85 protein-coding genes and 4 riboswitches are annotated in these 90,572 nt (G+C 29.0%); of the genes, 22 read left to right on the top strand and 63 right to left on the bottom strand.

Going from position 1 to position 90,572, the window contains the following annotated elements; genetic code table 11:
- Positions 1 to 104: 104 nt before the first annotated feature.
- The 6 genes from B2671_RS07680 to B2671_RS07655 form a co-directional block, all read right to left on the bottom strand.
- Positions 105 to 1,160, bottom strand: a complete 1,056-nt coding sequence (locus B2671_RS07680; RefSeq protein ID WP_346869879.1) for a spermidine/putrescine ABC transporter substrate-binding protein — start codon at positions 1,158 to 1,160, stop codon at positions 105 to 107.
- A gap of 391 nt (positions 1,161 to 1,551) precedes the next feature.
- Positions 1,552 to 1,782 (bottom strand): NUDIX domain-containing protein, encoded by a 231-nt coding sequence (locus B2671_RS17685; RefSeq protein ID WP_422653227.1) that lies wholly within the window; start codon positions 1,780 to 1,782, stop codon positions 1,552 to 1,554.
- 396 nt (positions 1,783 to 2,178) lie between these two features.
- Positions 2,179 to 2,772 carry a hypothetical protein gene (locus tag B2671_RS07670; protein WP_346869877.1) on the bottom strand — a complete coding sequence of 198 codons (594 nt, stop codon included), beginning with the start codon at positions 2,770 to 2,772 and terminating at the stop codon, positions 2,179 to 2,181.
- Positions 2,773 to 2,806: 34 nt separating this feature from the next.
- Complete coding sequence (locus B2671_RS07665; RefSeq protein ID WP_346869876.1) at positions 2,807 to 3,724, bottom strand: restriction endonuclease; 918 nt, start codon at positions 3,722 to 3,724, stop codon at positions 2,807 to 2,809.
- 71 nt (positions 3,725 to 3,795) lie between these two features.
- Positions 3,796 to 5,382: a recombinase family protein gene (locus B2671_RS07660; protein ID WP_414632624.1), complete on the bottom strand. Its 1,587-nt coding sequence runs from the start codon at positions 5,380 to 5,382 to the stop codon at positions 3,796 to 3,798.
- Positions 5,360 to 5,686 (bottom strand): hypothetical protein, encoded by a 327-nt coding sequence (locus B2671_RS07655; protein ID WP_346869874.1) that lies wholly within the window; start codon positions 5,684 to 5,686, stop codon positions 5,360 to 5,362. Before B2671_RS07655 ends, B2671_RS07660 begins: the two co-directional genes overlap by 23 nt.
- A 195-nt stretch (positions 5,687 to 5,881) precedes the next feature.
- On the opposite strand from B2671_RS07655, the gene B2671_RS07650 reads away from it, so the two are divergent.
- Positions 5,882 to 6,934, top strand: a complete 1,053-nt coding sequence (locus B2671_RS07650) for an HNH endonuclease (protein ID WP_346869873.1) — start codon at positions 5,882 to 5,884, stop codon at positions 6,932 to 6,934.
- A 23-nt stretch (positions 6,935 to 6,957) separates the two neighbouring features.
- On the opposite strand, the gene dcm is transcribed toward B2671_RS07650, so the two are convergent.
- Positions 6,958 to 8,715 (bottom strand): DNA (cytosine-5-)-methyltransferase, encoded by a 1,758-nt coding sequence (gene dcm / locus B2671_RS07645; RefSeq protein ID WP_346869872.1) that lies wholly within the window; start codon positions 8,713 to 8,715, stop codon positions 6,958 to 6,960.
- A 236-nt stretch (positions 8,716 to 8,951) separates the two neighbouring features.
- Complete coding sequence (rlmH, locus tag B2671_RS07640) at positions 8,952 to 9,431, bottom strand: 23S rRNA (pseudouridine(1915)-N(3))-methyltransferase RlmH (protein ID WP_346869871.1); 480 nt, start codon at positions 9,429 to 9,431, stop codon at positions 8,952 to 8,954.
- A 285-nt stretch (positions 9,432 to 9,716) separates the two neighbouring features.
- Between rlmH and B2671_RS07635 the strand changes: the two genes are divergently transcribed.
- Positions 9,717 to 10,574 carry a fused DSP-PTPase phosphatase/NAD kinase-like protein gene (locus B2671_RS07635; protein WP_346869870.1) on the top strand — a complete coding sequence of 286 codons (858 nt, stop codon included), beginning with the start codon at positions 9,717 to 9,719 and terminating at the stop codon, positions 10,572 to 10,574.
- 125 nt (positions 10,575 to 10,699) lie between these two features.
- On the opposite strand, the gene B2671_RS07630 is transcribed toward B2671_RS07635, so the two are convergent.
- The 6 genes from B2671_RS07630 to B2671_RS07605 all read right to left on the bottom strand — a co-directional run bounded on the left by B2671_RS07630 (position 10,700) and on the right by B2671_RS07605 (position 16,490).
- On the bottom strand, positions 10,700 to 12,034 hold the full coding sequence (locus tag B2671_RS07630; protein ID WP_346869869.1) for an FAD-dependent oxidoreductase: 1,335 nt from the start codon (positions 12,032 to 12,034) through the stop codon (positions 10,700 to 10,702).
- A 313-nt stretch (positions 12,035 to 12,347) separates the two neighbouring features.
- On the bottom strand, positions 12,348 to 12,989 hold the full coding sequence (locus tag B2671_RS07625) for a lactate utilization protein (protein WP_346869868.1): 642 nt from the start codon (positions 12,987 to 12,989) through the stop codon (positions 12,348 to 12,350).
- Positions 12,990 to 13,114: 125 nt separating this feature from the next.
- Entirely contained in the window at positions 13,115 to 13,612 is a 498-nt protein-coding gene (locus tag B2671_RS07620) for an SEC-C metal-binding domain-containing protein (protein WP_346869867.1), read from the bottom strand.
- Between the two features lie 83 nt (positions 13,613 to 13,695).
- Positions 13,696 to 14,286, bottom strand: a complete 591-nt coding sequence (locus tag B2671_RS07615) for a GerMN domain-containing protein (protein ID WP_346869866.1) — start codon at positions 14,284 to 14,286, stop codon at positions 13,696 to 13,698.
- A gap of 121 nt (positions 14,287 to 14,407) precedes the next feature.
- Complete coding sequence (locus B2671_RS07610; protein WP_346869865.1) at positions 14,408 to 15,193, bottom strand: MBL fold metallo-hydrolase; 786 nt, start codon at positions 15,191 to 15,193, stop codon at positions 14,408 to 14,410.
- A gap of 40 nt (positions 15,194 to 15,233) precedes the next feature.
- Positions 15,234 to 16,490 (bottom strand): UDP-N-acetylglucosamine 1-carboxyvinyltransferase, encoded by a 1,257-nt coding sequence (locus tag B2671_RS07605; RefSeq protein ID WP_346869864.1) that lies wholly within the window; start codon positions 16,488 to 16,490, stop codon positions 15,234 to 15,236.
- Between the two features lie 340 nt (positions 16,491 to 16,830).
- Between B2671_RS07605 and B2671_RS07600 the strand changes: the two genes are divergently transcribed.
- The 4 genes from B2671_RS07600 to B2671_RS07585 all read left to right on the top strand — a co-directional run bounded on the left by B2671_RS07600 (position 16,831) and on the right by B2671_RS07585 (position 20,351).
- Positions 16,831 to 17,379, top strand: coding sequence for a hypothetical protein (locus tag B2671_RS07600; protein WP_346869863.1), 549 nt, complete (start codon positions 16,831 to 16,833; stop codon positions 17,377 to 17,379).
- Between the two features lie 133 nt (positions 17,380 to 17,512).
- Positions 17,513 to 17,944 (top strand): DMT family transporter, encoded by a 432-nt coding sequence (locus tag B2671_RS07595; protein ID WP_346869862.1) that lies wholly within the window; start codon positions 17,513 to 17,515, stop codon positions 17,942 to 17,944.
- A 112-nt stretch (positions 17,945 to 18,056) separates the two neighbouring features.
- Positions 18,057 to 18,947 (top strand): selenium metabolism-associated LysR family transcriptional regulator, encoded by an 891-nt coding sequence (locus B2671_RS07590; protein WP_150844353.1) that lies wholly within the window; start codon positions 18,057 to 18,059, stop codon positions 18,945 to 18,947.
- 132 nt (positions 18,948 to 19,079) lie between these two features.
- The gene (locus B2671_RS07585; protein ID WP_346869861.1) at positions 19,080 to 20,351 is read left to right on the top strand and encodes a S8 family serine peptidase; all 1,272 of its coding nucleotides are present in this window, start codon (positions 19,080 to 19,082) and stop codon (positions 20,349 to 20,351) included.
- Positions 20,352 to 20,384: 33 nt separating this feature from the next.
- Here B2671_RS07585 and lysA read toward each other — a convergent pair whose 3' ends face one another.
- Complete coding sequence (gene lysA, locus B2671_RS07580; protein ID WP_346869860.1) at positions 20,385 to 21,695, bottom strand: diaminopimelate decarboxylase; 1,311 nt, start codon at positions 21,693 to 21,695, stop codon at positions 20,385 to 20,387.
- A gap of 140 nt (positions 21,696 to 21,835) precedes the next feature.
- Positions 21,836 to 22,002, bottom strand: a riboswitch (Lysine riboswitch).
- Between the two features lie 244 nt (positions 22,003 to 22,246).
- Between lysA and B2671_RS07575 the strand changes: the two genes are divergently transcribed.
- Entirely contained in the window at positions 22,247 to 22,981 is a 735-nt protein-coding gene (locus B2671_RS07575) for a DUF3784 domain-containing protein (protein WP_346869859.1), read from the top strand.
- 114 nt (positions 22,982 to 23,095) lie between these two features.
- The gene (locus tag B2671_RS07570) at positions 23,096 to 23,251 is read left to right on the top strand and encodes a hypothetical protein (RefSeq protein ID WP_346869858.1); all 156 of its coding nucleotides are present in this window, start codon (positions 23,096 to 23,098) and stop codon (positions 23,249 to 23,251) included.
- An 85-nt stretch (positions 23,252 to 23,336) separates the two neighbouring features.
- Here the strand turns inward: B2671_RS07570 and B2671_RS07565 are convergent, their stop codons facing one another.
- The 10 genes from B2671_RS07565 to nrdD form a co-directional block, all read right to left on the bottom strand.
- On the bottom strand, positions 23,337 to 24,647 hold the full coding sequence (locus B2671_RS07565) for an ABC transporter permease (protein ID WP_346869857.1): 1,311 nt from the start codon (positions 24,645 to 24,647) through the stop codon (positions 23,337 to 23,339).
- Between the two features lie 8 nt (positions 24,648 to 24,655).
- Positions 24,656 to 25,546, bottom strand: coding sequence for an ABC transporter ATP-binding protein (locus B2671_RS07560; RefSeq protein ID WP_346869856.1), 891 nt, complete (start codon positions 25,544 to 25,546; stop codon positions 24,656 to 24,658).
- Positions 25,547 to 25,804: 258 nt separating this feature from the next.
- Entirely contained in the window at positions 25,805 to 26,338 is a 534-nt protein-coding gene (locus B2671_RS07555) for a DUF5317 family protein (protein WP_346869855.1), read from the bottom strand.
- Positions 26,339 to 26,393: 55 nt separating this feature from the next.
- Complete coding sequence (locus B2671_RS17680; RefSeq protein WP_422653226.1) at positions 26,394 to 26,936, bottom strand: HD-GYP domain-containing protein; 543 nt, start codon at positions 26,934 to 26,936, stop codon at positions 26,394 to 26,396.
- Positions 26,937 to 27,922: 986 nt separating this feature from the next.
- Entirely contained in the window at positions 27,923 to 28,531 is a 609-nt protein-coding gene (locus B2671_RS07545) for a hypothetical protein (protein ID WP_346869853.1), read from the bottom strand.
- 222 nt (positions 28,532 to 28,753) lie between these two features.
- Entirely contained in the window at positions 28,754 to 29,938 is a 1,185-nt protein-coding gene (locus B2671_RS07540) for an AI-2E family transporter (protein ID WP_346869852.1), read from the bottom strand.
- 416 nt (positions 29,939 to 30,354) lie between these two features.
- Positions 30,355 to 30,879: a hypothetical protein gene (locus B2671_RS07535; protein ID WP_346869851.1), complete on the bottom strand. Its 525-nt coding sequence runs from the start codon at positions 30,877 to 30,879 to the stop codon at positions 30,355 to 30,357.
- Positions 30,880 to 30,968: 89 nt separating this feature from the next.
- Positions 30,969 to 31,424, bottom strand: a complete 456-nt coding sequence (locus tag B2671_RS07530) for a dUTP diphosphatase (RefSeq protein WP_346869850.1) — start codon at positions 31,422 to 31,424, stop codon at positions 30,969 to 30,971.
- A gap of 37 nt (positions 31,425 to 31,461) precedes the next feature.
- Positions 31,462 to 31,956: an anaerobic ribonucleoside-triphosphate reductase activating protein gene (gene nrdG, locus B2671_RS07525; RefSeq protein ID WP_346869849.1), complete on the bottom strand. Its 495-nt coding sequence runs from the start codon at positions 31,954 to 31,956 to the stop codon at positions 31,462 to 31,464.
- A gap of 15 nt (positions 31,957 to 31,971) precedes the next feature.
- Complete coding sequence (nrdD, locus tag B2671_RS07520) at positions 31,972 to 34,215, bottom strand: anaerobic ribonucleoside-triphosphate reductase (RefSeq protein WP_346869848.1); 2,244 nt, start codon at positions 34,213 to 34,215, stop codon at positions 31,972 to 31,974.
- 372 nt (positions 34,216 to 34,587) lie between these two features.
- On the opposite strand from nrdD, the gene rbr reads away from it, so the two are divergent.
- Both rbr and B2671_RS07510 read left to right on the top strand, forming a co-directional pair.
- Positions 34,588 to 35,196 (top strand): rubrerythrin, encoded by a 609-nt coding sequence (rbr, locus tag B2671_RS07515; RefSeq protein WP_346869847.1) that lies wholly within the window; start codon positions 34,588 to 34,590, stop codon positions 35,194 to 35,196.
- A gap of 100 nt (positions 35,197 to 35,296) precedes the next feature.
- Complete coding sequence (locus B2671_RS07510) at positions 35,297 to 35,455, top strand: DUF1540 domain-containing protein (RefSeq protein ID WP_346847494.1); 159 nt, start codon at positions 35,297 to 35,299, stop codon at positions 35,453 to 35,455.
- A gap of 122 nt (positions 35,456 to 35,577) precedes the next feature.
- Here B2671_RS07510 and B2671_RS07505 read toward each other — a convergent pair whose 3' ends face one another.
- From B2671_RS07505 to B2671_RS07495, 3 genes are all read right to left on the bottom strand, one after another.
- Positions 35,578 to 36,447, bottom strand: a complete 870-nt coding sequence (locus tag B2671_RS07505; RefSeq protein WP_346869846.1) for a cation diffusion facilitator family transporter — start codon at positions 36,445 to 36,447, stop codon at positions 35,578 to 35,580.
- 236 nt (positions 36,448 to 36,683) lie between these two features.
- Positions 36,684 to 38,885, bottom strand: coding sequence for a type IA DNA topoisomerase (locus tag B2671_RS07500; RefSeq protein WP_346869845.1), 2,202 nt, complete (start codon positions 38,883 to 38,885; stop codon positions 36,684 to 36,686).
- 298 nt (positions 38,886 to 39,183) lie between these two features.
- Entirely contained in the window at positions 39,184 to 39,606 is a 423-nt protein-coding gene (locus B2671_RS07495) for a carboxymuconolactone decarboxylase family protein (RefSeq protein ID WP_346869844.1), read from the bottom strand.
- Positions 39,607 to 39,743: 137 nt separating this feature from the next.
- On the opposite strand from B2671_RS07495, the gene B2671_RS07490 reads away from it, so the two are divergent.
- Both B2671_RS07490 and B2671_RS07485 read left to right on the top strand, forming a co-directional pair.
- On the top strand, positions 39,744 to 40,190 hold the full coding sequence (locus tag B2671_RS07490; RefSeq protein WP_346869843.1) for an Lrp/AsnC family transcriptional regulator: 447 nt from the start codon (positions 39,744 to 39,746) through the stop codon (positions 40,188 to 40,190).
- Between the two features lie 66 nt (positions 40,191 to 40,256).
- Entirely contained in the window at positions 40,257 to 41,318 is a 1,062-nt protein-coding gene (locus B2671_RS07485) for an endonuclease/exonuclease/phosphatase family protein (RefSeq protein WP_346869842.1), read from the top strand.
- A 161-nt stretch (positions 41,319 to 41,479) separates the two neighbouring features.
- Here B2671_RS07485 and B2671_RS07480 read toward each other — a convergent pair whose 3' ends face one another.
- The 4 genes from B2671_RS07480 to B2671_RS07465 are packed head-to-tail and all read right to left on the bottom strand — an operon-like array spanning position 41,480 to position 43,983.
- Entirely contained in the window at positions 41,480 to 41,926 is a 447-nt protein-coding gene (locus B2671_RS07480) for an MOSC domain-containing protein (RefSeq protein ID WP_346869841.1), read from the bottom strand.
- Positions 41,927 to 41,944: 18 nt separating this feature from the next.
- Positions 41,945 to 42,424 carry a cyclic pyranopterin monophosphate synthase MoaC gene (gene moaC / locus B2671_RS07475; RefSeq protein ID WP_346869882.1) on the bottom strand — a complete coding sequence of 160 codons (480 nt, stop codon included), beginning with the start codon at positions 42,422 to 42,424 and terminating at the stop codon, positions 41,945 to 41,947.
- Positions 42,425 to 42,445: 21 nt separating this feature from the next.
- Positions 42,446 to 43,456, bottom strand: coding sequence for a GTP 3',8-cyclase MoaA (gene moaA, locus B2671_RS07470; RefSeq protein WP_346869840.1), 1,011 nt, complete (start codon positions 43,454 to 43,456; stop codon positions 42,446 to 42,448).
- A gap of 23 nt (positions 43,457 to 43,479) precedes the next feature.
- Entirely contained in the window at positions 43,480 to 43,983 is a 504-nt protein-coding gene (locus B2671_RS07465) for a MogA/MoaB family molybdenum cofactor biosynthesis protein (RefSeq protein ID WP_346869839.1), read from the bottom strand.
- Between the two features lie 684 nt (positions 43,984 to 44,667).
- Between B2671_RS07465 and B2671_RS07460 the strand changes: the two genes are divergently transcribed.
- The gene (locus B2671_RS07460) at positions 44,668 to 45,093 is read left to right on the top strand and encodes a hypothetical protein (protein ID WP_346869838.1); all 426 of its coding nucleotides are present in this window, start codon (positions 44,668 to 44,670) and stop codon (positions 45,091 to 45,093) included.
- 51 nt (positions 45,094 to 45,144) lie between these two features.
- Here the strand turns inward: B2671_RS07460 and B2671_RS07455 are convergent, their stop codons facing one another.
- Entirely contained in the window at positions 45,145 to 45,735 is a 591-nt protein-coding gene (locus tag B2671_RS07455) for an MgtC/SapB family protein (protein ID WP_346869837.1), read from the bottom strand.
- A 141-nt stretch (positions 45,736 to 45,876) separates the two neighbouring features.
- Here B2671_RS07455 and B2671_RS07450 point away from each other — a divergent pair, with 141 nt between their 5' ends.
- A complete protein-coding gene (locus B2671_RS07450; protein WP_346847504.1) occupies positions 45,877 to 46,131 on the top strand; it encodes a hypothetical protein in 255 nt (84 codons plus the stop codon).
- Positions 46,132 to 46,202: 71 nt separating this feature from the next.
- On the opposite strand, the gene B2671_RS07445 is transcribed toward B2671_RS07450, so the two are convergent.
- From B2671_RS07445 to B2671_RS07430, 4 genes are all read right to left on the bottom strand, one after another.
- Complete coding sequence (locus B2671_RS07445) at positions 46,203 to 46,838, bottom strand: HAD family hydrolase (RefSeq protein ID WP_346869836.1); 636 nt, start codon at positions 46,836 to 46,838, stop codon at positions 46,203 to 46,205.
- A gap of 35 nt (positions 46,839 to 46,873) precedes the next feature.
- A complete protein-coding gene (locus B2671_RS07440) occupies positions 46,874 to 47,200 on the bottom strand; it encodes a hypothetical protein (RefSeq protein WP_346869835.1) in 327 nt (108 codons plus the stop codon).
- Positions 47,201 to 47,344: 144 nt separating this feature from the next.
- Positions 47,345 to 48,991 carry a methionine--tRNA ligase gene (gene metG / locus B2671_RS07435; protein WP_346869834.1) on the bottom strand — a complete coding sequence of 549 codons (1,647 nt, stop codon included), beginning with the start codon at positions 48,989 to 48,991 and terminating at the stop codon, positions 47,345 to 47,347.
- A 473-nt stretch (positions 48,992 to 49,464) separates the two neighbouring features.
- On the bottom strand, positions 49,465 to 49,839 hold the full coding sequence (locus tag B2671_RS07430; RefSeq protein ID WP_346869833.1) for a YbaN family protein: 375 nt from the start codon (positions 49,837 to 49,839) through the stop codon (positions 49,465 to 49,467).
- 655 nt (positions 49,840 to 50,494) lie between these two features.
- Here B2671_RS07430 and B2671_RS07425 point away from each other — a divergent pair.
- From B2671_RS07425 to B2671_RS07415, 3 genes are all read left to right on the top strand, one after another.
- A complete protein-coding gene (locus B2671_RS07425) occupies positions 50,495 to 51,121 on the top strand; it encodes a TrkA C-terminal domain-containing protein (protein WP_346869832.1) in 627 nt (208 codons plus the stop codon).
- A gap of 186 nt (positions 51,122 to 51,307) precedes the next feature.
- Positions 51,308 to 52,432, top strand: coding sequence for an ABC transporter ATP-binding protein (locus B2671_RS07420; protein WP_346869831.1), 1,125 nt, complete (start codon positions 51,308 to 51,310; stop codon positions 52,430 to 52,432).
- A gap of 4 nt (positions 52,433 to 52,436) precedes the next feature.
- Positions 52,437 to 54,008: a glycine betaine ABC transporter substrate-binding protein gene (locus B2671_RS07415; RefSeq protein WP_346869830.1), complete on the top strand. Its 1,572-nt coding sequence runs from the start codon at positions 52,437 to 52,439 to the stop codon at positions 54,006 to 54,008.
- Between the two features lie 117 nt (positions 54,009 to 54,125).
- On the opposite strand, the gene B2671_RS07410 is transcribed toward B2671_RS07415, so the two are convergent.
- The 5 genes from B2671_RS07410 to B2671_RS07390 all read right to left on the bottom strand — a co-directional run bounded on the left by B2671_RS07410 (position 54,126) and on the right by B2671_RS07390 (position 59,342).
- Positions 54,126 to 55,271 carry a LysM peptidoglycan-binding domain-containing protein gene (locus tag B2671_RS07410; protein WP_346869829.1) on the bottom strand — a complete coding sequence of 382 codons (1,146 nt, stop codon included), beginning with the start codon at positions 55,269 to 55,271 and terminating at the stop codon, positions 54,126 to 54,128.
- A gap of 166 nt (positions 55,272 to 55,437) precedes the next feature.
- The gene (locus tag B2671_RS07405) at positions 55,438 to 56,394 is read right to left on the bottom strand and encodes a siderophore ABC transporter substrate-binding protein (protein ID WP_346869828.1); all 957 of its coding nucleotides are present in this window, start codon (positions 56,392 to 56,394) and stop codon (positions 55,438 to 55,440) included.
- A gap of 289 nt (positions 56,395 to 56,683) precedes the next feature.
- Positions 56,684 to 57,439, bottom strand: a complete 756-nt coding sequence (locus B2671_RS07400; protein ID WP_346869827.1) for an ABC transporter ATP-binding protein — start codon at positions 57,437 to 57,439, stop codon at positions 56,684 to 56,686.
- Positions 57,440 to 58,399: an iron chelate uptake ABC transporter family permease subunit gene (locus B2671_RS07395; RefSeq protein ID WP_346869826.1), complete on the bottom strand. Its 960-nt coding sequence runs from the start codon at positions 58,397 to 58,399 to the stop codon at positions 57,440 to 57,442.
- Positions 58,389 to 59,342 carry an ABC transporter permease gene (locus tag B2671_RS07390; protein WP_346869825.1) on the bottom strand — a complete coding sequence of 318 codons (954 nt, stop codon included), beginning with the start codon at positions 59,340 to 59,342 and terminating at the stop codon, positions 58,389 to 58,391. The genes B2671_RS07395 and B2671_RS07390 overlap by 11 nt, the downstream gene beginning before the upstream one ends.
- A 473-nt stretch (positions 59,343 to 59,815) precedes the next feature.
- Between B2671_RS07390 and B2671_RS07385 the strand changes: the two genes are divergently transcribed.
- Complete coding sequence (locus B2671_RS07385) at positions 59,816 to 60,742, top strand: DMT family transporter (protein ID WP_346869824.1); 927 nt, start codon at positions 59,816 to 59,818, stop codon at positions 60,740 to 60,742.
- Between the two features lie 91 nt (positions 60,743 to 60,833).
- On the opposite strand, the gene B2671_RS07380 is transcribed toward B2671_RS07385, so the two are convergent.
- From B2671_RS07380 to B2671_RS07340, 9 genes are all read right to left on the bottom strand, one after another.
- On the bottom strand, positions 60,834 to 61,385 hold the full coding sequence (locus tag B2671_RS07380; protein ID WP_346869823.1) for a GNAT family protein: 552 nt from the start codon (positions 61,383 to 61,385) through the stop codon (positions 60,834 to 60,836).
- A gap of 219 nt (positions 61,386 to 61,604) precedes the next feature.
- Positions 61,605 to 62,120, bottom strand: a complete 516-nt coding sequence (locus B2671_RS07375; protein WP_346869822.1) for a hypothetical protein — start codon at positions 62,118 to 62,120, stop codon at positions 61,605 to 61,607.
- 1 nt (position 62,121) lies between these two features.
- A complete protein-coding gene (locus B2671_RS07370; RefSeq protein ID WP_346869821.1) occupies positions 62,122 to 62,523 on the bottom strand; it encodes a DUF4430 domain-containing protein in 402 nt (133 codons plus the stop codon).
- 258 nt (positions 62,524 to 62,781) lie between these two features.
- Positions 62,782 to 64,353 carry a putative ABC exporter domain-containing protein gene (locus tag B2671_RS07365; RefSeq protein ID WP_346869820.1) on the bottom strand — a complete coding sequence of 524 codons (1,572 nt, stop codon included), beginning with the start codon at positions 64,351 to 64,353 and terminating at the stop codon, positions 62,782 to 62,784.
- A complete protein-coding gene (locus tag B2671_RS07360; RefSeq protein ID WP_346869881.1) occupies positions 64,353 to 65,060 on the bottom strand; it encodes an ABC transporter ATP-binding protein in 708 nt (235 codons plus the stop codon). The genes B2671_RS07365 and B2671_RS07360 overlap by 1 nt, the downstream gene beginning before the upstream one ends.
- 240 nt (positions 65,061 to 65,300) lie before the next feature.
- Positions 65,301 to 66,281 (bottom strand): cation transporter, encoded by a 981-nt coding sequence (locus B2671_RS07355; protein WP_346869819.1) that lies wholly within the window; start codon positions 66,279 to 66,281, stop codon positions 65,301 to 65,303.
- Positions 66,282 to 67,827: 1,546 nt separating this feature from the next.
- Positions 67,828 to 68,565, bottom strand: a complete 738-nt coding sequence (locus B2671_RS07350) for an HD-GYP domain-containing protein (RefSeq protein ID WP_422653225.1) — start codon at positions 68,563 to 68,565, stop codon at positions 67,828 to 67,830.
- Positions 68,566 to 69,530: 965 nt separating this feature from the next.
- A riboswitch (cobalamin riboswitch) is annotated at positions 69,531 to 69,707 on the bottom strand.
- Positions 69,708 to 69,875: 168 nt separating this feature from the next.
- Positions 69,876 to 71,543 (bottom strand): ABC transporter permease, encoded by a 1,668-nt coding sequence (locus tag B2671_RS07345; protein ID WP_346869817.1) that lies wholly within the window; start codon positions 71,541 to 71,543, stop codon positions 69,876 to 69,878.
- Positions 71,544 to 71,568: 25 nt separating this feature from the next.
- The gene (locus B2671_RS07340; RefSeq protein ID WP_346869816.1) at positions 71,569 to 72,369 is read right to left on the bottom strand and encodes an ABC transporter ATP-binding protein; all 801 of its coding nucleotides are present in this window, start codon (positions 72,367 to 72,369) and stop codon (positions 71,569 to 71,571) included.
- Between the two features lie 556 nt (positions 72,370 to 72,925).
- On the opposite strand from B2671_RS07340, the gene B2671_RS07335 reads away from it, so the two are divergent.
- Complete coding sequence (locus B2671_RS07335; RefSeq protein ID WP_346869815.1) at positions 72,926 to 73,348, top strand: hypothetical protein; 423 nt, start codon at positions 72,926 to 72,928, stop codon at positions 73,346 to 73,348.
- 305 nt (positions 73,349 to 73,653) lie between these two features.
- The gene (locus tag B2671_RS07330) at positions 73,654 to 75,081 is read left to right on the top strand and encodes an alanine/glycine:cation symporter family protein (protein WP_346869880.1); all 1,428 of its coding nucleotides are present in this window, start codon (positions 73,654 to 73,656) and stop codon (positions 75,079 to 75,081) included.
- Positions 75,082 to 75,231: 150 nt separating this feature from the next.
- Here B2671_RS07330 and B2671_RS07325 read toward each other — a convergent pair whose 3' ends face one another.
- From B2671_RS07325 to B2671_RS07315, 3 genes are all read right to left on the bottom strand, one after another.
- Positions 75,232 to 75,798, bottom strand: a complete 567-nt coding sequence (locus B2671_RS07325; protein WP_346869814.1) for a folate family ECF transporter S component — start codon at positions 75,796 to 75,798, stop codon at positions 75,232 to 75,234.
- 56 nt (positions 75,799 to 75,854) lie between these two features.
- A riboswitch (THF riboswitch) is annotated at positions 75,855 to 75,950 on the bottom strand.
- A 132-nt stretch (positions 75,951 to 76,082) separates the two neighbouring features.
- Positions 76,083 to 76,226 carry a hypothetical protein gene (locus tag B2671_RS07320; protein ID WP_346869813.1) on the bottom strand — a complete coding sequence of 48 codons (144 nt, stop codon included), beginning with the start codon at positions 76,224 to 76,226 and terminating at the stop codon, positions 76,083 to 76,085.
- A gap of 107 nt (positions 76,227 to 76,333) precedes the next feature.
- Positions 76,334 to 77,650 carry a nucleobase:cation symporter-2 family protein gene (locus B2671_RS07315; protein ID WP_346869812.1) on the bottom strand — a complete coding sequence of 439 codons (1,317 nt, stop codon included), beginning with the start codon at positions 77,648 to 77,650 and terminating at the stop codon, positions 76,334 to 76,336.
- A gap of 237 nt (positions 77,651 to 77,887) precedes the next feature.
- Here B2671_RS07315 and B2671_RS07310 point away from each other — a divergent pair, with 237 nt between their 5' ends.
- Complete coding sequence (locus B2671_RS07310; RefSeq protein WP_346869811.1) at positions 77,888 to 78,814, top strand: hypothetical protein; 927 nt, start codon at positions 77,888 to 77,890, stop codon at positions 78,812 to 78,814.
- A 10-nt stretch (positions 78,815 to 78,824) separates the two neighbouring features.
- Here the strand turns inward: B2671_RS07310 and B2671_RS07305 are convergent, their stop codons facing one another.
- Together B2671_RS07305 and B2671_RS07300 are read right to left on the bottom strand one after the other, a co-directional pair.
- On the bottom strand, positions 78,825 to 79,679 hold the full coding sequence (locus B2671_RS07305) for a DegV family protein (protein WP_346869810.1): 855 nt from the start codon (positions 79,677 to 79,679) through the stop codon (positions 78,825 to 78,827).
- Positions 79,680 to 79,798: 119 nt separating this feature from the next.
- Positions 79,799 to 81,187, bottom strand: a complete 1,389-nt coding sequence (locus tag B2671_RS07300) for a PLP-dependent aminotransferase family protein (RefSeq protein WP_346869809.1) — start codon at positions 81,185 to 81,187, stop codon at positions 79,799 to 79,801.
- A gap of 203 nt (positions 81,188 to 81,390) precedes the next feature.
- On the opposite strand from B2671_RS07300, the gene B2671_RS07295 reads away from it, so the two are divergent.
- Positions 81,391 to 82,164: an ECF transporter S component gene (locus B2671_RS07295; protein WP_346869808.1), complete on the top strand. Its 774-nt coding sequence runs from the start codon at positions 81,391 to 81,393 to the stop codon at positions 82,162 to 82,164.
- Positions 82,165 to 82,508: 344 nt separating this feature from the next.
- Here the strand turns inward: B2671_RS07295 and B2671_RS07290 are convergent, their stop codons facing one another.
- The 7 genes from B2671_RS07290 to thiE all read right to left on the bottom strand — a co-directional run bounded on the left by B2671_RS07290 (position 82,509) and on the right by thiE (position 90,226).
- Positions 82,509 to 83,498: a dipeptide ABC transporter ATP-binding protein gene (locus B2671_RS07290; protein ID WP_346869807.1), complete on the bottom strand. Its 990-nt coding sequence runs from the start codon at positions 83,496 to 83,498 to the stop codon at positions 82,509 to 82,511.
- Positions 83,476 to 84,498: an ABC transporter ATP-binding protein gene (locus B2671_RS07285; RefSeq protein ID WP_346869806.1), complete on the bottom strand. Its 1,023-nt coding sequence runs from the start codon at positions 84,496 to 84,498 to the stop codon at positions 83,476 to 83,478. Before B2671_RS07285 ends, B2671_RS07290 begins: the two co-directional genes overlap by 23 nt.
- A gap of 9 nt (positions 84,499 to 84,507) precedes the next feature.
- On the bottom strand, positions 84,508 to 85,425 hold the full coding sequence (opp4C, locus tag B2671_RS07280) for an oligopeptide ABC transporter permease (protein ID WP_346869805.1): 918 nt from the start codon (positions 85,423 to 85,425) through the stop codon (positions 84,508 to 84,510).
- A 14-nt stretch (positions 85,426 to 85,439) separates the two neighbouring features.
- Positions 85,440 to 86,423 (bottom strand): ABC transporter permease, encoded by a 984-nt coding sequence (locus tag B2671_RS07275; RefSeq protein WP_346869804.1) that lies wholly within the window; start codon positions 86,421 to 86,423, stop codon positions 85,440 to 85,442.
- A 77-nt stretch (positions 86,424 to 86,500) separates the two neighbouring features.
- Positions 86,501 to 88,228, bottom strand: a complete 1,728-nt coding sequence (locus tag B2671_RS07270) for an ABC transporter substrate-binding protein (RefSeq protein ID WP_346869803.1) — start codon at positions 88,226 to 88,228, stop codon at positions 86,501 to 86,503.
- Between the two features lie 504 nt (positions 88,229 to 88,732).
- On the bottom strand, positions 88,733 to 89,512 hold the full coding sequence (gene thiD, locus B2671_RS07265) for a bifunctional hydroxymethylpyrimidine kinase/phosphomethylpyrimidine kinase (protein WP_346869802.1): 780 nt from the start codon (positions 89,510 to 89,512) through the stop codon (positions 88,733 to 88,735).
- A 72-nt stretch (positions 89,513 to 89,584) separates the two neighbouring features.
- Positions 89,585 to 90,226, bottom strand: a complete 642-nt coding sequence (gene thiE, locus B2671_RS07260; RefSeq protein WP_346869801.1) for a thiamine phosphate synthase — start codon at positions 90,224 to 90,226, stop codon at positions 89,585 to 89,587.
- Positions 90,227 to 90,298: 72 nt separating this feature from the next.
- Positions 90,299 to 90,407, bottom strand: a riboswitch (TPP riboswitch).
- Positions 90,408 to 90,572 lie beyond the last annotated feature (165 nt).

Below are 90,572 nucleotides of genomic sequence, written 5' to 3'. Positions count from 1 at the left end.
TATCTATTTTGCGAAAGCCCCATTTTTATTATAGAATAAATAGGTTTGTATAAACACAATTTTATCTACTCTTTTTTATTTCTATATAATACTATATATGATTTCTAATTACTTGATTTTATGCGTATCCATGCATCATCATATACCTTTTTCACATTACTAGGAAAATCCACATAGATTTCACATCTATCCATTATTTCTTTAGTCATATATGCATTAGGATTATTTCTAACTTCCTCTGGTTGCTCAAGTCTTGCTTCTTTATTAGGAGTTGTATACCCTATTTCATCAGCTATTCTTAATGCACTTTCCTTATCACTTACAAAGTTTATGAACTTCTCAGCTCCATCAACATTTTTAGCATTATGAGGTATGCATAAGCTATCAATCCAGAAGTTTGCCCCTTCCTTAGGTACTACATAAACTAAATTAGGGTATTCAGCTTGAAGATTTAATCCCTCTCCAGACCAAATCATGTTTATAGCAGACTCTCCTGCTGGAATCATTACAGTTCCATTATCAACCCCATATATCGGATTAACTAATTTCCTTTGATTTAATAGTAGCTCTTTAGCTTCTTCAATTTCTTTTGGATCAGTTGAATTTAAAGAATATCCAAGTTTCTTTAAAGCTACTCCTATGGTGTCTCTATAGGTATCAAACATAAAAATCTTATCTTTATACTTTTCATTCCATAATATATCAAAGCTATCCACTTCTTCTTTTACTACATCTTTATTATAAATAAGTCCTACTGTTCCAAACATATAAGGAACTGAATATTTATTACCTGGATCTATTTCTAGATTTAAATAGGCTTCATCCATTTGAGATATATTAGGTATATTATCTTTATTTAATTCTTGAACAAACTTATTTTTTATCATTCTAGGCATTAAAACATCAGATACTAATATAACATCATAGTTCACACCGCCCTGACTAATTTTTTGATACATAGTTTCCATATCATCAAAGGTTTCTACATTAACCTTTATGCCATATTCCTTCTCAAATTCTTTTACAGTCTCTTCATCTATATTTTCACCATAATTGAAAAAGCTTATTTCTTTAGAAGAATCTTTACTACAACCTGCAAAAACCACCAACATTATTAAAAGACATGTTGATAGACTCAATAATTTAAATAATTTTCTCATACTACACTTCCTTCCACATGATTTTATATATTATTAAAATCCCAAATATTCTTTCGGATTATAACATTATTTTAAATATATGTCTAATTGCATAGTATTTATTATAGGATATAATTCTCTAAAGAATTAAAAACCAAGGACAATATAATTTTTTATTGTCCTTGGTTTCATGATAGTTCTAGCCATATCCTATAAATATTATTATATAGCTAAAACAAAATATTGGAATGCTCTAAGTTATAGGGTATGCACATTTTCATTTATGGCACCGTATTTCTTTCGAGTATCAAAAAATAGTTGTATCAAACTCTGATAATAGGGTATAAATTCACCACTATCTATCATTGAAAATATCTCTTCTTTAGAAGCCCACTTCACTTTCTGAACTTCTTCATACTGCAATGATAGTTCNNATTAAATAAATATCATCAAATCCATTGTTAAAGTTCATGGTAATATGAGGTCTAATATTTTTAAAATCTACTCTTAATCCAATTTCTTCAAACAATTCTCTTTCAGCTGCTGATTGACTTGTATCACCTTTTATAGCACTTCCACCTACTGTTATATCCCACATATTTGACCACCCTTCTTTGAAAGGTTGTCTCTGTTGAATTAGCATTTTACCATCTGAATTAAAAACACATACATGAACAACTAAATGATAATTATTTTTTTCAATCGGTTCACCTCGAACCATAGTTTCATTTGTTTTATTTCGATTAATATCATATACATCCCAAAGCTCCATATTCATACCTCCTCAAGTACATATATTATATTTACTGATAAACTTATTGTATTTCATTACTTATATTACAGTATTTTCACGTATAATAACAGACCTAGTCAAGCCATATCAATGCCTAAGGCTATAAACTGTACTTGGTCTTAAAGGAAACTCAACTCACTTCGTTCGCTGAGTAAGTTCGCCTAACTAAATCAAAGATTTAGAGGCTTGCTTATGGTATAGTTCTCCGTATCACCTCTAAGTGAGATCTTTATATTATATCTAATTTTACTTCCATACAATTTTCTCTAAATTTATCAATAGATTATACCATTCTCTAATATCTTCCCAAATTATTCTATCATTATCTGATATTTGTTTGGTACATTGATTATCAAAACAATATTTACCAAGTTTTATTTCCCATAGTAATTCTCCTTGTCTTGAATTTGAATTATATTTATATAAACGCCATACTAATGCATTTGTATAAATTAGATTTCCAAATGTTTTTAATTCACCAAAAAACTGTTCTCCCTTATTCCTTATCTCTAAATCTAAGTTTAAATATACAGCCTTTACTTCAATTGAACCCAAAATCTTGTTTTTATCACTTTTTGAATAGCTGTAACTTGAATCCATTATCAAAAAATCAGAAGCACCATATTCATTTTCACTAATTTTATACATTCTATCTTTTTGATTTTGATGGTTATACACACCCTGAATGTTAGATACATCCCTTATTGAGATATTTTTACTATTATCTCTTTCACGAATAATGGATGAAACAATCGAGTATAGCTCACATTCCAAAGGATTTTGCTTGATTATAAGTTCAATTTCCCTCTTAAAGTCCTGAAAACTATTTGCTAACGACATTTTTAAATTCTCCTTAATTATAAACATATTATTTTTATTCTTCAATAAAATAATCTGTATCTATTCTTTTAACCTCATATATTATTTCTGTTGATACTCCAACATTAAATTCAATCATATATTGTGCTAACTGCATACCATCAATCAAAACTATATTTTTTGTATTTATAGCCTTAACATACGCTCTAGCTTCTTTAGAAAATGTTGAAGTTGTTATGAAAATCCCCTTACTTGCTCCTGGAGTATCTAATGCACCAGAAAATTTTTGAATTTCAGGTCTCCCAACTACTGTATCCTTCCACCTTTTCGCTTGAATATATATACTATCTAAACCAAGTCTATCTTCATTAATTATTCCATCTATACCTTCATCACCTGTTTTCTTAGTTGCTCTTCCTGCCTCTTCTCTTGAACCACCATATCCCATCTTAATCAATAACTCTATTACCAATTTCTCAAAGAATTCAAATGAACATGAGTTGATTTTTTCTAATATTTCATCTGCTAATGAGGTCTTTAAATCTTCAAAAGCATTTGCAATTTCTTCTGATGGTGTTTTTTCATTTAATGCTACTTCATTATTTTCATTATGATTTTGATCTCTATTACTTGAACTTACAAATTCATAAAAACTATCATATCTTAATAAATCTTTAGATTTTAACTGCTTTGGATTTTGTTGCAACAATTCTAATCCTAATTTAGTAATCCTAACCAAACCCCTTTTAGGTGCCTCTACTAGTCCAGCTTTCTTCATATAAGTTTTCGCCCAATTTACTCTATCATAAAATACTCTCTTTTTACCACTTGGAAAGCATAAGTTCATTTCTTCTTCTGTAATATTCAATTTTCTAGCCAATATCTCAATACATTCATTATTAGTATAGATCTCATTACTTCTTAACACTTCTAATAATGGAAGCATTATTCTTTCATATGTTGGTATTGCCATATACTATCTCTCCCCATAGTTTTTTTAAATTTATCTATTTAAATTCCATAAGATAATTATACCATTTTAACTTATATAGCAATCTCTAAATTTAAAGTATTTATTCCAATATTTCTTAAAATAAAACAAGAAGGAGTACCCTTCTTAGATACTCCTTCTTGTTTACTTATATACTCTATTAAATTATCATTTATTTTTAACTTTATTGAATCTATTTCTCTTAGTCTGTTAATGGTTATTTCTGATATTATCATGTGAATTAATAATTTCTTTTCTTCCCTACTACCACTCTTTTCAAGAAGCATACTAAAGTTTTCTAGTACACTCTTTATTAATTCATAGGGTACTTGTTGCTCAGTATCTTCGCTTATCGCTACTGTGTAAGGTTCTTTTTCTTCTAGTAATCTTTGTATTTTTTCGTTTAATTCTTCCTTCCTACTGAAGAACTCTTCTTTAGAGATTAACTCATCCTCATATGCTTCAAATATTTTTCCCTTCTTTTTGTCTAACTTTTCTAGTTCTTTATCTATTCTTTGAGTTTCCTTTTTAGCAGGGGCAACTCTAGTTTTTCTTTGTTTATTTATATTAGCTACAATAGCCTTTATCATCGTCTCATTAGATAACAGTTCCGATAGCTTTTCAAAAACATACTCATTTGCTTTCTCTACATTTATTGCATTACTATTACATACTGCTGTTCCTTTATTCTTCCATGCTCCACAAGCATAGTATGTTGCTTTAGTTCCGTCTTTTCTCTTCTTACCATTTCTCATTATTACCATTCCAGCACCACACACTGGACATTTTAATATTCCTGTTAATGGATACTCACCGTCATAGATTCTTGAAGGCTTACCCTTCTTTTCTTCCATTATAGCTTGTACCCTATCCCATGTATCCATATCAATTATAGCTTCATGTATTCCATCTACTATTATTGGTTCTGGATTAATATTACGTCTTCTATTCTCACTCCATTCTTGTCTTAAGTTATATCTTATCTTACCTATGTATACTGGATTAGTAAGTATATCTTTAATTGAACCTACTGAAAAATCATTTCCCTTCTTAGTCTTATATCCTAAGTAATTAAGTTTAGTAGTTATAGCTTTATATCCTTTTCCTTCATTAGCATACATACTGAATATTAGTNNACCTAAAACTCTATTTCCACACCAAAGCCCCTGTCTAGCTCTTGCACACATTCCCATCTTAACATTCTGTGCTATGGTACCTCTTTCGAATTCCCCTATAAGTGCCATCATCTGAAATTGCATTTTACCTGCTGGGGTATCTGTTTCAAAAGGCTCTGAGTAAGATTTAAATGTAATGTTATTCTTTTCAAAGGTATCTATAATCTTTAATACATCTGCAAGTTTACGACTAATACGGTTAATCTTCCATGAAATTACCATATCAAAATTCTTGTCTTCAGCATCCTTTAGCAATTCTTTTAGTGCAGGTCGATGTTTAATGTCCTTACCACTAATACCTCTATCCGAATAACACTTATAAACCTCGTAGTTATTCCTTCTACAATAATCCATCAGCAATCTTTCTTGTTCATCAATACTGTAACCTTCTTCTGCCTGTTCTAATGTAGAAACCCTAGTGTATATTGCTATTATCTTCTTTCTATTCAATTGTAATCCCTCCATTTACGATTAATAATAGATGGGGAGCCACTTCTGTCTCTAACAAATTTAATTTTGTCATTATACTTTCGTAAAACTTATTTTCTTTAGCATATTTAATTGCCACTTCATAAATTAATTCAAATATATTATCTGTTATGCTATAGTAAAGATCATAATTAATAGCACCAAAGAAATATTTTACTGCATCCTCATATGTCATTCGCGGTATTTCTTCTAAATCACAATTTTCATCTATATAATAACCATTTCTATCATTCCATTGAAGAAAATCTATTATTTTTATTCGGTTATTCTTCTTATTCATATCTATTTATGCCTCCATTTTAACTATCTCATACTTTTAAGTATGATAAACTCCATTATTTTAACCCGATTTTCTCGGGGTATAAATTACCTTTTCCTCTCAGTTAATCGTTTTCTTAAATATTTTTTTATTTTTATTACAAATTATTGACTTTTATCCTGGAACTATAGTATCATTATTCCAGGAGGTGTTGTTATGAACACAATAAATATATTAAATGTCCCATACCAAATACTTGGTATAATGTCAACAAATATTTCCGACAGTTTCGTTGATACTTCTATAAAAACTGGTGGTGGAAATGGAGAAACTCGTTTATACATTTCAAATCAAAATTCTTCTGCTAATGGTAGATTTTTCGAATTTGATATGTCTAATACTATTCCTGTAGTAAATCTAAAAAATGTGACTAGCCATTACCATCCTTGCATATTCAAAGCTTTTTTCCTTAAGGACAACCTTATTAAATATATGCAAGATGCCTATTCTGATTATATGAATCCCAAGTATTCTTTTAATCAAAATATTACTACACAATTTCAATATAAATTAAATGAAATATATTCTTATCCAAATGATATACTTGATTTCACGATTCATAAACAAGATGGCAACATGGATATGGAAAGATTTTATATAGGTTCTGGAAATCCTATTTGGCACAAAGTTAGAACATATGCCCTACCTTTTGTGTCAAAATATATAATATATAAAGTTCAAAATCAATTAACTGGAGAAGTATGCTATTTCTTTCAAGTGGTTCATCAATCTAATAAAACAAATGAAGTATATACCTTAGAGATGTCTGATACTCTGTTATTAGACTCAATACAAAATAGTTCTTATATTCCAGTTACAGAAAAAGAAACCTTAATAAAATCAAGAATTGGACAAGGTATATTTAGAGAACGTTGCCTGTCAATACTTAACCATTGTCCATTTACAAATGTCACAAATCCATCTGTATTAAGAGCTAGTCATATAATTCCTTGGAGTAGATGTTCAAGTAATGAAGACAGATTAAATGGTTTTAATGGATTAACTTTATCTCCATTTTTTGATGTACTTTTTGATAAAGGACTAATCTCATTTCAAAATAATGGTCAAGTATTAATATCTACACAAATTACTCCAGACATTGTCCATGCTCTAAATCTTACTCCATCAATCGTAGTTAACTTGAATAATATGAATGGTGAAAGAAATAGATTTTTAGAATATCATAGAGAAAATATATTTCTAAAATGAAAAGAATAGCTTACGACAATAAGCTATTCTCCACTAATCATACTAAATGATACTTGTTTATCAACTATATTATATTCATTGCTGGGTTTAGTATCAAGCCCAGCTTTGTATTTATAGCAATCACCTGTTAAAATATTCGGTAAAACTTTTATTACCTCACTCACAATTGCTATTAAAACATCTACAACAATTGAATTTCCTGCTTGCTGATATGCTTGTGTGTCTGATACCACTATTTTAAAGCTATCGCAAAATCCCATTAAACGCAAGCATTCTCTTGGAGTCAATTTTCTTATTCTACCATCTGTAGTTACATAGTTATCAACTCCAGCTCTATGCATTTTGTGCATTGTAGTTAGTAGTGGTCTTGCTACATCCAAATCTATTTCAGGCTTAGAATAAAAGTTTTTAGTACCACTAGCTAATACATACTTCCTGACCTTTTCAGATAAGAAATATTTTTCTAAATCATGCATAGTTTTTTCCTTATCTTTATTTTCTTCTTCAAATACAAAATCCCCATGCCAATTGAATTGTTGATTTTTCTTTTGACATAATTGTATATCCCCATCAATTTGAGTCCATTTCTTTTGAAGATTCTTATTATCAGTTACAAAAGCAACTCCCTTTTTATTTAAATAATACTTTCCAGAAACCTTATCTAGAAGATAGTCTTTCATTATCTTATTTAATTCAACTTTTTTAGGTTCTTCAAATTCTTTTTCCACTTCTAAATCATTTCTGAACCCTACAACAAATATACGTTCTCTATTTTGTGCTACACCATAATCTTTACTATTAAGAACCATAAGCTTCCATGTATACCCTAATTCATCAAAAATTCCGCTCATAGTTTTCCATGTTCTTCCACTATCATTGCTTAACACAGCTTTCACATTTTCATATATGAAAACTTTAGGTTGTATCTCTTTTACTAGTCTCGCATATTCATAGAATAATGTACCTCTTGTATCTCCAAGTCCTCTTTGCTTTCCAACCATTGAAAATGATTGACACGGACTTCCGCCTACAAATAAATCAACATTATTTCGATATTGATAACCATCTATAAATGATACATTCCAATGAAAATTTTCATCTTCAATCTTATAGTTAGCAAAATAACTTTGCTTTACAAAATTAGATTTTTCTTTTCCCCCATATAGATTATCAACATATTTCTTTTTATCAGAATATTCCTTTATCTTTTCCAAATCACTATGAATATGTAGTGTTTCTATTTTTTCGTCCAACATATTTAATTGAGTTACTAATTCCCTTAATTCTTTTACTATAAGTTTAGAATCATAATTTAATTCATCTGCTTCTTTATCAAATACTTCTGAATCTTTCTTTAACAATTCCATTATTACAGCTTTATCTATATTGCTTATAATATTCCCTTCATATTTATCATATATTTTATTTATTTCTTTTTTTACTTTTTCGTTCTTCACATCATCTAATATTGACAAATCTAATTTTACATCTCTACATTGATTTTTTAACTCAATAACTTTATCATCTATTCTCTTTAAATGTTCCTCTAAATCAGTTAAATATTCATAATCATCTTCTACACTTATATGTATATCCTTTATAATATTTTTTAACCGCTTTATTTCATTACTTATTTCTATAAAATTAATACCTATATTTTTTTTAAATATATCTACATCTCCATTGTCAGATGCAAATATAATTTCATGCTCTATTCCCATCCTTTTTAGTGCATGTTCAATGGCTCCAATTCCGCTAAAAACTGTTGCAAGTTTTAACATATTTAATACACCGCCTTATTTTTGTCTAACTGATTTATTATATCATATTTAGACTATTATTAGTTATTATTTATTTATTCTCATTATATAGAACTTACGTTCTATTGTAAATCCCCTGCCTGTACTTTTTATCTATATACTAAAAATGAACCCTAATATTATTATCTTAAATAACACTAAGGTTTAATATGCTGAATATGATGTTTTTCATTATCCATTTTTAGTAAAAACCGCATTTACTTATGGTACGGTTCACCCTTTATTATCCTATATCCCCTATATATCTGTTCTAGAAGCATTACTCTGAACAATTGATGTGGAAAGGTCATTTTAGAAAAACATATTTTATAATTGGCTCTTTTTATAACTTGATCTGATAGGCCTAAGCTTCCTCCTATGATAAAAACTAAATTAGAGTTTCCTTCTAATCCACAGTTATCTATGAAATTTGCAAATTCTTCTGATGAAATTTGTTTTCCTTTTAAATCCATGGCTACAACATAAGCATTATCTTTAATTTTTGATAATATGCTTTGACCTTCTTTATCCTTTATTTGAAGTTCTTCCTTTTCTGATGCATTATCTGGTGTTTTCTCATCTTGAAGTTCCATTATTTCAAGCTTACAGTATCTTGATAATCTTTTAGAATATTCATCTATGGCATCTCTTAAATATTTTTCTTTTATTTTTCCTACAGTTATTAATGTTATATTCACTAAACTTCCTCCTAATTTTTTTAATTTAACTAATAAGTTCATAATACTATTAAGCAGTAAAACCTCTGAAACCCGCATGAACAGAACAAATAGTTAACTAGTTATATAGTTTCATAGTTAACTATTTTTTTAGTTTTATATTAATCTATTTGTATAGTTTTATATTAAAATATACTAGCACCACACTACACCAATAATACCTATATTTTACTATGAATAATTTAGAATGTCATAGGTAAAATTATAATAGATACTAATTAAATATTATATAGGTGGTGTCTAAATATGAAAAAATTTTTAAAGATTAATTTATTTGCTTTTTTAACTATAATTCTATCCTTTAATTATGTTGTATGTTATGCTACTCCTATTCCAGATGTAAAGTTAACAGTTGATTCTCCAACTGCTTTTGAATTACCAAAATATTTTAGAAAGAGCACAGATAAAATTACTCCTTCAGAAAATATAAATTTGTCTGGTCTAGATAAGCTTAATATTTCTGGTAGTGGTCAATTTTCTAAAACTGGAGTTCCTTTAATGAAGGAGTCTATAGGTAATGTGCCTATAACTATTGTTGACTTAAGAGAAGAATCCCATGGATTTATTGATGGTATTCCTGTAAGTTGGCAAAATGCTAACAACGATGCAAATAGAGGCTTAACAGTAAATGAAATCATTGCTGATGAAAACTCTAGATTAAAATCTATTCCACTTAATAAAGCTATTGCTTTAGAAGGCTTTAAAGATGTAATTATACCTTCAAAAGTTCAAAATGAAGCTGAGCAGTCTGAATCTTATTCATTATCTTATATTCGTATTCCTGTAACATATAAAAATTTACCTACAGAAGCTATGGTAAATTATTTTATGGAAGTTGTAAAAAATCAACCTGAGGGCAGTTGGCTTCATTTCCATGGAAATGAAGGACTTGAAAGAACTACGACTTTTATGATAATGTACGATATTATGAAAAATTGTAAAGAAGTTAATCTAAATGATATTATTACTCGCCAAGTCTTATTATCCAAAATGGATAAAAATACTAGTGATAAATTTTATTCAGGAGAAGTTTATGATTTTTTAAATAATTTTTATAATAATTGTAAGTCTAGTGAATCTAACTCTAATAAACAAATTTCATAGAAACTTTAACTGTTATCTCATTACTTTTATTAAATTTATCAAAGCAATCTATTTTACTATGAAAATAACTCACCATATTAATTATGATGAGTTATTTTGAAATTATATATAATATAACTTATATATTACTTTAGTGCTTTAATAGCTGCAGTATTTAATAAGCTCCATGGTTTATTAAAGTGTGGTTGGAAGAAGAAATCTGTCATTGCCAGTTCTTCTATGGTCATGTTATTTTGAATTACTACAGATAGGGTATTCATGTGTTGAGTTAAATCTTCATCAGAAATAATCTGTCCTCCAAGAATTCTTCTTGTTGCCTTGTCATAAACAAGCTTTATGGTTGCTTCCTTATAGGTTGGCATAAACTCTGGTCTATGATTTTCACTAACCATTACTGAGTCAATCTCCATAGATGTGGTTTTCTTAGCAACCTCTTCTGTTAACCCTGTCGATGCTATACATTTATCATATATCTTTATTCCTGAAGTGCCTTGGGTTCCCATATACTTAAGAGTTGGGTTTACTAGGTTTTTAGCAACTAAGGTTCCCATTCTTACAGCATTAGTTGCAAGAGGAATATATCTCTTATCCCTTGATGGATTATATTCTACAACACAGCAATCTCCAGCTGCAAATACATCTTTAACACTAGTTCTCATATATTCATCTATTATTATTGCTCCATTTGGAAGAGTGTCTAATTTTCCTTTTACTAAACTTGTACTTGGTATAAATCCTATGCAAAGTACTACTAAATCCGCTTCATGACTTCCTTTATCAGTTACTACCTTAGATACTATACCATTTTCTCCTTCAAACCTTTGAACTTTTTCACCTAAAGCTAGTTTTACTCCACGGTTTTTAAATTCATTCTCTGCTATTTCTGTAAATTCTTTATCAAGATACTTACTCATTATTCTGTCTTCTGCATCAATTAGGGTTACATTTTTACCTTTCATTTCAAAGGCTTCAGCAAGTTCTACTCCTATATATCCAGCTCCTACAACTGTTACATTCTTAGCATCAGCTGACTTCTCTATAATTGTTTTTGCATGACTATAATTTTTACATAGTAATATATTTTTTAGGTTTCTTCCTTCAAAATTAGGAACTATTGGCCACGATCCCAAGGTTAAAATTAATTTATCATATTTTTCTTTTACTATATCAGCAGTCTTTAAATTTGTAGCTGTGATTATTTTTTCATCCATATCAATATCAGTTACATCATAATTCATTCTCATGTTTATACCAAGGTTATTTAAATTTTCTGGGGAATTATAAAATAATTTTTCTGGTTCATTTACTACATTAGATACACTTAAAGCAATTCCACAAGAAAGGAAAGATATATTATCATTTCTCTCATAAACTGTAATCTCACTATCTGGGTAAAGTTGTTTTGCATTTACTACCGCTGCTGTTCCTGCGTGTGTACATCCTATTACTGCAATTTTCATAATACATGACCTCCTATAATTTACACCTTAATAAAATTTATTCTTACATATTTTTATATTATATTGCAAAAGTTATTTAATTATAATCTCGTAACAACGTTTGTTATTTAACAATCATTATCTAATAATATTTTACCTCAAATATCAATTTATTCAACCATGCTATTAGTATATATAGATAGATAAGCTTTCATTCTCTTAATCTTTCTTTAATTTTCATTATTTTTCATATAATTATAAAAAAAGTGCTTTAGCAAAATATTTTAGACTAACTTATTTTGCCAAAGCACTTACTCTAATATTCGTATTTTAATTAATATCCTAATTCCTCATTCAAGAAAATTACATGTATTCTATCCTTATTTCCCTGTCTTCTTATTATAGTATATTCATTGCATATTCTCTCTTCACTTGAACAATCCATACAATGTCCCACCTTTACACAAGGAGTAACTTTATTTAATCTTTTGCAATTTGCAGGTGCTGATACTCTTTCATTTCTCTTAATAGCTTCTTCAATATTCTCTACAATTTTATTTACTCCTGCTATAATTATTACTTTATCTGGACCATATAACATAGCTGCTACCCTATTTCCATTGCCATCTACATTGTATAACTCTCCTTTTTCTGTAATTGCATTAGTACTAGTAAAATATACGTCAGCAGAGAAAGTGTTTCTATATAATTTTTTCAAATCATCCTTACTTAAGCCATCCTCATATCTGTCTAGGAAATTATATTTTCCACTTCTTAAATAATCAATAACTCCAGTTTCAAATAGGCTCATTGAACCACCACAACTTACTGTATCACCATCATTGGTAAGTTCATTAATTTTCTCAGTGAGTTCTTCATGACTATTTACTAAATAGCCATTCATACCATTCTTTTTAAGTGAATTAATTGTACTATTAACCCTACTTTCCTTTAGCCATTTCATATTTTTATCCATAAACAATCCCCCTGTAAATTTATCATATAATTAATTATACCATAGCCATATATAGAATATCTTACAATAATACATATATAAAAAAACCCTAATGAATAAAAAATTCACTAGGGCTAATGTTTATATTATTTTCCGCAACATTTCTTGTACTTTTTACCACTTCCACAAGGACATGTATCATTTCTACCAATTTTAATTTCATTTATTACGGTTTTTGATTCTCTCCAAGTTTTTTGTATCTCTTTTCTTTTTTCTGGTGAGAATATTCTATCCCATTGTGACAATGTATATAGATAGTCTGCTTTAGAATCAAGCATATTGAAGTATAGTTTTTCATAATCTATTTTGAAGCTAACTTCTGAATCACTTTCTATAGCTTCAAGATCTAATTCTTTATCTATACTTTCATTTATTCCATCTAAGAATCCCATAAAGTAAATTTCATTAACGTCAAATTCTTTAACTAGTTCAGAGAACTTTCCACTAATAACACCGCCATCAATTGTTAAGGCTTTTGTATATATTGATTTTTCAACCTTTGCATACTCTTTCCAAAATGCAGGTTCTCCATTTTCCTTTACATACTCTACAACATAATTTGTCCAATTGCTATATATGCTCATGTTATTTTCTCCTTCTTTATAACAAAATTTGTTTATCTATTTTATTAATTATAATAAATTTTTATTTATCTTTCAATAATATCTTATTTCTGTATTTTTAAAGTAACTATTTCATCCTTAGTAAATGGTTTTGATATATTATAGTTTCCACCTAAACTTTCAACACCTTGATTATTTACTGTAATCATTATTTTACTCACAGATTTCAACTGACTCAAAGAATTTGATATAGACTTAAGTATTGTTACTTCTTGAACTTCAGACATTTGAAACATAGCTTCTGGGCTTAAATTAATATTTGCTATGCCATCCTTAATAGAAAAACTTAAAAGTCTTGTTTCCTTTGGTAAAATAGGCTTGCTTTTTTCACTAACTTTAGCTGGCCCTTTGATGAGTTCTTGCATGATCATCTCACCTATTAAATCTTCACTATTAATTAGTCTTTCTTCCTTTATAAGCTCAGACTTTTCAGCATCTCCTCCAAAATATAAAGTTATATCAATATAGCCATCATCCTCTGTAGCTCCTTTAGTATTTTCAAGTTTCTCTTTACTTATTATACTTGCCTTATCTTTCTTTATACTCATAGTTTTTGTAAGGTAAATTCCGCCTACAACTAGTGCTATTATAACTACTGTTATTGTTAATATTAAACTAAAGGTCTTCTTTTTCATTCTACACCTCCTATTTCTAACCAAACTTTTTATCCGATGACTACCCACTCTAATACTACATCTTCTTCAAAGTGGGAATAAAGAGTGGCTACGTCCCTGGATAACGNNCTAAGAACTCTGTTTATATTTCTGATAATATGCTATGCCTATCTCTATTGCACATTTTTAATTCTATATCTTTTTGTACGATAATATTATTTTCCCTTAATACACTTGCTACAGTTTCATAAGCAAGCTCTGGATAATTATTTGTTTTACTTAGATGCCCTAAGTATATAGTTTTATGATTTCCTTTTAAAACATCTACTATAGCTTTACCACAATCTTCATTGGATAAATGTCCTTTTGCACTTAGTATTCTTTGCTTTAACGGATATGGATACGGTCCAAATTTAACCATTTCTATATCATGATTACTCTCTATTAAAATCATATCACTATCTTCTAGTGCCATTTTTACTTCTATAGAAAAGTGACCTAAATCAGTAGCTATACAACATGATTTTTTAGAGCCATGTACTCTATAACCTCTAGGGCATGCTGCATCGTGAGGTATAGGAAAATTCTCTATGGTCAAATCATTAATTTCAGTAAACTTACCATCAATTATTTTTATATTCTTCTCCTTAATACTTCCAATTTTCCCATCCATGGCTTCCCAGGTGAGACTTGGTGCATATATAGGAATATCGTATTTCCTTGAAAATACTCCGGCCCCTTTAATGTGATCTGAATGTTCATGAGTAATAAATATACCATCTATAGAATTAGGATTTATACCTATATCCCCTAATTCTTTATCGATAGCCTTACCGGGCATTCCCACATCCACTAGAATGTTACTATTGTTTTCTGATACAAATATACTATTCCCACTGCTACCACTAAATAATGGGCAAAATTTCATAATTATCTCCTCAATCTAGTATCTAAAATACATATAAAACTTATATATTTACTCTTCTAATATCTGCACCTAAAGCTTTAAATTTTTCTTCTATATACAAATATCCTCTATCTATATGTTCAATGCCTTCAACTTCAGTTTTTCCTTGGGCTGAAAGACCTGCAATAACTAAAGCTGCACCTGCTCTTAAATCTGTTGCTTTAACATTAGCTCCAGATAAATTTTTAACTCCATCTATTATAGCTATTCTACCTTCTATTTTAACATTTGCACCCATCTTCTTTAACTCATCTATATGCTTAAATCTTGATTCATATATACTTTCATTTACAATGCTTCTACCTTGTGCCATAGTTAAAAGAGTACTCATTGGCTGTTGTACATCTGTTGGAAATCCTGGATATGGTAAAGTCTTTATATTTACACCTTTAAGGTTATTTCCACTTCTAACTATAACTTTATCCTCATCTTCTATAACTTCTATACCCATTTCCACAAGCTTTGCTGAAATAGATTCTAAGTGTTTTGGTATTACATTATTTAATGTAACATCTCCACCACAAGCTGCTGTTGCTATCATAAAGGTTCCAGCTTCAATTTGATCTGGTATAACTGAATAATTACATCCTGAAAGTTCCTCTACTCCATTAATCTTTATTACATCAGTTCCAGCACCTTTTACATTTGCTCCCATAGTATTTAGGAAATTGGCCACGTCTACTACATGTGGTTCTTTTGCTGCATTCTCTAAAACTGTGGTTCCTTCCGCAAGAACCGCTGCAAGCATGATATTTATTGTAGCTCCTACGCTAACTACATCAAAATATATAGTTGTTCCAACTAATTTTTCTGCAACCAAATTTACTGCACCATGTTCTATGGTAACTGTAGCTCCTAAGGCTTCAAATCCTTTGATATGCTGATCTATTGGTCTATCTCCAATAGGGCAGCCCCCTGGAAGTTCTACTCTAGCCTTTTTAAATCTAGATAATAATGATCCTAATAAGTAATAGGATGCTCTCATATTCCTTACTTCTGGGATTGTAGCATTGGTTGTTACTATATTTGTGCTATCAATTTTAATTGAATTACAACTTGATTCTACTTTACATCCTAAATATTCTAAAATAATTTCTAAACAATTTATATCTTCTATATTAGGAACATTTTCTATTGTACAAACTCCCTTAGATGCTAAAATTGCTGCTGGTAAAATTGCTACAGCTGCATTTTTTGCGCCATTAATATTTACATTTCCAAATAATGGATTGCCTCCATTTATAACTAATTTTTCCATACAGGTATCATCCTCACTATTTATATAATGTCCATACTTTACATATGTTAACTTAATTTCATGTCTATCTATATCTATGTCAATTAAACCTAATTTTTAAATGTTAAAATCTCATAATTATAATTATATCACAATGTTCGTATATTTTAATAAAAATTTTAAATTTATAAGTGTAATTTTTATTTTTAATTTTTATATCCATATAAAAGTAAAAATATAATTAACTATATATGTCTATTATAACCTATTATTATATGTTATAATACTGTTAATTGTAGCGTTAAAGTATTTTATAATGATATAATACTTTATAATAAAAATCTACATTCGGGAGGAAAAAATGAAATATTATTTAGTTGCATTGGTGGATGATAAATCTGTTGATGACATTATATCTATCCAAAAATTTTTAAATAAGAAATATAAGTTGTATAAAAACATATCTAATTTGTACATTCCTCTAGGTTCTGTGTCTAATACAGAGCTTGATAAATTAGATGAGATAATCTCAAAAATTTTATCTCCTTATAAAAAATTTAAAGTTGGAATTGATAATGACATTTTCATTAACGATACATCTAATACTGTAAACTTAAAAGTTAAAGATAAAGGATACATAAACAAGATATCTAGAAGCATGTTTGACATGCTTAATACTCATGGTATAAGTGTTAAAGATTTCTCAACACTATCCTATTTTAACATGCCTATTTCTAATGCTAACAATGCGATTAGAAAGGCTTATTCAAATAACTTATTTACCTTAGATGAAAGTAAAGATAAAACTGATTTGTTTAATTTTACTAAGATAAATAAAATCGAGATTTGGAAACAGCTTAACAATAGAAGAGATACCTTAGTTAAAAGTTATGATTTAAAAGAGTTTTAATATTAAAAACAATTTCTTTTCTATGATTTTAACTTTATAATTAATAAAATTAAGCGAAGATATACCCCTTAAATTTTAAATAATTATATCCATATTAGGGTAAGCTATCTTTAAAAGGATGGTGAAAGTTTTTATGTTGGGTATAATTTTCTCAATAATTGCAGGGGTAACTATGAGTGTTCAAGGTGTATTTAATACAGAACTTTCAAAAAAAATTGGACTATGGGAAACCACAGTATTAACTCAAGCTATTGCACTTATAACTGCCCTAATAGTGTTATTCTTTGCAGGTGACGGTACCTTTAGAAATTTAAAATATGCTAACAAACTTTACCTTTTAGCCGGAGTATTAGGTGCTGTTATTACGTTTACAGTAATTAAGGGTATGTCTAGTCTTGGTCCGGCTATAGCTGTAGCAACTATTCTTATTGCCCAACTTATTGCAGCTGCACTTATCAATCATTTTGGTTGGTTTGGCTCTACTGAAGCTGGATATGGAATACGAGAATGCATAGGTGTTGTCATAATGATAGCTGGAATTATAGTTTTTAAATGGAAAGGATAGCTTATATCTTTTCTATTTTTTCGTAAGGAGTTTTAACAGTTCTCAAATAGAAATCTTTTTTCATATAAATCGAATTATTAAATCTTAAATTATTATTAATAGGAGGTAGACTATGGATTTTAAACAATTAGAAGCATTTATTACAGTGTCTAAACTTAGAAGTTTTTCTAAGGCTGCAAATGCTATTTACCTATCTCAACCTACTATAAGTTCTCATATTTCTAGTTTAGAAAAAGAACTTAATATTCAATTATTTGATAGAACATCTAAGGAAGTTAATCTTACACCTGTAGGAGAATCTTTTCTACAATATGCTAATGATATTATAAATTTAAGGAATAATGCTATCACCGATTTATCTAATTTCAATAATAATATTACTGGTGTCTTAAACATTGCTGCTAGCACTACGCCATGCAATTCCTTACTACCTACTCTTGTTTCAACTTTTAGTGAACTCTACTCAAATGTTAAATTTAACATTAAAGAACAAGGTTCTGTATCTATAATTAAAGATATTATAGATCTTAAATGTGAAATTGGTTTAGTTGGTACGATCATAGATAATTCAAAAATAAATAGTTATAAGATAATGGAAGATGAACTTGTTATTGTTTCTAATCCTAAATTAAATTTACCTGAAACTATTTCTATTGATGATTTAATAAAATATCCTTTTATAATAAGAGAAAAAGAGTCTGCCACTCGACATACTTTAGAAGCTCAGCTTCATGCAAGCAAAATAGATCCTAAGAAATTAAAAGTTCTTTGTGAGGTAAATAGTGTACATGCTCAACTTAAACTTATTAATCTAGGATTAGGAATTTCTATAATTAGTAAAAGCCTATGTGATGATGGCTTTATTAGTGGTAACATGCGTATAAGCCGAGTAGAAAATGTAGACTTAAGAAGAGATCTCTTCTTAATAGTAAGTTCTAAAAGAACTCTTACTCCTATTGCAAGAGCATTTTTTTCTATGTGTAAGAACATATATAATTTATAAAACTTTAAAAGCTAAGATGAGAATATAAAAATTCTTAATCTTAGCTTTTGTTTTTATAATAAATAAAAGCTTTAACAAATACTCCTAGTTTACATATACTAATAAGTGTAATAAGTATATAAGGAGTATTTTATGCTTTTTAATAAAAAACTTGACCCAACTCTTAAAAATATGATGGATCATGATATTTATAATAGATATAGAATAATAATTAAATATGGTAGCATTAAAAATTCAATAGAGAAAAACATTAAATCCTCAAAAGGTGAAGTCTTGTATAATATTAAATCCTTGCATTGTTTATGTGTACTTGCTACCAAAAGAGCTATTAAAAGAATTATAGAGCTTCCGGAAGTCAAATATATATGCATTGACGACATAGCATTTTTATGCAATCAAAATATCCTTCATGCCAATGGAATTTTTTTAGATAACAAAAGATTTGAAGTGTTAAAAAATAAAGAGGTTTCAGGTAAAGGCATAGGTATTGGTATTATTGATAGTGGCGTATATCCACATATAGATTTATCTACCCCATCAAACAAAGTAAAAAAATTCATTGATATAATTAATGGTTCAACATACCCTTATGATGACAATGGTCATGGGACTTTTATTTCTGGATTAATATGTGGCGAAGGTACAAATAAAAAAGTAAAACAACATGGCATTGCTGTTGATAGCCATTTAGTTATGATAAAAGCCTTTAATAAGCTTGGTAAAGGGTATATTTCAGCCACTTTATTTGCTTTGGAATGTTTATACGATAGCATTGATGAATTTAATATAAAAATAGTATGTGCACCTTTTGAAATAACTACTTTAAATAAGTTTATTTTATCTCTATATGATAAAATTTTTACTATACTTAGAAATAAAGACGTAATAATAGTTGTACCTGCTGGCAATAATGAAGATAAAGAAGATACTATAAAAGGTATTGCTCTATCTGATAAGGTGCTTACAATAGGTGGAATAGATACAAATTCTACTTATAAAATAAGTGATTATTCCTGTTGCGGCTCTAATAAAATATTAAAAAAACCTGATTTTGTTGCTGCAAGTGATAATATTATATCTTTAAACACAGACTGTAATTATATATCTGAGAGAGATGGTGAAAAAATATATCCCCCACCGCTTACATCACCTTATACTATTCGTAGTGGAACCTCTATATCCTGTGCTTTTATAGCAGGTATCTGTGCACTATTATTTGAAATAAACAACGCGTTTACCTTTGATGATATATATACTTTATTAAGAATAAATTCAACCTTGATAAATGATAAAAAATATAAACAAGGTAATGGCTATATAAATATTAACAACTTAATTGGTACTGATTTGTCTTCTATTTTAATTAATAAGGATAATAAAAATAAGCATAAACATAAAAAGTAAAGCACCCTCATTTACATGGGGTGCTTTACTTTTTTATATTAATTTATCATTTAATAATTCATTTCTTAACATATCTTCGTAGGTTTCTCTTTTACATATGAGCCTTGGTCCTAATTTTCCAACTAAAACCACTGGTGCCTTAGGAATCTTATTATAATTACTACTCATGGAATAGCAATAGGCTCCTGTAGAAAGCACTGCTAATATATCACCTTTTTTTACCTTTGGAAGACTTATATCATTAATTAATACATCTCCAGATTCACAACATTTACCGGAAATAGTAACCATAGCTTCTTCATTATTTTCTACATTATTAGCTATTAATCCTTGATACTGTGCACTATATAATGATGGCCTTATATTATCTGTCATTCCCCCATCTACAGATACATATTTTTTAATATTAGGAATTTCTTTAACTCCTCCAATAGTATATAAAGTGATTCCACTATTTCCAACTATACTTCTACCTGGTTCTATTATTATATTAGGATTTTTCATCTGCAATTTTCTACTACAACTCTCTACTTCATTTAAAATTCCAGCACAATATTCCTCTATAGTTTTGGGATCGTCACCTTCACCATAATATATACCAAAACCTCCACCTAGGTTAAGTTCTGTCATACTAATTTCAAAATGATTATTAATATTATTCATTAAATTAATCATAATCCTTACAGCTTCTCTATATGGTTCTATATCAAATATCTGCGATCCTATATGACAGTGAAGTCCTTTTAAATTTATATTCTCAAGCTCACTTATACTCTTTACTACTCTAAATATATTATCCTCCAAAAGAGTAAATCCAAACTTAGAATCAATCTGTCCAGTCTTGATATATTCATGAGTATGTGCCTCAATTCCCGGAATTATTCTAAGTAATATATCTTGAGTTTTTCCATAAACCTCACATATATTATTAATATTCTCTAATTCCATCATATTGTCCACAATAAAGGTTCCAACACCGGCTTTTATTCCTAGTTTTATCTCTTCAATGGTTTTATTATTTCCATGAAAATATACTTTATCCATAGGAAATTCACTGACTATAGCAGTGTAAATTTCTCCTCCTGATACAACATCCAGGCATAGTCCTTCATTCTTCATAACTTGAACAATAGCCTTAGTTAAAAACGCTTTTCCAGCATAGGCTACTTTGTTATCATTCATTTTTGCACCCATGGCTTTCATATATCTTCTACAGTTATCTCTAATTTGCTCTTCATCCATGACGTAAAGAGGAGTTCCAAATTTCTTAACCAACTCTAAAGTATTAATTCCACCCACAAAAAGATTGTTTTCTCTAACATTCATTGTTCCAAATAAGTTCATAGTAAATTCTCCTTTCAGCTCCCCACTATAAGTTTATGAGAGTAATATTTATTTGGGTACTTATGTACCAAAATAAAAAAAGGCGGACAAAGGAACACCCTTGTCACGCTCAATTTAATTCACTATGAACACAACAGGTGTTACTTTGTAGCTCTCCACTATTTTCATAGTGGCAGTATAGCACATATTTTGTACTATCCCAGAGTATATCCTTGCCAGGTTATTCTCTTCNNCTCCCCTTTCTTCTTGTATCATCGTGTGCCCACTTCTCAAGAATACTTTTGGTAAAAGCTCCTCTACCCTAAATAACATCTCTTAATTATCTAAATTTAATTTTAATACTTATTGGGATAAATATTTTAATTTTCTTAATAATATAATACTCAACAAACATAGTCAATATTTATTTGATATATTTTTTAATACAACGTATACATTTCAAATTCCACTTCTTTTATTTTGTAATTATTACTTTATTTTCTTGATATAATTCATAACTAATCATATAATTTTTTATATAATATTATATACTATATTTAGGAGGTATCTCTATGGGAATAAACATTGTACTTTTAATTGTTGCAGCCTTATTCTTTAGTATTGGAATATGCATAAGTAAATTAAAGTGGTATTGGCTAATCTCAGGATACAACACTATGAGTAAAGAAGAAAAAGCAAATGTGGAAATTGAAGCCTTAGGAAATCATATAAGTAAAATATTCTTTTTTATCTCTAGTTTAAACATTATGGGATTTCTATTAAGCTATTTTTTTAATATTTCTTTAGCTATTTTTATAGTTCTAACTGCAATTGTAATACTGTATTCTATTTATTATTGTCAACGCTTTGACCATAATCCAAACTCTAGTAAAGAAACAAAAATTGTATTAGTAATAGTTATATTTATTATGATGATAACTTGTATACCTATAATGGCTATTGGTTATTCCTCAACTAAAGTAACAATCACTGATACTTCTATAAAAATATCTAGTGGAGTTAATGCTTCAATTCCAAAGGATAAAATAAAAAGTGTTTCCCTAGTAAATGAAATGCCTAAAATTCTTATTAGAACAGGCGGCATAGGCATGGGTGGAATTCAAAAAGGAAATTATAGTCTAAAAAATGATATTAAAGCTAAGCTATTCTTAGCTAGTAAAGAGGGTCCCTTCATTGAAATCATATTGGACTCAAGCCCTTCCCATTATTACATTAACTACAAAGATTCAAAAAATACTAAGACAACCTATGAGGATATTATAAATAAATTAGATTTAGATAAATAATACCATAACATGAATTTTTATTATAATACTACTACCATATATACAATATATTACTAGTATTATTTTATGTAATTCTACAAATGATAATATTACTTATATTAAGGAGGAAGTATTATGTCTAAAAATTCTTGTAAAACTAAAAATAAAAAAACTACTTCACTAAAATCTGATCCAATGTCCCCTAAATACCAAGAGGGTGTTAAAAATAAAGCTAATGAGCATTCTCCATATGGAGAAAATGAACCTTCTACTCATACTACCTTTAGATAAGATAAGCTAACTAGGAATAATCTTTTACAATTTTATTCTTAGTTAGCTTTAAACTTATAATTTCGTTATATTATTTTTCGTTATATTATTTTTCGTTATTAAATATGGTGAATAGATCTTTTATTTTTAGTCTATTACCTGTATGAAGTATTACTACAGAGTATACTCTAGCTGTAAATAGAGTCAACACTATAATTGTTGCTATTAATATTAATAATGAAACTCCCATCTGAACTATCCCTACTGTTTCTGATAAAATCATAGATGGTATATAAAATGGTGCTGAAAATGGTACATAAGTTGCAATGGTTCCTATCACTGATTCTGGAGACATTATAGCCGCATATGCTAGGTAAAAACCTATTATTGAAATAAATGATACTGGCATTATAGCTGTATTTAAATCTTCTAACTTACTTATAGTTGCACCAACTAAAGCATTTATAATAGCATACAATACATATCCTAATATAAAGAATAGTATTATTAATACCACTTGTACCACTGGAATTTTTCCAAGTATTGCTGATATATCAAATATATTTGCAGATGTATCTATAAACTTCTTAACTATAGCTCCACTTCCTATAAATGATATATATGCAGTTAGTAATATAGATGCAAACTGAGTTATTGCTAAGAATCCCATACCAACACACTTACCTACAACAAGTTCCATTGGTTTAGTTGATGTAAGTAATAATTCCATTACTCTTGAAGTTTTCTCTGCAACTATAGAACTGGCAACCCAATATCCATAAAAATAAATTATATAGAATAGTAGCATACACGCTACCATAGGAAATACCATTTTTATTATCATATCTTCCAATGTATCATCCTCATCACCTGCAGTAAATACTTGAGTGTTTATAGGTGTAGATAATTTTCCTAGCTCTTCTTGTGATACTCCAGCCTTAATTAATCTACTATTATTTAAAATACTAGATATAGTTTCTGCTAGTATTTGTCCATCCTCTGAAGATACAGTATCACTAGTTGGTGTTATTACCTCCACGTAATATCCTATATTCTCATTACTAATAGAAACTAAAACCATCTTATCTTCCATAGTTTTAAGTTTTTCTAATATAGACTCTCTACTTTCTGTAGCCTTTTTTAAATTTAAACTTGGAAAAGCTACTTTTAATCCGGACTCTAAATCTACCTTCAGGTCAGAGTCATCCATATAATAAGCAGTCTCTATTCCAATTTCTTTGCTACCATTAGTTGCCTCTTTAGTGTCATCATCCTTACCAAAAATTGCAGGAATAAAGTTTACTAATGATGTTAATATAAGCACTGCTATCAATATTATGGTGGTAGAAATCTTAAATGCCTTACCCTTAACTTGTTGCGCTACAGTAAATTTTGTAACCTTCCAAAAATTATCCATATTCAATTCTACTCACCTACCTTTTCAATAAATATTTCATGAAGAGTTGGTTCCCTAAGCTCAAATCTAATAACTTGAATATTTCTACTTAATATTTCTTTAAGTAAACTTGTAGCTTCATCTTCACTATTAATACTTAACTCTATATAATCTTGATTTTCATTTAAAATTTTCATATTAGCTTTTTCCAATAGCTCTTTTACATCTCCATCACAATTTAAAATTAAGTGATTTCTTCCATAAGATTTTTTAATCTCTTTTAAGTTACCACTTAACACAGTTTTGCCTTTATTAAGTATAACAAGATTCTCACAAAACTCTTCTATAGTACTCATTTGGTGGCTTGACATTATTATATATTTACCTCTTGCTATTTCTTCCTTAATTATATCTTTAAACAAATCTGTATTTACTGGATCAAGTCCACTTAAAGGTTCATCTAAAATTAGTACTTCTGGATTAGATATTAAGGCTGCAATAAATTGTATTTTCTGCTGATTACCCTTAGATAATTGCTCTGCTCTTTTATTTCTATATTCAGTAGCTTCTAATCTTTCAAGCCAATATTCAATGCTTTTTAACGCTTCCTTACGAGTCATTCCTTTTAACTCACCAAAATATATTAATTGATCTAACACAGTAAATTTTGAATATATACCACGCTCTTCTGCTAAATATCCTGTTGAAACTTCTTTAGAATTATAAGGTTTCTCATTCCAAGTAATCGTCCCATTATCTTTTTTCAACATTCCTAGCATCATTCTTATGGTAGTAGTTTTTCCTGCACCATTAGTTCCTAATAATCCAAAAACTCCCGGTTCTTCTATGAAAAAACTTAAATTATCAACTACCAATTTATCACCATAGCTCTTAGCAAGATTATTTACCTTTAACGACATATTTCCTCCCCCTTATCAATTTCTTCAATTGAATTATATATAACTTTATGTAAATCCGTTTTTACCCATGGTATAAATATATATTATTGTTAATTTGTAGTCAATACACTTTTTTTAATATAACTTGAATTTTACTTGAAACTACTTAAACTTATACTTATTTTCTCCTTCAACAATTATATTTTATTATTCTATTCAATATGCAAAAACACCTAAAAGGTGTTCTATAAGCATTAAATATATAATTTTATATTTATTTTAATCTGTTCTAAGCTTCATTCCCTTTATTACAATACCAATGATACCTATAGATAATATGATATCTCCAATACTAGCTATTCCTCTATACTTCCATAACTTATATGGTATTACATCTGCTAAAAATTTAAACTTTGTTTCTACACTAATAATAGAATATAGACCTTTAGTTTCTACTGGTCCACTTACATTTAATATATCCATAGCCTTTGTACTAATAGGCATAGTACATCCATTTCCGAATATAACCACTATATTCAATAAAAAGCCTATCCCAATGACTAAAATCATCTTATATTTTCTATTTATATATATAAATGCCATTATACAACTATACATTACTATATTTAAAACATAAGTTAAACTTCCAATTTGAAGATGTCCTGATTTAAGAAAAATCTTCATTATAAATTCCACTAAAAACCCTAGGGCTATAAGCCACCACCTTTTAATTTCGAGATTATTTAAGTTTTCTATATTTCCTTTTAGCAAATATCCTAATACTATTCCAAGAATTATTGAAAATAAGAACATGGCTATCCCCCATATATGTAAAATGCTTTAAATTAATTTATTTTTAATTATTATATTAAGGCAACTTTCCACCATTCTTTTCTACAATTCTTAAATAAGCTTCTGCCACCTTAGGATGAAATTGAGTACCTGAATATTTTTTAATTTCCCCTAAAATAATACTTGCCGAAAGTCCTTTCCTATAAGGCCTATCTGATGCCATAGCATCCACAGTATCGGCTAGCTGAACTATGTAAACATTTAAAGGTAATTCATCACCTTTTTTACCATCTGGATATCCTTTTCCATCATACCTTTCATGATGGTTTCTAACTATAGGATAAACATAATCAATATTTTTAATATCCTTAATTATTTTAATTCCTATCTCCGGATGCTCCTTTATTGCATCGAATTCCTCATCCGTTAACTTCCCTGGTTTATTTAAAATAGCATCACTAACTCCAATTTTACCCACATCATGAAGCATAGCAGCTATATTTAGTTGTTCAATATTCCAAGGATTATATTTCAATTCCTTTGCAATAGCTACTGATATCTCTGCAACCCTTCTAGAATGTCCTTCTGTATATTGATCCCTAGCATCAATTGCATTCATTAAAGCTTCTACAGTATCTATAAATTGTGATTTTGAACTTGTATATAATAATAGAGTATATCTAATTAATAATAATGGAAATGTTATGAATACTATGCCTAAATAACCATACTTAATAAATACTAGTGCTAATAAAATTCCTATTGGAATCATAACTACAGAATTTAATATTCCCATTCTTATATTACCCGTAAAACAGAATACTACATTCTTATTTGTAACTATAGACATTAATATAGACATTATTAAACTATTAACTATTATGAAAGCAAAACAAAATACTATCAATGGTCCTATATTGCTAACTATAAAGTTTAGACTAAATTGTCCACCTAAGGTTTTATAAAAAAAACTACCAACTACAACTGGTAATATTAACGCACAACAATTAAATATTGTTCCATATAGTGGAGTATTAAATACATGTTTATATTTACCATTATCTATTTTCATAACTCTAAATAAGAATCCCAATACTAGAATTATAATACATTGAAAAGGACCAAACAAAATATAANNTACAGCAAAGCTTGTACTAAAAGACATATTCCTAAAATATACAGTAAACGATTCTGTAATTGCTGTTAAAATTATAAATACTATAATATTTGCATAATTACAAACTTCTATTTTTATTTTCCCTTCAATTATAGGTATTATAAAAGATATTATAGTAATTATATAAATTGAAAGAAAGAATCTTTTTTGTTCTGAAGATATACTATTCATCTTATTCCTCCGCTATATATTTAAGGCCGATTATTTATTATCTTTAACTATTAAAACACCCAAGTGATAGTTGATCCACCAGCCATTGCTAAAGCTATTAAAGCTATTAAAGCTGGCATTACTTTTTTCATGTTTTTCATTATAAAATCCCCCTTATATGCAAATTAACAAAGATCCGCTAAAAATCTGTCATAATTTCCACTCCGCTAAGGAAAGATAAATAAAATATAATATAATCGGCCATTAAACCAGTTTAACTATTTTTCTATTCTTCTGTTTATTGCATCAAGAGTGGCCTTTGCTATTGCCTCATTTACATCATTTCTTACAATGGCAGTTCCTATTAGAACCTCTTCTGCAATGTCATTTATCATATTTACAATAACGGTTACATAGGATACGTCTCTAATTGAGTTTATTACTATATCCTCTACATCAAAAACTGATACTTGTCCAATTATTTCTTCTACAGCTGACACAGTAGCTTTAGCTACTACTTTAAGTCTATTAATACTTGTTCCAATTGCAGTTTGCGTAGACGTATACTCATCATCATCCATATTTAATCTAATTTCACATCTTACGTTATTATCTTTAACTTCTAAAGAAATACCTTCATATCTAATTCTCTTTATAGACTTCGTTTCTCCAGTATCTATTTGAGCTATACTAATTAATTTTCTATCTATTCTATAATTAAATATCGCAAGAAGTGCCGATTCGATGTCTCTTACAATCTGTTTAGGTGATCTTGTAGTATTGGCAATTATATGAACCTCTTCTACTGCTTCCTCATTATATACTACTTTACTATGAGTTACACCTTGAATTTTCGCTATAACATCTTCAAAGGACATAAAATCCATAATTAACACCTCATTTTTATATTTTCAGTTAAATTATACATCATATTTCCTTTATTAACAATATTAATATCTGTAATTATTTTGAAATGTGCTATTTACATTATATTATCATTGAAATATGGATTATTTTTTACTAGAATTTGTAACAAACTTAAGGCCATAAAATAAAAATATGATGAGATATAGATTTACCCAATATCTCATCATATTAATGTACATTTTCTAAAATTTAATTTTATTTTCTGGAGCTGCATACTCCTTAGCTTCTACTGGCAATCCCTTTTCCTTTAGTGCATTATTTATTACACTTACTATAATTGAATAAATTACAGCAAATGTGGGAACTCCTAATATCATTCCTACCACTCCAAATAATCCATTTCCTAAAAGTATGGCAAACATTACCCAAAATGCAGTCAATCCTGTGGAATTTCCTAAAATCTTAGGTCCTAATATATTTCCATCAAACTGTTGAAGCACTAAAATAAATAATATAAACCATAATGCCTTAATTGGACTAGCAATAAATATAATTATAACGCTAGGAACTGCCCCTATAAATGGTCCAAATACCGGGACAATGTTAGTTATTCCTATTATAAAGCTTACAAGAAGTGGATATGGCATTTTAAATATCTTCATACCCACAAAGCATATGATTCCTATAATTAATGAATCTAACAATTTACCACCAAGAAAACCTATGAAAGTTTTATGGCTAGATCTAGTGAGCTCTACTACATACTTTACAGGTTTCTCCGGTAAAATAGCGTATAAGAATTTTTTAATCTGTGCAAAAAATTTTTCTTTTCCTGCTAATAAGTAAATAGATATAATTGTTGCTATAAATATGTTTAGTATATATTGAGTAATATTAGCAGAGAATTGGAATAAATCTAACACTGCTGTGCCTGCAATACTGGTTATATATTTAGATATACTATTAAAATCTTTTACTATATCCTCTACCATATCCCCATTCAAATTTAAAGCTATAACTATATTATTTATGTATTCCTCTAGAGCCTTAATATATTCAGGTATATTTTCTAAAAGTGTATATATGCTACGACTCAACTCTGGAACTAATATAGAAAATACAATACTAATTAATATAGCTGCAGATATATATGTAATAGTTATTGAAATAAATCTTTTTGCTTTGTACTGATTTTTCTTGTCCATAAATTTAAGAACTTTTTCTTCTAAAAACTTTAATGGTATAGCTAATAAATATGCTATAGCAAAACCATATATAAATGGCATTAATAGTTTAATTATTTCTCCTACTTTATTAAAAATGCCTCCTAGATTTTTTATTATAAAAAACAGTATAATCCCTACTGAAACTACAATAATATTAGATATAGTTCTTTTAGCAATATTGGAGTTTAGTTTTATTTTCATAATTGTCTCCCTTATTTTACATTTTAAATTTTTCTATGTTCTAAATTATATATCAACATCTCTTATTTAATGCTTAAGTTTATTGTTTATTTCCACATTATTAACTTAAGCTACACAATTATACTATTTTTTAAACATATTTACTATAATAAACCTCAAAATAAAAGAAGTTCTTATTATATCACCATAAATAAGAACTTCTTTATAATATATTTATCCGATGACTACCAGCTCTAATACTCCAGTCTTCTTCAAAGTGGGAGTAAAGAGCAGTTACGTCCCTGGATAACGCTTTCCCCTAAAGGACAACGAATTCTAAGTATCGAAAATACTGATACTTAGAATTCTGTTAGTAAGCTTCGGTGGGAGTGAAAACTCCCTCTGAAGCAAAGAACTCTGTTTATCTACAAGTTAACCTACCTTATACTTGAAATAGCCCATTTATTATCATAGTACATTATAGTTAATGTACTATAGACTGGTTTCTCCTGGCCCTCAGCTGTAGCTAAATTAAATTTTATCTTATGCAATTTAACCTTGCCACTCACATCAACTTGGTCTATGATTTCATAGCTAGTAATCCACGGACTTGAGGTCCCTGTTACCCATGATGTATTATTTTTATTAGAAAGATGATTTTTAAATTCTTGCTGAAGTTCCTTATTCATAACAGCGTATTGAAGTACTCCATTTCTAGTCATCATTCCCTTTGCCCAAAGCTTTGCAGCTTCTTCACTACTCATAGCTCCGAACTCCTTTAAAGCTTCTTCTGCTAAGCCTATATGCTCAATAATTTTATTATTAATTAATAAATTATCACTTACCATAGCTTCTACAAAGGGTTCATTTTCTTTTCTTTCAATAATATTAAAAAAATATACCATAGAAATAGCTGAAATAATTAAACTCCAACTTACTACTGTTATCATAGTTCTTTTCATTTACTATATCCCTGCCTTTATAAGTATTAATCAAAGATTAAGAATATAGTGCCCATGTTCTAAAAAATAAATACACCTGTTAAAACTAATTATTTACCTGTACTACCAAAGCCTCCAACTCTTTTCTCTTCTGTATTACAGTTATCACTTACTAAGAAAGGTATAAACATAGCTTGAGCTATTCTATCACCTTTTTTAATTATATAAGGCTCTTTTCCTAGATTTAAAAGATTTATTCCCAAGTTTCCATCATTCTTAGGATTGTTATAGTAGTCACACTCTACCCAGCCTTGAGCATTAGCCATTAAAACTGGGTGACTTCCCATAGAACTTCTAACATTAATAATCAAAGCTTCCCCTGGTTGAAAATATGACTTTACATCTGTCCATATTAATTGCTTCCCCATAGGTTCTATAACTACATCTATAGGTGAATATATATCATACGCTATAGCATGCTTGCTTCCCCTTGTTGGTAAATGTATGTCTTCCTGTGGATGCATTCTTTTCTCATCTGTAACTATTTCAAATCCTCTTGTTCTCATTGCGTCTCTCCTCTTTCTAATGCTCTTATATTAATTTTTATAATTTAAACTCTTTAACCTTATTTTCCCTAAGGCTTTCTTTAACATCTATAATTCTTTGTGAGCTACTTCCTCGAAATTTTAGGGTTACATCCCTTTCGCTTATTTCAAATCTTCCATCTACAATTACATCTACATAATTTAAAACTTCTTCTTTATTTAATTTAAATAATTGCTCCCAAGTATACCCCGTATATAACCATATATTCTTATTAGATTTTTCTTTTAATTTCTTAAGTAATTCTAAGGTACTTTTATATTGAACAGTTAGTCCATCTCCACCACTTATAGTTATACCCGTAATTGGATTTTTAGTAAGTTTATCTACAACCTCATCTATTTTATATAAATCCCCTTTTTTATACCAATACTTTTCATTGTGACATCCATGGCATTTATGTGTACACTCTGCTATATAACACACTTCCCTAAGACCTATTCCTTCATTTAAAGAACAGGGATTATATCCTATTAACCTTATAGTATCAATCACTTTTTACTATCCTTCCTATAGCTTAGTTATAGTGCTATGCTTAAATCTTTCTTTAACTTCAGCTTGCTTAGCTTTATTAAAGTTACGATAATCTGTAGTTAAATATCCAGTAACTCTTCTAAGTTGTTCTATTTCTTCACTATGACAAATTGGACATTTATCATTAAATTCTCCTTGATAGCCACACTTTAGGCAAGTATCTATAGGAAAGTTAAATGCTAAATAAGGAATATCTAAGCTAAAGGCATAATCTATTATTTGTTCTATTGCTTTTGGATTTTCTACTACAGAACTATCTAATTCTACATAAGTTATACATCCTGAAGTAGGATATTTAGTAAATGGAGCCTCAAGTTGTAACTTTGTAAACACATCTACATTTTTCCAAACTGGTATGTGATGTGAATTAGTTATCCACTCCCTGTCCGTTACATTTTTTATAATTCCAAATTCATCTCTTAAACCTTTAATTTCTCTATTTCCTGTTATTATAGTCCCACAAGTAGACTCAATTGGCGCTGCATAACAACCAAAGTTTAAATCATACCTTTCTGAAGCTTCCTCTGCAAACTTTGAAATTCTTTCCACCACCGATAATGCAAACTTATGAACATCCTTATCATCACTATGATCTTTTCCAAAGAGAGCTTGACACATTTCTGCAATACCTGCATATCCTATAGCTTGGCTTCCATGTTTCATTACATCATAAATACAAGTGTCTGAGTCATATTCTCCACCTAACATACTTTTATTTCTATACATGAAAGGAGCTGATTTAGCACTTTGTGAACATATATATTTAAATCTATCTACTAAGGCTGTAGCTGAAAGTTCTAAAAGCTCATTTAATTCATTCCAAAAACCTTCAAGATTAGCTTCTTCTCTTTCACCTAAACATATCCCATGTTTTATACCTATTTTCACCAAGTTAATTGTTACTGGAGTAACATTTCCTCTTCCTACCTTTGAATATCCCATACCATGTCTATCAAATCCAACTAAAGTTCTACATCCCATAGTTGCCATAGCTGTATCCGGATTACTTAAATCTTCTACATTCTTACTCCAATCACAGTTTACCCAGTTAGGATATATTCTTTTAGACATAGATTCTATAGCTAACTTCTTTAAATCATAGTTTGGAGTTTCTTCTGTATCATTAATCCCTTTTTTATATTGGAAGATTGCTATTGGGAATATACTTGTTTTATGATACTTCCCTATTCCATCTATACTAGCAAGCATAAGCCATCTAGTAAGCATTCTACCAGCAACTGTAGTTCTTCTTCCTAAATTTATAGATGTAAATGGGACTTGAGAACCTGGTCTTGATTCTAGTGTATTCAGGTTATGGTATAACCCTTGAGCTGATTGCATACCCTCTCTATCTAATTCTCTTAATGCAAAAGCAGTTAGCTTAGGATATTTCTTTTTTAGCTCTTCTTTATTTTCTACACATATTTCAGAATCTAACTCTTTCCAGCTTACTTCTTTATCTTCAAAGTAAAAAAGTGCATCAGAAAAATGCTTTTTGAAAGATATATCCACCTGCTCTTCTAAATCATAATCTATATGACAACTTCCTGTACCGCCAAATTGTTCTTGGCTTTGTATTTGGAATATTACTGCTACTAATTGAAATGCTGTAGATAGTCCATTAGCTCCTCTTACATCACCATTTCTAGTAATAAATCCATTGTTAACTAGTTTCTTTATATCTGGAAAACTACAATTATGCATTCCTGTAGCATAGCTATCTAAGTCATGTATGTATAATCTATTTTCAATATGTGCCCTTGCTATTTCATGCTTTATTACCTTATCTAGGGTATACCTTTTTAATATTACATTTGCACTTTCAAATTTACGACCACCAAAACTATGCTCGTCCACATTAGCGTTGGAGTTCATAATATCAGAGCATTGAAGTACCTTATCTAATTTTTTATATGTATCTCCATTAGTATCTCTTGCAATTCTGCGCTTTTCACGATAATATTCATAGGCCTTTGATACAGTTTTATCTTTATTATCTAAAGCCTTAACTACTATGTCTTGAATTTCTTCAATAAACAACTCTTCTTTTCCTAACTCTAAAATAGTTTTTTCTATGTTAATTTCTAAGTCACTCCAATGATCTTTAAACACAAAGTCATTTCCATGTACTTCTTCATAAGCCTTTTTAATGGCTATATGTATTCTCTCCATATCAAAGTCTTTAACTCTTGAATCCCTTTTAATAATACTTAATTTCATATTATTCCTACCTTCCCTGAAATTTTTAATTACTACTTTTGTCCCTCAGCAGTAAATTTTTCATATTTTCATGGGCTATGAAAATATAAAACCACAGATAGATTTATTATATCTTTCACTCCATTTTAAATCAATGTCTATAAATTGAAGTAATCTATATATACCTACTGTATTAACATTTAATTCTACCTCATACTCTTTTTATCTATATCAGATTCTAAGTCCATACTATTTCAACTTATATAATCTAACTCTGATAATCTTCTCGTATCAATTTAACTCTTGCTTTAACTTACTTTTAAAAGTTATGAATAAAATTACTCTATTTTTGGAAACTTAGTAATAAGATTTAAAAATTTGGAGGTAATAAAAATGAATTTTAAAGATAGTGAAACTCGCATTAACTTAATGAGATCCTTTGCTGGTGAAAGTCAAGCAAGAAATAGATATACTATTGCTGCAAGTTACGCAAAAAAAGAGGGACTTTACATAGTTGAGCAAGTATTTAATTATACTGCAAACCAAGAGATGGCTCACGCTAATCAATTCTATCAAAAATTAAAAGAAGAAGCTGGAAATAATATAGAAATAGGAAATGGTGCATATCCTGTAGACTTATATGATTCAACTCTAAAATTGTTAAAAGCTGCTCATCACAATGAATATGAAGAATATGATGATGTTTATAGTAATTTTTCCAAAATTGCTAAAGAAGAAGGATTTAATACTATTTCTACATTATTTAGTAATATAGCTTCTGTAGAAAAAATTCATGGAGATAGATTTAATTATTTTGCTAAGCAATTAGAAGAAGAGACTTTATTTAGACGTGATGAATCAATTCAATGGTTTTGTACTAATTGTGGATATATATATGAAGGGAAGGAAGCTCCTAAATCTTGTCCTGTTTGTCTACATCCTCAAGGTTATTTCATAGAATTCTGTCGTTCTCAATTTGGTTCTAATTACACTACAAAATAAATTTTTATATTTTTAAGAAACTTTACAATGAATAATAATAAATATAAAAGCCATACTAATTTTGTAGCTAATACAAAAACTTTTTAAGGAGTGAATTTAAATGGAAAAAAATGAATCTATTAAATGTACAATCAACAACTGTAAGTATAATAATCGTAACGAAAACTATTGTACATTAAATCAAATTAAAGTAGGAACTCATGAACAAAATCCTACAGTAGTTGAATGTACAGACTGCCAATCTTTTGAACTTAAATAGAATATAATTAAATGTAACCCCTTACTAAAAGATACTATATGCAATACGAAATTATATTGCATATAGTATCTTTACTATTATTTAGGTCAAATATAATTCATCCCTTTAGTTTAATATTCATATTAATTATACTTATAAGGATTAATATGAACCATACAATGCTTAATATTATGATTTTTTTCGACACCATGGTGTATGTTTATTGCTATGTCATGTCCTTCTTCTACTGTAAGTTTTGAATCTACAGACACTTCTACATCTACATATACTTTATTAGCATGTTGTCTGGTTTTTATACTGTCAATATGTCTTACTCCCTCAATAGTCTGAAGTTTTTCATTGATATCACTTATAATTTCTTCATCTGCAGAAGTATCTATTAATTGATTTATACTTTGCTTTAATACATCACAGGCTACTTTTATAATTACAACACAAATAACTATGGCAACTACTGAATCTAAAATTGGCCATCCCATTCTAGCTCCAACTATTCCAATTAAAGCTCCCATTGAAGAAAAAGAATCTGATCTATGATGCCAAGCATCTGCTCTAAGAGCAGAGCAATTTATTTTTTCAGCATATTTTATAGTATAAAAATACATCCACTCTTTAACTATAATGGACAGTATAGCAGCCCAAATAGCAAAAATTCCTGGGTTTTTTATTTCTCCTAAAACAATATTTTTAACACCTGAATATCCTATAGATATAGCAACCACAAATAGCATTATAGATAAAAATAAAGAAGAAATACTTTCAATTCTTTCATGCCCATAAGGATGGCATTTATCATCAGGTTTATTAGAAAGTTTTAGTCCTATTATTACTCCTATAGTACTAATCACATCAGAAAAAGAATGGATGCCATCTGCAATCATAGCATTACTACTAGACATAATCCCCGCCAATACTTTGATTATTCCTAAAATAGCATTAGCTAAGATTGTATTTTTACTAACTCCTACACCTATACTCGTTCTTTCCTCCATAAATCTCCTCCATTATCAATTGACTTTAGTCTAATGCTGAGCCACTGTTATCTTCTTCCCTAATATCGAAAATCAACAATATGATGGCTATACATCAGATAAAATATATTATTATAATACTCAATTACGCTTACTTTGTGAGCTTTCTCAACAATTTTCTTGTACAATGTATTATCAATTGATAATGAATCTACTTTAATTATCTGTAGTTTAAATATAATTTCTTGTTTATCTTTTTAAATAAATTCCATCTTCCAACTTAAATAACCTGTTTCTTCATTCTTTTCATATCTAAAATAAGCAGCAAAAGTATTTCCTTTCTTGCTTCTCAAATTTCTAAATCCTACTTTACCATTTTTAAGAAGTATTTCTACCATCTCTTTTGTAACCTTCTTACCATAGGATTCAATGTATTTATCATTCTTCCAAATAGTGAATTTACAACCATTTTTCCAGTTGCTACATCCAAAGCTTTTTTCTCCTTCCACTACTGGATTTCCGCATATAGGACAATTACCTACACTAACCGTCCCAGGAGAAAGCTCTATCTTTATTTTAGATAACATTGATGTATCCTTTTTTATAATTTCCACAGATGTACTAGTAAAATCACAAATATGATTTATAAAGGTATCCTTTTCTACAGTTCCTTTTTCTATATCCGATAGAGTTTTTTCTAGCTTACCTGTGTATTCTAAGTCAAACAAATCCCTGACAGGAAACATCTCTACCATTATCCTACCTAACTGTGTACAAGTTAAGCTTTTTCCTTTAGTTGTAATATATCCTATATCTTTAAGTTTTTTAATAGTTTCAGCTCTAGTAGCTGGTGTTCCTATACTAAAACCGCTCAATATAGACTTCATTAATTCTTCCGAAGTTTCCTCTAAATTATCTTCTGTAGAGTTTTCATCCTCATCATTATTTTCTTCTTTTCCTAAACTCTTACCACAGGTTTCCATAACCCTTAACAAAGTCTTTTCTGTATGATTTTTAGGTGGCTTCTTTGTTACGGTGTTAACTTTATTTCCTACAATATCCACTACTTCCTTTTCCATAACTAAAGGAAGTATAGTGTCCTTAGTTTCTATCTTTTCTACTACACGCCAACCTTCAACAATTTGAACTTTACCCTTGGAAACAAATACACCTTTAATATTTTTATCATAAACCTTAGCAGTAATTTTTGTTTCCTCAAATTCAGCAATAGGCATAAATTGCATTATAAATCTATTTTTTACTGCATTATAAACAATGGCTTCATCAGCACTAAGATTACTTGGTTTTATATAAGTTGGAACTATAGCACTATGACTCTCCACCTTAGAATTATCAAAAACTCTTTTAGTTTTTGCAAATTTTATTTGTTTTTCGTATGGTAGACCATTTTTAAGACTCTCCAAAACCTTCCTTGTCCTATCCTCTAAGCTTTCTTCCAGAACAACACTTGCAGTTCTAGGATAAGTAATAAACTTTTTTTCATAAAGAGACTGGGCAACCTTTAAAACCTTATCCGAAGTCCATCCTTTAAATTTACTAGTAACATGACCTTGAAGATTTGATAAGTTAAATAGATAAGGTGGATATTCTCTTTTCTTCTCTGTTTGCTTATCAACTATCTCTGCTCTTTGTCCTTGTAGTAATTTACCTATATTACTTAAATAAGATTTCTCTTCGAATTTTTCTGAATCATTCTCATAATATAGACCTTCGTACTCTTCATTAGCCTTAGTCTTAAAGGTAGCCGATAACTTATAATAAGTAGTAGCCACAAAGTTTTCAATTTCCATGTCCCTATCATAGATTATCTTTAGAGTTGGTAATAACACTCTTCCTATGTTTAGCATCTTAACATCTTCAAATTTATATCTCAAAGTTGCCACAGATGTAAGATTTATACCAATAACCCAATCTGCCCATTGTCTTCCTATTCCAGCATCTTGTAAGGACTTCATTTCTCTATTAGGCTTTAAGACTTCCATACCCTTTTTTACTTCATCTGGAGTCCACTCATTTAAAAGAAGTCTATATACAGGCTTTTCTTCATTGAAATATATAAATAGTTCATCTGCTATAACCTGACCCTCTCTATCAAAATCGGTAGCGGATATTATTCCATCTACATTCTCTCTATCTATAAGTGATTTGATAATGCTAAGCTGTTTCTCAGCCCCCTTATCAGTAATATTTCTATTAAGTGAATCACTTTTTATCTTATATTTAAACTCCTTAGGTATAAATGGAAATTTAGAAAACTCCCATCCTTTCATGCTTTCATCATAATCTTTAGCATCATATAGTTGTAATAAGTGACCGAACGCCCACGTAACTAAATAATTCTCACCCTCAAAGTATCCATCTTTTCTAGTTTTTATATTTAAAGCTTCTGCAATATTCTTTGCCACGGATGGTTTTTCCGCAATAATAACCTTAGCCACTTCTCTCACACCTTACTTATTTTCTCTTGCTTAAATAAATTTACTTATATTTATAGTTATTTTTAATTCTTAAAACTTTCCACTTAATTATACAATAAAATAAAACTTTATTAAAACTAGACATTTATTTTACAATATAAACTTTTTTTTGAATAGACCCTAGGGTAGTAGATTATGATTTATCTAAGTTATAATATGAGGATTTTATCTATAAAAACATATAAATATGGAACTATTTAAAATATTAAACAGTTCCTTTGTCAATACTTAAGCACTAACTTATCTTGAAATAAATCTTCTAAATATATATTGAACAGCTAGGTTCCAAATCAAGTAAAGCTCCAAACCTTTGCGATGCTGTAAAAAAGCAAATTAAAGCAAAAAGTTCTGAGATATCCTTCTCACTAAACAATTCCCTTAAATCTTTAAAAACCTCCTCTGGCAAAGGTATATTGCTCGAAATCATATCTGCAATCTTTGTTGCCATTAATATTCTAACATCTTCTATATCTTTAGAAGGCTTTCCCTTTGCCATACAATATTTACATCCATTATTAAAAGCAAGAGTACGTCTTACTTCTTCTTTTAATTCATAACTAAACGTTGTAGATTTTAAAAAGCTCATTTCTAGATTAGTCCAACCTTTCATTATATCATTATTATATCCAAGTAATTGTTCAAAAGGTGTTATCCCTTCATTTGAAAAATTTATTTTTGCCATAAAACTTCTCCTTTATTAGTTAACTCTTATTTTATAAATATTATATACAACTAAAATTGAATTTTGTACTTCATATGACATATAATAAAATTAATATATGTATTATATAAAACAATAAAAAGGAGAAAATATTTTAAATGAAATTTGATGAAATTGATGCAATGATTCTATCTGAACTAGAGAAAAACAGTAGATTATCCATAAGAGAATTGTCAAAACGAATTAATTTATCTCCATCTTCTGTTACAGAGAGATTAAAAAGACTTGAAGATAACAGAATCATAGAAGGCTATACTATTAGCATAAATAAAAAGAATCTTGGACTATCTATTAATTGTATAATTAAAGTTACCATGAGAAATGGCGAGTATGAACGGTTCAAAAATTTTATTAAAGATTACAATCATAGTGAATGGTGCTATAGAATTGCTGGAGATGGTTGTTTTCTTGTTAAACTTTCAGTTAAAGACTTAGGTGAAATTGAGAAATTTATTAATGAAGTATCTCCTTATGCAATAACTAGCACTAATATCATATTCTCAGAAGTAGCCATAGACAATTCTATAAATGAGTTTTTAATATAAGTTTTTACTCTGTCCATAGTTTCCATGTTAAAATAGTATTACATTATTTATTTTTAGGAGGATTATATGGGGAAAAAGATATTAAAAATATCAATAACTATACTTTTAGCCCTTGCAGTTATATTGGCTACCTATATTGTTTTTATGATAGTTACAGATTATAAACCTGAAGAAAAAACTGCTATTGATATAGAAAATAACAAAAATAAAATTATTAACACTAACTTAGATCTAAGCATAACTACCTTCAATATCGGATATGGTACAATGGACGATACAGTGGATTTCTTTATGGATGGTGGAGTTATGTCTAGAGGAACAAGCGAAGAAAAGGTATTTGAAAATCTAGACGGTATAGAAAAGATAATTAAAGATTTAAATTCTGACATAATATTTCTACAAGAAGTAGACGTAAAAGCTACTAGGAGCTACAAAGTTAATCAGCTAGAAAGAATTAAGAAAAGTTTTAGTGATTATAGTACAAACTTTGCTATAAATTATAAGGTTCCATGGGTTCCTATACCTATATTTAAACCTCATGGACAAGTTCTTGCTGGGCTTACAACACTTTCTAAATTCAACCTAGAATCTGCTACTAGACATGATTTACCCGGTAAGTCTTCATTCTTTGTTCAATTAGCTGATTTAGATAGAGCTATGGTAATAAACAGATTCACTGTAGATAATGGTAAGGAGTTAGTTGCTATAAACGCTCATCTTTCTGCATATGACAAAGGTGGTGCTATACGTAAAGTACAACTTGGATATATTAAATCTATTTTAGAAGAAGAATATTTGAAAGGAAACTATGTAATTATAGGTGGCGATTGGAATCAACAAATTCCAGGTACTAATGCCTTCGATTTTACTACTACTGAAAAATGGCCTGAGTGGTTACAAGATATTCCTGAGGATTTTGTTCCCAGCGGTTACTCTTGGGCTTATGACAAGACCATTGCTACTTCTAGAACTGTAGCTACTCCTTATATTAAGGGTGAAAATCTAACTTCAATAATTGATGGTTTTCTAGTATCTGATAATATTGAAATTATTTCTACTAAAGGTACTGATCAAGATTTTAAATACTCTGATCATAATCCTGTTACCGTAGTGTTTAGATTAAAATAAGAAAAGAAAACTTCCATGAACTACATATAATTCATGGAAGTTTCCTTTTGTAGAGTTAATTATAGCTTATATCTTTCTAAAGAATTCGGATTTTAAACTCATAGCTCCCAAACCATCAATTTTATAATCAATGTTATTACAAATTTCAATTATAGTTTAACTCAAGCTTTCCAATACTTAATTACAGAAATCTCATCACCAGGTTCTATCCATCCTTCTTCTAATACTTGAGCAAAAATTCCTTCTCTAGGCATAACACATTCCCCTGTGGTCTTCATTATTTCACAGCCCTTATGGCATTCTTTCCCAATCTGTGTCACCTCCATAATAACTTCTCCAATAGAAAGCTTTGTTCCTATGGGTAGTTCATATAACGTTATTCCTTGTGTTGTTATATTTTCTGCAAATATTCCTGGGACTAATTCTTTATTTATTTTTCCTCTAAGCTTATCTATGCTTTCATCTCCTAACAAGCTAACTTGTCTATGCCAATTACCACCATGAGCATCTCCTTCTAATCCGAAGTCTATCTTAAAGAAACCTCTTTTTATAGGTGTTTTTATAACCCCTTTCCCAGTACTTATATTTATACTAATAACCTTTGCCATAGCCATCTTCTCCTAACTTTAAAAATAATTAATCTCTCCAGATTTTCCACCAATCTTTCGAAGCAGCCTAATATCACTTATAACCATTGATTTATCTACTGACTTACACATATCATATATAGTTAATGCTGCTATGGATACCGCTGTTAAGGCTTCCATTTCTATTCCGGTTTCCCCTATTGTTTTAGTTGTAGCTATTATATCTACCTTACTTTTCTCATAATCTAGCTGAAAGGTAATATCACACCCTGACATCATTATAGAATGACACATTGGAATTATATCTGAAGTTTTCTTTGCTCCCATTATCCCACCCACTTGAGCTACGGAAAGTACATCTCCCTTTATAATTTCCCCTTTATCTATTTTTTCTAAAGTAGATTTCTTCATATAAATAGAACCACATGCTATTGCCTCTCTATCTGTCTTTTTCTTTTCACTAACATCTACCATTCTAGCTCTTCCTTGCTTATTTATATGAGTGAATCCTTCATCTATTTGAACATCTTTAATCATAAGTTATCCTCCTATTTGAAACATTTGCTTATTGCTTCTGCTTTTTCCTTCCATAGATAGTCTATGTCCTAATGGCTTATTATACATAGCTTCTAAAATCTTTTTCTTAAGAATACTATATTCTCTACTCTCTCGTAAATCACAATATGATAAATTATACTTTTTTAATAAATCTCGTACATCTGATAGAATATTAATTTCTTCTTCACCATGCAAACAAGACTTAATTCCACCTTCAGCAGTTAATCTAACTCTATTACACTCACTACAAAAATTACAACTTAAAGGACTAATAAATCCAATTCTCCCTTTTCCCTTACTACTTTTATAAAGTTCTGCCGTTGAAGATACTATATGATCTTCTGGTATAAGATTAGGATATGACTCTACTATATCCTTATAGGGTATAAAATGATTTTTAAATAACTCTGTACCTGCTCCTATAGGCATTAATTCTATAAACCTCATATCTATAGGCATTTTCTCTGCAATTTTAATAAACTCATCAACTTCGTCTAAGTTTATACCTTTCATAAGCACTACATTAATTTTCACCGGAGTAATGCCCTTATCCAAACATACTTCTATACCTTCTTTAACTTTTTTAAGATATGATCGTCCTGTTATTCTTTCATACTTATCTTCCTTTAATGTATCCATACTAACATTTACTCTATTTAACCCAGCCTTCTTTAATTCATCTATTTTATCTTTCAAAAATATGCCATTAGTAGTTAAAGATATATCTTTAATTCCTTTAACTTGGGATGCATTATATATAATCTTAGAAATATCCTTTACAATCAACGGTTCTCCACCAGTAAATCTAACTTTCTCAACACCATATTCAGCAAATATTCTAATAATTAAATCTATTTCTTCTATAGACATTTTTGAACTAACATAATTTTGATTACACTTTCCTTCTGGCATACAATACATACATCTTAAATTGCACATATCCGTAAGAGACACTCTTAAATAATTTATGTTACGTCCATGGGAATCTTCCATAAATACTCCTCCCTTTATACTCCCTATAAATCAACTTTGCTCCTAGCACATTCTGAAGTTTCTCCAGATAAAATCTTTAGTCCATGATCTAAAGACGGTAAAATAAATTCTATATTTTCTTTAGCACCTCTAGGACTTCCTGGTAGATTTATAATTAAAGATTTCTTTCTAATACCCGCAATTCCCCTAGACAGCATAGCTCTTGGTGTGATTTCCATAGACTTCATTCTCATAAATTCTCCAATACCAGGTACATACTTTTCTATAATTTGTAAAGTTGCCTCTGGAGTTACATCCCTCTTTGAAAATCCAGTTCCTCCATTAGTAATTACCAAGGGTATATTTAATTCATCACATATATATATAAGTTCTTTTTTTATATCTTCAACTTCATCAGGTATAATTTTATAATAATGGACTATATATTTATTTTTTTCTAAATACTCCCTTAACACTTGCCCTGTCTCATCTATACGCTGTCCTTCAGAACCTTTATCACTTATAGTTAAAATTGCAGTTTTTTTCATACTATAACCTCCATAAAGTTATTGTTAATTCAAATATTTAGATAAATATAATTTTTATATTAAACGCAAAATTATATCCTGACTATCTCCTCAGTTTTTATTAATATCAATTATATCACATTTATTATATTTTATGTAAATATATTCAATTATTTTTCAAATTGTATATTATAAAAATAATTAAATTCCCAACTTTTATTTTCTACAACATACCTTTTAATACATAAATGCAATTATAAATTTTACATCTATTTACATTTTTTNNTTTTTTCTTGATATAAACCTTCTACAAATGTAAAATATAATTATATATTACATTTGTAGAAGGTGACAATAATGATTAATACCTTTTCAATCAATTTTAATGGAGGTATAGATAACATGAAAAAAGATTTAAAAATATTTTTGATAAGAAAAAAAACTTAATGGTATATCCTTGTTATGTATTATACTTTTCTTTAGCATAGTCATATCTTTCCTAATTGCTTGCGAAAGAGTAAACCCTTCTCCTGATAAAACCGTTGCAGAAACTTTTATAGAAAATTACTATAATATTTCAGACTACGCTTTAGCAGATCAACTTTCCAAACTTTTTGAAAGCTCTCTTGAAGGACGTCCTCCTTCTAATTGGGAGACAGATATTGTTACACTTTCTCCTGAAGATGAAACTAAAATTAGAGAAGCTTGTTTAAAAAATATTATAATCCACAAAATTGGGATTCTCATTTACTGCAAACTAATGATTCTACCTCTCTAAACCATGATATTAGCTCCGCTGAAGAATTTTGTAATTTATATATGAATGCTATGATAAACAAAGAATATTCCTTCATTTATAATTACACAGTTAATTCTTCTAATAGTACTACTTTAGAAGAAGGTCAAAAAATATGGGATGAAATAGATATTGATTATGTAAAAATCCGTAATGCTAAAGTAAGAAATAATAAAGCTTATTACGAACTAGAAATAAACGTTAAAGAACCAGGAAATTCTGTCTTCGATAAGGGTGTAACCGTCAAGTGGCTATATATATTTTATAGTAAAAAAAGTAATACTTGGGTTGCAGAGGGACTTATGTATGGTGGTAAACCAAATGAAAGCTGGTAGAATACTATTTATGGTGGTTAATACTAATATTATAAAGCCAATAAGTAGAGACTACTCTCTACTTATTGGCTCATTTACTTTCTCGTATAAAGTTATAACATCCTCACTATTTTTTCCTTCAGCAATATTATAATCTTCATCAACCTCATCTTCCTTTTCTTTTTTCATAAACCATATTCTCCAATTTGTATCTTTTTGTATAACTCTATCAGCCTTTTTAAATAAGCTTAGTATTATAAATATGATTAAGGCTGCTGTTAAGGATAGTGCATAAAGTCCTCTTCCTACTGCTAATCCTAAGCATGCTACAGTCCAAAGAGTTGCAGCAGTAGTTAATCCCCTTACAGACCCTTTCTCTCTTAAAATTGTACCCGCTCCTAAAAAACCAACACCACTTATAACCTGAGCTCCTAATCTAGCTGTATCAACTTTTATAACTTCAGCATACATAGGATTTTGAGCGATAATCATAATTTTTTGTAGATCGTACTCTGCTATTAAAGAAATAATTGTAGCACCTAAGCATACTAACATATGAGTTCTAAACCCCGCTGGACTATTTTTAAATTCCCTTTCATATCCAACAAGTCCCCCCACTATAACGCCTACTATAAGCCTTTCTAACACTACTATATAATCCATAATTCCCTCCTCCTCATAGTATAATTACTTATATTATATTCATAGGTTTAATATTGTTTAAAAAAATGTTATAATTACTTTACAACTTAAAGGCAAGGAGGATTTTAGATAACACTTTAAACTTATCTAAATAACAGTTATATGAAAAGAAAAGAAAATTTAATTCGTATAATTACCGGAATAATCTGTGGATTATCTGTATTATCTCTAATAGTTACTATCGTCTCATCTATTTCTATGCTTTTAGGATTTGACGTTAATATTCAATCAAAATTATTAACTTTAATAAGCACATCTGATATTATATCTACTGAAATATCATCTTTACTCATACTTATTTGTATGTCCATTGGAGTTATTGTTTGCTTAAATATAAATAAAAATTCAACTAATTAGAATAGTAATATTAAAAACTAATCCCAATGAAAAAATTATATATTTTCATTGGGATTATATATTTTTATTGTCTAAAGATACATATCTATTAGTTCTGGAAACCTATCTATTTTATAATCATAATCTTCCACATCCCCAAATCCATAAGATGCATACACAAAAGGTATTCCTGCTAACCTAGCTGCATTTCTATCCCCTTGTGTATCCCCAACATATATAGGATTCCTTAAATTATTTCTATTAATTATAAGCTTTATATTTTCACCTTTTGTAAGTCCTGTTCTCCCCGGGTGTTCAAAATCTATAAAATATTTTTTCATGTTATGGGCATGAAAAAAAGCTTCTATATATCCATGATGACAGTTACTAACTATAAATAGCTTATATTTTTGTGAAAGCTTCTTTAAGGTTTCTTCTAGTCCTTGAAAAAGGATTCCTCCATGAAGCGGTAAGTATTCAATTTCTTTCTTACAACAACAATTCATGAATTCAATTGCTCGCTCCTCTTGTAAATTTGGAAGAAGAGCCTTTACTATATCTATAACTGGTACACCTACTACTGACTTTAATTTTTCCTTTGTAATTATTGCATCTATATCATTAAAATCCTTTATAGCTTCATTCCATATCTCTACAATAGCATCTAATGAATCCCACATAGTTCCATCTAAATCAAATATAATGCTATCTACTTTCTCTAATAACATAAACTCACTCCTAAATATCTTATTTTCATTAGTAATTATTCATAATTTGGCTCCAAGTAAACTATTTTTTTGCCATGTTCCTTCGCATATTCAATTTCACTTCTAGTGCTGGAGCCTATATACCCATTCTTATTTATAACAAAGATTTCATCTGCCATATCAATTTTTCTTTTATGAATATCATCTAGCATGATTTTAACTTCATCTGTAATTATAGTTCCAAATTCACCATCTGCATGGCCAAACAATCCTACTGATATTACAATTATCCCCTGAAGAGTTAACTCCTTTTGAATTTTTATAAAATCCTCTTTAAACTTCGTACTTCCACATAAAGTTACTACTTTATATTTACCCACCACTTTATACTCACTTCCCAACTCTTAAATGTAAAAGTATAGTAAATTATAAGTTACCATTCTTAAAAAAGAAGTTATCAAAAATTTTAATAATAAACTAACATATAAATTATATCATAATATTCTAAAATATTTTGTTAATGGATATTAAGTAGATTTAATATCTTTGCCATGTTGTTCTAATTTACTTAATTCTTCATCAACAATACTCTTTTCTAGTCTTTCAAATAAAACATGAAAATCACTTATATTTACTCCTGAATTTAATTGAATCTCTTTCCACCTATTTTCTTCGCAATAAAACCAACTTTTAATCTTTTCTGAGGACTCTGGCAAAAATGGATTTAGAAGATTTGCTAGGTTTACAATAGCATATAAACAATTATAAATAGTATTTTCACACTGTTTATTATCTTGTTTTATTGTAATCCACGGCATTTCTTCATCAAAATATTTATTTATACTTCGTATAAATGTAAATATTCTTTCTATGGCAGATTTTAAATTTCCTTCTTCTATATTTTCCCCAATATTTTTATATAATTCTTCTATAGTACTTTTAATTGACTCTTCAACTTTTCCTTTTGGTACCTTGCTATTAAAATTCTTCTTAGCAAATACCAAAGTTCTATTAATTAGGTTTCCGTAAGCTCCCAATAATTCACCATTATTTTTATTTATGAACTCCCTCCAAGTAAAATCAGTATCTCTTCTTTCCGGTCCATTTGCAATAAAGAAATATCTTATTAAGTCACTATTATATCTATCTACTATATCTGGTACCCAAATTGCCCAGTTATTACTTGTTGATATTTTCTTTCCTTCTAAAGTCACATATTCACTAGAAATAACCTTATCTGGATTTCTCTCCGGTCCTGTTCCTCTTAATAATGCTGGAAGTATGATTGTATGAAATGGTATATTATCTTTCCCATGAATATAATATGAAATACTGCTACTATTCCAATAATCACTACAATTTTTATTATTTTCTTTTCCCCACTTCTCACTTACAGTTAAATATCCTAATACCGCATCAATCCATACATATACTTTCTTATCTTCGAACCCTTTAATTGGTATATCTATTCCTATATCTAAATCCCTAGAAATAGCTCTATCTTTCAAGCCTTCATTTAAATATCTTTCTGTACTATTTACTGCGTTTATTCTCCAGTTTTTTCTAGACCTTTCTAAATGCTTTCTAAGTCCTTTTTCAAAAGTAGATAATGCAAAGTATAATTGTTTAGTAGATTTTACTACTGGCTTACTACCACATAATTTACACTGTCTATCCTTTAACTCTAAAGGATCTAGAAGGGTTGAACAATTTTCACATTGATCACCTCTTGCAATGCTATTGCAATGCGGACATACTCCCTCTACATATCTATCTGGTAAAAATTGCTTGCAATCCTCACAATAAACTTGACTAACTTTTTTTTCATATATTAATCCTTTTTCATATAGACTTGTAATTATCCTTCTTACTTCTTCTTTATGCTGATTATCATCAGTTCTTGAATAACAATCATAGCTAAAATTCAACTTATCAAAACAATACTTAAATTCCTCATGATATCTATTAGCTATAACTTCAGATAGTACACCCTCTTTTTTTGCTCTAATAGAAATAGGTGTTCCGTGACAATCACTTCCTGAAATATATAATACATCATCCCCTTTTGCTCTATAATACCTAGCTATAACATCTCCAGGCAATAATGCTGCAATATGACCTATGTGCAATGAACCATTGGCATATGGCCATGCTCCTCCAATTAAAATATTCATTCTACTCTCCTCCTCTTATACTATTTAATTTTTTACTTCTCCAAATCATAAATTTGGAGTAAAACTAAAAAACTCCCGCTCCTAAGAAATTAATCTTAGGAACGAGAGTTAAAACTTCGTGTTACCATCCTACTTCATTTACATTTCACAATATAAATCTCTTCAAGTACGCTATAATTAAAATTGCTTACATGAAACTTATTCCATGACTAGTACATAGATAAAATTTCTCATAAAAATCCTGTTTATAGTTATACTCTATCACTATTACGGGTGAAACCGTTGCAGCCTTAATATTAAATCTCGGTGCACTGCTCCAAGGCCATTTTCGCTTTAATATCCTTTGCTTCTTCTCACCAATAAAAGCTCTCTGTATAAGTATTCTTAAAGTTACTTTCCTTTTCTTTGCATTTAGCTATTATACTTATAATTATATATATATTTAGCAACTTGTCAATTGAAGTTTAAAACTATTAATTATTAATAGTTTTTATTACAAATAAAAAATAGTAATATTTAATTATTATCATTAAAACAATCATGGATTTTATAACTAAACTATCTAAAATTATCAGTGGAAATGCCATCATAAAATCAGCAAATAACAATATAGTCATCTTTTGTTTTAAAGTCATTGCTTTTTCCTTTACAAAACTATCTAGGTGTTTTTTATATATCTTTGTATTCTTGAACCAAAGATCAAATCTCTCAGACCCTTTTACAAAGAAAAAAGAGGCTAACAGCAAAAATGGTGTTGTAGGGAGTATAGGCAATATAATCCCTATAGCTCCAAGTGTAAAACATATCAACCCTATAGATACGCATATAACCTTTTTACACTTATTCATAGTAACTCCCTTCCTAAATCCTTATAGAGATAATCATTTTAATATGTATACATTATAATAACCAACAATTAATTTCAATATATTTTATCAATTATTTTTTCTATTTTAATCATTTAAATTCTTATCTTTAATAAGCAATATAAAATCAGAAAAAGCCTACCATCTATATGGTAGACTTTTTCTGTCTGTGTCTTGTTTAATGTCTAGTTCTTTTAAAATTATAGGGAAATTTTAAATGAAACTAATTATATATATTAAATTGTTAATATATAGCATAAAAAATTTGTTCTATAATGTTATTATAATACAAAATACTAAAATTTCAAAATATATTTTTCTACAAAATTTAAAATTTCTTTATTTTAGTCTTTTATTACAATATAATAGAATATATACTATTAATATCGTCTATAGAAATATTAAAATTAATTTTAATATTTTCTTTAAAATGTTGTTACGTTCAAAAAGTAAACTTACTTCCTACAAAGTGTAAACGTTTATGGAAGATGTTAATTAAAGTATATCACTATTATATTCTATGTCAATTCATTATAATAAAGTGGAATGCTAATTTTATTTGTACTAATATATATTAATTTAAAATTAAATATGATATATTTAATTTTGTTATTAATATAGTTATAGGAGAATTATTATGGAAAATAAATTTAAAATAACAAGCCCTAGATATCAACAAATAGCTGCCGATGTTGCAGCCAAAATCGTTGATGGTCATTATAAAGTTGGTGATAAGATTTATGCAAGATCTTCTCTTGCAAGTCAATATGGTGTCTCATCTGAAACCGCAAGGCGTGCTATTTGTGTATTATCAGACTTAAATATTGTGGATACTTCCAAAGGTAGTGGAGTTACTATAAAGTCCTACGAAAATGCTATAAAATTTATTAAACAATATGATGATATTAATACTATAAGTAATCTAAAGCAGGATATTATTGATAGTGTTGAAAGACAAAAAAAAGAAATAAAATTCTTATATGGATGTCTTTCTGATCTAATAGATAAAACTGATAGATTACGCTCTGTAAATCCATTTACACCATTTCAAGTAGAAATAACATCTGCTACACCTTATATTAATAAATCTGTATCTGATATAAACTTTTGGCATAATACTTCAGCAACAATAATTGCAATCAGAAGAAATGACTCTTTACTTATATCGCCAGGACCATACGCAGTTTTTCAAGAAAATGATATATTTTATTTTGTTGGAGATGAAAATTCTATTGAGCGTATAAAAAAATTTTTATATCCCTAATTTAAATTATTTGTAATAAACTTAATATAAATTAATAAGGCTATCTCAAAATAATTCATTAATCTTTGCTAGTATATGAACTAAGATTAATATTATTTTGGAATAGCTTATTTTTATTTTTTGAATTTGACAAAGTAACAACTTGCATTTATAATTAGGTTGTTACTTTACAAAGGAGGATTTACATTGATAAAATTCGAGAATATTTCAAAAAAATTTAAAAATACTACTGTTCTTTCTGATGTCTCTTTTGAGATTGAAAAAGGTAAACTAGTGGCTATTATAGGTGAAAGTGGTTGTGGAAAGACAACTACACTGAAAATGATTAATGGTCTCATAACACCAACTTCTGGTAAAATCTATATTAACAATGAAGATATTGGCACTAAAAATGTAATAGATCTTAGAAGAAATATGGGTTATGTTATTCAGCAAACAGGTTTATTTCCTCATATGACCATAAGAGAAAATATTGAATTAATACCAAAAGTTCAAAATAAAAATCCTGAAGATATCACACAACAAACATATGATTTAATGGACATGGTTGGTCTTGATTGTGATAAATTTCTTAATAGATATCCTGTAGAACTTAGTGGAGGGCAACAACAAAGAGTAGGTGTCGCAAGAGCCTTTGCCACTAATCCAGATATAATATTAATGGACGAGCCGTTTTCAGCTCTTGATCCAATTACTCGTTCAAGTTTGCAAGATGAACTTGTGAATTTACAATCAAAACTAAAGAAAACTATTATATTTGTAACTCACGATATGGATGAAGCTATAAAAATATCAGATAAGATGTGCATCATGGATAAAGGTAAAATTATTCAATACGATACACCTGAAAATATATTGAAAAATCCTGTCAATGATTTTGTATCACAATTTGTTGGTAAAAAAAGAATATGGACCTCTCCTGAATTTATTAAAGCCGAAGATATTATGATAGAAAATCCTATAACTTGTTCTAAGGATCTATCAATATTTAAATGTATAGAAAAGATGCGTTCATACAAAGTTGATAGCTTAATGGTTGTTGATAACAAATCAAAAAAACTGCAAGGAATAGTAAAGGCAAAACAAATGCGATCAATTGATGATAAATCAATTCAAGTCAGTTCTATTCTTAACAATAATTATATTTATGTTTCTCCAAATGATACTATAATTGATATTTTAAAAATTGTAAATGAGAATAATATTTCAACAGTTCCTGTTTTAAATGATAGTAGCAGTCTTATTGGATTAATTACTGAAAGTAGTCTTGTTACAACGCTAAGTCAACAATATATAGAAGAGGAGGCGTAGTAATATGAATATTTTAGAATACATTTTACAAAATAAAACACAAATTATATCATTATTGATTGAGCATATCAGACTTACTGCAATTTCAGTTGGCCTAGCAATTTTAATAGGTGTTCCCCTAGGAATTCTAATTTCCTATGTCAAGAAGTTAAATAAACCAATTCTTGGAGCAGCAAATATTATTCAAGCTATCCCTAGCATGGCTTTATTAGGATTTTCCATACCATTTTTAGGTATAGGAACTCTCCCTGCAGTTACAACAGTAATTCTATATTCCTTGTTGCCTATAATCAAAAATACTTATACTGGGATTTCTAATATTAACCCACAGACAATTGAAGCCGCAAAAGGAATAGGATTGACAAAATTTCAAATTCTAACAAAAATTCAAATTCCATTAGCTCTCCCTGTTATAATGGCTGGAGTTCGAATTTCTTCTGTTACTGCTGTTGGCTTAATGACCATTGCTGCCTTTATAGGTGCCGGTGGATTAGGTTACCTTGTATTCTCCGGAATAAGAACTGTAAATAATAATCAAATACTAGCTGGTGCAATCCCAGCATGTATACTAGCTTTAGCTGTAGATTTTCTAGCTAGTATTGTTGAAAAACTAACAACTCCAATCAGTTTACAAAAGGTTAAGTCTAATACAAAAAAAGATTTCATGAAAACTCGTAAAATACAAAAAGGAATATTAGCAGTCTCAAGTATTTTTATTATTCTAATATTTATATTTTCTGCAATTACTAATGTTAATACTAACTCAAAAGTAATTACTATAGGGAGTAAAGATTTCAGTGAACAAATGATATTAGGCCACATGGTTTCAGATTTAATTGAAGAAAATACGGATATTTCAGTAAATCGTAAAATAAATCTTGGTGGTACTCAAGTATGTTTTTCTGCTTTAAAATCTGATGACATAGACTTATATATTGAATATAGTGGGACAGCTTATGGAGATACCTTAGGTAACCCTCCTATAAGTGATATGGAAAAAGTATATGATACTGTAAAAAAAGATTTCAAAGAAAAATTTGATATTGAAGTTTTAAAACAAATGAACTTTAATAATACTTATACTCTAGCTGTTGAACAAGAAACAGCTGAAAAGTATAATTTAGAAAGCATCAGTGATCTCTCACTCATTGCTAGTAATCTAAAGTCTGGAACTACCTTAGAATTCTTAAATAGGGAAGATGGTCTTCCTGGACTAAGTAAAAAATACAATTTTTCATTCAAAGATTCCATAGGCCTTGATGGTTCTCCTCGATATACTGCTTTAATCAGCAAAGAGGTAGATGTGGTAGATGCCTTTGCAACAGACGGATTGCTAAAGAAATTTAAACTAAAGACATTAAAAGATGATAAGAACTTTTTCCCACCCTATTATGCCATGCCTATAGTTAGAGGAGAAACTCTTAAAGAGTATCCAGAAATAATTCCTCTATTGGAACAATTATCAACTATCCTTAATGATGATATCATGATGGAACTTAATTATAAAGTTGATGAACTACAGATGGAACCTAATGATGTATCCCGAGAATTTTTAGAAAAACAAGGTTTAATATAAATATAATAGCTTTTTATTACACCTAATAAGTTATAGATTAGATTTCAAATACAAGAGACTGTGCAGAATAGATTAAAAATCACTCTGCAACAGTCTCTTTTTCTCATTGAGGTTGTTTTACTTTATTTTTATCACTTGTCCTGGATATATTAAATTTGGATTTGATATATTATTAAGCTTAACAAGAGTTAACGTAGTAGTACCAAATCGCTGTGCTATTTCACTTAAAGTATCCCCCGACTTTACAGTATAATAGGATGAACTACTAGTATTACCTTTAGATGAAGAACTACCTGATGGTAATACTATTTTTTGTCCTGGATATATTAAATCAGGATTTGATATATTATTAATACTAGCTAGAACTTTAGTTGTAGTTCCATATTCTTGCGCTATACCGCTCAAAGTATCTCCTGATTTTACAATATAATAGGATGAATTACCGGTATTACCTCCTGTTGAAGAACTACCTGTTGGCAATATTATTTTTTGTCCTGGATATATTAAATTAGGATTCGATATACCATTAATAGATGCCAATATTTGATAGGTTGTATTATATTTTTCTGCTATTCCACTTAAAGTATCCCCTGATTGTACTATATAGTATTTATCATTTTTACTATTTCCATCTGTACTTGGACTTTCTGGTACACTTTGTCCATTTAATAATATTCCCTCATTGAACTCATTTAGGTCGCAATTTCCACTTACACCAGAGACTTGTCCAGTACTTGAAAATTGAAACCCAATCCATTGATTCCATATTGGATTACTAGCAGGTCTGCTTACCCCATATTCAGCAATCCATAAAGGATATATTCCTAACCTACTATCTAAACTAGTTCTTGCAAAATTAGTATAGGTATAAACTACTATACCTTTACTAGTTAGTTTCTTAACCTCTTCTAAAAATGTTATTGCTGCACTTGTTAAAGATGTCTTATTTAAACCATTAGTCTGTTCTATATCTATAGCTAGTCTACAATCAAATTCTCTATTCCCAATGGTATTTACAAAATGTCTAGCTTGAGCTTTAGGATCTATTCCTCCTAGAAAGAAGTGATAAAATCCAACCTTCAAACCCTGCTCTTTAGCATTTTTATAGGATGAAGAAAAATAATTATTAACATAGCTTATACCTTCCGTTGCTTTAATATAAACTATTTCTACCCCACTGTCTTTTACTTTTTTAAAATTTACATTTCCTTGCCAACTACTTATATCAATCCCCTTATAATTACTACTATTTCTACTTTCCATAGAAACACCTCCTCTCTATATAAATATGTAGTTTATGAATTTATTCTACTCTTAAATTACAGTTTTTATATTATATAACTAACTTTAATATGATAAAAGTATTATAACAACTAAATAGCTATTTGACTTTTAAAATGTCAAATAGCTATTTTTATTTTACTAACTACTATTTTGTTATAACTTCCATATCAGTTATCATTAAATCTGCTGCTTGAAGCCCAGCTCCACCCACATACCAAGCTTGAGCATTTAGATAAACTATATTTCCATTTTTATATGTGTCTGTAGTTTTAACTAACTCATTCTCTATTACTTCTTTAGCTGCTGAATAATCTTCTGATCCACTTGTTCCTGCTGACTTATCAACTATAAAAAGATAGTTTGGGTTTTTAGCTAACAAGTACTCATAAGTTATATTTTGTCCATGCTTTGATACTTCTATGTTCTCATCTGTTGGAACAAAGCCGAACTTTTCAAATATAATTGAAAATCTTGAACCGGCTCCGTATACACTCATAGAACCATCTGTTATTATAGTAGCTAAAGCATTAAAACCTTGCTCTTTTACTTTTTGGCCTACATTTTCAACCCTTTTATTAAGTTCTTTTAATTTAGATGTTGCTGCATCTTCTTTACCAAATATTTGTCCTATTATGTTTACATTTGACTCTAATGACTCCAAATACTTTGTAGTATCTGTTCCTAATTGTATTGTTGGAGCTATAGCAGAAAGTTCATCATAATAATCAGCTTGTCTACCTTCGATTATTATTAAATTCGGTTTGATTTCGTTGATTACTTCTAGACTAAATTCTTTTAATCCACCTAAATCTGCATATTTTTCTTCCTTATATTCTGAAAGATAAGTTGGCAGATTTTTCTTTGGTAATCCTACTAATCCTTTTATATCTAATGAATCCATAATATCTAAAGAAGCGTAGTCTAATACTACTACTTTTTCTGGATTCTTAGGTACCTCAGTTTCTCCAGCAGTATGAATTATTTTTATAGTTTCACCTTTTTCCCCTTCATTATCTTTGCTACCAAGTTTTGTAGCTGCAAACACACTAATTAAAGCAACTATTGCAACTCCTACTATTATATTAATTTTTTTCTTATTCATTTGTTTCACCTATTCCTTTCATTTATATCCAATTAATATTTCCCTTATATCTTAATATTTATTTATAATAAATTTCTTTAATTTTAATTTTAAAAAGAAATTATACTTTATTGTTATGGAAATCATAGATTTCTTTTTCTCGCTTTACTCGTAAGGATACTCCTTGTTACCTTACTATTTGAACTTACTCATTTTCGTTACACTCAAATGAGTAAGTTCTCATAATTAAATCATAGATTTAAATAGTCACTTAAGTTCGACCAACCAAATCATAGATTTTGGGTCTCACTTAGAAATATACGCAGATATTATTTCCGTTTATATTTTTTATGTGAAAATCTATTTCATATACGTCTTCTAAAACATCCTTTGATATTATGGCATCAGTTATATCATCTTTAACTATCTTTCCATCTTTAAGAATAACTATTTTATCTGAGTAAACTGATGTAAAGTTTATGTCGTGCATAACTATTACTACAGTTTTTCCAAGATCATCCACTAGTCCTCTTAATACTTTCATCATCTGTACTGAATGCTTCATATCTAAGTTATTTAACGGTTCATCTAATAGTACATACTCTGTATTTTGAGCTATTACCATAGCAATATATGCTCTTTGTCTTTGTCCACCGCTAAGCTCATCTAAATATCTATCTTCAATATCCTTAAGTTGCATATATTCTATGGCTTCATCTACATACTTTGTGTCTTCCTTTGTCAGTCTACCTTCGCAGTGAGGGTAACGTCCAAAGTTAACTATTTCCTTTATAGTTAATCTTACATTTATATTGTTAGACTGCTTAAGTATAGCTATCTTTTTAACTAGTTCTTTAGTGTCCCATTTTTCTAACTCTCTACCATCTATAATAACTTCGCCTTCATCTTTCTTCATAATACGAGATATCATTGATAACAAAGTACTCTTTCCTGCTCCATTTGGTCCTATAAAAGAAGTAATTTTACCTTTTTCAATGTTTAAAGATACATTGTCTACTACCGGATTATCTCCATACTTTTTAACTATATCTCTAACTTCTATCATTTATTTTCCCTCCTTCATTAAAAGATATATAAAGTAAATTCCACCAATAAAATTAATTATTATACTTACTGTACTTCCAAAGTTTAATATTCTTTCCACTATGAACTGTCCAGCTATTAAAGCAATTATACTTATCAATATACTTCCCGTTATTTGATAACTATGTTTATATGTATTAAGAAACTGATAAGATAGATTAACTACCAATAATCCAAGAAAAGTTATTTGTCCAACTAAAGCTGTAGATATGGATACTAATACTGCTACAACTATCAATATTTTTTTAGAAAATCTATCAAAATCTATTCCTAAGTTTATAGCTTGATCTCTTCCCAAAAGCATAACATCTAATTTTTTTACATCGTCATAAAATAATACAAAAATGATTAGTAAGGCTATTACTGATATTAACAATATATCTGTATTAACATTAGCAAAGCTAGCAAACATTTTACTTTGCAATGTTTCAAATTCATTTGGATCAATTATTACTTGCATAAAAGATGTCATACTTTTAAACAAGGTTCCCAATACTGTTCCCACCAATAGCAAAAAGAATATATTACTATTTCCGTCTTTCTTAAATAATATTTTATAAAGAACTAAAGTTCCAACTAACATTATGGTAACTGAAATCATAAAATTCACATTTCTGTTTATCATAAATATACTTGATGCTCCGAATAAAAACATAGATATGGTTTGTACAAACATATATAAGGAATCAAGTCCAAGTATGCTTGGCGTTAGGATTCTATTATTTGTTACTGTCTGAAATATCATAGAAGAAAAGGCTATTGACCCTCCAGTAATTGCTATAGCTATAACCTTAGGTATTCTCTTTGATAGGTTATAATCCCAGTTTCTACTATTTAATCCTTGAAACAAAAATAAGCTAATAAAAAATAATGCAACTATTCCAAGTATATATAACTTCTTTTTATCTATATTATCCTTCATTTCTATTCCTCCTAAATATCAGGTAAAGGAATATAATACTTCCTGTAACTCCTACAGTAAGACTTATAGGTACTTCATAGGGATGAATTACAAGTCTACCTATAATGTCACATGCTAGTACAAATATTGCTCCAAACAAAGCTGTATCCCAAATATTCTTACTAAGATTGTCCCCTTTAAATATAGATACTATATTAGGAACTATTAATCCTATAAAAGGTATATTCCCAACAGTTATTACTACTAAAGCTGAAATCAATGCAACAATTATAACTCCAATATTAGCAACTTTATTATAGTTAATCCCTAAATTTGATGAGATATTCTCCCCCATTCCTATAATAGTAAATTTATTAGCATACAAAAGTGCTAATATTAATAATGGTATAGTCAAATAGAGTAGCTCATAATTTCCCTTTATAATCATGGAAAAATCTCCTTGGAGAAAAGTTCCCATACTTTGAACTAAATTGTTTTTATAAGCAAAGAAATCTGTCATAGACCCTATAACATTTCCTACCATTATTCCCACTAGAGGTATGAATACAACATTCTTCATTTTTATGGTTTTAAGTATTTTCATAAATACAAAGGTTCCCAAAAGGGCAAATATAAATGCTGTTATCATCTTTTGCATCAAAGTTGCTGATGAAAATAGTAGCATAGAAACTAGTACCCCAAACTTTGCAGAGTCTACGGTAGCTGCTGTACTTGGAGAAACAAATTTATTATTACTAATTTGCTGCATTATAACTCCACCAACGCTCATGCCTACTCCAGCTACCACTATACTAATAAGCCGCGGCAATCTAGTTAAAATTATTATATTCATCTTACCGTGGTTCCATTGCATTATATCTGTAATACTTATATTCTGAACTCCTATAAATATTGAAGACATACACAGTATTATGAATAAAGGAATTAAATATTTCTTTTTCATATTTCCTCCAAAACTTTATTATGTATCCTAAATATCTTTATGTATTAAATTATGTGATATTTTCAAACACTTATATATACTTGATGTAACAATAAAACTACATTATTAATTGAAATATAATTTTAATTGATAATGCTTATCTCTACTTCATAATATCTTAATTGATAATCATTTTCAACTTCTTGAAACTTAAATACACTTGATTAAATTACTTAAAATTCTCCGTTCTCCATTTTTCTGTATTTCCCTTATATATTTGTATTGAACTTTTATATTAAAATTTGTTTTCTATATTTTAGATAATATGAATTTCATTGTTAAAAACAACAAATAATAAAGTTCATTTACATTGGTTGCATATAATAGTAAAATTCTAATTGAGATAATTAGATATTTAAAACTATATTCACAATAGACATAAGTTAATTTGTAATTATTTAAGTTTTAAATGTACAGAGGGGATTATTTAAATTATGAGTAAAAAGGATGTTTTTCAAAAAAGTGGTGTAATTTTATTATTATCTTTACTATGTACCTTACTTTGGGGAAGTGCCTATCCATCTATAAAGATTGGCTACTCTTTATTTTCTATAGGCGAAAATGATATTTTTAGTAAGCTTATATTTGCAGGCTATCGATTTGCTTTAGCAGGTCTTCTAGTAATTTTATTAACTTGGATAATCCAAAAGAAATTTCCTATTCCTAAAAAGGAGGCCTTAAGTCATATTGCACTACTTGGGTTTATTCAAACTACTTTAGAATATTTATTTTTCTACATAGGACTTTCTCATACTACCGGTGTTAAGGGGTCCATATTAAACAGTACTGCAACCTTTATGGCTGTAATTCTTGCTCATTTTATATATTCAGATGATAAATTAAATTTCCAAAAGGTTTTAGGATGTATTGTTGGATTTATGGGAGTAGTTATAATTAACTTAGGTGGTAAAGTTGGAAGTGGTTTTACCTTTACTGGTGAAGGATTTATTATTCTTGCTGCTGCTTCCTTTGCAATTGGATCTCTTATAAGTAAAGAAGTTGCTAAAAGAGAAGATAGCATGATAGTAACAGGATGGCAACTACTCTTTGGAGGGGCTTTACTTATAATTGTAGGCGCACTTGGAGGTGCACGAACCTCTATACCTTCTACTGAAGCTATGATATTGCTTTTATATCTCTCCCTTCTTTCTTCAGTGGCTTTTACAATATGGACTATATTATTAAAACATAATAATGTTGGTAAAATCTCTATATACAATTTTTTAACACCTGTGTTTGGTGTTTTTCTTTCTGCTGTATTTTTAAAAGAATCTATTTGGCATTGGAGGAATCTGTTGGCACTTGTATTTGTATGTGTTGGAATATATATAGTAAATAAACCTAAAGTTAAAAATAGTTAACTAAAATTAATAGACTCTACGAACTAATTATTCATGGAGTCTATATTTTAAATCTATTCAATCTATTCAATCTATGATTATTATACTTTACCTATAAATATTTATTTTTATATTCATCACAATACTCCATTTTAGTTATAGAATAGCATAGATCATCATATATTCTTCCATCATAAGTTTCGCTAGCCATTCTTAATGTTCCATCATATTTAAATCCACACTTTTCTATAACCCTTTTAGATTTATGATTTCCGTGATAATGATAACAAGATACTACTTCACATTTTATTTCTTCGAACAAATATTTTATTACCCTATTTACTGCTTCAGTCATAATCCCTTTTCCCCAATATTCTTCTGAAAGTACATATCCTATCATTCTTGCCTTTAATAAATTTCTTTTCACATCTCTATGATTACCAATGGAACCAATTACCCTATTATTTTTCTTATATACAATTGCCCATACCTCATCATTCTTTATAAATGACTGAAGTATCCCTTTAGATATTTCTTTATTCTTATGGGGTTTCCATCCTGCCATAGGACCAACATTAGGATTTTTAGAATACTCATAAAAATCATCCAAATCCGTTATTTTCCAACTTCTCAAAATCAATCTTTCTGTTTCTAGTAACTTCATATTCCCACCTCTTAACTTTTACAATTTATTCCTTAACCTTTTAGTTTATATTTTATATAAATTATATGTTTAGGCAATGACACTATATGATAAATATAACATAAATACATTTTAATTACTTTATTTATTAGCTTAATTCCCCAATCTAATCCTAAAAAAAAAATAAAAAAGAACTTTGAAATTTCAAAGTTCTTTTTATGTTTTTAAACCTATCTATCTTCAAAATTTAGTATCTAAATTATATTTTGCTACTAAATTCTTCAATAAATTATATACCCTTTTTCCAAGCATTAACATAATAAAATAATTACCTACCATATGAATTAAATCATATGGTATTCCATTTATCCAATAAGTTAAAGCAAATGTTTTAGATACTGTAAATATATATGGTATTGAATACAGTGCTCCAAATAACATTCCAAACACACCGGATATTATACTCCAACCTAAAAAATTTTCTTTAATTATTTTTCTAAATAACAGCACTACTAGTACTAACATAGGCCAAACAATCCAGTATCCAAACCACCAAGTTCCCATTCCACTGACAAGACCTAGTAAAAAGTTAAATACCACTACAACTACCAATGCTCTTCTACCTAATACTAAAGTATATATTACCAGTAAAAAGGATACTGGTTCTATATTAGGTATTCCACTCATCATAACTTGTAACACAAGCATTAGCGCTCCAAGTAATGCCAATATTATCAAATCTTTAGTTTTATACATATTACCAACCTATTGTAAGTATAAGTTCTATCTTATCACCATCTTTTATAGTAGTATCATCTATACCAGTTTGAGAATTTTCTCCATTTATTTTTAGATTCCACCACTCTTGCTTGTTAGCATCTGCATTTAGTCCATCTACTCCAGTTATAAATCTAGTAGCTTGAGATGTATCAGCTACTATTATCTTCATTTCATCTAGTGCTTTTCCTAGAGTTTCTGCATTAGTTGGATGTGTATAAGTTTTTTCATAATTATCCTTTTTACTTATAACTGTAACTTCTATAGTTTTATCTCCTTCAACTCTTTGCTTTGCATTAAAATTTTTGTAGATAAAAAATCCACCAATTGCAATAATTATAACTATTAAAGAAATTATTATTGACTTCATATTTTTTTTCATATCTTTACCTCCTAAGAAACAAAATAAACTCTCCTTCAGTATAGAAAGAGAGAATTTATTTACTACTAATAATATATTTTATGTAGCAACTCCATTTACATGCTATCATATATATTTTATAAAATCAACGTATTATACATGAAATAAATTTATGCATACATTAAGATTTTATATTTTGGTTATAATTTAGTTAGTCTCTTTTATTTATACAATGTATATATAAATAGTAATTTATAATCCTAGTTATTCTTAATTTAGTTATACTAAATTCTGCTCTATGTTATTTAATATATTCTTACATAGCCATATAATTATAAAAGATATGAACACATTCCATACAAATGTAATTATTATTGAAATTGTTCCTATATCAAAGATAATTGCTATAATTACAGAACCTATAATTCCTGGTAGTGCAATTATTATCAATGCAAGTATTGTTAAAAACATTAATAAGCCTTTCCCTGTAACCTGTTTGAACATTTTTTGAGACAATACATCTCCTGCTATAAATAACATTCCAAATCCCAATCTTGCTATTATGCATACTAATATTTCTATAGGTGAAGAGCCTAATATGATTCCTGCAATAACAAATAGTATAATTCCATCTATTAAACACTTTATTAAGTTTTCAGAAACTATATACATCAATTTTTTAAGTGGACTTTCAGGAATTAAATATACGTAATGCATTTTTAGTTCTCTAACCCAACGCCCTGCAAAAGTCATAAATAATTGAATATATGTGGCCATAGCAAAGGTAGCTATTATACTTCCTATGTCCTTCATTGTTAATGTAAATATGACCACAACTACTATTTGAATTAAAGTAGTATTGTCTAAAAAGAATTTTCCTGCTCTCCTGTTTTCTAACATATGCTTAAAAAAGAATACAGAAGCTCCTCTTCCTTTATTTATTCCAACATTTTTTAATTTTATCTTCTTAGTATCTTTAACTTCTACTATTCTACCTTCTTTTACATCTTCCATGCGTTTATGCATAGTTTCTGTAGCTTGAAGTACGTCTTCATAATATTCATTTTTACTTTTCATAAGAATAACTATAGTTAATACTATGCCTATAAGTGTTGCTATAATGTACATTAACGCATTAGAAGTTTCGCCTATCAAAACACCATAAATTACTCCTTTTATCCACCCTACAAAAGGAATAAATTCTAGATAACTTACATTTATCCCATTAACTATAGCTCCTATACCTCTTCCACCTTCTTTTATATTAAATAGAATAGAAATTATTAAAGGTAATACTAGAAGATAAATTAAAATTTTTACTGCTTTCTTTTTACCTTCATCTCCGCTAGTAATTGAATAAATAGCCATAGATATGATACTACTTATGAAAACTAACATAAAATATCCTAGGAATATTACTATTACACCTATAGGATTTACTCCATACCTCTGTTTAAGTACACCAGCTTGAAAGAGTATAAAGATGGATATAAATAAAGATGTACCTAACTGTCTTATAAGTCCATATATAAGTACCTTTTTAGATGATATAGGAGAAACAAAGAGTAAGTTTACATCAGACATTTTAAAAAATGTAGCTCCTGATGATAATCCTTGGATGATTTGAGTTGTAAATAAAAACATAAATAGTGCATATATTATTGCTCCTAGCTCCGCCATTGGACTTAAGCTATTTACATCAATATTATTAGAAGTTTTAGCTGAGGTTATAAAAACAAAAACCATTAAAGCTATCAAAATTATATATCCTATTAATTTACCAGGATGATTCTTTAAATCCTTTATTCGATTTTTTAAGGTTGTTCTCCATAGATAAATTATTCCTTTCACTACTGATCACCCTTTCCTTCAGTGATATGAAAGAATAATTCTTCTAATCCTTCATTAGATTTTTCAGCATCTTCTTTTACCCTCGTAGCCGCAATTTTTCCATTCATCATGATATGTGCTACATCCCAGAACTCTTTCACACTATCAATCATATGAGTACTTATTATCATTGCTGCACCTTGATTTTTTAATTCCATTATTAATTCTTTTAATGCTTTAATTCCATGGGGATCAAGACCTACTAAAGGTTCATCAAAAATTATAACCTTAGGTTTTGGAAGTAATGCACAACAAATACTTACCTTCTGCTGCATTCCTTTAGAAAGTTCTTTACCAAACTTTTGTTTTTTGTCATCTAGTTCAAATATCCTTAACAGTTTTTCAGCATATTCTCTCCAGTCAGTAAGATTATAACCTCTTGCAATAAATTCTAAATGCTCTTCCACTGTTAACATATCATATAGTACAGGTACTTCTGGTATATATCCAATTATTCTTTTAGCTTCTATGGATTTATTATCAAAACCTTCTATGGATATATTTCCTTGAAATCTTAATAGTCCGCATATACATTTAATAATAGTAGATTTTCCAGCACCATTAGGCCCTAAAAGTACTGCTATCTCCCCATCGCCCACTTGAAAACTTATATTATCATTAGCAACAAATTTTCCATATTTCTTCGTGACATTATTTATAACTAACATCAAAATCACCATCCCTTAAAGTTTAACTTGATACTATATTTTTTACTAAATATAGTTATCCACATTTGCACTTGAGTTTAATTACCAATATTAACATTTTATACAATAACCATTGTAATTACAAGTATAGATGATAAAATGTTAACAATCCATTCTAACACAACTAATAAAGTGGCTTTTTTTAAAATTTCAGTAATAAAATAATAGGTTTTAAAAGCAGAGCTTCTAAAACCTATTATTTTATATTGACATTGTTAAATACGTTACATAACTAGCCACTATTGCCATACTCGCTAATACATAAGGTAACGAACTTGATACCTTATGTATCTCCTTGGCTTGTTCTTTTTTTATCTTTAACATACCATAAGCAACCACAGTACATATAAATCCAAATATTATTAATAAGTATCCTTGGTTTGATGGTTGATAAATAGATCCTTTTATATATAGTATATCAGCTAAAAACAATATGCAAAAATTAAATAAATTACTTCCTACAATGTTTCCAATCATAGCATTAAAATTACCCTTTTTAGCTAAAGATATAGAAGATGTTAATTCTGGAAGAGAAGTTGCAACTCCAAGGAACAACGCTCCCGCCAAGGTAACCCCTAAATTTAACTCCTTTGCAATCATATCTGTTACTATAGTAATACCTATACTAAACACAATTAATCCTATACTTAAAAGTGTAAATCTCACATATATCTGCTTTACTGTAAGATTACAAGTACTTTCTCCACTATCTTCAGAAGATTCATCCCCTGACATAGTCTTAACACCAAAAATATATAATATCATAATTACTATTGAAAATATGCTTACACTAAAAAACGAAAAATCTCTTCCAATATAATTAGCTATGAATACTATTCCATATATCACTATTAAAAGCTTCAATGTATTCCTATGGCTTGATGTTACTACAGAGCTTTGGAATCTCTTAACTCCTACTAAAACTAACACTCCTAAAATAGTTAAGTTAAACACATTACTACCAAGAATATTACCGGAAACTAATTGTACATCATTCAAAAATATAGTAGATGAAATACTTGTAAATAACTCTGGAAGTGAAGTTACTGCTGCTAACATAACACCTCCAATAAAAGCTCCTGATAAATTTGTTTTTTTATCAAGCTCATCTACATAATAAGACAACTTAATCGAAAAACCAATTACAAATGCAGCAAAAATTCCATATAAAGCGTATATCATTTTTATTCCTCCTATGTATTTTAACAAAATAAAAGAGACTCATATTCTGATATAAGAATATAAGTCTCGTATTTTAAGATTAAACCAGAATATTAAATATCCAAGATGTTGACCTAATCCCACGAAGTCATTTAATACTTCCTGCTAACTACTCCCTTAATATATAAATTATTATATTATAGCCTGTACATTGTACTAATCATACCATTTTTTAAAAGTTATATCAACTAAAAAATTATATAGATTTTGTGAATTAAATTAAATATAATCTTTTATTGCATTAAGAAGTAAACTATTTCTTCTAATGAAATACCATGATAAGATTTTTTAATATTTTCAAACTTTCTTCTTAAATGCCCCTTAATATTTTCAATATATGATATGGTAAAAGGTAAGTATTTAGAAATTTCTTTTACATATTCCTTTGAAAAATAATTTTTGTTCATAACAACAGCAAGAATTATCATTAAAATACAATTATCTTTTATTAATTTTTTCAAATTTTCAATGTTTTCCCCTTTAAAACAAGTTGCATCATCTAATACATGGATAGTTAGATTAATAAGCTTATTAACAATATTATCCAGATGGTATTTTCCTGCTAGTTGAGACATTATAGTCATGTGTTTATTTGCATAATCTATCTTTACATCTTGCAAATCATCGCATAATTGAAGCAGAAATCCATACCCATAGGTAAAAATCTCCTCGTCTTTGTTTAAGTTTCCATTTATAAGATAACCATCCACAATAACAGATGTTCCTCCCTTTTCAATAGATATATCTAGCATATCTCTTTCATAGGGGTTACTTATTCCTTCTTGCTGAATAAGGCTTTTTACTTGTCCTTCATGAATTAGTAATAGTCCTTGAAAAACCTTCGGATAATCATTTCTATTAAAAACAGATTCTATATATTCAACTAACTTAAACACTTGCTTTTCATGAGAATTTCTCCCATCTATCTCTTCACCACATAGTCTTTTATAAAACCTGTTATTAAATTCTTTCTTTTCTTCTATTGATATATCTAAATTATCTAAATAATTATCAGTATAGGGATACAACATACTATATCCAAAAATAGCCATGGTAAATGAAATATCTATATCCTTCATCTTTTGAAGAAGACTAACAATCCACACATTTCTCATAGCTTGCCCAATATCTTCATAATTCATTTCTTTATCAAAGACCTTGCACTGATTTATAAATATTTTAGTGGTTGCAAAAAACTGATCCTTCATTTTTTTATCTATGGTTCCTAGCTTAAATAATTCTTCTNNCCATAATTCTCTATTCTCTTCTTCCAATGGAAACATTTCAATAATTTTTATAAATTCATCGATAAATTTCTCAAACTTTTTCTCATACTTTTTCTTTCTGATATATCCATTAGCTTCTAAGGGAATATCTACACATGTAGGCATACTCCACCATATTTCTCTATATAAATTTTTTAAAACCTTAATATTTTTCATATAGCTTTCACCTACATTGCTATTCATGCTAATCATCTCCTTAGATACCATTTACTTTACAAATACTACACTATAGTACTTATGATTGTTAAATTTATAATATTTTTTAAATCAATCTCATAAGGACTAATTTTATTATTGTATTCATCCTTCACAATTCTTACTACTGGTCTATCTGGCAATNNTAAATTATTTGATAGATATACAGGACATCCTAATGGATAAACTGCAAATGTATCTTTAAACAACTTAATTATTTCAGGATCAAAACTTGTATATGTCTCTGCTAAAATTAATTCATAAGCTTCTCTAGGGTCAAATTTTTTTCTATAGCATCTATCTGATGTTATGGCCGTAAACACATCACATATAGAAATGATTTTTGCAAATTGTGATATTTCATTATCTTTTAATCCATAAGGATAACCTGTACCATTGTACTTTTCATGATGTTCTATTACTCCACCTATTATCTCTTCATTTATTATAGGATTACCAAGTAGTATATCTCTACCGTATAATGGATGCATCTTAATTTTCTTGAACTCATCTTCAGTTAATTTATCTGGTTTATTTATGATTCTACTAGATATTTTCGTTTTTCCTATATCATGAAATAGAGATGCTATAGCTAAATCACGCAATCTTGATTTTGAAAGATTCATATTTACTCCTAGAAAAATTGCCATAATACTAGTATCCACAGAGTGTATGTATGTATAATCATCATATAATTTTACTTCATATAAATTTAGATTTATGTAGTTTTCACTCTGTATATATTCAACTAAATCATCAACCATAGTTAGAGATTTACTTAAAGATTTATTATTATAATTTATTAAGTCACTAAACATATTAGGTATGGTTTGAAGTATATTTTTTTTTAAATTTATAAGTTCACTATCATCTTTTATATCTTTTAAGTCATCGTCTTGTACATACAGAAAAAATATCCCTTGCTGTTCAATACTATTTTTTACTTGATCAGTAATTATAATACCTTTTTTTAACAAAGTCTTGCCCGAGCCTGTAATAATGTCCTTAGCAAGTATTTCATTTCCCTGCAAATCCTTAAGCAATGTTAATTTCATATAATCCCTCTCCATAAACATAATCATCTGTATTTTCTTACTTTATCATATCATATCTATAAATTATATGATACTTTAACTTGATTGTTTATACACATACTGTATATTATAAAAATAACTTGATAAACCTCTTGGTAGAAAAAAATTAAGGCTATATCATAAATTTTTGATATAGTCTTAATGTCTTTTATATTTAATCATATATTTATTCAATTATAGGGTTATAGGATGTAACCACTACAAATTATAGTGGTTACATCCCTGTGTGAAATTAGTTGGTTTCATCAAAACCACTAAGAGGGACATAAGTAGAAAATTTACATTTATATTGACTAAAGTTTTGGGTTGAAAACTTTAAGTTAATAACTAAAGTAACAATTAAAATATAGTTACTTTATTTGTATATTTTATATAGGAGAAAGCCACTCCTTTGTAGCTTCATAGTTTATTAAAACTGTAAAATAGCTTATATATTCTACAATCCACATCCTTGTAAATTCTCCTAGCAATATAAAAAAAGATAGATATCATTGATACCTATCTTGGAATATACTAAATTTAAATAAGTGAAAGCTTTTGCAATTTAATTTATAGTTTAAACCTATAAATATAAATACTATATTTTACCTAAACCATCACTGGATAAATCTTTTAACTCTTCCTCAGAAAGTATCAAATTTCATAATCCTATGGCAGGTCTCCTGGCTTGTGAATCATACTTCTTAGCGCCTTCCCAAAATAAATTAGTGGCTTTTGCTAAGTCGTCCTCACTTACAGTTACTGGGATAGCTTTGGATTTTCACCAAATTCCCTATTAAGTACTTAGTACACCTATCGGACTCTATATATTAAATTTTATTTTTAATCTAATAAGTTTAAAATGTAAGTTGTAATTATTCTATAAAATTAACTTTCCATTCCCCTTACAATTATTATTCTACTGAACTAGATTAATATTGTCAACCCCACTTTTTTAAATAAATATAGAAATATTTTTACTTAGAATTTCATTATATAAATTAATTCATTACATCTCTCTTTTGGAATACTAAAAATGAAGCTATAATTAATATTGTAGCAAATACACTCAATTGAATTGCCCCCATAGTTGAATTTAAAACTATACTATATTGGCTTTTAAACATTTCAGTATAATCAGAATTTGTAATGAAAGTTGATAAATTCATATATGGTAATATAGTTTTCCCTACCCATCTCATACCTAAACTTGCCATAATCATTGTAGCAACTGAGCTACCTAAGTATGCTACAGTAGTAAGACCAACTGCTAAAGCTGTATTCTTTATAATAGTTGATATAGCAAATACTAATGCTATTATAAATATTAAACTAATGCTTGAGAATAAAAGCTTAGGTATAATGGAAATTACAAAATTTTGTTTGACTATAGTTTCTCCGCTGAAGGATATTACTTTTGTAGCAAGTCCTCCAAATCCATTTACAATTCCACTTGATATAATATTTAATATAACTGTAATTAACAGTACCCCATATCCTATAATAAATACTGATATTAATTTAGAAAATAAAATTTTCCATCTAGATACCGGTCTAATCATAAGTAATCTAACTGTACCTGTAGAATACTCTGAAGAAACTATACCCCCTCCAATGATTATGCATAGTATAATGGCAACACTAACATACATTAAATAAGTTCTATCTAGAGAATTTCTAATATCATTATCAAATTTAACTTGTGGAATATCATTTTCAAGACTATACCAATCAAGAGCTATCGCCTGTTCTATAGATTTTGTTTTCTTCTCATAGTCTTTTTTGTACTCCTCATAAGTATATCCTTTTGCTATTTCCGCACTATTGTATTGTGTAAATTCAGTTTCACTAAGTAGTCTCTCACCATTTTCATCAATCCTATTGGCAATATCCCTTATAGTGTTGTTTTTCCAATTCTTATTGTCATAAGGAATTTTATTATTATATCTATATTCGGTTGCCTTAAGTCTTTTCTCCAAAGCATCAAGCTGAATTTTAGAATTCTCTACAGATGTAACATAATTTTTATTATTAGGATTTTTCTTCACTTCATCTTCTGATATTTTAATAGTTGACTTTAAATTTTTAATTTCTTCCTTAGAAGAATTAATATTCTTCCCTAAGTAAACTAAGTAATCATTTTTAATAACAGAATCATATAATTCCTTACTTTCTTTATTTTTAGAATCTATTATATTTTGAAGTTCATCCTTACTCAGTCCTAAATATTCATTAAACATATTTATATCAAATTCATCTATATTAAAAAATAATTCTTCACCTACTAATCCTTCTGAAATTCCTGATAGAATAATTGCCTCTTTTGATTTATTAGAAGCCTCTCTAGCTACTTCATTTCTCCAATCATCCCAAGAAACATTACTCTCTATTAAAATTTGTGACTTTTTAATGTTTTCTTCATAAATTTTCTTCTGAATGTCTTTATTTTTCTTACTTGAATCAATATTAGTTATTTCTGTTTGTTGCCATTGAATGTCTTGATTATAACTATCTATATACCATTTTGCTCCTTCTCTATTATCTAAAAATTTTAAAGCTACTGGTAACATTATGCTAGCTAAAAGTATTAAAATCACTATTACTTTAACACTAGTTTTTTTATATTGCTTTATCAATTCATTTTTTATTAGTCCACATACTTTACTCATTAAACTCTGCTCCTTTTCTACTATATTACACTATTTGCATTTTAGATCCTGTTGTTACCTTCATAAATTCATCTTCAAGAGTGTTATTAATAGGCTTAATAGTGTAAACTAATATATTCTCCATAATTAAAGCTTTATTAACATTGGCAATTTCATCACGAGAACAAGAAATTATTATTTTATTTTCTTTGAAGTCTACAGTAATCTCTTCAGATATTTTGTTATAATCATTCTCTATAATTTTTCTCGCTAAATTATAATTACTTACTTCTAATTCATAGGTTATCAAGCTTTCGATATTTTGCTTTTTAATATCTTTTAATGTTTTAATATCTATAATTTTTCCATTATCTATTATTCCAACTCGATCACACATAAGCTCCATTTCACTAAGTAAGTGACTTGACACTAAAACTGCTAGTCCCTCTTTTTCTGCCAAATGTCTTAAGGTATCACGTAACTCTTTAATTCCCATTGGGTCTAATCCATTAGTAGGTTCATCTAAAATTAAAAGCTTAGGATTGTGTAATAATGCTTGAGCAACCCCAAGTCTTTGACGCATTCCAAGAGAATATTTTTTTACTTTATCATTAATACGATTTTCAAGTTTCACTAATTTTATAACTTCATTAACACGTTCTTTAGAAATATTACCATGCATTCTGCCATATATCTCTAAATTTGTGCGTCCTGTAAGATATCCATACATTTCTGGATTTTCAATAATCCCCCCTACTTGAGAAAGAGCTTTTTCAAAATTTTTCTTTACATCATTATTACTAATTAAAATATCTCCTTCATCAATTTTTAAAAGTCCTGTAATCATCTTNNGAATATTTCTCCTGAGTTTATTTCAAAACTGACATTGTCAACTATTTTACGATTACCTATAATCTTAGTAACATTTTTTAATTCTAGAACTTTAGACATTTCCTCACCTCATAATCTTTGATGATGTTAGCATACAATACCTTTAATACTTTGAAAATAAGTTTCCTCTAATTGTAAGAAAGATGTAATAATCACTTTAATTTTTATATGAAAAGTAATAATTTCTTAAGAATTAAATTCTGATATAAGTAACATTTATAAATAACCTCTAAATAATTATTTTAAAAGCTTTACTCTTGTAGTCATGATATTTTAAACAAGTTTCATACTTTAATTGACTAATTTTCAGATCTATATAATAAATATTTAACATTTTTAAAATCCTATTTCATAAAATATTAAAATTCTTTCCTCATAAATCACTTTAAATAAGTTGTCCTCTTGTACTATAATATAGTACAAGAGGTATGTAGAAATTATATATTAAAAACATATTTTGATATTCTAATGTTTCAATAACAATTAGTTATAATATATTAAGAGGTGATCAAATGAATTTTTTCAGCGAATCCTATGGAATTGACTTATTTTCATTATTTCTTATTCTAGTATCATCTATATTAAATTTATTTTCTATTACTCGTCTTTTAGCGGGAGTTATTTTATTTTATGCATTATATAGAGTTTTCTCAAGAAATGTTGAAAAGCGTGAGCAAGAACATAGAAAATTTTGTATGTATGCTAATAGATTTTTAAGTAAATTTAATAAAGCAATTCCTAGCAACCTACCTGTGTTCCACTTTGGTGATTGTGCTCCTATTTTTAGTAACTTCAAAAGATGGTTTAATGAAAAGAAAAATTATAAAATAGTTAAATGTCCAAAGTGTGGACAACGGCTTAGATTACCTAGAGGCAAAGGGAAAATTACTGTTACTTGTAAGCGATGTTTCTATGAGTTTAAAATGAAAAGCTAAAACCTAATACAATTCCACAGACTATCAGTATGAATTATGTACTGGTAGTTTTTTCTTAATATTTAACTTTTTTACACTTATCTTTAATTAAATTTAATTTTCAACAAATATTATTGATTTTCTTTGTAATTCCATATAATATATAAATAATACGATAAATTATTCGGAAATTTTATTTCCTATAATTCTTGTATTTTAAGAATTATTGTAATTTTTTATAAACCTTTATAATTAAATAAAAAAATTAGATAAGGAGATGAGTTATGGATTTTTTAATTTCTACAAAAGATGTATTAATTAATTTTATGAATTTTTTAACTGACAAGGTTAACACTATTAACACCTTTATGTGGTCTTACGTACTTATTGTTTTACTTATTGGAGTAGGAATCTACTTCTCTTTTAGAACAAAGTTTGTTCAATTTAGATTTTTTAAAGAAATGTTTAGACTTTTAATGCCTAATGATCAAGAAAATAAAGATGGAGTTTCATCCTTTCAAGCCTTTTGTATAAGCACAGCTTCTAGAGTAGGTACTGGTAATATTGCTGGTGTTGCCATGGCTGTAGCAGCTGGTGGTCCTGGTGCAGTATTTTGGATGTGGCTTATTGCCTTAATTGGAGGAGCTTCAAGCTTTGTAGAAAGTACTCTTGCTCAAATTTATAAAACAAAAGACAAGGATGGAAACTTTTTAGGGGGACCTGCCTACTACATTGAAAGAGGGCTAGGTAAGCGTTGGCTTGGTGCAATTTTTGCCATTTTAACTACTTTATGCTTTGGACTAGTATTTAATGCAGCTCAATCTAATACAACAACTTTAGCATTTACAAATGCCTTTGATATTAACCCCGTGATAATAGGTGTAATTTTATCAGTTTTAACTGCCTTAGTAATCTTTGGTGGAGTTAAGAGAATTGCAAAGGTTTCAGAGGTTATCGTTCCAATCTTTGCAACTGCTTATATTTTAGTTGCAATTATAGTTATAGTAATTAACTTCAAAACTATTCCTAGTATATTTGCATTAATATTTGAAAATGCTTTTGGTATAAAACAATTTGCAGCTGGTGGCCTTGGATTCACAATAATGCAAGGTATTAAAAGAGGACTGTTCTCTAATGAAGCCGGTATGGGTAGTGCTCCTAATGCAGCAGCTACGGCTACAGTTTCTCATCCTGTAAAGCAAGGACTTACTCAAACCCTAGGTGTTTTTACTGATACAATAGTAATCTGTACATGTACAGCCTTCATTGTGTTAATTTCCGGTAATTATGCAGGAACTACTTTAACGGGTATTGAACTTACTCAAAGTGCACTTAGTTCACAAATTGGAGTAGTTATTGGGACTTATTTCTTAGCTATATGTACTTTCTTGTTTGCTTTTAGCTCTATAGTAGGTAACTATTACTACGGACAAACTAACATTGAGTTCATAAGTAATAATAAAGTGATACTTAATATATTCAGATCCTTTGTCGTTCTTACTGTATTTATTGGTTCCCAAGCTTCTATAGACTTGGTATGGAATCTAGCAGATTTATTCATGGCTTTCATGGCAGTTATAAATCTAATAGCTATACTATTCCTTGGAAAATATGCATTTGCTGCTCTTGATGACTATTCTCGTCAGAAAAAGGCTGGCAAAGACCCTATTTTTAAGTCATCAACAATTCCAGGGCTTGAAAATACTGAGGCTTGGAAGGATAACGATGATAAAACTTACGAAGAAATAGGTTAATATAAATTTAAGACTCAATTAACTGTTTAATAGTTAATTGGGTCTCTTTGTTTAAATCTAACAATCAATATGTACTTTAATTATAAAAAATTAAAACCTTGATATTCTTTTAAGGGAATTTAAAAGAATATCAAGGTACATTTCTATATGTTATTTAAAACTTGGAACTCTTCTTGTCTTTTCAGCTGTTTTTAATACACTATATAAAACTATAGTTTCTATAGGTAACAGAATAAGACTTTTAACTATACGTACTGAGTAAGCTACAAATATTCCTTTTCCATACATAATGGATAACCATATTGGTGTAAGTACTAGGTTTATTGCAATCATTATTACTAATCTAGTAATAAAAATTCGCTTTATACTTACAGGCTTTTTATATAATGTTAAACCTGTTATAAAACCAGCTAGGAATTCATTGAAAGTAAATCCAATGAAAAACGGACCATTAGGACGTATCATATACTTAATTACATCTGTAACTATTCCTACAAATCCAGTGGCAATAGGTCCATAAAACAAAGCACTTATACCTACAGCAATAAATGAAAATCCAATCTTAAGAATAGGGCTTAATTGAATAGACAATGATCCAAGAATAATGTTAATGGCTGCAATTAATGCTAGTCCAGTTAGTGATGAAGTCTTTTTTAAATGTGCTGAAGACTCCTTTAATAAACTCAGCATATTATCTTTTTTTTCTAAAAAAATCATAAAAAACCTCCTTTTTATAATAGCTACATAAAAAAGGAGAATTCCTATTAATATGTAGCAGTGGGAATCGAAGTAAGTACCGCAAGTTTCCTTTTCGTCTGGTGACAATTCCCTGTTCACCCAGCACTTAACGCACAAACTTCTAATCTGCCTCATAGTCATAGTATATCATATTTAAAAATTTTTTCACATATATTTTTTTAATTATATATACATATATACAAATATTATCCACATAAATATATAAACCTAGGTTTAACTACTTAAACTAAATAAAGCCGAGATTAACTCTCGGCACTTTTATTCTCATAGGCTATTAAAACTATTTTACTATTTTCATCCTTTGACATACTTTGTTCAAGATCACTTAACATTCTTCTTTCTTCATCTGTTACATTTGCAAATTTATATTCATTGAATGATTGCATAATATCACCTCCTGTACAAATAGTATTAGCATTCATATAAGAAATATGTATAAGAAGTGCTTAATGTAGAATTAAAAGTGGGCTAAAAGCCCACTTTTAATTCTACATTAAGCTGATTTATCCTTTGGTAAAACTAAATTTAAAATAACAGCAATGATTCCTGAAACGACAATTCCAGAACCTCCAAATACAAGACTAACCCATTGTGGCATATGTTGTAATGCTTCTGGTACTGATCCTAACCCAAAACCTAACCCTAAGGCAATTGCAACTATCATCCCATTTCTTCCATCTAAAGGTTCACTAGTTATAAGTTTTATACCACTAATAACTATCATAGCAAACATCATAAGTGCGGCTCCTCCAAGGACACTCTGAGGCATTATAGCAACTACAGCTCCTACCTTAGGAAAAATTCCTGCTATTATCAAGAATATAGCTCCAGTGGCTATAGAAAATCTGTTAACTACCTTTGTTATTCCGACAAGCCCAACATTTTGACTAAAGGAAGTATTTGGAAGAACACCAAATAATGACGCAAATGCACTTCCTAATCCATCAGCCATAACTCCACCTGATAACTCATTATCTGTAGCTGGTCTATTTAATCCCCCCATAGTTATTCCTGAAATATCCCCTACTGTTTCTACAGCTGTTACAATATACATTATTAACATCGCTACAATAGCATCCCAATGAAATGAGAGACCATATTTAAATGGCATTGGTAAAGTAATCCACGGTGCATTTCCAACTACCGAAAAATCTACTTTTCTCATAGGAATCGCCACTAAATAACCTACTATAATTCCTATTATTATTGAAGATGCACTAGTCATTCCTTTAGTAAATTCTTTCAATATTATTATTATGACTAAAACTATCGTTCCTAATAGTAAGTTAGATGGTGATCCAAAATCTTTTGCTCCCACTCCGCCTGCAAAATACTTAACACCGATAGGTATCAACGAAAGGCCTATTGCTAAAACCACTGTTCCTGTGACTACTGGAGTAAATATTTTTTTTAAAGGTTTAATAAATAATCCAAGTATGGCTTCAAATAACCCACCTATTAAAGACGCTCCTAAAATTCCAGTTAATCCATATTTACCTCCAATAGATACACAAGTTGAGATAAATCCAGAGCTTGTTCCCATTACTATTGGTAATTTACTTCCAACCTTCCATATTGGATAAAGCTGAACTAAAGTTACTACTCCTGCCACAAACATAGCACACTGAATTAAAAATGTTTTATCTTCTATAGGTAAATTTACTACTCCAGCTATTATAATAATTGGAGTTATATTCCCCGCAAACATAGCTAGTACATGTTGAATCCCAAGTGGAATTGCTTCTGTCAATGATGGCCTACCATCTAACTCATAAACACTACCTTTATTGTTAATAACTTCCTTTTTCATAATTCCCCCTAATATATTAGCTAACTAATTAGTTAATTAATACATGAATTTATTTACTTAATATATATTAAAAGTTTATAAAAAAAATTCCTTATGTTTTTATAAATTTTGTTATTAAACTAAGTTCTATCGATAATTCTAATGCAATTTATTTAATATACATTTTCCTCTCTAATATTCACATTAATATGAATTCATAATATATTAACTATATATCAATAATAGGATAGATATAAAATGCCAGCTGACTTATTTACACCAATATATTTAAATCAAGATGAAATTCAAAATCTATCCTCAATACTAATTGATGGATATTTTGAAAGTATAACCATCAAGCAAATTAGTGATAACACTGTTACAGGAAGATATCAACATAATAATAAAAGCCAATGCTCCAATGACTATAAAAATACAAAAGGTGATAAGGATGATAATACTGTCATAGGCAATAGCTGCTATAATTATGGTGATATTTTTAGATATTTAGAAGGTAGAAATTTTGATAGAAATGATGTAACTCTAAAAAGAGTATATGCTTCTTTTAGCTATTACAATAATTTAAGAAATAAAATGAACGCCTTGGGGATTATAAAATATATTAATAATTCAAGCCCTTTAATTAATAATATTTATTCTGGAGATTACGTAGATTTAACAGGATGTTTAGAAGTTAATACTATTTCTAACTGCATAGATAACTGTATATTTATATTAAACAATTATGGAACTTCACATTTGGATAATCTATTTGATACTAAACATATTGGCCCATTAACCTATACAATGATATGTGAATTGCTAAAAACCATACAGAAAGCATTAAATAAAGGAGCTACCTTTGATATAATAATTAACTGCTTAGGAGTTAATTGTATTTTGCCTATAAATTCCACATATACATCAAAACATTCTTATATATATGATGATGCCTCTTGCGATTGTTGTATACTTGGTAAAGTATCCAAAGTGGCTTACACTCCTTCTGAAAGTATTGGAATGCTTAGAAAAACAGGCTTAGATTCCTACTATACAAAACTTCTTAATTCTTTCATTCCATATTTTCACTTCTTAAACAATAATGGGTTTTTAATTCCTGGGGAATTTATAACTAGTATAAATGGTCCCGCCCTCGAAATCATTCCATTAAGTATTTGCATGTAAAAGCGTCATATTACTTATTCTTTATATAAAATATAGCTATGGCGCCTTCCCCTGAATGTGTACCAACTGCTGTACCAATTTCATTGATAAGTATTTTATTTATGCCTAGTTCAGCTTCTATTAAATTAACTGTTTGATTGGCAGCTTCTAAATCATTTGCATGAGAAACAACCATATCATATTGAGGATCTATCTCTCTAGTTTTCATTATATCTATTGCATACTTTAAAGCCTTATTTCTACCTCTTGCCTTTCCACAAGGTTCAAGAGCCCCATCTATTACTGTTATAATTGGCTTAATTCCAAGAACATGACTTACTATAGCTTTTCCTTTAGATATTCTTCCTCCCCGTTTTAACATGTCTACTGTTTCCATTACAATTAAAGTTTCTAATCTTCCTACTAAGTTATTTATTTCATCTAAAATTTTATCTACCGTATATCCTTTATCTCTCATGTCTGCTACTACAGTAACTAAATATCCAAAACCCCCAGATGCTACAAGTGTATCTACAACAAAAATATTTTCACTACCCTCTTCTAAATGCATCTTTGCTATATTAGCTGAGCTATTTGTACCAGATAATTTGCCAGAACAAGTAAGACAAATAACCTTATTTCCACATTTTAATTCTTTCTTAAAAAATTCTTGAAACTCATAAGGAGTAACTTGTGAAGTTTTAACTGTAGTTTCTTTATGCTTTATAGCTTCATAAAATTCCTTATTTGATAAATCCACCTTATCCTTATATACGTGTCCATTTAAATCAACTAACAGTGATAGAAATTCTATATTTCTTTCTCTCATAAATTCTGCAGTTAAATCTACAGAACTATCACATACTATTGTTATATTATTTTTCATGATATACCCTCCTGAATACACTTTAATAATAAAAGTGTATTCGGATTATATCATCTATTACTTCTCAATACAACAAAAACTCAAAAAAATTATAATCACAATTATCATGTAATTTATGGCTATTTTTCCTTGAAAAATTCTTTTTTTAATAGTCTTAAAGCATCTTGGAAATTTTCTTCAGCAACTCCCGAGCAAGATAGCAATAATCTAGGATAATCATTCTCTTCTTCTGCTTCAAAGGTACGTAGTAAAACACCTACCTCTGCACCTCGTTTTGCTAACTCTTCTGAAGATAAACTACTTTTTACTTCTAATTGTACTAAAAATCCCCCTGAACCTGGTATTGCTGTTGCCTTCTCTTCAAATACACTATTTATTGCTATACAGAGTTGTTGACTTTTAGCTATATACAGCTTTCTAGCTTTCCTAATTTGTCTTCCAAGATGACCATCGCTAATAAATTTACCTAAAGCAATTTGCTCAGTTTTTGATGCTGTTTGATTATATACTCTCCCTTTTCTTTCATATACTTCTGTTAATTCTTTAGATAGTACCATAAAACTAATTCTTAAGGACGGCATTAATAATCGTGAAAATGTTCCCATATATACTACCTTATCTCCTCCATCTAATCCTTGTAGAGACGGTACTGGACGAGTATAATATCTGAACTCACTATCATAATCATCTTCAATTATTAAACAATCTTCCCTTTGTGCAAAGGCTAATAATGCTAATCTAATTTGTATTGGCATTACGTCACCCCAAGGCGTTATATGAGAAGGTGATGTATAAATCATTTTAATTTTATCCTTATTAAATTTAGATAAATCTCTATTAATATTCTTATAAGTTAAAGTTTTAAATCCTCTATCTTCAAATACAGCCTGTCCCTGTTCAAAACTAGCTCCTGTAAAAGATATAGGCGATCTAACTCCTGTTAATGAACATAATATTTGTAATAAACTTTGAACGCCTGCTCCAACTACTATCTGCTCAGGAGTACAAATCACTCCCCTTCTATCAGCTACGTACTTGGATAATGCTACTCTTAAATCATACTCTCCTTGTGGATCCCCATAAGATAAAAGCCTTTCTTCATTACGAAGTGCACTCTTTATGTATCTACTCCACAAATCGAAATCAAAACTCTTATAATCTACTGCATAGGTAGCAAAGTCATATAATGGTTGGTTTTGTATTATGTATTTATTATGTTGTAATTTTTCTACTTTTTGGATATCTTTATAATTTAATTCACTTACAAAAAAGCCACTTCCAGGCCGAGATGTAACATAACCTTCAGCTACTAACTGCAAATAAGCAGCTTCAACTGTTGTCCGACTTATCATTCGCTCTTTTGCACATCTACGTATAGACGGAAGCTTACTTTCAGCCTTTAGGGTTCCTGAGGAAATCAGGTTTCTATAATGATTATATAGCTGAATATATAATGGTGTATTTCGTGAATCCTTTGGATTAATTATATCTTTTTTAACTTCATTCATAAAATTCTCCTTCAACTGTCCCTATTAAAATTATGTATTTTGTATATTTCAACAATGACAAACCCAATGTATATTATATATAAATACACCAAAATATTCAATTAATTCTAAAGAGAATAATAACTTCACATTACTTATTTTCTAAATTTGTTATTATACAAATTATTTATAATAATTTAAATCAATAGTATGGAGGTATATTAATGGAAACTAAAACACACTCTAAATTTTCTACTGGTACCATGGTTCTAATTGGACTTTTTGCTGCTTTATGCTACGTGGCATTATTTTTTAAGATACCTATTCCCTCTCCTGTAGGAAATCCATTCTTGCATATGGGGAATATGTTTGTTATATTAGCAGCATTATTGTTCACTGGTACCATTGGTGGTCTTTCTGGCTCTATAGGTATGGGCTTATTTGACTTAATGAATGGTTATGCATCAAGCGTTCCTAAAACTGTGATTTTGAAATTTGGTATTGGGGCAATTGTAGGATGTGTTGCTGCAAGAGGAAAAAATAAAAATGCAAAGTCACCTATAAAGTTGATAAGCATTGCTTCTGGAATTTTAATCCTAATTGGTATAGTGCTTTTCTTTACTGCTACTTCTTTAGGCAATGAAATTGTAGTAGCAGGTATCGAGAAAAAACTAGTAATTAATCCAGTATTGTATATTTTTTCTCTTATTCTTGGGTTAGGCTTAGCTTTCGTATGTACTTTTGCGAAAAAATTATCTATTGAAATTCAATATGCAGTATTAGGTGCTGTAGCTGGTATAGCTTTTAATTTAGTTGGTGAATTTTTCTTTGGAGTATTCAAATTACTTCTTGTTGGAAGTGGATTCCTACCGGCAATATTAAGTTCTGCAGTGAGTTTACCTGCAACACTTATAAATGGGTCTTTCTCAATATTTGTAGCTGTTGCCTTATATGTTCCATTATCTAAATCACTATCAAATAAAAAAGTTAATTTATAATTTGTTAACCAATAATTTCACATATGGACTCTGATATTTGATTATCAGGGTTTTTTTTGTTATATAAATAATAAAAAAGTCAAGGCCTATACTAAGCCTTGACTATATTATAGAGTAGATGGGGATTATTCATACTNNAGATAAATATTATAAGTGCAATTACTGCAAATACAATCAATAAAACTGGCACAATCACCGATGCTGTGGCTAAAACTAGGGCTAGTAAATCATTTTTCTCTAACTCTACTTTACCGATCATCTCTGGATTTACTTCTCTTTTCTTAAATACTGCTTTATATGTCTCTTTCATCTTCATAGCATATCATCTCCTTTTATGTCGTTTACTATATCTCTCCTGCAAAATGACAAGCACAGAAGTGTCCTTTTTCTATTTCTCTAGTTTCTGGTACCTGTTCCTTGCATATCTCCTTAGCAAAAGGGCATCTAGTATTAAATTTACAACCTTTAGGCAGGTTAACATTACTTGGAATTTCACCTTTTATTATACTCATATCACTTTTATAATCTGGATTTGCTACAGGTATAGCTGCTAACAATGCCCTTGTATATGGATGTATTGGATTATTATATAAATCTTCCTTATCTGCTAGCTCTACTATAGAACCTAGATACATTACTCCAACTCTATCGCTAATATGCTTTACTACACTTAGGTCATGGGATATAAATAAATATGCCAATCCCATTTTTTGTTGTAAATCCATCATAAGATTAAGTATTTGTGATTGAATAGAAACGTCAAGAGCTGATACTGGTTCATCACATACTACAAATTTTGGTTTAAGTGCCAGAGCTCTTGCTATTCCTATACGTTGTCTTTGTCCACCAGAAAACTGATGAGGATATCTATATATATGGTATGGAGAAAGTCCACACTGTTCAACTATTTCTAATACTCTTTTATTAAGCTCTTCACCTTTCTTATATAGCTTATGCTCTACTAAAGCTTCACTAACAATTGAATGTACATTCAATCTTGGATTTAAAGAACTATATGGATCTTGAAATATAATTTGCATATCCTGTCTTAAAGGTTTCATCTTTTTTTCATTATATTTTACAATATTTTGATCTCTATATAGAATTTCTCCTCCAGTTGGTTCATAGAGCTTTATTAAAGTTCTACCTAGTGTAGATTTTCCACATCCTGATTCTCCAACTAATCCTAAAGTCTCCCCTTCATATATTTCAAAGGAAACATTATCCACAGCTTTTACACAGAGTTTCTCTCCAGTGGCAGATTTACCTTTAACCGGGAAATATTTTTTAAGATTTCTTATTTCAATAATCTTATTTCTTTCCTTTTCCATCATGGATTCCCTCCTCTTTATGATGTTTCTCATCTATTGCTTCATTATATAGGAAGCATCTTACCTGATGTTCATCTGAAATATTAGTTATAGCAGGCATCCTGCATTTACATTCAGCCTTAGCAAATTCACATCTTGGTTCAAAATAACATCCCTCAGGAAGGTGAAATGGATTTGGTACTACTCCTTCTATAGAGTATAATCTTTCCTTGTCTTGATCTAGACTTGGTATTGATGCTAAAAGTCCCTTAGTATAAGGATGCTTTGGATTATCAAAAAGTTCTTTAATGGGAGCTGATTCAACCACTTTTCCAGAATACATAACAATTACATGATCTGCCATTTGAGCTATTACTCCCAAATCATGGGTAATTAGCATTATAGCTGTATTGGTTTTTTCCTTTAAATCATTCATTAATGTTAGTATCTGAGCTTGTATTGTTACATCAAGAGCAGTAGTAGGCTCATCAGCAATTAGTAATTTGGGCCTACATGCAAGAGCCATAGCTATCATAACTCTTTGACGCATTCCACCACTTAATTGATGTGGATAATCTCTTGCCACTTGCTCTGGCCTTGGTATTCCAACAAATGCAAGCATATCAATAGCAATTTTCCTTGCTTCCTTTTTATCTAACCCTTGGTGAAGCATTACTGCTTCCATTATCTGATCTTCTATTCTAAATACAGGATTTAAAGAAGTCATAGGTTCCTGGAATATCATAGATATATCATTTCCTCTAACTTTTCTTATATCCTTATCATCCATAGGTACTATATCTTTACTATCAAATTTAATAGTCCCATCTACAATCTTACCTGGTTTATCTATAAGCTTTAAAATAGACATTGATGTTATACTTTTACCACAACCAGATTCTCCAACTATACCAAGAGTTTTTCCTGGTTCTACATCAAATGAAACTCCATCTACAGCTTTTACAATACCATTATCTGTATAAAAATATGTTTTTAAATCTCTTACTTCTAATAAATTTTCCATATATCACACCTACCTTATCTCTTTTGGATCAAAGGCATCTCTTAAGCCCTCACCAAGAAGATTTATACTAACAACGGTTAATATGATTAAAATTCCAGGCGGTATCCAAAGCCATGGATTATTCGTAAATATAAATGAGTCTCTAGCTCTTTCAATCATATTTCCCCAAGTTGGTGTTGGTGGAATTACTCCTAATCCTAGGAAAGAAAGTCCTGCCTCTGTTAAAATTGCACCTGCCATTCCAAGAGTAGCATTAACTATGATATATGCAAGGGTATTAGGTAAAAGATGTCTTACTATCTTAGATTTATTAGATATACCCAATGCCTTTGTAGCTACTATAAAATCTTGTTCTCTAAGGGATAAAATTTGTCCCCTAACCATTCTAGCAAGACCTGGCCAAGATATTATGGCAAGAATAAACATAACCACATACATCTTCTGGGTACTACTTACCCTCCACATCAATGCAAAGGACAACGATATCATTAATGGCATAAATGGAAGCGAGCTAACTACTTCTGTAAAACGCATAAGAATGTTATCCACCCATCCACCATAGTATCCTGCAATTCCACCTATAGTAGCACCAATGAGTACGGTTATACCTGCAGTGACAACTCCAATAAACATAGATATCCTTCCACCATAAAATACTCTCATAAGTACATCTCTACCCTGTTCATCAGTTCCAAGCCAATGCTTTGCTGATGGTGGTTTAACTTTATTAACAAGTTCAAACTCATTTAAATTATAAGGTGATATTATAGGAACTAATATTACTAACAAAACTATAATCCCAAATACTATACCACCTGTAAGAGCTATTTTATTCTTTCTAAATCGCTCCCATGCAACCCTCCATGGTCCCATAGCTTGAAGGTCTTGTTTCTTTTTTTCAGCCTTAGCCTTTTTTACTTCTAACATAATAAACTAACCTCCTATTCTACTTTTACTCTAGGATCTACCAATGCATAGGACATATCTGATACCAGATTTCCAATAACCATTAGGACTGCATAGAATGTATTAGCTGCCATTACAACCCAAATATCTCTACCCATAACTGATGTATATAGTATATTTCCAATTCCTGGCCAAAGAAGTACTGTTTCTAATAGTATTGCTCCTCCAAAGAGAGATGGAATATACATTCCTACAAGAGTTACTATTGGTATTAATGCATTTCTAAAGGCATGACGATAAATAACTACCTTCTCCTTTAAACCTTTAGAACGTGCTGTTCTAATATAATCTTGATTAATTACTTCAATAACACTATTTCTAACATATCTTATAAGCCCAGCTAGACTTAAAATAGTTAAAATTATTACTGGTAAAATCATATGTTTAGCTATGTCTATTACTTCAGCCATGAAGCTATCATAGCCAACAGCTGCCATTACTGGAGTTCTCATACCATTAAGCGGTATTGCTCCATTACTCGGTACTGCTATAAAGAAAATCATAAGTAATGCAAAGAAAAATGAAGGCATTCCTACTCCAACTAAAGAAAATACAGTCCAAAAATTATCAAATGCTCCATATTTCTTTACTGCAGATTTTATTCCTACTGGAATTGCAATTGCAAAGGCCAATACCATAGATACTATATTTAGTATAAATGTATTCCAAATATAATCTCCTATAACATCACTTACAGGTTTTCTAAATTTTAATGAAGAACCAAAATCTCCTTTTAAAGTCCTTCCCAACCAATTAAAATATTGAACAACTGGACTTTTATCTAATCCTAATTGCTCTCTAATCATTTGTTGCTGCTCCGGAGTAGTCTTAGAACCTTGTCCTAAGTATGCGCTAACTGGATCTCCAGGCATTAGTTGTAATAATATAAATAGTATTATTGTTATTATTAGCATAACTGGGATTAAATTAAGTAATCTTTTGCCTAAAAACTTTAACATTTCATCACCCCTAAACTTATTTTAATAACGCCCTGCAATTTTATACAGGGCGCCAATAGCCTATATGAAATTTAAAATTATTCTTCTATATAAGCATGTCTTAATGCTTTTACCCAATCACAGAATGGGCTTGTTTCTAGGCCTTTTATTTTCTTATTATACATGTCAAAATAAGTATTTGCATATACAGGAACTATAGGTGCATCCTCATTAAGGATTTTAGCTATTTTCTTATAATAAGGTTTTGCTTCTTCCTTATCTATAATACTCTTAGCTTCATCTAACAATTTATCAACTTCTGGATTATTATATCTAGCTGTATTATCTTTACCAGTACCAATATAATCTGAGTGGACTTCAGAATATAAACTATCTGGGTCTGGGGTATTTATAGATGTTGCCATGAAGTATATACTCCATTTATCTACGTTTTCATCAGAGTTATAGATAACGTAATCTAATAATGTATTAAACTCAAGATATGCTATATTAAGTTTAATTTTTAAACCTTCGCCCCAGTCTCTTTGCCACATTGGAATAAGAGTATTTAAAATATCATGATCTGGTATAGCCGCTACATTAAGCTCCATAACCTTTCCATCCTTTTCACGATATCCACTTGAACCAACCTTCCAGCCTGCTTCATCTAATAAAGACTTAGCTTTATCTAAATCAAAATTATACTCAGTCATTTCGCTAACTAATTTATCATCAATACCCCAAGAGACTTGAGAGAATGGATGGTATTGAACTGATGCAAGTACATCTCCAGTTGTCTCATCTTTATAATAACTATCTACAAATTCTTTAATGTTAAAGCCATAATATAATGCTTGACGTACTTTTTTATCTGTTGTTGGACCTGATTCACAGTTAAATTTAGTGTAACCATATCCACTTCTATCATAACTATTGAAAGTCATGAAATCCTTAGACTTAGCTTCATTTATTTTCTCTGGCTCAATAACTCCTGGAAGTAAATCTACCTCTTGAGACGTCAATTCAACTATATCAGTAGTTTGATCAACAAATTTACATACTATATTTTCAATATAATATCCTTCACCATAATAGTTTGGATTTCTCTTTAGAGATACAAATTCCTTTTCCTGAAATTTCTCTAAAGTATACGGTCCTGAACCAATTGGTTTTGTTGTTATAGCTTCTATGGATGATGTATCTCCAACCTTCCAATTTGCACCATAATAATGTTCTGGCATGATTGACATAGTACAGTTGGCAAGATTTGTTCTTAGTGGCTCAGTAAAACTAAATTTAACTGTATACTCATCTACAGCAACTACACCTTTGAACTCTTCAGTCTTACCCTTTGAATATTCCTTATATCCAACTAAATCCTTAACAACAGATCCATATCTACCAGTATAAGATTTATCTGATAAAAATTGATAACTGAAAACAACATCATCTGCTGTTACCTTTTCACCATCAGAGAAAGTCATATCCTTCTTCAATTTGAAGGTTATTTCCTTGGCATCGTCTGAAAATTCCCAACTTTCAGCTGCTGATGGTTGATATTCTCCATTAACATCCATTACAATAAGTTGGTCAAATACCATCTCAACTACATTAGCATCATATGCAGATGAATAATAACCTGGATTAAAGTTACCAGACATTTCTGTTATTCCAGCAACTAAAGTACCCCCAATTTTCTTCTCTGCTTCTTCAGTTTTTGGTTTATCCTTTGATGTGTCTTCTTTTTTCTCTTTGTCACCACATCCAACTAATGAAAAAGCTAAAATACTTGACAACATTAAGGCCATTAATTTTCTTTTCTTCAAAATCTATTCCCCCTTAAAATAATTAAGTTATAAATAAATACAAAGATATATTTTAAAAATATATACTTGTATAAATTCCTATCCCCATGGTTAATACAATTTTAAATTTAGCTTTTAATTAAGCTGATTATTTAATTTTTATATAATGTAATTAATTTCATATATTGTATATTTATTGCTTTTAAATATATATATTACAGTTTTGTAAATTCATTATCATAATAATACATATATTTTTTACTTTTGTAAATACTTTTTTGGAAATTTTCAGAATTTTCTTTACATTGTTTAGAATTTAAAAATATTCGGTATTCTAATGTTTCGTTAAATACATTATTTTCATTATATTGTATATATGGAATTTACATACATCATTTTCATGTTCATAAAAAATAGGAGACTGTTTTTTCAAACAATCTCCCTCTTTACATATTATTCATATATTGAAACTATATACTTAATGCAAATTATATGAATCACTTAATAAGTATATAGTTATTACCATTATAAATTCCAACAGTGATTTAAAGGTCCATTACCTTTTCCAATATTTAAATTATCCCTTAGAGCACCTGTTATATATTTTTTTCCCCTTAAAATACTTTCATCTATACTATAACCTGCTGCTAAATTACAAGCTATGGAAGATGATAGGGTGCAACCTGTTCCATGGGTATTGAAATTATCTATTTTTTCTTCATGATACCAAGTTATTTTTCCATCTTTGTATAATAAATCGTCAGCACTATTTTCCAAGTGACCTCCTTTAATAAGAATTTTCCCTTTATATTCCCTTGAAATCTTTTTTGCTGCTTCTACCATATTTTCTTTATTTAAAATTTTAAATCCACAAATGCATTCTGCTTCTGGAATATTAGGAGTAATCACATCAGCTATAGGCAAAAGTTTTGTAATCAAAGCTTCCATGGCATTCTTTGAAAGAAGTCTACTTCCACTGGTAGATATCATAACTGGATCAATTACAATATTTTTAGCCTTATATTCTAATAATCTTTCAACAATCTCTTGAATAATCTCCTTAGAGGATACCATTCCTATCTTAATGGCATCAGGGAAAATATCTTTCATAATGCAATGGATTTCTTTACTTAAGAACTCTCTTGATACATTTAAAACATCATAAACTCCAGTGGTATTTTGTGCTGTTAAAGCTGTTATAGCACTCATTGCATACATTTTATGAGCTACGATAGTTTTTATATCTGCTTGTATTCCAGCTCCTCCACTGCAATCTGATCCTGCTATTGTAAGTATCTTTTTCATTATAAATCAATCCCCTCTATACAATGTATAGTATTTTCTATCTAAAATACACCCCTATTTTCCATGTCTATTCTATTGAGTTAGCATACATTCAGTTAACTCTAACATTTGTTTTGTTGCTACCAACACATCTTCTTTAGAAAATATTGAAGACACTAAAGCAACTCCATGTATTCCCAAGCCTTTTAGTTTCATAATATTATTCTCATTTATACCTCCAATAGCCACCACTGGTATAGTTACAGATTTGCATATATTTTTAATGGTTTCAAAGGTTATTACTCTAGTATCTAATTTAGTTGAAGTTGAAAAAGCTGCTCCAACTCCAATATAACTTGCCCCATCTTTTTCTGCTTTAATAGCTTGTTCCACAGTTTTTACTGTAACTCCTAAAATTTTATCTTTACCTATCAGCTTTTTCACTTCTGCTGCGCCCATATCATTTTGACCTATATGAACTCCAGATGCATCAATATTTATAGCTATTTCCACATTATCATTAATAATTAAAGGAATATTATATTTATCTGTAATCTTCTTTATCTCTTTTCCTTCCTTTAGAAATTCATCATAGGATAAATTTTTTTCTCTTAGCTGAATTAATGTAGCTCCTCCTTGTAAAGTTTTTTCGATTTCTTCAGTAAATAATTTTCCATCTACCCAACTTCTATCTGTTACTACATATAACTTCATTTCACTTTTACTTATATTCATTTCATACACTTCCTTAACAGAATTTTGTAGAATCTAAAAAAATATGGGACATACCAAATAGTATGTCCCATTAATATTTTTAATGTAATTCCCTACGTTGGCATTATCCAAATCAGGTTATAGGTCGAAGCCACCTTTTGCTTCCTCTCAGCCTGTTATACAAGCTCCCTAAATATTTAATTTCTTAAAGCATAGCATTGATTACATCTTTTGTCAATTTTCTCTGCTTTCTGTGTAATTTAATTACACCCTATAGATGAGAAATCATCTGAACCCCGCATGAATAAAACAACTAGTTAAATAGTTAGCTATTTAACTGTAAAAGTATATAACTATTGGACTTACG

The organism is Clostridium sp. UBA5119 (genome assembly GCF_002414285.1).
GTDB classification, from domain to species: Bacteria; Bacillota; Clostridia; order Clostridiales; family Clostridiaceae; genus Clostridium_J; species Clostridium_J sulfidigenes.
This window is presented reverse-complemented; position numbering and strand designations above follow the sequence as displayed.

Coding starts and splice junctions, on each gene's coding strand:
- B2671_RS07680 (WP_346869879.1), bottom strand. CDS start 1,160: ATGAGAAAATTATTTAAATTATTGAGTCTATCAACATGTCTTTTAATA.
- B2671_RS07670 (WP_346869877.1), bottom strand. CDS start 2,772: ATGTCGTTAGCAAATAGTTTTCAGGACTTTAAGAGGGAAATTGAACTT.
- B2671_RS07665 (WP_346869876.1), bottom strand. CDS start 3,724: ATGGCAATACCAACATATGAAAGAATAATGCTTCCATTATTAGAAGTG.
- B2671_RS07655 (WP_346869874.1), bottom strand. CDS start 5,686: ATGAATAAGAAGAATAACCGAATAAAAATAATAGATTTTCTTCAATGG.
- B2671_RS07650 (WP_346869873.1), top strand. CDS start 5,882: ATGAACACAATAAATATATTAAATGTCCCATACCAAATACTTGGTATA.
- dcm (WP_346869872.1), bottom strand. CDS start 8,715: ATGTTAAAACTTGCAACAGTTTTTAGCGGAATTGGAGCCATTGAACAT.
- B2671_RS07635 (WP_346869870.1), top strand. CDS start 9,717: ATGAAAAAATTTTTAAAGATTAATTTATTTGCTTTTTTAACTATAATT.
- B2671_RS07630 (WP_346869869.1), bottom strand. CDS start 12,034: ATGAAAATTGCAGTAATAGGATGTACACACGCAGGAACAGCAGCGGTA.
- B2671_RS07625 (WP_346869868.1), bottom strand. CDS start 12,989: ATGGATAAAAATATGAAATGGCTAAAGGAAAGTAGGGTTAATAGTACA.
- B2671_RS07620 (WP_346869867.1), bottom strand. CDS start 13,612: ATGAGCATATATAGCAATTGGACAAATTATGTTGTAGAGTATGTAAAG.
- B2671_RS07615 (WP_346869866.1), bottom strand. CDS start 14,286: ATGAAAAAGAAGACCTTTAGTTTAATATTAACAATAACAGTAGTTATA.
- B2671_RS07610 (WP_346869865.1), bottom strand. CDS start 15,193: ATGAAATTTTGCCCATTATTTAGTGGTAGCAGTGGGAATAGTATATTT.
- B2671_RS07605 (WP_346869864.1), bottom strand. CDS start 16,490: ATGGAAAAATTAGTTATAAATGGAGGCAATCCATTATTTGGAAATGTA.
- B2671_RS07600 (WP_346869863.1), top strand. CDS start 16,831: ATGAAATATTATTTAGTTGCATTGGTGGATGATAAATCTGTTGATGAC.
- B2671_RS07595 (WP_346869862.1), top strand. CDS start 17,513: ATGTTGGGTATAATTTTCTCAATAATTGCAGGGGTAACTATGAGTGTT.
- B2671_RS07590 (WP_150844353.1), top strand. CDS start 18,057: ATGGATTTTAAACAATTAGAAGCATTTATTACAGTGTCTAAACTTAGA.
- B2671_RS07585 (WP_346869861.1), top strand. CDS start 19,080: ATGCTTTTTAATAAAAAACTTGACCCAACTCTTAAAAATATGATGGAT.
- lysA (WP_346869860.1), bottom strand. CDS start 21,695: ATGAACTTATTTGGAACAATGAATGTTAGAGAAAACAATCTTTTTGTG.
- B2671_RS07575 (WP_346869859.1), top strand. CDS start 22,247: ATGGGAATAAACATTGTACTTTTAATTGTTGCAGCCTTATTCTTTAGT.
- B2671_RS07570 (WP_346869858.1), top strand. CDS start 23,096: ATGTCTAAAAATTCTTGTAAAACTAAAAATAAAAAAACTACTTCACTA.
- B2671_RS07565 (WP_346869857.1), bottom strand. CDS start 24,647: ATGGATAATTTTTGGAAGGTTACAAAATTTACTGTAGCGCAACAAGTT.
- B2671_RS07560 (WP_346869856.1), bottom strand. CDS start 25,546: ATGTCGTTAAAGGTAAATAATCTTGCTAAGAGCTATGGTGATAAATTG.
- B2671_RS07555 (WP_346869855.1), bottom strand. CDS start 26,338: ATGTTCTTATTTTCAATAATTCTTGGAATAGTATTAGGATATTTGCTA.
- B2671_RS17680 (WP_422653226.1), bottom strand. CDS start 26,936: ATGAATGCAATTGATGCTAGGGATCAATATACAGAAGGACATTCTAGA.
- B2671_RS07545 (WP_346869853.1), bottom strand. CDS start 28,531: ATGGATTTTATGTCCTTTGAAGATGTTATAGCGAAAATTCAAGGTGTA.
- B2671_RS07540 (WP_346869852.1), bottom strand. CDS start 29,938: ATGAAAATAAAACTAAACTCCAATATTGCTAAAAGAACTATATCTAAT.
- B2671_RS07535 (WP_346869851.1), bottom strand. CDS start 30,879: ATGAAAAGAACTATGATAACAGTAGTAAGTTGGAGTTTAATTATTTCA.
- B2671_RS07530 (WP_346869850.1), bottom strand. CDS start 31,424: ATGAGAACAAGAGGATTTGAAATAGTTACAGATGAGAAAAGAATGCAT.
- nrdD (WP_346869848.1), bottom strand. CDS start 34,215: ATGAAATTAAGTATTATTAAAAGGGATTCAAGAGTTAAAGACTTTGAT.
- rbr (WP_346869847.1), top strand. CDS start 34,588: ATGAATTTTAAAGATAGTGAAACTCGCATTAACTTAATGAGATCCTTT.
- B2671_RS07510 (WP_346847494.1), top strand. CDS start 35,297: ATGGAAAAAAATGAATCTATTAAATGTACAATCAACAACTGTAAGTAT.
- B2671_RS07505 (WP_346869846.1), bottom strand. CDS start 36,447: ATGGAGGAAAGAACGAGTATAGGTGTAGGAGTTAGTAAAAATACAATC.
- B2671_RS07495 (WP_346869844.1), bottom strand. CDS start 39,606: ATGGCAAAAATAAATTTTTCAAATGAAGGGATAACACCTTTTGAACAA.
- B2671_RS07490 (WP_346869843.1), top strand. CDS start 39,744: ATGAAATTTGATGAAATTGATGCAATGATTCTATCTGAACTAGAGAAA.
- B2671_RS07485 (WP_346869842.1), top strand. CDS start 40,257: ATGGGGAAAAAGATATTAAAAATATCAATAACTATACTTTTAGCCCTT.
- B2671_RS07480 (WP_346869841.1), bottom strand. CDS start 41,926: ATGGCAAAGGTTATTAGTATAAATATAAGTACTGGGAAAGGGGTTATA.
- moaA (WP_346869840.1), bottom strand. CDS start 43,456: ATGGAAGATTCCCATGGACGTAACATAAATTATTTAAGAGTGTCTCTT.
- B2671_RS07465 (WP_346869839.1), bottom strand. CDS start 43,983: ATGAAAAAAACTGCAATTTTAACTATAAGTGATAAAGGTTCTGAAGGA.
- B2671_RS07455 (WP_346869837.1), bottom strand. CDS start 45,735: ATGGATTATATAGTAGTGTTAGAAAGGCTTATAGTAGGCGTTATAGTG.
- B2671_RS07450 (WP_346847504.1), top strand. CDS start 45,877: ATGAAAAGAAAAGAAAATTTAATTCGTATAATTACCGGAATAATCTGT.
- B2671_RS07445 (WP_346869836.1), bottom strand. CDS start 46,838: ATGTTATTAGAGAAAGTAGATAGCATTATATTTGATTTAGATGGAACT.
- metG (WP_346869834.1), bottom strand. CDS start 48,991: ATGAATATTTTAATTGGAGGAGCATGGCCATATGCCAATGGTTCATTG.
- B2671_RS07430 (WP_346869833.1), bottom strand. CDS start 49,839: ATGAATAAGTGTAAAAAGGTTATATGCGTATCTATAGGGTTGATATGT.
- B2671_RS07425 (WP_346869832.1), top strand. CDS start 50,495: ATGGAAAATAAATTTAAAATAACAAGCCCTAGATATCAACAAATAGCT.
- B2671_RS07415 (WP_346869830.1), top strand. CDS start 52,437: ATGAATATTTTAGAATACATTTTACAAAATAAAACACAAATTATATCA.
- B2671_RS07410 (WP_346869829.1), bottom strand. CDS start 55,271: ATGGAAAGTAGAAATAGTAGTAATTATAAGGGGATTGATATAAGTAGT.
- B2671_RS07405 (WP_346869828.1), bottom strand. CDS start 56,394: ATGAATAAGAAAAAAATTAATATAATAGTAGGAGTTGCAATAGTTGCT.
- B2671_RS07400 (WP_346869827.1), bottom strand. CDS start 57,439: ATGATAGAAGTTAGAGATATAGTTAAAAAGTATGGAGATAATCCGGTA.
- B2671_RS07395 (WP_346869826.1), bottom strand. CDS start 58,399: ATGAAGGATAATATAGATAAAAAGAAGTTATATATACTTGGAATAGTT.
- B2671_RS07390 (WP_346869825.1), bottom strand. CDS start 59,342: ATGAAAAAGAAATATTTAATTCCTTTATTCATAATACTGTGTATGTCT.
- B2671_RS07385 (WP_346869824.1), top strand. CDS start 59,816: ATGAGTAAAAAGGATGTTTTTCAAAAAAGTGGTGTAATTTTATTATTA.
- B2671_RS07380 (WP_346869823.1), bottom strand. CDS start 61,385: ATGAAGTTACTAGAAACAGAAAGATTGATTTTGAGAAGTTGGAAAATA.
- B2671_RS07375 (WP_346869822.1), bottom strand. CDS start 62,120: ATGTATAAAACTAAAGATTTGATAATATTGGCATTACTTGGAGCGCTA.
- B2671_RS07370 (WP_346869821.1), bottom strand. CDS start 62,523: ATGAAAAAAAATATGAAGTCAATAATAATTTCTTTAATAGTTATAATT.
- B2671_RS07360 (WP_346869881.1), bottom strand. CDS start 65,060: ATGTTAGTTATAAATAATGTCACGAAGAAATATGGAAAATTTGTTGCT.
- B2671_RS07355 (WP_346869819.1), bottom strand. CDS start 66,281: ATGATATACGCTTTATATGGAATTTTTGCTGCATTTGTAATTGGTTTT.
- B2671_RS07345 (WP_346869817.1), bottom strand. CDS start 71,543: ATGAGTAAAGTATGTGGACTAATAAAAAATGAATTGATAAAGCAATAT.
- B2671_RS07340 (WP_346869816.1), bottom strand. CDS start 72,369: ATGATTACAGGACTTTTAAAAATTGATGAAGGAGATATTTTAATTAGT.
- B2671_RS07335 (WP_346869815.1), top strand. CDS start 72,926: ATGAATTTTTTCAGCGAATCCTATGGAATTGACTTATTTTCATTATTT.
- B2671_RS07330 (WP_346869880.1), top strand. CDS start 73,654: ATGAATTTTTTAACTGACAAGGTTAACACTATTAACACCTTTATGTGG.
- B2671_RS07325 (WP_346869814.1), bottom strand. CDS start 75,798: ATGATTTTTTTAGAAAAAAAAGATAATATGCTGAGTTTATTAAAGGAG.
- B2671_RS07320 (WP_346869813.1), bottom strand. CDS start 76,226: ATGCAATCATTCAATGAATATAAATTTGCAAATGTAACAGATGAAGAA.
- B2671_RS07315 (WP_346869812.1), bottom strand. CDS start 77,650: ATGAAAAAGGAAGTTATTAACAATAAAGGTAGTGTTTATGAGTTAGAT.
- B2671_RS07310 (WP_346869811.1), top strand. CDS start 77,888: ATGCCAGCTGACTTATTTACACCAATATATTTAAATCAAGATGAAATT.
- B2671_RS07305 (WP_346869810.1), bottom strand. CDS start 79,679: ATGAAAAATAATATAACAATAGTATGTGATAGTTCTGTAGATTTAACT.
- B2671_RS07300 (WP_346869809.1), bottom strand. CDS start 81,187: ATGAATGAAGTTAAAAAAGATATAATTAATCCAAAGGATTCACGAAAT.
- B2671_RS07295 (WP_346869808.1), top strand. CDS start 81,391: ATGGAAACTAAAACACACTCTAAATTTTCTACTGGTACCATGGTTCTA.
- B2671_RS07290 (WP_346869807.1), bottom strand. CDS start 83,498: ATGATGGAAAAGGAAAGAAATAAGATTATTGAAATAAGAAATCTTAAA.
- B2671_RS07285 (WP_346869806.1), bottom strand. CDS start 84,498: ATGGAAAATTTATTAGAAGTAAGAGATTTAAAAACATATTTTTATACA.
- opp4C (WP_346869805.1), bottom strand. CDS start 85,425: ATGTTAGAAGTAAAAAAGGCTAAGGCTGAAAAAAAGAAACAAGACCTT.
- B2671_RS07275 (WP_346869804.1), bottom strand. CDS start 86,423: ATGTTAAAGTTTTTAGGCAAAAGATTACTTAATTTAATCCCAGTTATG.
- thiD (WP_346869802.1), bottom strand. CDS start 89,512: ATGAAAAAGATACTTACAATAGCAGGATCAGATTGCAGTGGAGGAGCT.
- thiE (WP_346869801.1), bottom strand. CDS start 90,226: ATGAATATAAGTAAAAGTGAAATGAAGTTATATGTAGTAACAGATAGA.